Origin of the sequence: Arthrobacter sp. Soil764 (genome assembly GCF_001428075.1) — a bacterium.
GTDB lineage: Bacteria > Actinomycetota > Actinomycetes > Actinomycetales > Micrococcaceae > Arthrobacter.
This window is the reverse complement of record NZ_LMSI01000001.1, coordinates 395,265-499,375: the sequence shown is the minus strand read 5'-3', so window position 1 is coordinate 499,375 and position 104,111 is coordinate 395,265. Positions and strand designations below refer to the sequence as shown.

Genomic DNA, 104,111 nt, shown 5'->3' with positions numbered 1-104,111 from the left:
TGTATTACCCAGGGACGTTGGTGACGGTCGGCGTGGCGTGGTGACATGAAGAAAACCTCCGAGTGGAGTGGGGCTTGTCTAGAGTCCAGTTCCACAAACGGAGGTCTTCGTGTCCCACCCTAACGCTTTCCTCGCGCCCTTGGGGCGGCTTGAATTGGCGAAATGTATCGTCGATGATGGCTGGCCGTTGCGGCGCGCTGCCGAACGTTTTCAGGTTTCTGTGCCGACTGCCGCCCGCTGGGCCAAACGCTATCTTGAGCTTGGTCCCCAGGCCCGCGAGCTCGGCGCAAAGGGTATGCAGGACCGCTCCAGCCGTCCTGCATCATCCCCGCAGCGGACACCACGGCGGGTTGAGCGGCGGATCATTGCCTTACGGGTGAACCGGCGCTGGGGGCCGGCCCGCATCGCTTATCTGCTCGGGATGCACCCGTCCACGGTCCACAAGGTCCTGTCCCGTTATCATCTGGCGAGGCTGTCCTGGCTGGATCGGGCGACAGGACGAGTCATTCGCCGCTACGAACACACCAGTCCAGGAGATCTCGTTCACGTCGACGTCAAGAAGCTCGGCCGGATCCCCGATGGAGGAGGCCACCGGGCGGTGGGCCGGGCCAAGGGCTGGTCCAACCGTGGACACCGCAAAGATCGCCCTAAGCCCGGCTACGCCTACATCCACACCGCCATTGATGACTACTCACGGCTCGCGTATTCAGAGATCCTCATAGACGAGCGGCAGGAAACCGCTGCCCGGTTCTGGCAACGGGCCAGCGCCTACTTTCAGGGCTGCGGCGTCTCAATCCGCAGGGTGCTGACCGACAACGGTTCCTGCTACCGCTCACGGGTTTTCAACGAAGCTCTCGGTCCCGGCATCAAACACAAATACACCAGGCCATACCGGCCCCAAACCAACGGCAAAGTCGAGCGCTTCAACCGCACCATGACAGAAGAATGGGCCTACGCCCGCCCCTACAAAAGCGAAACCGAACGGGCACAGGCCTTCCTAGCTTGGCTCCACCACTACAATCACCATCGAGGCCACACAGCACTCAGAGGTCAGGCACCCGCCAGCCGCGTCACCAACCTCCGTGGGTAATACANCCTACGCCCGCCCCTACAAAAGCGAAACCGAACGGGCACAGGCCTTCCTAGCTTGGCTCCACCACTACAATCACCATCGAGGCCACACAGCACTCAGAGGTCAGGCACCCGCCAGCCGCGTCACCAACCTCCGTGGGTAATACACCTAGTTGGGTGGGACCGGGTGCGCCTCAGGCGAGACCCTGCAGGAAGCGCCGAACCTCGGCGTTGAACTGCTCCGGCGCTTCGGCGAACACCAGATGTCCGGCACCGGGAATCACCGTCAACGCTGCACCCGGAATCTGCCGGTGCAGTTCCTGCGCCACAGACAGCGGTGAGCGCTGGTCTTCCTCCCCATGAATCAAAAGCGTGGGAACAGCAATCGTCGACAGGACGCTGCGGTAGTCCGCGCGTCCGCTGGCGCTGAGCAGTGCCCGTAGGCTTGCCGGCCGGACATCAAGCATCACGGCGGCAATTTCGGCGACCACTGCAGGGTCGGCGTCTTTCGCGAAGAGGGTGGGCAGCCACTCGTGAACGAACTTGCCCGGCGGCTCGCCGATCTCCGCTTCCACCATGGCAATCCGGCGATCCACTTCCTCCGGCGGCAATGATCCTGCCCAGCCGGCATAGGCCGATACCAGCAGCAACGATGCTGGGACCTCCGGGTACCCCTTGTACAACTCCAGCGCCACCATGGAGCCCCAGGACATTCCCAGGACGTGCGGCTTTCCGTTCCCGCCCGCAGCTTCCGTCAGAAAGCCGACGGCGAGGAGCCCCAGGTCCCGGGCGGAGAGGTTGGGTGCAGGGTCATCGGACTGACCGCATCCGGGAGCATCCCAGGCAATCACCGTGAAGTCTTTGGACAGGTCCTCCAGCTGGTGCCGCCAGATCCTGCTGTCCTCGCCGGCACCGTGGAACAGGATCAGCGGTGGCCCGTTGCCCGCCCGCTGGTAGGCAATCCTGAGTCCGGCTACCTCGACGGCATCCATATCCGCGATTGTAGGACTGCGGAAGCCTGTTGCCTACGCCCAGACGTCAGGCCGAGAAGCCGCCGTCAGCCTTGATCAGCTGGCCGGAGACCCAACGACCCGCGGGTGAGAGCAGGAACGCCACGGTCCCGGCAACGTCGGCCGGGGTGCCCAGCCTGCCGGTGGGCTGACGCGCGCTGAGTTCCGCGCGGATCTCCGGGGTCATCCAGCCGGTATCCACCGGCCCCGGGTTGAGGACGTTGGCCGAGATCCCCTGCGGCCCCAGCTCGCGGGCGGCGGCAACCACGATCCTGTCCAAGGCCCCTTTGGAGGCGCCGTAGGGAAGGTTGAACGCTGTGTGGTCACTGGTCAGCGCAACGATCGCGCCGCCGTCGTCCGTTGCCTGCCGCGCAAAGGCGGCGATCAGCTGCCAGCTGGCGCGGGTGTTCACTGCGAAGTGCCGGTCAAAGGACTCCACGCTGGTGTCCAGCACGCCTGAATCCACCGACTCCGCGTGGCTGAGCACCAGGCCCTGCAGCGGGCCGGCAAGCTGTGCGGCCTCCGCCACGAGCCGGTCCGGGACGCCGGGGTCCTGGAGGTCAGCTGACAGGACATGGACCTTGGCACCGATCGCCTCCAGCTCGGCGGTGAGGCGGACCACGTCCTCGGGTTCGCTCCCCCACGGCATGCGGGCGTCGTACTCGGCCCAGTAGGACAACGCCAGGTCCCAGCCGTCCGCCGCGAGTTGCCGGGCAATGCCGGCACCGATGCCGGCCAGCCGCCCCACACCGGTGACCAGGGCAACGGGGCGGGCAGGGAGGGGTGTGACAGGTTCCATCGGACCAGCCTAGCGGTGGCCGGTTTCAGGCCGCTGCCGGCTCCGCTTCCCGCGAACTGCGGTTCCGGCGGATGGTGGCACTGATGACGGCGGCAATGGTGCACATGGCCGCTGCCCCGAGCCAGGCGTAGGTGTAGTGGCCGGTGGCGTCCCGCAGGGCCCCGGCGGCAATGGCAGCCGCGGCGGCACCCAGCTGGTGGGCCGCGAAAACCCAGCCGAAGACCACGCTGCCGTCGGCACCGAACGTCTCGCGGCAGATGGCGGCCGTGGGTGGGACGGTGGCCACCCAGTCCAGGCCGTAGATCACCACGAACACGATCATGCTGGGCTGCACCTCGGCGTTCAGCAGCAGTGGGAGCACCAGCAGGCCGATGCCGCGGAACTGGTAGTAGACGGCGAGCAGGACGCGGGGATTGAAGCGGTCGGTCAGCCAGCCTGAGGCGATGGTCCCGATGATGTCGAAAATCCCGACGACGGCGAGCAGGCCCGCAGCCGTGGTTTCCGGCATGCCGTGGTCATGGGCGGAGGGGATGAAGTGGGTGCCGATCAGGCCATTGGTGGTGGCGCCGCAGATGGCGAAACCGGCCACAAGAGCCCAGAACGTGCGCACCCTGCTGGCGCGTTTGAGGACCTGGAGGGCCCGGATGGCGGCGTTGCTGCGCGGGCCGTCGTCCGGAGCTTTTGCGGAGCCTGCCGGGTGTTCAACCTCTTCCGCGCCATAGGGCAGCACTCCGGCGTCGGCGGGTGAGTTCTTGAGGAACTTCAGCACCAGCGGGACCACGGCGAGCGCCCCGGCGGCGATCAGCAGGGAAGCCTGCCGCCACCCTGGATCCTGCGCGAGGAGGGCGATGAAGGGCAGGAAGACCAACTGGCCGGCGGCGCTTCCGGCGGTCAGGATGCCGATGACCAGTCCCCGGCTTTTCGCAAACCAGTTGTTGGCGATGGTGGCGGCGAAGACCAGTGCCATGGAGCCGGTGCCGAGTCCGATCAGCAATCCCCAGGTCAGCAGGATCTGCCACGACTGGTTCACCAGCACCGTCAGGGCGCTCCCGGCACCGATCAACACCAGCGCCGTTGCGGTGACTGCCCGGATGCCGAACCGTTCCATCAGGGCGGCGGCGAACGGGGCCGTGAGCCCGAAGAGCACCAGGTTGATGCTCACGGCTGCCGAGAGGACCGTGGTTGACCAGCCGAACTCCTGCTGGAGTGGAACCATGAGGACGCCCGGGGCCGCCCGGAATCCGGCAGCCCCAACCAGGGCAAGGAAGGCAACGGCGGCAACTGTCCAGGCGGGATGCAGGCGGCGCCGCGGACCCTGGGGCTGCGGAGCGGCCTGCGGTGAGATGTCGGCTGTTTCTTCCGGCAGGGTGCTCACGAGGCCGCTCCCGTCCCCGATGCAGTGGACAACCGGATGGGCTGGTCCGACCTGGACCGGCTGTGCCAGCTGGTGTTGGCCGCCGTCAGCTTTTCGCCACACCGGGTGCAGGTGTCTGCCGAGGTGGTGGGCTCCCCGCAGCCGGTATGGATCACGTACAGGTGTGCCTGGTCCGAGGGCGCGGGCAGGTGCTTTTCCGCCCAGATGGTGACCGCGTTCAGGACCGGGAGCGCGTCCTCACCCTTGGGAGTGAGCACATACTCCTGGCGTGTGCGGCCGCCGTCGTCGTATGCCTTCCTGGCCAGCAGCCCGGACTCAACCAGGCCTGCCAGGCGTTTGGTGAGCACCGAGTCGGCAACCTCCAGCCGGCTCTTCATGGCGTCGAAGCGCCCGTTCCCGAAGAAGACCTCGCGCAGCACCAGGATGGACCAGGGGTCGCCAAGGATGTCCAGGCCGCGGGCCATGCTGCAGCTGCGTTGGGACCAGTTTGAGCGGAGAGGCATAGGGGAACCCTAGCTGGCTTTCTTCAAGAAAGCCATGCCCTACGCGAGATAACACTTAACGGCAGTCCGGGCTGCGAACATTGCCGCGAAATGACATCTCGCGGGGGTGGTTTACGGGATGGCGGAGAAGGCCCGGTCCAGGTCGGCGATCAGGTCCTCCACGTCCTCGATGCCGCAGGACAGGCGGAGCAGGTTGACCGGGACGGCCAGCTCGGTGCCCTTGACCGACGCGTGGGTCATTTCGGAGGGGTAGTTCATGAGGGACTCGATGCCGCCCAGGGACTCCGCGAGGGTGAACACGGACGTGGACTCAGCCACCTTCCGCGCCGCCGCTTCACCGCCCTTGAACTGCACCGAGACCATGCCGCCGAACTTCCGCATCTGCTTTTTGGCGAGCTCGTGGCCCGGATGGGTGGGCAGGCCCGGATACAGGACGGCCTCCACCTCCGGGCGTTCCAGCAGCCACTCGGCCACGGCCTGGCCGTTCTCGCTGTGCCGGTCCATGCGGACGCCCAGGGTCTTCAGCCCGCGGGTGGTCAGGAAGGCATCCATCGGGCCGGACACGGCACCCACGGCGAACTGGACGAAGCCGATCTTGTCGGCCAGCTCCGCGTCCTTCACCACCACGGCGCCGCCCACCACGTCAGAGTGGCCGCCGATGTATTTGGTGGTGGAGTGCACCACGACGTCGGCGCCCAGGGCGAGTGGGGTCTGCAGGTAGGGGGACGCGAAGGTGTTGTCGACCACCAGGAGGGCCCCGGCGTCGTGCGCTATGTCCGCGAGCGCTGCGATGTCGGTGATCTTCATCAGCGGGTTGGAGGGCGTCTCCACCCAAAGGAAGCGGGTTTTGTTGGCGGCCACGGCGTCGCGGACCATGTCCAGGTTGGCCATGTCCACTGGGGTGTTGCCGATCCCCCAGTCGCCAAGCACCCGGCTGATCAGCCGGTACGTGCCGCCGTAGGCGTCGTTGCCCAGCACGATGTGGTCACCCGGGCGGGTGAGCGCGCGGATGAGGGCGTCCTCCGCGGCCAGGCCGGAGCTGAAGCTGTAGGCGTGGGTGCCCAGTTCCAGCGCCGCGAGCTGTACCTGCAGCGCGTCCCTGGTGGGGTTGCCGCCGCGGCCGTATTCATAGCCGCTGCGCAGGCCGCCGATCCCGTCCTGGGCGTAGGTGGAACTGAAGTGCAGCGGCGGCACCACCGCTCCGGTGCGGGGCTCGAACTCCTGGCCGGCGTGGACGGCGCGGGTGTTGAAACCTTGGTTTTCAGAGGCAGGCATGGGTGCTCCTTTACGGGTAACGCAGAATCAGTTGCTGAGGTAGGCCAGCAGGTCGTGCCGGGTGAGGATGCCAACCGGCGCACCCACGAACGTGACCATCAGGGTGTCGGTGTCGGACAGCAGTTCCCTGGCGGCGGAGATGGTTTCCAGCGATCCGATGACGGGCAGCTTGGGCCCCATGTGCTCGGAGATCTTGTCCGTCAGCTTGGCTTCGCCGCGGAACAGCTTGGCGGTCAGCGTGCGCTCGTCCACCGCACCGAGGACCTCGCCCATGACCACGGGCGGTTCCTGCGACAGCACCGGGATGTGGCTGACGCCGAACTCGTTCATGATGTTGATGACGTCCCGGACCGACTCGTTGGGATGGATGTGGACCAGGTCCGGCAGTTCGCCGTTCTTGGACTTGATGACCTCCCCCACCGAGGTTTCCTCTCCACCGGAGAGGAAACCGTAGGAGCGCATCCACTGGTCGTTGAAGATTTTGGCCAGGTAGCCGCGGCCGGAGTCGGGCAGGATGACCACGACGACGGCACTTTCCGGCAGGTCCCGCGCCGCCTGGAGTGCGGCTACTACGGCCATTCCGGAGGAACCGCCCACCAGCAGCCCCTCTTCCCGCGCAAGGCGGCGGGTCATGGCAAAGGAGTCGGCGTCGCTGACGGCGATCACTTCGTCCGGGATGGTCTTGTCGTAGTTGGCCGGCCACATGTCCTCGCCGACGCCCTCCACGAAGTAGGGCCGTCCGGTGCCGCCTGAGTAGACCGAGCCCGCGGGGTCCGCGCCGATGATCCGGACCACGCCGCCGTCGGACTCCGGCCGGTCCGCCGAGACCTCCTTAAGGTACCGGCCGGTGCCGGTGATGGTGCCGCCCGTGCCGGCGCCAATGACGCAGTGCGTGACCAAGCCGTCCGTATCCCGCCAGATCTCCGGCCCGGTGGTCTTGTAGTGGCTGCCGGGGGCTGCCGGGTTGGAGAACTGGTCCGGCTTGTAGGCGCCGGGCGTCTCCCGGGTGATCCGGTCCGAGACACCGTAGTAGCTCTGCGGGCTGTCCGGCGGGACGGACGTGGGGGTGACCACCACTTCCGCGCCATACGCCTGCAGCACGGCCCGCTTGTCCTCGCCCACCTTGTCCGGGACCACGAAGATGCACTTGTAGCCCTTCTGCTGCGCCACTAGGGCCAGGCCCACTCCGGTGTTGCCGGAGGTGGGCTCCACGATGGTGCCCCCGGGCTTCAGTTTGCCCTCGCGTTCGGCGTCCTCAATCATCTGCGCCGCGATGCGGTCCTTGATGGATCCGCCCGGGTTCAGGTACTCAAGTTTGACCAGGACAGTGGCTTTGATGCCTTCGGTCACGTGGTTGAGTTTGATGAGCGGGGTATTGCCGATGAGGTCCAGGATGGACTGGGCGTACTTCATAGGTACAAAGCTACCGCTTCCTGCGCGGCGCTCCCTGCCCGGGATGCGAGGATAGCCCGGTGAAGCAGTTCGCATGGCTGAAAGCCGCCCGGAGCTACCTGCTGCCCGGCGCCGTCCTGGCGGCAGGGACGGCCGCCCTGGCCCTGGGCGTACTCCCCCTTCCCGCCTTCGGCGAACTGGCTTCGCGGACCATTCCCATCCTTGCCTTCGTGCTGGCCATGTCCCTGGTCACCGAACTGGTGGACGAGGCCGGCCTGTTCCGGGTGGTGACGGACAGGCTGGCCGCCCTGGGCCGGGGCCGGGTTTTCCTGCTGTGGCTCCTGGTGGTGGCGGTGGCGACGGTGTCCACCGTGTTCCTGTCCCTGGACACAACCGCGGTGCTGGTGACGCCCGTGGTGGTCCTCCTGGCTGTCCATGCCCGGATCCCGCCGCTGCCGTTTGCGTTGACCAGCATCTGGCTGGCCAATACCGCGTCCCTGCTGCTTCCCGTTTCCAACCTGACCAACCTCCTGGCCCAGGACCGGCTGGGGTTAAGCCCACGGGGTTTTGCGGGGCTGGTGTGGGCCCCTGCCCTGGTTGGCCTGCTGGTCCCCCTCGCCCTGTTGTGGCTGGCGTTCCGGCGGGATCTGCGCGGAACGTATGGACCGCAGCCTGCGCATCCGGTCCGTGACCCCAAGCTGCTGAAGGTTGCTGCGCTCACGCTCCTGGTCCTGCTGCCTGCCCTGGTGTCCGGCGTTCCGGTGCAGTACCCGGCAGCGGCAGCCGCGGCCGTCCTCCTTGCGGTTTTCCTCCGCCGGCGGCCGTCCGTGCTGCGGTGGTCCATGGTTCCCTGGCGGCCGCTGATGCTGACGGTGGGCCTGTTCATGCTCATGGAGGCACTGCACGCCCATGGCCTGACGTCCCTGCTGGCGGGTGTAGCCGGTTCCGGCGAGGGCCTGCCTGCGCTCCTGCAGCTGGCCGCGCTGGGGACCGGCGCTGCCAACGCCGCCAACAACCTCCCCGCCTACCTTGCCCTGGAACCGGTGGCAGGATCGCCGGCCAGGTTTGCGGCACTGCTCATCGGGGTGAACCTTGGTCCGCTGGTGACCCCGTGGGCCTCGCTGGCCACGCTGCTGTGGCATGAGCGGCTGCGGGTACTGAACGTCCCCATCAGGTGGGGCGGGTTTGCCCTGGCGGGTTTGGTGGCCGTACTGCTGACGGTACCGCTGGCCGTCCTGGCGCTCTGGCTGGTGTCCGGGATGGCGTAGCGCCCCTGTACCACGAGTCAGGTATCCAGGCGCGATTCCCCTTCCGCCGGCAGATTCTCCCAGAGCCCCATCACGTTGCCCTCGGAATCCTTGAAATAGGCCGTAAAGCCCATGCCGGGAATCTCGTTCTTGGGCATGACCACCGACCCGCCCAGCTGCTCTACCCTCTCAAGCGTTGCGTTGATGTCCGGAACATCCACGGTGATCACCGGGTGGGTGATCTGCCCCTCCCTGGCCATCATCCCGCCGTTGATGGCGCCGGCAGCCACAGGCTGGCCGTTGTCATCCATGTCCGCGGTGATGACCATGCTGTAGTTCATCCCCGGCACCGGTTCTATCCGCCAGTCCAGCGCTTCCTGGTAAAACTTCCTGGCCCGTTCCCGGTCATCCGCCGGGATCTCGAAATGCACTACTCCGCCCATTGCTGCGCTCCTGCCATCTCCTGGTTGCGGCGCGGTCGGTTCCGCACCGCCGTGTGGATTGTAGGTTTTGCCGGGGCGGGAAATTAGGGCCGTTCTACCGTTGCTTCCGGGGTGTATTCCCGCTCAAGTCTGGCTTATCTGCCGGATGGTTGTCGCGCCGCTGTCGGTGGTCCGTGGGACGATGGAAGACATGACGATCGCAGAGGCACCACCCCGGCTGGCAGCCGCGGCGGACGTGTCTCTGCGGTGGTATCCGGAGGCCCCCTACAGCCTTTCCCGCACCCTTGGGCCGCTCCTGCGCGGCAACAGTGATCCTTCCTTCTGCGTCCAGGGCGACGTCATCTGGAATGCGTTTACGACGCCGGCCGGCCCGGCAACAATGCGGCTCGCCCCTGCAGGCGGCGCAGCAGGCGGGCCCCTGGTGGACATCCAGGCGTGGGGCCCCGGCGCCGCGGCCGCGGTGGAGGCAGCGCCCCGGCTCCTGGGGGCCGACGACGACTGGCGGGGTTTCGACGAACCGTCCTTCCATGACACGTTGCCCCGGATGGTCCGGGAGGCCCGGCGGCACAGCCTGGCGGTCCGGCTGCCTTCGAGCGGCCGCATGGTGGACCAGCTGGTCCCGATCATCCTGGAGCAGAAGGTGACGGTCATCGAGGCACGGCGTGCATACCGCTACCTGGTGCACCGCTACGGCACCCCGGCTCCCCCGGCCGGAACGTCCACCCCGGCAGGTCTGGTGGTGGCCCCAACGGCGGCCCGGTGGCTGCAGGTTCCCAGCTGGGAGTGGCACAAGGCGGGCGTGGGACCACAGCGCTCGGCCACCGTTATGCGGGCGCTGCGCTCCGCCGTCGCGCTGGAACGGCTTGCGGCGCTGCCGGCGGCGGAAGCTGCCCGGATGATGCAGGCCATTCCAGGCATCGGGGTTTGGACTGCCGCAGAGGTGGTGCAGCGAACCCACGGCTGCCCGGACTCGATTTCGGTGGGCGACTACCACCTCGCCGCCTACGTGGGGGCCGCGCTGACCGGACGCAGGACGGACGACGCCGGGATGCTCCGGTTGCTGGAACCCTGGCGGGGGCACCGGCAGCGGGTGGTCCGGATGATCCAGGCAACGGGCTTCCGGAAACCCACCTTCGGCCCGCGGATGACCATCCAGGACCACCGGGGGCACTGAACTCCCGGGATCCCCCTGCAACAAACGCATGACCCGGGTTGGCAATGGGTACGGCCCCAGTAAGCGCGTCCAGCCAGGCGGACTGCTGAACTACGACCGAAAGGATCCCCATGAGCTCCAACCCAGGCACCAGGAACCAGGCCGGCAGGGAGCCGTTGGACGTCGATCCCACCGGAGAGGACCCCAGCGCCAAGGACCCCATGGCGGATGAGAAGGTGCAGCTCCAGCTGGCCATCTTCGAGGTCACCCGGGAGGCCGAGGGCAAGAGCCTGGACGAGATCCGGGAGATGCTGCTTGCCGCCTTTTCCCGCCACGGCGTGGAGCCGCCGCCCGGCACCTGGGTGGAGTCTGTGGCTTCGTCGGCGTATTACGGCGAGCCCTACCTTGTGGATTTGTCCGCAGCGGTGGCAGCGGATGCGGTGGTGCCTGCCCCAAATGATGAAGTCCGGGAGCGGCTCGCCTCCGCGCGGGAACTCCAGCAGGAGCAGCTGCCCGCCGGAATTTTCCCCGCTCCGGACGAATGGAACATTCCCGCCGGTGAAAGTGCCGGCGGCAGCACCCGCACCGCATCGCTGACATCCCTGACCAGGTGGGAAGGTGGCGCGGTCCTGGCCCTGGCGGCGCTGGCTGTAGCCGCCGTCCTGGCCGTCGTCGCCGTCCGCACAGGAGCAGGCCGGGCAGGCACAGGCCGCCGCCGGTTGGACACCTAGAGGCCCAGCCGGGCCACTGCTTCCTCGCGCATCTGGACCTTGCGGATCTTCCCCGAGACCGTCATCGGGAAACTCTCGCGGACCTCCACGTAGCGCGGGATCTTGTAATGGGCCAGCCGCCCCCGGCAATACTCCGCGAGCGTCCCCGCATCCAGCGGCCCGGCACCCGGCTTGAGGATGATGCAGGCCATCAGTTCCTCGCCGTACCTGGCATCCGGGACCCCGATCACCTGCACGTCCTGGATATCGGGGTGCGTGTAGAGGAACTCCTCGATTTCGCGCGGGTAGATGTTCTCGCCGCCGCGGATCACCATGTCCTTGATCCGGCCCTCCACCACCACGTACCCGTCGTCGTCCATCCGGGCGAGGTCGCCGGTATGCATCCACCCGTCGGCGTCGATCGCCTCGGCCGTCTTGTCCGGCTGGTTCCAGTACCCTGCCATCACGGCATAGCCGCGGGTGCAGAGCTCGCCGATCTGCCCGCGCTGCAGTTCCTCCCCTGTGGCAGGGTCCACGATCCGGCTCTCCAGCTGTGGCATGGTCCTGCCCACGGTCTCGGTGCGCTGCTGGAGGGTGTCGCCCTTGCGGGTCATGGTGGAGACGGGCGAGGTCTCGGTCATGCCGTAGCAGATGGCCACATCCACCATGTGCATCTCCGAAATCACCCGGTTCATCACCTCGATGGGGCACAGCGAACCGGCCATCACCCCGGTGCGCAGCGTGGACAGATCATAGGAGCCAAAGTCCGGGAGCGCCAGCTCGGCAATGAACATGGTGGGAACCCCATAGAGGGAGGTCCCGGCGAAGTCCTGCACTGCCTCCAGCGCGGCCGCAGGCGCGAAGCCGCGTCCCGGAATGATGGTGGCCGCTCCGTGGCTGAGGGCATTGAGGTTGCCGATCACCATCCCGAAGCAGTGGTAGAACGGCACGGGGATGACCACCCGGTCCCGCTCGGTGTACCCCAGCAGCTCGCCGATGGCGTAGCCGTTGTTCAGGATGTTGTGGTGCGTAAGCGTGGCACCTTTGGGAAATCCCGTAGTGCCGGACGTGTACTGCAGGTTGATGGGATCATGCGGATGGAGTTCGGCCATGCGGGCCTTCAGGGCAGCATGGCCGACGTCGTCCGCGCGCCTGAGCAGTTCGGCGTACGTGAGTTCGGCGCCGCTTTGGGGGCTTCCGGCCGTCAGCCCGTCCAGCCCGTGGTCCGGGAGGAACACCAGCTCCCGCAGGTCCGGGCACGTCAGCAGGGCCTGGCGTGCCATGGCCACGTAGTCGCTGTTGGCGTCCGTCGGCGCCGTGAACAGCATGCGCATGCCGTTCTGCTTGACCACGAATTCGAGTTCGTGGCTTCGGTAGGCCGGGTTGACGTTGACCAGGATGGCGCCGGCCTTGGCGGTGGCGTACTGCAGCAGCGTCCATTCGGCGCAGTTGGGACTCCAGATGCCCACCCGCTCCCCCTTGCCGATGCCCAAGGCGAGGAGCGCACGCGCCAGCCGGTCGACGTCGTCGTTCATCTTGGTGTAGCTCCAGCGGCGGGCATCGGCGCCCGGCACCGGAGCGGCCTCAATGAGGGCGTCATGGAGGGGGAACTGCGCGGCCACGCGCTCAAAGTTCGCGCCAATGGTTTCCTCCAGGAGCGGGACGTCAGTGTCCCCGGCTGTGTAAGCACGCATGATGGCACGCTACCAACAGGATCCCGGCAGGAGAAGGAGGACAGGCGGGGGAAACGGCCGCAACACAACAGGGCGGCCCCGCAGCCCCGGTATTGTGAAATCCATGAGTGCACCGATTGATCTGATAGCAACGTTCATCCCCAACGACGGCGAGTTCTTTCGCGTCAAGCTGGCCCTGGAAATCGCGATCGATGAGGTGGTGAACGAGCAAGGCTGCATCCGTTACGAGCTGACCGAGGCCACGGAGGAAAAGCTGGTCCTGACCGAGCAGTGGGCGTCCGAGGCAGACCTGGACAAGCACTCCAAGGGCACCGCCGTGCAGGACCTGAACGAGTCGCTGAGCGCGCTGCTGGCCGAACCGGTCAAGGTGGAACGCGTCTGACGCAGCCCTGAACGCAAAGAATGCGGGACCTCCAGAGGGAGGTCCCGCATTCCTGTTTAATACCGGGTCTTAGAAATCGGGGATCTGCGTGCCGTCCTGCGGGCCGCTCTGGCCGGCAGGCTTGCCGGCCGCGGCGGCCGCTTCCTCACGCTGGCGGGCCACATGGGCGTGCACCTCTTCCATGTCCAGTGCCTTCACCGCGTCCACCACCTGTTCCAGCTGCTGGGCGTTCAGCGCGCCGGGCTGCGAGAACACCAGCACCTTTTCGCGGAACGCCATCAGGGTGGGGATGGAGGTGATGCCTGCCTCCGCCGCGAGCTGCTGCTCGGCTTCGGTGTCCACCTTGGTGAAGAGGACGTCGGGGTGCTTCTCGGAAACTGCTGAGTATGTGGGGCCGAACTGCTTGCAGGGGCCGCACCATTCTGCCCAGAAATCGACCAGGACAATATCGTTGCCTTCGATCGTGGATGCGAACTGTTCACCTGTGATGTCGAGGGTAGCCATGTGTCTACGCTACGCGCCACGGCCGCGGCTGTCGCCCGTGTTCGCTCCCCGCGTCATCGGGAATAGAGGGACGTACGACGCCGGCACGCGGGTTCAGCGGCTGGCATTCCACAGGTGCGGGGCCGGGGTGCGGCTGCCGGGGAGGGCGCTGGAGGCGCGCCATTCGTGGATCCATTCGGGGAGCACCAGGTCCGCCGGCGGGGTCCCGAACTCGGCCATGATGTCCTCCTGGCTGACCGGGCCGGCCTTGGTCACCAGGCGGGTGGCGATGTAGGCACGTGCGTAAATCTCGCCGTCGGCCACCATGCGCTGTTCAAAGAAGATCGCCTTGGTGTCCAGCCCGATGATGCGGGTCTCGATGGTGTAGTGCTGCCAGAGCTGCAGCGATTTGCGGAAGGAGATGGTTTCCGCCGACACCACCGGGGTCCAGCCGCGGCGGCGCATCCGCGTCCAGACGCCGCTGCGCACCATGAGGTCGAACCGGCCCAGGTCCATCAGGGACAGGTACATGCCGTTGTTGACGTGCATGGCAATGTCGATGTCCGTGGGCAGGACCCGCAGCGGCAGGGATGACGGGTCCCAGACGGTCAGCGGCGGACGCCGCGCGGAACGGACGAGCATGAGCAGTGTTCTCAGGAGCAGGTGCATGCCCTCATGTTACCCGCCGGTAACATTCTTCTGCATGCTGTGCTGCCGGCTATCCCCGTAGGATTTTCCGCATGACGCAGCAACGCTACCGGGCCCTGGCGGAGTGGCCCCTGATGGCGACGGCACTGGTGTTCCTCGGCGCGTATGCCTGGCAGGTCATCGGCCGGATTGAGGGCAGTGGAGCTGACTGGCTCGAGGCCATCATGTGGGTGACCTGGTGCGTGTTCGTCCTGGACTATGCGGCAAACCTGTGGCTGGCAGCAGACCGAAGGCAGTGGTTCGTCCGGAATTTGCACGAGTTGGTGATCGTGGCCCTGCCCTTCTTCCGGCCGCTGCGCCTGCTGCGCCTGGTGACGTTGTTGTCAGTGCTGCACCGGACCGTTGGCGAAACGCTGCGCGGACGGGTGGTCACGTATGTGGCGGGCTCCGCTGCGCTGCTGGTCTTCGTCGGCGCGCTGGCGGTGCTGGACGTTGAACAGTGGGCGCCGGAGGCCAAAATCACCACTTTCGGCGACGCCCTGTGGTGGGCCACCGCCACCATCACCACAGTTGGCTACGGGGACATGTATCCGGTAACGCCTATTGGCCGGCTGGTGGCGACGGCGCTGATGATGAGCGGCATCGCCGTGCTGGGCGTGGTGACGGCTTCCATTGCCTCCTGGCTGGTCCAGCGCGTTGAGGACACGGCGGAAACTGTGGCAGAGGCCGTGGAGGAGCCCCTGCGGGTTGAAGTGACCGAACTGGTGGCCGAGATTGCCGCATTGCGCCGGGAGATCGCGGAGCTACGGGAGCACCGGACGCTGTAGCAGCAAGTATTGGAGCTCCGGCGGATGAGTAGCTTCGCCGCCACAGACGGGTACCGGCCCCGGAAACTCGGGTAACTCCTACTGATGCCCCGCCCTTGGGGCGGTTCCTAGACTCGGGATTCCTAGGACCAACACGCACTGGCAGGTCCCCCGGGTGGCTTCCGGAAGTTCCTGCCTTCACGCGGAGCTCCGCATGTTCTGGGTATGCGGATGCCTCCAACCTGTGCCGCCTGCGGCTCCGGCAACTGCCGGGGCCGGCGGTGCAATGACTTCTCCATCCGTCCGGCGCACCGGCGTGCAGCAGCACAGCCTGGCTGGACCGAACCCAGATGGGCCAATTCCATGAGCCAGCCTTTCCACCCCTCCCCCGACGGCATCAGCAGGAGCTTCGCCACCGACGAACCCCGGACCGACCTCAACACCGGCCGGCCTCTTATCAGCAACAGGTTATGGGCCGGAATGGCCACGGCGGCCGTTGTGGCCGCAGTGGGCGTGGGCGCACTGGCCGCACCGGCTGCTTTCACAGGAGGCACGACGGCGGCTGCACAGGTGGCAGAAGTCGCCGCACCGGCGTCGCCAAGCGCCGCAGCCGAACCAGCAACAGACCCCGGGGCGTCCGCTGATCCAGGTGCGGTATCGGCGGTGGCAGCACAGGCTGCTGCGCAGGCCGCCGAGGCAGCGCCGGCCCCAGCTGAACCAGCACCGGCACCGGCACCGGCACCGGAACCAGCGCCCATTCCCGAACCCGGCGGTGACCCCAACCTGTACACGGTGGCCCCCGGCGACACGGTGGGGGCGATTGCGGCCAGCCGTGGCGTGGACATGAACGCCATGCTCGCCGCCAATGGGCTCAGCGCCTACAGCACCATCTACCCTGGCCAGACGCTCCTGCTGACCGGCCCGCCCGTAGCAGTGGCCGCACCTGCGCCGGCTCCGGCTCCGGCGCCTGCCCCTGACGCCGCTGCACCCGCTCCGGCTCCCGCTGCAGCACCGGCACCGGCACCGGTTTTCGTGCCCGCAGCACCTGCAGTCCGGACCATTTACGTTGCAGGCTCCGGCGGCCAGTCCATGGTTGACGCGTGCATCGGGCCCATCCACTACACGCCCAACGACGGCTACTCGCTCTTCATCACGGAGCACGATTTCTGCGGCGGGTGGGCCAGGTTCTCCGGAATCGGCGTGGGAGAGACGGTCAGCATCCCGGGCTATGGAACCTTCACGGTGACGGGGCGCGGGACGGTCCCCAATCCCGGAACCACCAACGACGTGATTTCGGTCTTCGGCGGTTTCCCCCGGGCCATCCTGCAGACCTGCATCCCCGGCACAAGCCAGATGCTCCTGATCGCACTGAACTGAACGCAGTGAGCTGATGTTTACAAAGCTTGTCCGCGGGTCCGGACCCTGAAGGGGTGGACCTGCGGACAAGGCCATGCTGCGCTGCGGGGGCTACACCCCGTGGCGCTCCGAGATGTGTTCCACCAGTTCGCCAACGCGCTGTTCGGAGTAGTTGCGTGCGATGTCGCCCTGGCTGATGATGCCAACGAGCTTGTGGTCGGAGATCACCGGGAGCCGGCGGATCTGGTGCTTTTCCATCATGTCGATGGCTGCATCCACATTGGCGTCGGCGTCGACGCAGTACGGCTTGCCGGTGGCGAGGTCGCGGGCCATCATCTGGCCCGGGTCACGGCCGGCAGCGACGCACTTGAGCACAATGTCGCGGTCGGTGATCATGCCCTTCAACTTGCCGTCATCCCCGCAGATGGGAAGGGCGCCGCAGTCGAGGTCCATCATCATCCGGGCGGCGTCCACAAGGGACTCGCTTTCACGGATACATCGCGCATCCGTGGTCATGAATTCGCGTACAGCACTCATTGAATCCTCCTTCATCGATGGAATTATCGACGCAGGGCATCGAGGCAGGTGCGCCGATTCTGCCAGACTACGCCCGCACCAACACGGTGTCGACGGCGGTTTGGCACCGTTTGCAGGCGGCCTCCGCAGCCGGCGCGGAGACAGTGGAAAGGGCACGAAAAAGCCTCCGGAACCTGGTGGTTCCGGAGGCTTTCCTTGGGTGGCAGATGAGGGATTCGAACCCCCGTAGGCGTTGCCAGCTGATTTACAGTCAGCCCCCTTTGGCCGCTCGGGTAATCTGCCGAACTTCAAAAGAAGTACCCGCCGATGCAGTGTTCGAAAGGGTCCGTTTCCGGTCCGTTCCGCTTCAGTAACCGCGGGCAAGACAACTTTACAGAACTTCCGCCGAAGAATCGAATCGGGCCCTGGGCTGCCGCAAAAGCCGTGGAACGGCACGGAAAAACGGCGGGTTTACGCCTCGCCCAGGATGCGTCCAGCGAGCTTGGCCTCGAAGCTCAGCGCCTGCTCCTCGGTGATCTGATTAAGTTGCACCGCCCGCTGCAGGTCCGCCCGCACCCCGTCCATGCGGGAGGACGCATCCGCCGCGGGGCTGAAGATGATGGAGGCGGCCACTGCTGCCGCCGCCACCGAGGTTGCCGCGGTGGCCACCGCCCCGGCTGCTGCCGTGGTGGTCCGGGTGACGTAGCGGGCGGCTTTGCGGTGCATGGTGTTCCCTTCAGGCTGCGGTACATCTACTCCAACTCTCGCCGGCGCTCCTTCATTCCGCCGATGCGTCCGCTGAGAGGGAACTGTGAATGCGCGGCCCCATCCCCCGGGGCATCCGTACTAGGCTGGATGGCAGTGATCCAGGCCCTGTCCCCGCACAGGGCTCCCATCAACAAAGGAGAGTCATGGCAGGCGAGTCAACGTTCGACGTCGTAAGCAAAGTGGACAAGCAGGAAGTGGCCAACGCCCTCAACCAGGCCCAGAAGGAACTCGCCCAGCGCTACGACTTCAAGGGCGTCGGCGCCGAGGTGGACTTCAGCGGCGAGAAGATCCTCATGAAGGCCAACTCCGAGGAGCGCGTCCTGGCGGTCCTGGACGTGCTGCAGTCCAAACTGATCCGCCGCGGAATTTCGCTGAAGTCCCTGGACGCCGGCGAGCCGTACGCTTCGGGCAAGGAGTTCCGCCTGGAGGCATCCATTAAGGAAGGCATCGCCCAGGACCTGGCAAAGAAGATCAACAAGCTCATCCGCGACGAGGGCCCCAAGTCCGTGAAGTCCCAAATCCAGGGTGATGAACTGCGGGTTTCCTCCAAGTCCCGTGATGACCTGCAGGCTGTGATGGCGCTGCTGAAGGACTTCGAGGAAGCCGATCTGCAGTTTGTGAACTTCCGCAGTTAGCCTTCCACCGCCGCCATCTTCGGCACCCAAAGTGCTTTTCGCTGCAGTTACAGGCTGGCGCGCCCCACACATGGGGTGCGCCAGCCTTTTGCGTATCGCGGCCAATCATGGACGCGCAAAGGCGGCCCTGTAACCTGCACGCAATTACCGCACGTTTAGTTTGCGTAATAGCGCGCGGCGGGTAACCTCTTCCTTAGGCCTGCCTAAGTAAGGCTTACCTGAGCGAAAGAACATCCATGACTGCCAACTTCCTCATCGGCCTGCGCGAAGGACTCGAAGCCACCCTGGTGGTAGTCCTTCTCATGGCCTACCTGGCCAAGACGGACCGCCACCACCTCCTCCCCCGGCTGTGGGCGGGCGTTGCGGCGGCAGTGGTGGTCTCCGTTGGTTTTGGTGCCCTCCTGACCTTCGGCCCCAAGGGGCTGACCTTTGAGGCGCAGGAGGCGATTGGCGGAGGCCTGTCCATCGTCGCCGTCGGCCTGGTGACCTGGATGGTCTTCTGGATGGCACGCACCGCCCGGACCCTGGGAAGCGACCTAAAATCACGCGTTGACAGGTCCGTGGGCGGAGCGGGCTGGGGCCTGGCCGTGGTGGCCGCCATTGCCGTGGGACGTGAAGGACTGGAAACAGCGCTCTTCCTCTGGGCTGCGGCCAAGGCCACCGGCGAATCCACCCAGCCGCTGGTCGGCGCCCTGCTGGGCCTGGCAGTTGCCGCCGGCCTGGGCTACCTGCTGCACCGGGGCGTCCTCAAGGTCAACCTCTCCCGCTTCTTTACCTGGACGGGCGCGGCCCTGATCGTCATCGCCGGCGGCGTCCTGTCCTACGGCATCCACGATCTCCAGGAGGCCCGTCTCCTTCCGGGGCTGCACTCCCTGGCGTTCGATATCAGCGGCGCGGTCCCGCCGTCGTCCTGGTACGGCACCCTGCTCAAGGGCACCCTGAATTTCTCCCCTGCCACCACCTGGCTGGAAGCTGCCGCGTGGCTCCTCTACGTGGCGCCCGTGCTGTTCCTCTACCTGCGCATCAACCGCAAAGCCCCAGCCGGCCCCGCCGCTTCCGGCACCAAAGCTGCCGTCAAGGCCGCAGCGGCCGTCTGACCCCCTCATCCCCGCCCCGCACTCAAAGGACTTCCCCATGCCCGGCTTTTCCCTGCCCCAAAAACCCCGCCACGCTTTCCGAAACAGGCCCGCCGGCCTCGCTGCCGCCGTCGTGGCCGTCCCGCTGCTCCTTGCCGGCTGCACGGACAACACCAAGGCGGCAGATACCTCGGGAGGAGCCATCGAGGTTGTCAGCTCCAACACTGCGTGCAAGGTGTCCACCGGCCGCGTGCCCAGCGGCAACCTCAACTTCTCGGTAAAGAATGAGGGCACGGAAGTCACGGAGTTCTACCTCCTGGCGTCGGACGGCCTGCGCATCCTGGGCGAGGTGGAGAACATCGGCCCGGGCCTGACCCGCAATTTGGTGGTCACCGCCCCGGCCGGCACCTACACCACGGCGTGCAAGCCCGGCATGGAGGGCGACGGCATCAGGGGCGCCCTGGAGGTCACCCAGTCCGGAAACCAGCCCACGGCAGACGCGGACTTCCAGCATCTCCTGGACACTGCCACCGCCCAGTACGCGTCCTATGTGAAGGACCAAAGCGAGCAGCTGCTCAGCGGCACGGAGAAGTTTGCCGCGGCTTTCGCGGCAGGCGACACCGCGCAGGCCCGTGACCTGTACGCCGCAACGCGCCAGCACTGGGAACGGATTGAGCCCGTGGCAGAGTCCTTCGGGGACCTGGACCCGCAGCTCGACGCCCGCGAGGCAGACCTTGAACCGGGCCAGAAATGGACCGGCTGGCACCGCGCCGAAAAGGACCTCTTCCCGCCGGCGGAGTACACCGCCATGACTGCGGCCGAACGGTCCGGCATCGCCGACCGCATGGTGGCCGACACCAAGGACCTGGTGGAGCGCACCAAGACCCTGGAGTTCACCGCGGACGCGCTGGGCAACGGCGCAAAGGAACTGCTGGACGAGGTGGCCACGGGAAAGGTGACCGGGGAAGAGGAAATCTGGTCCCACACCGACCTCTGGGACTTCCAGGCGAACGTGGACGGCGCCCGCATCGCCTTTGAGAACCTCAAGCCCGCCCTCCAGCAGAAGGACGCTGCCTTGGCCGCCTCCCTGGAGGAGAAGTTCGCCGCCCTGCAGGACGAGCTTGCCACCCATGCCCAGGGCTCCGGTTTCACCTCCTACGACAAGCTGGCCACCGAACAGGTCCAGCGGCTCGCGTCACTGGTGGACGCGCTCGGGGAACCGCTGTCCCGGCTGACGGCGGCCGTGGTCCTGTGACCGGGTGCCCGTTTGGTGGCCGGCCGCCCGAAGCCTCCCGGGCGGCCGGATCCGCCGTTTCCACTGACCCGCCGCTTGATGGCAGGGACAGGGAACAGCCGACGGCGGGAGCGCGCCTGAGCAGGCGCGGCCTGTTTGGCATCGCCGGATTGGGCGGCGCCGCCGCCGGCCTGGCTGCCGGCTTCCTGGGCCACGACGCCGTGGCCGCCTCCGCCGCGCCCGCGGCTGCAGACACCCTGGTGGTCCCCTTCCACGGCGACCACCAGGCAGGCATCACCACGGCTGCCCAGGACCGCCTGCACATGGCAGCGTTCGACGTCACCACCACCAAGCGGGACGAACTGATCCAGCTGCTCAAGGACTGGACCGAGGCTGCGGAAGCCCTGACGCAGGGCCGTCCGGCCGGGGCAACGGGTGCCTTGGACGGGCCGTACGGCGCGCCGCCGGAAGACACCGGGGAGGCGCTGGACCTGGATGCCGGAAAGCTGACCCTGACCTTCGGTTTCGGGGCGGCCCTCTTCGAAAAGGACGGTGCGGCCCGTTTCGGCCTGGCCGGCCGCCGGCCCGAGGCGCTGATCGACCTGCCGCATTTTCCCGGCGATGACCTGGACCCCGGGCGCAGCGGCGGTGACCTTGTGGTCCAGGCCTGCGCGGATGACCCGCAGGTGGCGGTGCACGCCATCCGGAACCTGGCCAGGATCGGGTTCGGGAAGGTGCGGGTCCGCTGGTCACAGCTGGGCTTCGGCCGGACATCATCCACCTCCCGAGCGCAGCAGACCCCGCGGAACCTGTTCGGCTTCAAGGACGGCACCAACAACCTCAAGGTCGAGGATGAGCAACTGCTGGACCAGCACGTGTGGGCCCAGGCCGCGCGGCCCCAGGACGCCTGGATGGCCGGCGGCAGCTACCTGGTGGCCCGCCGGATCCGGATGCACATCGAAATCTGGGACCGCACCTCACTGGGCGAGCAGGAGGCACTGGTGGGCCGGACCAAGGGCACGGGAGCCCCGCTGTCCGGCGGCGAGGAGTTCACAAGCCCCGACTTTAACCGGCAGGGCAGGGGCGGCAAACCCCTCATTCCGCTGGACTCGCATGTCCGGATGGCCCMCCCCAGCCACAACAACGGCGTGCAGATGCTGCGCCGGGGCTACAACTACACGGATGGTTCGGACGGCGTTGGCCATCTCGACGCCGGGCTGTTCTTCATCGCTTTCGTCACCGATCCTCGGACGCATTACGTCCCCATGCAGCTGGCCATGGCGAAAGGCGACACGCTGGCCGTCGAGTACCTGAAGCACACCGGCTCGGGTCTCTTCGCCGTCCCCGGCGGGGTGAAGCCGGGCGGCTACATCGGCGAAGGCCTCTTCACCTAGGGCGTGCGCCCTGGATTGCTACGGCTGCCGGCCGGCCAGCCGTTCCAGCCGGGCGATCCGGTCCCGCATGGGCGGGTGGGTGGCGAACAGCTTGTTCATGGCACCGCCGCGGAACGGGTTGGCGATCATTAGGTGCGAGGCGTTGACCAGCCGCTGGTCATGCGGCAGCGGCGCAATGCTGACGCCGCGCTCAATCTTGGCCAGGGCTGAGGCGAGCGCCAGCGGATCGCCGGTGAGCTGCGAACCGTCCTCGTCGGCGTCGTACTCCCTGGTGCGGGAGATGGCCATCTGGATCAGCGACGCCGCGAACGGGGCCAGCAGGGCCATGGCGATCATGGCCAGGGGGTTGGCGTTGCGCCGGTCACCGCCGCCGAAGAACAGCAGCATCTGCCCCACCGAGGTGATCACGCCGGCGACGGCGGCAGCCACGGACGAGGTGAGGATGTCCCTGTTATAGACGTGCATGAGTTCGTGCCCCAGGACGCCGCGGAGCTCGCGGGTGTCCAGGAGCTGCAGGATGCCCTCGGTGCAGCAAACGGCTGCGTTTTGCGGGTTGCGGCCGGTGGCGAACGCGTTGGGGTTCATGGTGGGCGACACATAGATGCGCGGCATGGGCTGGTTGGCGCGCATCGAAAGCTCGCGGACAATCTGGTAGAGCTGTGGCGCCTGGGCTTCGGACACCGGGAAGGCCTGCATGGACCTGATGGCAATCTTGTCGCTGTTCCAGTAGCCGTAGAAGGTGGTGCCGACGCCGATCAGGGCCATGATCCAGATGGGTGCGGAACTGCGGGTGCCCACCCCGATGAGCCCGCCGAGGCCCAGCAGCACCGCCCACAGCACCCCGAACAGTGCTGCGGTCTTCAGTCCGTTGTGGTGTTTGTGCACGTTTCCTCCTCAATAAGGGAACGGCCCGCTAAGGTACCGGGTTCCTCGCATCGTACGCCCGGAATCCCGGCTGCAGTTTCGCCGCCAGCCACGCCCCTGCGATGCACAGTACTCCACCCATCAGCAGGACCCAGCCCTCATTTAGAATCCTGGTGGCGCCGCCGGCCAGCAGGTCCCCGATCCGGGGGCCGCCGGCCACCACCACGATGAACACGCCCTGCAGCCGTCCGCGGAGGTGGTCCGGGGCTGCGGCCTGCAGGATGGTGTTGCGGAAGACGCTGCTGATGGAGTCGGCGATGCCGGCCAGGGCGCAGCAGATGGCCGCGGGCAGGAGCCACAGCGTCACCGCTCCTCCCGGCGCGGGGCCGGCCAGCAGCACCACCAGGCCGAAGGCCCCGATGGAGGCGCCCCAGCCCATCACGGAAACCACGACGGCGGTCCCTTGGCGGCGCACGCTGCCCAGCGGCCCGGAGAACAGGCCGGCCAGGAACGCGCCGACGGCGGTGCAGGCCAGCAGGATGCCCACAGTTGCCTCGCCGCCGCCGATCATGAGGGCCGCGACGGCGGGCAGCAGCGCCCGAGGCTGGGCAAGGATCATGGCCACGAGGTCGATGATGAAGGTCATGCGCAGGTTGGGGCGGGTGCCGAGGAACCGGAAACCCTCTATGACGGAGCGGATCCCCGCCTTCCTGTGGCCCCCGGTGGGAGCCATGGGCGGCAGCCGGTAGACCGCCCACAGGACGAAGGCGAAGCTTACGAAGTCGATGGTGTAGGTCCAGCCGAATCCGAGCCACGCCACCAGCAGGCCTGCCAGCAGCGGCCCTGCCGTCATGGCAAGGCCCAGGGACAGCATGCTCAGCGCGTTGGCGGCCGGCAGGAGTTCCTTGCGGATGAGCATGGGGATGATGGCGCTGCGGGCCGGCTGGTTGATGGCCTGGGCCCCGCTTTGCAGCGCCACCAGCAGGTACAGCAGCCACACGTTGCCCAGCTGCGCCCAGGCCTGCAGGGCGATCAGGCCGGTGGTCAGCCACAGCACGGTGGTGGCCAGCAGGGCAATGCGCCTGCGGTCGTGGGCGTCGGCGATGGAGCCGCCCATCAATCCCCCGATGACCAGGGGAACCAGTGCGAAGATGCCGAGCAGGCCCACATAGAAGCTGTCCTGCGTCAGCCGGTAGACCTCGAGGCTTACGGCCACCAGGGTGAGTTGGCTGCCGACGGCGGACACTGCCGATCCGAGCCACAGCCGGCGGAATGCGGGGCTTTCCCTGAGCGGTGTGACATCGGCAAGTAATTTCCCCACTCCGTAACAGTAATGGCCGACACGATGAGGTAAGCCGCGCCTTATTGTGAGTTGCTAAAAATAAGTGTTTCAATGGAGCCATGACGGAGCACTTTGACGGCCAGGAAGCGTGGGCTGCAGCCCTGCGCGCCCACGGCCGCAGGGTGACCAAGCAGCGGCTGGCTGTGCTGGCCGCCGTCGAACGCCACCCGCACTCCCCTGCCGAAAGCATCCTTGCCGCCGCCCGGGCCGAACTGCCGGAACTGACGGCCCAGTCCGTCTACGTTGTCCTCGGCGACCTGACGGACCTGCACATGCTGCGCCGCTTCGAACCGCCGCACTCCCCCGCCCTGTATGAAACGCGCGTGGGCGACAACCACCACCACGCCATCTGCATCAGCTGCGGACGCGTGGAGGACGTGGACTGCGCCGTCGGACACGCCCCCTGCCTCACGCCCCACTGGAACCCGGACGCCAAGCCCATGACCATCCAGATCGCGGATGTCATGTACCAGGGCATCTGCCAGGACTGCCAGCAGGCCCAGAAACTTCCTTCCCACAGTCCCTCGCAAGAAAAAGAGAAATAGGAGAACAATGACTGCCGTTTCCACAACCCAGTCAGGTGCGCCGGTTACATCCGACGCTCACTCGAAGTCAGTTGGTGCCGATGGTGCCATCATCCTGACCGACCACTACCTCGTTGAGAAGCTCGCCCAGTTCAACCGCGAGCGGGTTCCGGAGCGCGTAGTGCACGCCAAGGGCGGCGGTGCATTCGGCACGTTCAAGACCACCGAGGACATCTCCAAGTACACCAAGGCCGCGTTCCTGCAGCCTGGCGTCGAGACCGACATGCTGATCCGCTTCTCCTCCGTGGCCGGCGAGAACGGCTCCCCGGACACCTGGCGTGATCCCCGCGGGTTCGCCGTGAAGTTCTACACCTCCGAGGGCAACTACGACCTCGTGGGCAACAACACCCCCGTCTTCTTCATCCGCGACGGCATCAAGTTCCCGGACTTCATCCACTCCCAGAAGCGCCTGCCGGGCACGCACCTGCGCGACGCGGACATGCAGTGGGACTTCTGGACCCTGTCCCCCGAGTCCGCCCACCAGGTCACCTGGCTGATGGGTGACCGCGGCCTGCCCGCCTCCTGGCGTGAAATGCAGGGCTACGGCTCGCACACCTACCAGTGGATCAACGCCGAGGGCGAGCGCTTCTGGGTCAAGTACCACTTCAAGTCCAATCAGGGCGTGAACTCCATGAGCTCCGAACAGGCCGAACAGCTTGCCGGATCCGACGCGGACTTCTATATCCGCGACCTGTCCGAGAACATCGAAGCCGGCAACTTCCCGTCGTGGGACCTGCATGTCCAGGTCATGCCGTACGAGGACGCCAAGACCTACCGCTTCAACCCGTTCGACCTGACCAAGGTGTGGCCGCACGCGGACTACCCCCTGATCAACGTGGGCACCATGGAGCTGAACAAGAACCCGGAGAACTACTTCGCGCAGATCGAACAGGCCACGTTCGCGCCGTCGAATTTCGTGCCCGGCATCGCAGCCTCGCCGGACAAGATGCTGCAGGCCCGCATCTTCTCCTACGCGGACGCACACCGCTACCGCGTGGGGACCAACCACGCGCAGATCCCGGTGAACCAGCCCAGGAACCAGGTCAACAACTACAGCCAGGACGGCCAGGGACGCTTCCTGTTCAATGCCCCCTCCGTTCCGGTCTACGCCCCCAACACCTTCGGCGGCCCGGCCGCAGTCGAGCCGCAGAACACCGCCGGCGGCTGGGAGAACGACGGCGAGCTGACCCTTGCCGCGCACTCCCTCCACGCCGAGGACGGCGACTTCGTCCAGGCCGGCGCGCTGTACCGCGAGGTCTACAACGAGGGTGAAAAGGCCCGCTTCCTGGAGACCATCACCGGCGCCGTGGGCGGCGTGAAGCGCTCCGACATCAAGGAACGCGCCATCCAGTACTGGACCAACGTCGACGCCGAACTGGGCGCCAAGCTGCGCGCCAACCTTGGTGCGGTCGCTGCTCCGTCCGCACCGACCTCCGACGCAGAGGCCGCCAACAAGATCGGCTGACCCTGCCGCTTGAACTGAAAGACCACCCCGCCACGGTTTCCGTAGCGGGGTGGTTTTTTCGGTCCCGGCACTTTTTGCACACACTGTCTTTTTGCACATACGGCCCTGGGCCCCTGTCCCGCTCTCCGCGCCCGTCCTAGGCTCCGTTCATGGACACTTTTTCAGGCATTCCCCCGGAAGCCTTCCGGTTCTATGAGGAACTGGAGGACAACAACAACCGCGAGTGGTGGCTTGCGCACAAGGACACCTATGACAGGGCAGTCAGGGAACCCCTGGCCCTGCTCCTCGCGCAGCTTGAGCCCGAGTTTGGCCCTGCCAGGCTGTTCCGCCCCTACCGTGACGTCCGCTTCTCGCAGGACAAGTCACCCTACAAAACGGCACAGGGCGCCTTCGCCACCCGGCAGGAAGGCGTGGGCTACTACCTGCAGGTCAGTGCGGACGGGCTGCTGGTGGGAGGCGGCTACCGCTCCCATACGCCGGCGCAACTGGCCAGGTTCCGGGCTGCGGCCGATGCCTCGGGAAGCGGCGCCGCGCTGCAGGAGATTGTGGACGCCATTGCTGCGGCCGGCTTCAGTATTGACGGGGAGAAACTCAAGACCGTTCCCCGCGGCTTCGACAGGGAGCATCCACGGGCAGAACTCCTCAAGTACAAGACCCTGTACAGCGGGTCCCACCTGGGCCGGGCGGAGTGGATTTGCACGGAAGCAGCCGCGGAGGAAATCGCAGGCAGGTGGCGGCAGCTCCGTCCGCTCATTGAATGGGTGGGCCGGCATGCGGCGCCCTGAATCACCGGAACCAAGACCCGCGGGCAAAAGAGCCGCTGAAAACAGGAACCGCACGAAACACAGGTTGCGCTTAAACGCGGCTGCCCGCCCGGCAGAAGCCGGGCGGGCAGCTCAACAGCGTAGAGCGGCGGGCCGTCAGGTGCGGCTCAGCTCGTCCTCGTCGTCACGCTCGGCGGCTGCTTCGGTCCTGGCTGCAGCGGGTGCGCCGTTGACGGACACGCTGGCTTCGGCGAAGCGCTCGTTGAGCCGGGAGTGCCGCTGTCCGTAGGCGAAGTAGATCACCAGGCCGATGACCAGCCAGATGGCGAAGAAGATCCAGGTCTCCACAGCCAGGTTGGTCATGAGGTACAGGCAGAGCACTGCGGAAACGATGGGCAGCACCTTGCCGAACGGGACGCGGAAAGCGGGCTTCAGGTCCGGGCGCTTCCTGCGGAGCACCAGGATGCCCAGGCTGACCACCACGAACGCGGACAGCGTACCGATGTTGATCATTTCCTCGAGCAGGTCCACATTGGTGAGGCCTGCCACCAGGGCAACTGCGGCGCCGCAGATGATCTGGAGGCGCGCCGGCGTGGAGCGCTTGTCGCTGGTCTTGGACAGCGACCGGGGCAGCAGGCCGTCGCGGCTCATGGCCAGCACCACGCGGGACAGGCCCATGAGGAGCACCATGATGACGGTGGTCAGGCCCACCAGGGAACCGAAGGCGATGACCTTGGCGGCTGAGGTGTCACCCACGGCCTCGAAGGCAGTGGTGAGGGTGGGGCTCTTGGCTTCGGCAAGCTGGGTGTAGGACACCATGCCGGTCAGGGCCAGCGAAACCAGGATGTAGAGCAGCGTGACCAGGGCCAGGCCGCCAAAGATGCCGCGGGGCAGGGTCTTCTGCGGGTTCTTGACTTCCTCAGCGGAGGTGGCCACCACGTCGAAGCCGATGAAGGCGAAGAACACCAGTGCGGCGCCGGCGAAGATACCCATGGTGCCGTACTGGGCGGGGGCAGCACCGGTCAGGAAGCCGAAGAAGGACTGCTTCAGGACGTCCGCGGCGCCGGTCCCTGCCGTGGGTTCGGCGGCGGGAACGAACGGGCTGTAGTTCTCCACCTTCACGTAGGTGAAGCCCACCACGATCACGAACAGCACCACGCCGATCTTGATCAGGGTGAAGATGTTGCCCACACGGGCGGACAGCTTGGTGCCCAGGACCAACAGCACGGTGAAGATGGCCACGATCAGGAAGGCGCCCCAGTAGAGGTCCACGCCGCCCAGCGAGATGGCCGGCGGGACGTCCAGGCCCGTGAGGGCAAACACCTTGCTGAGGTAGATGCCCCAGTACTTGGCAATGACGGCGGCAGCGGTGAACAGCTCCAGGATCAGGTTCCAGCCGATGATCCAGGCAAGGAGTTCACCCATGGTGGCGTAGGTGAAGACATAGGCGGAGCCGGCCACGGGGATGGCAGTGGCGAACTCGGCGTAGCACATGATGGCCAGCGCGCAGGTGACGGCGGCGATGGCGAAGGAGACGGTAACGGCGGGGCCCGCGAAGTTGGCAGCGGCCTTGGCGCCCACCGAGAAGATCCCGGCGCCGACAGCAACGGCGACGCCCATGATCATGAGGTCCCAGGTGCTGAGGGAACGCTTGAGCTTGCGTCCGGGCTCATCGGCGTCGGCAATCGACTGCTCGATGGATTTTGTCCGCAGAAGATTCATAAGGGTCACAATCCTGGTTTGTGAGGGAAACAGACCTATCAACGATAGTGTCCATCCACTGGACGGCCCCAATCGTCCCGAATAGTGAGACGGTCAAAGCACCGAATATTCTTCTGCCAACGCACTCGGGGCCCTCCGATTGGAGAGCCCCGAGCGGGTTTAAGTCGAACTTGCTAGGCGGGCCAGTCCATCAGCGTGGACCGGATCAGGAAGCGTCTGCCCTCCGGCGCTTCCACAGAAAAGCCGCTCCCCCGGCCCGGTACAACATCGATAGTCAGGTGGGTGTGGCTCCAGTAATTGAACTGCTCCCGGGACATCCAGAACTCCAGCGGCAGGGGCTGCAGCCCGTCGGACAGGTCGAACAGCCCCAGCAGGACGTCCGAATCCCCGGTGATGAAGTCCCCGGCCGGGTAACACATGGGCGAGGACCCGTCGCAGCAGCCGCCGGACTGGTGGAACATGAGCGGGCCGTGCCGGTCCCAGAGCATCCGCAGCAGGTCCACGGCTGCCGGCGTGAGCGCCACCCGGGAAAAGTCTTCCCCGGGCAGCGTCACGGCGGCATCGATCCCATGGGCGGGCATCAGAACCTCAGCACCACACGGCCATCGATCTTGGCGTGCTTCATTTCATCGAAGACGGCGTTGACCTCGGAGAGCTCCCGGACGGATACGGTGGGGTGGATCTTGCCCTGCGCGTAGAAGTCCAGGGCTTCCTCCATATCCTGCCGGGTGCCCACGATGGAGCCGCGGACGGTCAGTCCCTTGAGCACAATCTCGAAGATCGGTGCCGGAAAGTCCCCCGGCGGCAGGCCGTTGAAAACGATGGTGCCGCCGCGGCGGGCCATGCCGATGGCCTGCCCGAACGCTGACGGATGCACCGCGGTAACCAGCACTCCATGGCACCCTCCCGTTTCACGCTGGATGACCTCCACCGGGTCTTCGTGCAGCGCGTTGACTGTCACTTCGGCTCCATGGGCCCTGGCCAGGGCCAACTTGTCGTCTGCGACGTCAACGGCGGCAACGCGCAGGCCCATCGCGACGGCGTACTGGACGGCGATGTGCCCCAGCCCGCCGATGCCGGAGATGGTGACCCACTGGCCCGGCCGGGTCTCGGTCATTTTCAGGCCCTTGTAGACGGTGACGCCGGCACAGAGTACCGGCGCCACCTCGACGGGGTCGGATCCCGCCGGTATGCGGGCCGCGAAGCGGGAATCCACCAGCATGTACTCCCCGAAGGAGCCGTCCACGCTGTAGCCGCCGTTCTGCTGCGCTTCGCAGAGGGTCTCCCAGCCGGTGCGGCAGTACTGGCAGTCACCACAGGCGGACCAGAGCCAGGCGTTGCCCACCAGGTCTCCAATCTCGAGGTCGGCGACGCCCTCGCCCAGTGCCACAACTTCCCCCACGCCCTCGTGGCCGGGAACGAACGGCGGGGTGGGCTTGACCGGCCAGTCCCCCTCGGCTGCGTGGAGGTCGGTGTGGCAAACGCCGGTGGTCAGCACCTTGACCAGCGCCTGTCCGGGTCCGGGTGTTGGGACGTTGAGGGTCTGGACCTGCAGGTCCTTGCCGAATTCGGTTACTACGGCTGCTTGCATTGTCGTCGTCATTGGCGATCCTTGCGTCGTTGTAGCTGGGTTGGGATAGGTTTTGCCGCGGGGCTTAGAAGAAGCCCAGCTTGTTTTCGTCGTAGCTGACCAGCAGGTTCTTGGTCTGCTGGTAGTGGTCCAGCATCATGGCGTGGTTCTCACGGCCAATGCCGGATGACTTGTAGCCGCCGAAGGCAGCTCCGGCCGGGTAGGCGTGGTAGTTGTTGACCCAGACACGGCCGGCCTGGATTTCCCTGCCGGCCCGGTAGGCCACGTTGCCGTTTCGGGACCAGACACCGGCGCCCAGGCCGTAGAGCGTGTCGTTGGCGATGCCCATGGCGTCGTTGTAGTCGCTGAACTTCGTCACCGCCACCACGGGCCCGAAGATCTCCTCCTGGAAAATCCGCATCCTGTTGTGGCCCTCGAACACGGTGGGCTGGACGTAGAAGCCGCCCGCCAAGTCGCCCGGGAGTTCTGCACGCGCACCGCCGGTGAGGACCTTGGCGCCTTCCTGCTTTCCGATGTCGATGTAGGACAGGATCTTCTCCAGCTGGTCGTTGGAGGCCTGCGCACCCACCTGGGTATCGGTGTCCAGCGGGTTGCCCTGGACCATCTTCTCCACCCGGGCCACCGCGTCCGCCATGAAGGAGTCGTAAATGTCCTCCTGGATCAGGGCACGGGACGGGCAGGTGCAGACTTCGCCCTGGTTGAAGGCGAACAGGGCGAAACCTTCCTGGGCCTTGTCGTAGAACGCGTCGTTGTCCTGGGCCACGTCGTTGAAGAAAATGTTGGGGCTCTTGCCGCCCAGTTCCAGGGTGACGGGGATGAGGTTCTGGCTGGCGTACTGGCTGATGAGCCGGCCGGTGGTGGTTTCACCGGTGAAAGCGATCTTCCGGATCCGGGAGCTGGACGCCAGCGGCTTGCCGGCCTCCACGCCGAAGCCGTTGACCACGTTCAGCACGCCGGCGGGCAGCAGATCCCCGATGAGTTCCACCAGCACCAGGATGGAGCTTGGGGTCTGCTCGGCGGGCTTGAGCACCACCGTGTTTCCGGCCGCCAGCGCGGGCGCAAGCTTCCAGACGGCCATGAGGATGGGGAAGTTCCAGGGGATGATCTGGCCCACCACGCCCAGGGGTTCGTGGAAGTGGTAGGCAGTGGTGTTCTCGTCCAGCTGGGACAGGCTGCCTTCCTGGGCGCGGACTGCCGAGGCGAAGTAGCGGAAGTGGTCCGCGGCCAGCGGCAGGTCCGCGTTGAGGGTTTCCCGGACCGGCTTGCCGTTGTCCCAGGTTTCGGCGACGGCGAGCATTTCCAGGTTCTCGTCAATGCGGTCGGCGATCTTGTTCAGGATGGCCGCGCGTTCCGTCGCGGAGGTCTTGCCCCAGGACGGCGCCGCCTTGTGCGCCGCATCCAGGGCCAATTCGATGTCCTCCGCCGTGCCGCGGGCCACCTGGCAGAACGCCTTGCCGGTCACCGGGGTGATGTTCTCGAAATACTGCCCCTTCACGGGGGCAACCCATTCGCCGCCGATCCAGTTTTCGTACCGGTCCTTGAAGGTGACCTTCGAACCGTCGGTTCCCGGCTGTGCGTAAACGGTCATGTGCTTAGCTCCTTTGCTGTGCAGGAGGCGGGCCACAGGGGCGTCCGCCGTTGAAGACAGCGTAGGAGCCGGGAGGTTGCAGCCAGGTTGCAACGTTGTGGCTCATGTCACAGGGCAACTTTTCAGGCGCGCAGTTCGGCTTCCAGTCGTTCCAGGTCGGCCACGACGGCGGCCCGCTTGGGTGAGCGCGGCGGCAGGAGGCGGAGCGCGGCGCGGCGGATTTCGACGTCGTCACTTGCCTCGGGCAGAGCGGCGTACTTGAGCAGGGACTCGGCGCTGCCGTCAGTGAGGACCGCTTCCCGCAGCAGGGACGAAACCCTGTTCCTCAAGTCCACGATGCCCGGTGCCTCGGAGCGTGGAAGCACCCCGCCGCGGTAAATCTCCAGGGCAATCCGGTGTGCACCGCGCTGCAGGCAACTGAGCACCTGGCCCGTGTCCGGCACCAGGTCGATGGGCAGCCGGTAGGGGCGCGACCCGGGAACGGCATCCTGCGAGAGCTGCTGGAGGACTTTGCGCAGGCGGACCATCTCGGCGCGCAGTGTCATGGTGGAGCCGTCCCCCGGATACAGCAGCGAGCTCAGTTCCTCCGCTGTGAGGCCGTCCGGGTGCATGCTGAGCAGGGCAAGGATTTCGCTGTGCCGGGCGGACAGGGAAACGGTCCTGCCGTCAAGGCTGAGCAGTGCCTGGTCGCGGCCCAGCAGCTGCAGGCTGTTCCGGTAGAGGCTGCCTTCCTTGGCACCCTGGCCCTGCCTTCCTGCAGCGGCCGGGGACCGTCGTCGTACCGGCTTCCTGGCCAGCTCCGCAGCATGCTGCAGGCGCTCCACCCGCAGCTGCGCCTGGGCGGCCGCCACCGTTGCCTCCACCAGGGACAGGGTGTGCGGGGCCACCGCCGTTGCCGTCCCCGTGATGTCCACGACGCCGAGCACGGCGCCTGAGTCGGGGTCATGGAAGGGGACAGCGGTGCAGCTCCAGGGATGGACGGTGCGCTGGTAGTGCTCGGCGCCGGCAATCTGGATCCCCCTGCCCAGGGCCAGGGCGGTGCCCGGGGCGCTGGTGCCAACACTGGCTTCGGACCAGTCGGCGCCGGGGACGAACATCATTCCTTCGGCCCGGCGCTGGAGCGCGGGGTCCCCGTCCACCCACAGGAGCCTGCCCACCTCATCCCCCACGGCCACCAGGAGTCCGCTGTCGTGGCTGGGCTGGACCAGGAGCTTGTTGATGACCGGCATGATGGCAGCCAGGGGGTGCTGCCGGCGGTACTCCTCCAGCTCCTCGTAGTCCAGGGCCAGCGGGGCGGCCGTGTTGTCCGGGTTTGCCTTGAAGCTGGCGGACCGCAGCCAGGATTCCCTGATGAGTTTGCGCAGGCCGGGGATTTCGGGAGTGGCGCCGCCCAGGGCGTGATCCAGGCGCTCGTGCCCGGCCAGGGCGGCACGCTGGCGCGGTTCAGGCTGGAGCAGGTTCGTCATCGAACTCCCTGGAAGTGCAGGCTTCTGGCGCCGCTAGTCTAGCCGCAGCAGTTCCTCCAGCGCATCCACCCCTGCCGCCGCTCCTCCCGCCGCAGCGTAGCCCTCCGCAACGCGCCGCGCCCCCGGTGCTTTGGTCCGGGCCTCGTGGACGGCTGCGCGGAGCCTTTCGGCGGTGAGGTGCTTCCGGCTGAGCCGCACCCCGGCGTCGGCCGCCACCACCCTCGCTGCCACCTCGTGCTGGTCCCGGCCGAACGGGACCACCACCACGGGAACCCCCTTGGACAGCGCCTTCTGGGTGGCGCCCATGCCGCCGTGGGTGACGGCGACGGCCGCGTGGTCAAGGACCTGGCCGTGTGGCACGAAGTGCTCCAGCCGGACGTTCGCCGGCACCGGTCCGAAGCCGTCGCTCCGGGGTGCACGGCCGGAGCCGGCCGATCCTGCGTCCGCTGCCGGCAAGGTGGCCACCACTGTGAAGGGTTCAGCGGCCAGCCCGGCCAGCGCCGCCCGCACAAGGGCTTCGTCGGCCTGGTATTCGGAGGATGTGGTCACCAGAACCACCGGGGTTTGGTCATCCCGCAGCCAGGCCGGAGTTTCCGTGGAGGGTTCCCAGCCGAGCGCACCGATCATCCGCACGTCCGGACCCCAGTCAGGATGGGGGTATTCGAAGGGCTCGGATGTGGCCACGAGCAGCAGCGGTGCGGTGCGGAACATTTCGTCCGCACCGCTGACGGGTGGCAGCGTGCCGGCGGACAGTTCCGAGCGCAGCGCGTTGATGCGCGGCAACATCAGCTTTTCCACGGCGCCGATCACCAGGCGGCGGGCCACCGCGTCGCGGGCCCTGCCCAGGGGCCCGGACATGGGGGCAAGCCCGGGGCCGAACGGCGGCGTTCCCCTGGATTGCAGCGGCGGGGTGTAGGGGCTGAAAGTGGCCCACGGCAACCCGGATAGTTCGGCCTGGATGCGGGCTCCCCATGAGTTGATGTCGATCAGGAGCAGTTCCGGGCCCACCTCATCGATGGCCTTCTGCAGGTCCGGGGCGTCGAACCGGGCGCGGGCGGTGAAGGTTTCCACGCTGGAAGCCAGGGCTGCCTTCGCATTCCGTGCCCGGTAGTCCGTGGCCTCGACTGCCAGGATCCGCTCGTCCACCGACCCGGCATGGAACCCTGTCCCCTTGAGCAGCGGGACCTGCCGGCGCAGCGTGCGGACGTGGACATCATGGCCGCGGTCCTTCAGTTCCTGGAGCAGCGGAACCATCGGGAAAAGATGGCCAATGGCGGGAGAAGTGTAGGCAAGGACGGTGGACATCAGGGCCTCCGGGTGAAGGGTTCCAGCATTTCGAGCAGGCAGTGGGCCACCTGGTCGCGGCTGAGCCCCGCGTCGAGGCGCAGCAGTTTCCAGGTGTAGACGTCGCAGAGGGCGACGAACTGGGCCAGGCGGCGTTTCCGCTCCGCCCTGTCCGGAAGGTAATCGTCCGCGAGGAAGGGGGCGAAGACGCGTTCGCACCACTGCCGGTGGATCCGCCGGCCGCCCTCGGTGATCTCTGCGAGGACAGGGGAAGTTTCCTCCTCGGCGAGCAGCTTCAGGGCCAGGGCGCCGGTGGTCTCGTAGTGATCCAGAAGGTTGTTGACGGCGGCAGGTACGTCGCCGGGAGGAGCGGCACCGCGCTGGGCGGCCACCTCCGTTGACGCGAATTCAGCCGTGGCGTGGATCAGCCCCATGCGGTCACCGAAGCGGCGGATAACGGTTTGGACGGTGACGCCTGCACGTTCGGCCACAGCATTCAGGGTCACGTCGGCGAGCGGCCCCTCCATGAAGAGGTCAAGAGTCGCCTGCAGGATCCGCCGCCCGGTAGCGGCGGCAGAGGCTGCGCGGTTCCGGGAATCGTAGGCCCGGGTCCCCGCCGTATTCATGTTAATCAGACTAACGCGAATACGCCTTCGCGGCTAGGGGTCAGCCGCGGGAGATGCGGACCATGTCCTCGCGGGGCACCACCTTGATCCGTTCGCGCGCCAGGTGGTCCAGCCCCTCGGGGCCGGTCCAGGCGGCGCCCAGGCCTGCCTCGTGGGCGTCGAGCCTGTTCCACCCTTCCCAGGTGGTGTATTCGATGCCGCGTTCCTCAAGCAGGTCGATAATGGCCTGCGGGTCCGGATTTTGTGCTGCGGGAAGGTTCAACCGGTCCTCCAGCAGGAAGCCGATGGTCTCCAGCGCATCGCCCTTGGTGTGGCCGATCAGCCCGACGGGGCCGCGCTTGATCCAGCCCGTGGTGTAGATGCCAGGGACGGAATTGCCCTCCGCATCCAGGACACGTCCGCCTTCGTTGGGGATGACGCCGCGCTTGGCGTCGTACTCCAGTTCATCCAGGGCGGAGCCGTGGTAGCCGATGGCCCGGTAGACCGCCTGGACGGGGTACTCGACGTACTCCCCCGTACCCTTGGCGTTGCCGGTCCCGTCCAGCTGCATGCGCTCAAACTTGATGCCGCCCACCTTGCCCGTGCCGTCGTCGAGCACCTCAACGGGGCTGTGCAGGAAGTGCAGGTGCAGCCTGCGGGAGGAGGGGTTCTCCGACTCCGCATGCTCCTCCACCAGCCAGTTGGTGAGCGTGTTCACCATGGTCTTGACCTGGTTGTTGCTGCGGATCGCCTCGTCCGACGCCTCGTCGAATTCGAAGTCCTCCGGGTACAGGACAATGTCCACATCGTTCATGTGGCTGAGCTCGCGCAGCTCCAGCGGGGTGAACTTCACCTGGGCCGGGCCGCGGCGGCCGAAGACGTGGACGTCCGTCACGGGCGAGGCCTTCAGGCCCTGGTAGACGTTGTCCGGAATCTCGGTGCTCAGCAGTTCCTCCGGGTGCTTGACCAGCATGCGCGCCACGTCCAAGGCCACGTTGCCGTTGCCGATGACGGCGATTTCCCGGGCCTCCAGCGGCCACTCACGGGGAACATCGGGATGGCCGTCGTACCAGGAGACAAAGTCGGCGCCGCCGAACGAGCCCTGCAGGTTGATGCCGGGAATCTCCAGGTCCGCGTCCTTCACGGCGCCGGTGGAGAAGATCACGGCGTCGTAGAAGGCCCGGAAATCGTGCAGCGTGAGGTCACGGCCGTAGGTCACATTGCCCAGGAACCGGATGTCGCCGCGGTCCAGGACCTTGTGGAGGGCGTTCACGATGCCCTTGATGCGGGGGTGGTCCGGGGCCACGCCGTAACGGATCAGGCCGTAGGGCGCCGGGTAGGCCTCGAAAAGGTCGATGCTGACCTGGAAGTCGCCGTCCTTCACCCCGCTGGACTTGGTGAGGATGTCCGCAGCATAGACTCCTGCCGGTCCAGCGCCGACGATGGCGACGCGGAGGGGACGGTTGGCGGCGGTTTCGCTCTGATTGGACACCGGGAGCCCTTCTGAACTGGTCCTGCTCACGTTTCATGAGACTGCGCCGCATCATGCAGCGCACAGTCCCCCATTCTAGTTGGCGGCCAGGGCCACCACCTTGCCCTCGCGGTAGAGGAGCGCCCGCAGTTCGGCCTCGGCCGAGTCCAGGCGCTTCGGGTCGATGGTTTCGCCCGCGTGGTAGTGGTCCAGGACGCGGGGGTCCACGTAGCTCTTGCGGGCGATTGAAGGTGTGTTTCCCAGCGTCTCCGCGGCATCGTACATGGCCCGGCTGATGGCGCGCTTCCGTTTGGCTGCCGTGCGCTGCGCGCCGGTGCGGGCCAGGCTTGCCGCCGCCGCCACCGTCCCGCGAAGGGTGCGGAAGTCCTTGGCCGTGAAGTCAGACCCCGTCCGTTCCTTCACGTAGGCATTGATGTCCGCGCTGGTCACCGGGCGCCAAGTCCTGCCCTCCTTGTAGGCCAGGAGCCGGGCATTGGGCCCGCGGCGCTTGAGCAGTCTCAGCAGGACGGCGAGGTCGGGGTCGCGGATTTCCGATTCCCAGTCCTTCCCGCTCTTGGCCGGGAAGCGCAGCAGGATCCGGTCCTTGCGCACCTGGACGTGGGCGCACAGCAGCGTGGCCAGTCCCCGGCTGCCGTTCTCGTTGGTGTACCGCTCAGACCCCACCCGCAGGGATCCGCTGTCCAGCATCCGGAACGCCCCCGCCAGGACCCGTTCCCTGGTGAAGCCCTCGCTGCGCAGGTCCATGGTGACCCGGCGTCGGGCCGCAGGCAGCGATTCGGCCAGCTGGAGGGACCGGTCGAACTTCAGCCGGTCCTTACGTTCCCGCCACTCGGGGTGGTAAATGTACTGGCGCCGACCCACCGCATCCACGCCCGTGGCCTGGATGTGGCCGTTTTCAAACGGGGCAATCCAGACGTCGGTCCATGCCGGCGGGATGCCGATGCTCTCCAGCCGGTCGCGGATGGGACCGGGCGGCAGGGTGGAGCCGTCCAGGTCCCGGTAACTGAAGCCTTTGCCGGCCGGCACCCTGCGGTAGCCGCGGCCCGAGGCGTTGCTGCGCCGGAGCCTCATGGGGCCGGCTGCGGGGTACGGGCGCATCTCATGAAAGCAAGCCTACTGACTATTTTCCGGATTTCCCTGCCCGCCTGGTGGAATACCTGCCGGAGGGATGCTGTTATGGACAGCGTGCCCATGCCAGACGGAACGCCCACAGCCACCTCCTCCGCCCCACACTCCAGGACTGGAACGGCGGCGCCCGCAGGCCCCAAGCCGCTGGCCAAGGACACGACGGCGGGAATGCTGTTCGGCATCGGCGCGTACGTCTTGTGGGGGCTGCTCCCCCTGTACTTCTTCATCCTGATGCCGGCCGGCGCCGTCGAGATCGTCGCCAACCGGGTGGTGTGGTCACTGCTCTTCTGTGCACTCCTGATCACGGTGACCAGGGCGTGGGGCGTGCTCGCGGCGGCATTGAGGGACCGGCGCGTCTTTGCTTCGCTGGCCCTGGCGGCGTTCCTGATCGCCATCAACTGGCTGACCTATACGTATGGTGTGACCACCGGGCAGGCCGTGGAAACCTCGCTGGGCTATTTCATCAACCCGCTCGTTTCGGTCCTGCTGGGCGTGCTCGTGCTGAAGGAAAAGTTGCGCCCGCTCCAGTGGGCCGCGGTGGGCGTCGGCTTCGTGGCGGTGGGTGTCCTGACCTATTCGTACGGGAAGCTGCCGTGGATCGCCCTGACGCTGGCCTTCAGCTTCGGCCTGTACGGCTTCGTGAAGAACCGGGTGGGATCGCGGGTGGACGCCATCACCAGCCTGAGCGTGGAGACCATGGTGCTGGCCCCGCTGGCCGCCGTGGCCATGGTGGTCCTGGCCGAGACCAACAGCGCCACGCTGACCTCGCAGGGTCCCGGGCACTTCTGGCTGCTGCTGGCGTCGGGCGTGATCACCGCCGTCCCGCTGCTCTTCTTCGGCGCCTCCGCGCGGCGGCTGCCCATGACCACCATCGGGCTGCTCCAGTACTTTGCGCCCGTGCTGCAGTTCCTGGTGGCGCTGCTGGTGTTCCGCGAAGCCATGACCGTGGAGCGCTGGATCGGATTCGGCGTGGTGTGGCTGGCGCTGCTCCTGCTGACCCTTGACATGCTCCAGACAGCCCGCAGGAACTCGGTGGCCCGCAGGGCAGCGCTGCGCGGGGCCGCCTGACGCCCTGTTCCTAGCGCAACGCCGGACGCACGCAACCCCGGGCGCACGCCGGCGCATCCGACAAAGAAGGCGGACTCCCCTTCGGGAGTCCGCCTTCTCTGCGTTGCCGGAGGGAGTCGTTCCGGTTAGGCGTTGGCCTTGATGGCGGCGGCCAGGACATCCAGGCCGTCGTTCAGCAGCTCGTCGGTGATGACCAGCGGCGGCAGCAGGCGGATGACGTTGCCGTAGGTGCCGCAGGTGAGGATGATGACGCCTTCCTTCAGGCAGGCGGCGGCAACGGCCTTGGTCAGTTCCGGGTTGGGTTCCTTGGAGCCGGCCTGGACAAGTTCGACGGCGAGCATGGCGCCGCGGCCGCGGACGTCACCGATCACGGCGGTGCCGGCAGCGGCGAGTTCGCCCTGCAGGTCGCGGAGCCGGCCCAGTGCGAGTTCCTCGATGTGGCGGGCGCGGCCGTTCAGGTTGTACTCCTCCATGGATCCGATGGAGGCGAGGGCTGCGGCGCAGGCCACCGGGTTTCCGCCGTAGGTGCCGCCCAGCCCGCCCGGGTGCACGGCGTCCAGCAGGTCTGCGCGGCCGGTGATGGCGGACAGCGGCATGCCGCCGGCAATGCCCTTGGCCATGGTCATGATGTCCGGGACAACATCCTCGTGGTTCACGGCGAACCATTCGCCGGTGCGGCAGAAGCCGGACTGGACCTCGTCCGCGATGAAGACGATGCCCTTTTCCTTGGCCCAGGCGGCCAGCGCGGGGAGGAAGCCCTCGGCCGGGACGATGAACCCGCCCTCGCCCTGGATGGGCTCGATGATGACCGCGGCCACCTGGTCGCCGCCGATCTGCTTTTCGATCATGGTGATGGCGCGCTTGGCGGCTTCGGCACCGGTGATGGCGGGGTTTTCCTCGCGGTACGGGTAGCTCATGGGCATCCGGTACACCTCGGGCGCGAACGGCCCGAAGTTGGTCTTGTACGGCATGGCCTTGGCGGTCAGCGCCATGGTCAGGTTGGTGCGGCCGTGGTAGGCGTGGTCGAAGGCGACCACGGCGTCCCGGCCGGTAGCCAGGCGGGCCACCTTGACGGCATTCTCCACTGCCTCGGCGCCGGAGTTGAAGAGGACGGTGCGCTTCTCGTGGTCACCCGGGGTGAGGCGGTTCAGCTGCTCGGCGACGGCCACGTAGCCTTCGTAGGGGGTGACCATGAAGCAGGTGTGGGTGAAGTGCTCCACGGCTTCCTTGACGGCGCCGACGACGGCGGGGTCGGATGCTCCCACGCTGGTCACGGCAATGCCGGAGCCGAGGTCGATGAAGGAGTTGCCGTCGACGTCGTGGATGATCCCGCCGTCGGCGTCTGCAACGTAGACCGGGACGCTGGAGGCGACGCCGGCAGCCACCACGGACTTGCGGCGTTCGGTCAGTGCCACGGACTTGGGGCCCGGGAAGTCGGCCTGGACGTTGCGCTTCTGCTCCAGGCGGTAGGTGATGTCTGATGCGGTGGTGGTCATGGTGTTTCTTTCTTTGCTAAAGGGGCGCCGGTGGGGAAAATCAGGCGGCTGGGTTATGCATCAAGTGCACTCATCACGTGCTTGATGCGCGTGTAGTCCTCCACGCCGTACATGGAGAGGTCCTTGCCGTAGCCGGACTGCTTGAAGCCGCCGTGCGGCATTTCGGCGGTGAGCAGGATGTGGGTGTTGATCCAGACGGCGCCGAAGTCCAGGTCGCGGCTCAGCCGCATGGCCGTGCCGTGGTTGCTGGTCCAGACGCTCGACGCCAGGGCGTAATCCACGTCGTTGGCCATGGCCACCGCTTCTTCTTCGGTGCTGAACTTCTGCACCGTGATGACCGGGCCGAAGGTCTCCTTCTGCACCACGTCGTCGGTCTGCTTGGCTCCGGTGATGATGGTGGGCTCGAAGAAGTAGCCCTTCTCCCCCGCCCGGTGGCCGCCGGTCTCGATCCGGCAGTTGGCTGGCAGGTTCTCCACCACGGAGGTGACGGCGTTGAAGTGGTTCACGTTGTTCAGCGGGCCGAAGTAGTTGTCTTCGTCGTTCTGCGAGCCGGTGTGCAGGGTCCGGGTGTGCTCCACCATGGCGGCCACAACGTCGTCGTGAACGGAGTCCTCCACCAGCACGCGGGTGATGGCGGTGCAGTCCTGGCCGGCGTTGAAGAAAGCGAACTCGGCGATGGCCGCGGCGCTCTTCTTGATGTCGGCATCCTTGAACACGATGGCCGGAGCCTTGCCGCCCAGTTCCAGGTGCGCACGCTTGAGGCTCTTGGCGGCACCGGAGGCAACAGCGATGCCGGCGCGGACCGAACCGGTAATGGACACCAGGCCGGGGACCTTGTGCTCCACCATCATGGCGCCCGTTTCGCCGGTCCCGAGCACCACGTTGAGGACGCCGGCGGGGAAGATGTCGCCGGCCAGGCGGGCCAGGACCAGGGTGGATTCGGGGGTGGTGTCGGACGGCTTGAGGACCACAGTGTTGCCGGCTGCGAGCGCGGGGCCGATCTTCCAGATGGCCATCAGGAACGGGTAGTTCCAGGGGGCCACCTGGGCCACGACGCCGATGGGTTCGCGGCGGACGTAGGAGGTGTGGCCCTCGAAGTATTCCCCCGCGGACTTGCCTTCAAGGATGCGGGCGGCGCCGGCGAAGAAGCGCAGCTGGTCGGCGCCGGCGGCAACCTCCTCGGAGGCGATCAGGGAGCGGACCTGGCCGGTGTTGCGGTGCTGGGCGTCGACGATTTCGTCACTGTTGGCCTCGATGGCGTCTGCGAGCTTGAGCAGCATCAGCTGCCGCTGGCCCGGGGTGACATGCTTCCAGGTCCTGAAGGCGTCCTTGGCAGCCGCCATGGCGGCATCGACGTCCGCCTGCATGGAGACGGGGGCCTGCGCCACCACGTCGCCGTTGGTGGGGTTGACCACGTCCAGCAGGGTGGTGCCCGCGGGGGTGACGAACTTCCCGTTGATGAAGTTCTGCAAGGTTTGGACCACGGTGTGCAACCTCTTTCGTAAGGGCCATCGGCGGCCGGGCGGAGACCAGGACGGATGGATGGAACTGCCTTGAGCCTATGCCAGCGCCCAAGTCGGGTGAATAGCCACCTGCACACCCTTGCCAAAGAGGTTTAGTGCGGTTGCCCAGCTCACGTTTATCCTTGCTTCATGGCCATTTCCCTTGCTGCCCTGGTGGGCGTGTCGTCCCTTAAGCTGTCAAAAGCGGGCGTGGCGGAGACTACGTGGAACCAGGACATCAATTGGGTGGCGGTCACGGAACTGGAGGATCCGCAGCGGTTCCTTAACGGCGGGGAGCTGGTCCTCACCACCGGCCTGCGCCTGCGCTCCGCCCCCGAGCAGCGCCGTTTTGTCCGCCAGGTGCAGCGGGCCGGCGCGGTGGGCATCGGATTCGGCGTGGGCCTCTCGCATGAAGCGGTGCCGCCGGCACTGCTAGCGGAGGCCAACCGCTGGGGCCTGCCCGTGGTGGAAGTGCCGTACGAGACCCCGTTCATCGCCATCACCAAGCTGGTGGCCGACGCGCAGTCCGCGGACCATTACGCCAAGCTGGAACGGCTGATCGCCGGCCACCAGGTCCTGGCGCGGGCACTGCTGACCGGCGGCGGGGTGGGCGAACTGTTGAAGAACCTGGGCGGCATGCTCCGCACGGACGTTGCCCTCACGCAGTTCACGGCGCAGCTGTACAACAGCAGCACCGCCAGCCCGTCGGCGGACACCTGGTCCAGCTATCCCGTCCCCACGGGACGCCGTGATGCCTGCACGCTGTGGGTGCGCCAGCCGTTCGAGGACACGGGCATCATCGGCTACGCGCAGAACCTGATCAGCGTGGAGTTGAACAACATGGTCAAGCAGCGGCAGGCCCAGCGTGCCCTCTGCGGCCAGGTGCTGGAGGACGTGATCCACGGGGCGCTGGAGACCAGCGAGGCGCAGCGCCGACTGGCCGGCGTGGGCGTGAACAGCACCCGCAAGAACGTGGTGCTGCTGGCCGTGTCGGCCGCCCACGGCAAGGCCCTGGGCAGCACCTCGGTGCCGCTGGAACTGGAGAAGGCGGTTGCCGCCGTGGTGGGCAAGGACCTGGTGCTGGTGGTCAACGACGACGGCGGGACGGCACCGGCGCTGGCACGGAAGCTCAGCGACCACCTCGCCGAAGCCGGCATCCACGCCACGATCGGCATCGGCGGGGCGTACACCAAGCCGAACGGCCTGCGCTGGAGCTACTTTGAGGCCCGGGACGCCGCGAGCCATGGCCTGCCGGTCAACGAACCCGAGCGGCTCAGCCTGACGTCGCTGCTGCTGGCCAGCGAGGATGTGCCGCTGGCGGACATGGCGCACGAGTCACTGAACCCGCTGCGGTCCTTCGATGCGGCGCACGGCTCGGAGCTGATGGCCACGCTGGAGAGCTATCTGAACAACAACGGCTCGGTGGCAGCCGTGGCGGAGGAACTCACACTGCACCGCAACACCGTTCGGTACCGGCTGGCCCAGATCACCGAACTCACGGGGTACGACCCCGCCGTCACCGCCGACCGGGTGCAGCTGTGGCTCGCCCTGGCGGTGGCGCGGTTGTCGGCGCGCCAGGGCAAGTAGCCGGGATAAGCTGCCGGTCAGATGACGCCGTGGCCCAACAGGTCGCGCGATTTCTTCCACGCTTTCCGGAAGTCGGCCTGGGCCGCCAGCATCCGTTCTTCCTGCTGGTTGAGCAGCTGCGCATAGATGCCCGCGGTGGCCGCATCCGTGCCGTCCGCGGCGATGCCGGCCAGCAGGTCGCGGGCCACGGCGGCGTCCTGGAACCGGCCAAGGATCTTTTGTTGCCTGCGGGCGGCCTTTGCCACCTTGCCCGCCCGCTTGCCGCGCACCAGCACTGCCGATTCAGCCACATGGCGCAGCCGCTTGGCGTCCTTGCGGACACGGTGGAGGGCCAGCTCCTGCTCCCTGCCGCGCCGCGCGCGCTTCACCGCCTTGCGCGAGCGCCGCAGCCGTTTGGCCGCCTTGTCCACCGCCTTCGCCGCCGCCCGCCGCCCGGGCGTCACCGCTTCGGCACGCACCGGCGGGCTGTCGCGGAAGTCCTCAAGCTTGTCCAGAAGCCGGAAGTAGCGCTCAGTTCCCAAGGCTTCCTGCAGGAGCCGGTACGCGGCGTCGTAATCGGCGCCCGTGCGCTCCTGCAGCCGGGTTGTTGCCTCCGCAATACCATCCCCGGGCGGCAGACCGGCCAGCTGTCCGCGGAGCTGTTCCCTCAGGACTTCGGCGTCACGCGGCTGCCCCAGCAGCTGGCCCAACCACTTCAGCTCGTTCCGCAGCTTGCGGACCGGCGATGCCCGGTAGAGCCTGCCGTAGGCACCCAGCACCGAACGGATCCGCCGCGCTGCCGAGCGCATTGCGTGCACTGCCTCGGGTTCCTCGCCCCGGACGGCGGCGTCGCTGGCAAGAATCTGGTCAATCTGCGCGCCCACGTAAACGGTGACGACGGCGGCTGCCGGCGCACGCTTTCCGGCCAGCAGGGCCGGGCTGCTTCCGGCCGCGGCGTCGCCGTCGGCTTCCCCACCTGCGGCTTCCCCACCTCTGGCTTCTTCACCGGCGGCGGCGGGCTCGGCGGCCGCCTTACCGGCTTTTTTGTCATCGCCCAGTGCGCGGGCCAGTTTGGAGGCGTGGCCGGCCGGGCGGGCGCCGGCAGCGGCGAGCAGTTCCTCCACGGGCCCAAAGAGGCCGGGATCCCCGTGGACCAGTTCCAGTTCCCACTCGCGCCACTGCTGCCGGGTGGCTGCCGCCTTGTCCCTGTCCTGGAGCCGTTCGGCAGTCACCTGGTCGTCGGCGAGGTCGGCGAGGTGGACGCCGTCGTCCCCGTACAGGGGATAGGTGGTGCGGCGGGTTTCCAGACGGACCACCGGCACCGGGAGGGCACCCCTGAGGTAGGCGTGCAGGTGGGTGAGCAGGGTGTCCGGGACGACGTCGGGCCGGCCCAGGGGTGCGTGCAGTTCCGTGCGGTGCTGCGGCCCGTCCCCGTCCGCGGCAGCTTGTGGCGGCAGCTTCAGGTGCCAGCCGGCGTCCTTCCCGCCGGTGCGGCGGCGCAGTGTGATGCGCCGGGCGGCGAGGGCATGCTTTGGCGTGTCGAAGTACACCGCCTCCAGGAGGTCGGTATGCGGCTTGCCTGCCCGGGCCACCCCGGCTGCCTGCTCCAGTGCGGGCACTGCGGCGCCGGCGTCGACGTCGTACTTCTTCTCAATTTCCAGTCCCCGGGAAGCCTCCACAGCCGTCCTTCCGCACCACCTGGTCCGCGCCAGGCCCTCTGACAGTCCGTTGGCAGTCTATTGCAGCGGCCGGGACCCGGGAGAGGTTGGCCACAAAAGAGCAAACATCAAACGTCTAACCTTTAGGCTGGAAGGTATGCCCGCCACTCCCCCCTCCTCCCCATCCCTGGCCGCCGAGGCACCCGCGGCTGCCCCAAGCGCTCCTGCGACCGGCACGGCCGCCGCCAAGCCGCGCTCCGCCGTCGTGTTCGGCGTGATCGGCCTGGTGCTGATCGGGCTCAATCTTCGGGCGGGCATCACCGGGGCGTCCGCCCTGCTGCACGACCTCCAGGCGGTGCTGGGTTACGGGGCACTGGTGGCGGCCATCATTCCGTCCATCCCGACGCTCTGCTTCGCGCTGGCGGGCGCCGCCACCTCATGGCTCACCGGCAGGGTGGGGGTGGAGAAGGCCATCCTGCTGTCCCTGGCCCTGCTGGCCGGCGGCCTCCTGCTGCGCGGCATCCCCGCCACCGGCATGCTCGTGGCCGGCAGCGTGGTGGGCATGTCCGGCCTGGCGATCTGCAACGTGGCCATGCCGTCCTTCATCCGCGAACACTTCGCCTCGCGCACCTCGCTGATGACCGCCGTCTACACGGTGACCATGACCACCGGCGGCACGCTGACATCCGTCGCGGTGGTGCCGCTGGCCCAGGCCCTGGGGTCTCCTTCGGCCGCCGTGGGTGCCGTGGGCATCGCCGCGGTGGCGGCCTTCCTGGGTTTCCTGCCCGTGGCATTGCACGCCCACCGCACCACGGTCCGGAGCACCGCCGGCCACGTCTCCCCCTGGCCGCTGCTGCGGACCCGCAAAGGCCAGCTCCTCACCGCGATCTTCACGCTGCAGGCCCTCCTCGCCTATGCCCTGCTGAGCTGGTTCCCGTACATGCTCACCACCATGGGCCTGAGCGCCGCCGACAGTGGGCTGATGTTCGGGCTCATGCAGCTGGTCTCCGTTCCGGCCGGCATGGTGCTGATCGCCATCGGATCCCGCCCCGGGATGCTGCGCCCGGCGTTCTACCTGGTGAGCATCACCATGGCTGTAGGCATCCTGGCGCTCCTGTTCCTGCCCGTGGGCCTGGCGGCCATCCCCGCCGTCCTGCTGGGCTTTGGTTTGGGCATCTTCCCGCTGGTGATGGTCATGATCAGCCGCAGCGGCACCAGCACGTCCGAAACCACTGCGCTGTCCACGCTGGCCCAGTCCTCGGGGTACCTGCTGGCCACGGCTGGCCCCTTCGGCATGGGACTGCTGCACAGCGCCACCGGCGGCTGGATCCTGCCGCTGGCCCTGCTGCTGGCACTGGCGCTGGTGCAGATCGTGGTATCCCACCTGATTACCGGCCGTGCGATGTCCGGCAAGACCGCAGCCACTGCCCAGGGCGCTGTTCCGGCCCGCACCGCGGATGGAAGGAAGTAGCCCCGTGTCACTGAGCCCGTCAGTCCGCCCGCCGCTCGCCGCCGAAGTCACGGCCAAACTGCGGGACATGGTCCACACCGGCGAGTGGGCCCTGAACCAGCGCATCCCTTCCGAGCCCGAACTCATGGCGCGGCTTGGTGTCTCCCGCGGAACCCTCCGGGAAGCAGTCAAGGCCCTTGCCCACGGCGGCATGCTGGAGGTCCGGCGCGGGGACGGCACCTACGTGCGCGCTACCAGCGAGATGTCCGGTGCCGCGCAGCGGATGTACCGGGACCACACCGAGCAGCACATCCTGGAGGTGCGGCTGGGCCTGGATACGCAGGCTGCCCGGCTGGCGGCACGGAATGCAACGGACCAGGACGTCACCGCCCTGCGTGCCCTCCTCACCAGCCGGGACCGGGCCTGGAACAGGGGTGACTTCGAGGGCTGGGCGGACGCCGACTGGCACTTCCACGAGGGCATCGCGAGGGCGTCCGGCAACCCGCTGCTGCACGAGCTCTACGCCAGCTTCGGAACAGTTTTCCACCAGGATCTCCTCAAGCAGCAGCGCCGGCCCGGCTTCAACGGGCTTCCGCGGGACGGCCACGAGACGCTCCTGGATGCGATCGAACGGCGGGACGAAGACGCCGCCGTGGCCACGGTGAACCGGAACCTGAACTCCTGCGCGGAGTGGCTGGCGGAGTAGCCTCCACCCGCACCCCTGGCGGTGAACTTTTTCGCGCAGGGTTTCTACCCGACCCTAACCATCAGTAGGCTTACCATCTGACGAAGGATGTTCTGGCCTGCGCTGCACCCCGCGGCGCAGGGCACCCTCCGGACGATGAGGAGTCCCCATGGCGCGATCAACACGCCTCAATGACCAGGAACTGGACAACGAGTCCCCCGGGGCTGCGCGGGCCGGCGAAGTGCAGACCAGTGGGATGCGCTCTGACGGTGCAGCCGCTGACGCCGGGCAGCCCGGCGGCGCACCCCGCCAAGGGCAGCGCCTCGGCCCGGTCAGTAAACCGCAGGGGTCCAGGACGCCGAACGCACTGTGGTCCGACGGGCTGGGCAGAGTGGGCACCCGCGCGGCACAGATCCTGCTGGTGGTGCTGGTGGTGGCCGTCTCCGTCTTCGCACTGATGCAGATCAAGCTCCTGGTGATCCCCGCCCTGATCGCCCTGATCCTGGCGGCAGCAATCGGACCGTTCGTGAACATGCTCCGCCGCCGCGGGATACCGGGCGGCCTGGCCACCGGGATGGCCTTCGTGGCGCTGCTGGTGATTCTGGCCGGCGTGTCCACTGTCATCTACTTCTCGGTGCGGAACCAGTGGAGCGAACTGGCAGCGCAGGCCTCCTCCGGCCTCGACGAGCTGGAGCGGTTCCTGCTGACGGGACCAATCCCCATCGAACAGGAGCAGCTCAACCAGGCACGGGAGGCGGTGGTGCAGTTCGCCACGAGCAGCCAGGTCCGCTCCGGCGCGGTTACCGGACTGTCCGTGGTGACCGAGTTCATTGCCGGGGCCAGCCTCATGGTGGTCATCCTGTTCTTCTTCCTCAAGGACGGCGCAAAGATCTGGGACTTCTTCCTGCGCCCCTTCTCCGGCCAGCGCGAAGCCAAGCTGCGCCGCTCGGGACGCCGCACCCTTGAGGTCCTGGGCGGCTACGTCCGGGGCACCGCCATTGTTGCCCTGGTGGATACCGTGGCCATCGGCGCGGCCCTGCTGATCATGCAGGTGCCGCTGGCCATTCCGCTGGCCATCATCGTCTTCATCACCGCCTTCATCCCGCTCGTGGGCGCAACCATCGCCGGCATCCTTGCCGCCCTGGTGGCGCTTGTTGCGAACGGACCGGTGGTGGCACTTATCGTGGTGGCCGTCGTCGTCGCGGTGAACCAGCTGGAGGGCGACCTCCTGCAGCCGGTCGTCATGGGCAAGTCGCTCCAGCTCCACGCCCTGGTGATCCTCATGGCCCTGACCGCCGGCACCATCCTGGCCGGGATCGTCGGTGCCGTCCTGTCCGTCCCGCTGGCGGCTGTAGCCTGGGCGATTATCCAGGTGTGGACGGCGGAAGACCCGAACCTGAAGGACATGAATCCGGACCTGCCGCCGCCCAATACCCAGCCGGTGTAGCAAGGACCCCAGCAGCAGACAAAGCAGCGGCCCGGCACTTATGTGCCGGGCCGCCGTCGTCCGCTCTGTACTTGCTGTGGCTGCTACTCGCCGCGCAGGCCCGCAAAGACGTTCTTAGGACGCTGCATCTCGCCGTGCTTGGCACCGAGGATGATCACCAGGGCCGCGAAGCCGGGGATGGCCCACTGCAGGAGCTTGAGCTGCTGCTGGGCCGTTTTCAGCTCGTCCGAGGCTGCGCCGTGCGGCTCCGTGGCACCTTCGGCGCCTTCACCGGCGAGCTTGTCCACCTTCTTGCCCAGGATGCCCGAGTACAGGGTCACCGCGGCGCCCACCACAGTGACGGCCGTCTTGATGACGGTGTCGCGGGCCACGCCCTCCTGCTTGGCGATGCGGCCCTTGTTCTCCCAGGCGATGGCGAGGTCGGCCACCAGGTGGGAGGCGAAGGCCGCTGTCTGGAATGGTGCCCACTTCATCCAGCCTGCGCTGGAAAGACGGGTGCGCTCGGCGGGGTCCTTGGCCTGGGCGGTTGCGCCGTTGAGCCCGATGGCGCCCATCAGGGATCCGCCGAACCATGCTGCCGCCGTCAGGTCGTGAACTGAACGGGCAATGAGATTTCCTGCCATGATGTGCATTCCTAACGTTGTGAACTGGTTCCGGTTTGCCGCTGTGCCGCGGACTTCACTTGCCTTGTCCCATCGAGGTATGGTGCGCCCATGGTAAGCACACTTACTAATATTACGAAAGCCCGCCCCCGGGCCCGGGCAACCGCGTAATATCGTCGCCATGGGAAACACAGGAACATTGTTCGGCTGGGCCTTCGGGGACCCCGCCCGTGAAAGTGATGGCGGCTACGTGGACGGCCTGCAGCGCGATGCGCTCAGGAATGCGCGGGAAACCGCGAAGGCCAAGGGCGTGGAGGCTGTAACGGGTTCCGAGGTGTTCACCGTCCTCAGCGCGGACGATTCCCTGGTTGAGCTGGACAACGCCCCCGGCCAGCTGGTGGTTCGCTGCACCGTGCACGTGGAGGGGCCGGGCGCCGAGAAGTTGCGGGCCGAAGGGCCCATGAACGGCTGAACCATGTCCGACGGCGATTCCACCCTCAGCCAGGCAGCGGACGTTGTCGAGGAGGCGTCCAACCACAAGGCCCTGGACGTCCTGGCCCGCAGCGGGTTCGCCGTCATGGCCCTGCTCCACGTGATCATCGGGGCCATCGCCATCGCTGTCGCGTTCGGCCAGCCTGGAGAAGCGGAACCTACCGGTGCGATCGAGCAGCTGGCTGCCAATGCCTGGGGGCCGGCCGTGATGTGGGCCTGCACCCTGGCCTGCTTTGGCCTGGGGCTGTGGCAAGCAAGCGAGGCAACTCTGCGCATGCGGCGCGCTCCCCGCAAGGAACGGATCTCCAAGCTGATTTCCTCGGGCTTCCTGGCCGTCGCCTACAGCAGCGTGGGCGTCAGCTTCGCCGGCTTTGCCGTGGGGCTCCGCGGGGACTCCAGTAAAAGCACCCGCGACTTCAGCGCCTCGCTGATGGCTACGCCGCCGGGGTTGTGGGCCCTGGTGGCGCTGGGCCTGATCATCGTGGGAATCGGCATTTACTTTGTGGTCAAGGGGTTGCGCCTGGGGTTCAAGGAGGAGCTTTTTCACTTCGACGGCCGGAGGCGCGGAAGGCTGATCGACGGGCTGGGCATCGCCGGCCATATCGCCAAGGGTGTGGCCCTGGTACTCACCGGCCTGCTGTTCGTCATCGCCGCCGCCAAACACAAACCGGACGAGTCCACCGGCCTGGACGGCAGCCTCAAGGCCCTGCAGGACCACCCGTTCGGGCCCGCCCTGCTGGTGGCGATCGGGGCGGGATTCATCGCCTATGGGATTTTCGCACTTGTCCGTTCGCGGTTCGGTCGCATGTAGAGCCGCCTTTCCGGGGTAGGAAGGAAGCATGACCCAGCAACTGCGCGTTGGTTCCGCCGTCACCGGGAGTGCCGGGCAGGCTTTCGCCGCCCTCTTCCGGCTCCTGAAACTGGCACGCCCGGACCGGCCCATCCATCCCCGCGGCCTGGGCCTGGCTGGAGAGCTCACCAGGACCGGCAACCCGGCCGGCCCCAGCGGGATCGACTGGCTCGATTCCCCCGGCACTGACCAGGTGGTGGCGCGGTTTTCGCGGTCCGTCGGGCTGCCGCAGGCGCTGCCGGACATCCTGGGCCTGGCCCTCCGGATGTCGCCTTCGGGCCAGGCCACCCCCGGGAGCGGCCCTGATCCGGGCCTTGGCGCCAACCCCGCCGATGTCCTGTTCGCCTCCACCGGCTGGCGACTGCCCGGCCGGTTCCTGCTGATGCCGCGGCTGGATGTCGCCGGAGCCACCCTGACCACCCTGATGCCGTACCGCGGCCGGCGGGGCCCGGTGCTGCTGGGTTTGCGGACGCGGAACCTTCCCCCGGGTTCCCTTGCGTCCGGTGAATGGGAACTGGGACTGTACTGGGCCAAACCGGGCGGGCACTGGCGGGAGTGCGGGGAACTTCGGCTGCGTGCCGGCACTGACCCAGGGGACATCCCGCTGCGTTTCGACCCCCTGGGGAACCAGCCGCCCGGGGCCCGCACCTACGGCTGGGCCCGGCGCCTCCGGAAGCCGTCCTACCGGGCCGCACGGCGGCCGGCACCTCCCGCCGTCGTACGTTCTGTTGACGCCGGACGCCCAGCAGAACCCGGCACCACACGCCAGGAAACCACCACCGGAACCGGAAGGAACTCCATGTCCACCGTCTCGCAGCTGTTCACCTCCCCCGCGGCCGACGTCTGGCGGGTCATCGCCGACGGCTGGCTCTATTCCGGCTGGGTGGTGGGCGCATCCCGGATCAGGGACGTGGACGCAGAATGGCCGCGGCAGGGGGCCCGGCTGCACCACTCCGTGGGCGCCTGGCCGCTGGTGATCGACGACAGCACACGCGTCACCGCGGTCGAGCCGGGCCGCTCGCTGGAGCTCGTGGCGCGGGGCTGGCCGATGGGTGAGGCGAAGGTGGAGATCACCGTGGAGGACCGCGGCGACCAGTGCCTGGTGACCATCGCCGAGGACGCCATCCGCGGGCCCGGCAAGCTGATGCCGAAGGTCCTGCGGGATCCGCTGATTTCGGCGCGGAACCGGGAGACCCTGCGGCGCCTGGAGCTGATGGCCGTTGGCGGCGCCGGCAAACAGAAGCCCTAGATAGCACGGCCGGGTTAAGCCACTTTAACGCAGGAACCGCGGGACCAATGGCCCCGCGGTTCCTGCGTTTGTCTAGAGGCGCCGGTTAGACCTGCGCGGCCACGCCGTCGCGGGAGATGTCCACCATGTCCTCGCGCGGCACCACCTTGACGCGTTCGCGCTTGACCTCGACGCCGTGCGAGCCGCCCGCCTCGGTGGCTGCCGCGCCGAGCGCAAGTTCGTGCGCGTCCAGGGCCAGCCAGCCTTCCCAGCTGGTGAACTTCACGCCGCGGGCATCGAGGAGCTCGACGACGGCGTCCTCCTGGGGTGCCGAAGCGACGGGAAGGTTTTCGCGGTCTTCCAAGAGGTAGGTAACGGTCTCCAGGGCGTCACCCTTGGTGTGCCCGATGAGGCCGACCGGTCCGCGCTTGATCCAGCCCGTGGCGTAGATGCCCGGCACATGCTGGCCGTCGGCATCCAGGACGCGCCCGCCGTCGTTGGTCACGACGCCCTTCTTGTGGTCGAACTCCACGTCCGGGAGGGCGGAACCAAAGTAGCCAATGGCGCGGTACACGGCCTGGACCGGGTAGTCCACGTACTCTCCGGTGCCGCGGGCGTTGCCGGTGCCATCCAGCTCAGTGCGCTCAAACCGCATGCCGGCAACCTTGCCCGGCGTCTCGGCGTCGTCATAGATCTCCACCGGGCTGTGCAGGAAGTGCAGGTGCAGGCGGCGGGAAGCCTTGAGCTCGGAGAGGTCCTCGGGCTGCTCGGCGATCCAGTTGGTAAGGGTGCCCACCATGGTCTTGGTCTGGTTGTTCGACTGGATCTGGCGGTCCGATTCCTCGTCGAACTCGAAGTCCTCCGGGTACAGGATGATGTCCACGTCCTTGGAGTGGGACAGCTCGCGCAGCTCCAGCGGGGTGAACTTCACCTGGGCGGGGCCGCGGCGGCCAAAGACGTGCACATCGGTGACGGGCGAGGCCTTCAGGCCGGCGTAGACGTTGTCCGGGATCTCGGTGGTGAGGAGGTCATCGGCGTGCTTGGACAGCACGCGGGCCACGTCCAGGGCCACGTTGCCGTTGCCGATCACGGCGATTTCCTTGGCCTCCAGCGGCCATTCGCGCGGGACGTCGGGGTGGCCGTCGTACCACGAGACGAAGTCGGCGCCGCCGAACGAGCCTTCCAGCTCGATGCCGGGGATGTTCAGGTCCGCGTCCTTGATGGCGCCGGTGGCGAAGATGACGGCGTCGTAGTGCGTGCGGAGGTCCTCGATGGTGAGGTCCGTGCCGTAGTCCACGTTGCCGAAGAATCGGATGTCGCCGCGGTCCAGCACCTTGTGCAGGGCGTTCACGATGCCCTTGATGCGGGGGTGGTCCGGGGCCACGCCGTAGCGGATCAGGCCGTAGGGTGCCGGGTAGCGGTCAAAGAGGTCGATGCTGACGGTCAGCTCGCCGCTCTTGACGGCTTCGCTCTTGGTGAGGATGTCCGCGGCGTAGACGCCGGCCGGGCCGGAGCCCACGACGGCGACGCGCAGCGGACGCGCAGCTGTTCCTACGGGAGTGCTGGATGACACGGCTGTGTTCCTTTTCTTCTGCATCGATTGCTGAGTACTTGCCGTTTTCAACGCTCATAACGGCAGTTACGGAGCAATCGATGGGTTTCAGGTGGTGAGGACGGTCTTGCGGGGGCTGTTCGGGGTGGTGGTGCTGTAGTCAGCGGTTTTGAAGTGCGACGGCGCGAACGGGCTCACGCGCACCACGTCACCGATGACAATCACGGCAGGATTTGCGACGCCGGCCGCCTGGGCCTGGTCGGCGATGGAACCGAGCGTGCCAATCGTGACGCGCTGGTCCGGCAAATAGCCGTTTTCCACGATACCAACAGGGGTGTCCCGCGGCAGGCCGGCTTCGCCCAGCGCGGACGCGGATTCGCGCAACTGGCCCACTCCCATGAGCAGGACGATCGTGTGGTCCGGGCGGGCGGGAACCTCGGAGAGTTCCTCGTGGCCGGTGACCACGCTGAAGCCTTTGGCCAGGCCGCGGTGGGTGACGGGGATTCCGGCTGCTGCGGGGACGGAGATGGCGGAGGTGACGCCGGAAACCACTTCAACCTCGACCCCGTGCTGGCGGCAGTATTCTGCTTCCTCGCCGCCGCGGCCCAGCACGTAGGGGTCGCCGCCCTTGAGCCGGACCACACGGTGGCCTTTCAGGGCTTCCTCGACGAGGATCCGGTTGATCTCCGACTGCGGGACCGGGTGGTGGCCGGGGGTCTTGCCGACTTCGATGATCCGGACGTCCGGGGCGAGTTCGTTCAGGAGTCCGCGCGGGCCGAGGCGGTCCGCCACGACGACGTCGGCCTGGCCCAGGAGCCTGCGGCCGCGGACGGTGATGAGGCCGGTGTCCCCGGGACCGCCGCCGACCAACGCGACACTCCCGGCGTGGGCGCGGCGCCGGCGCAATGGAAGGTCACCGGTTTCGAGGGCGGTGGCCACTGCGTCCCGGACGGCCATGGCGCGGCGCGGGTCTCCCCCGGCATTGATGGCGATCTTGACGTCGTCCACCTCGGCGACGGCGGGGGTCCATGCGGCAGAAGCTTCATGGTTGGAGGCGTTGACGCACCAAACGCGCTGCGCCTCGGCGTCGGCCGATACCTGGGCGTCCACGGCGGAATCGCCGGTGGCGGTCTGGACGAACCACACGCCGTCGACATCGCTGGAAACGTAGGGCCGCGCTGCCCAGGTGAGCAGGCCGGCATCGGCCATCTCCTGGAGCGCAGGCGAGGCAACCGGAGCCACGACGGTGACCACGGCACCGGCGTCGAGCAGCCCCTTGGCGCGGCGCGCGGCAACGGGGCCGCCGCCCACCACCAGCACGGGGCGACCGAGCAGCCGCAGCGCCGTGGGGTAAATATCCTGAATTGCCATGAATCAACGGTAGGGCCGCGTCACAATGGGCTACAAAGGCCGAGCAACACCAGTTCACGTAAGGTAACGCTGCGTCACAAAGGCTTCCGGACGGTCAACGCCACAGACCCTCCGTCTGCGCCTTGGCCAGCAACGCGGCCGCGGTCCACCGCATTGATTCGATGGCCTCCTCCCGGTCCAGCCCGCCCACGTCCGTGAGCCAGACCAGGGCTTCAATGCCGATGGCACTGCGGATGGCCAGCACCAGTTTGTGGATCTGCTCATCGCTCAGTTCCCCCTGCAGCGGCATCAGCGCTTCGGTCAGCCAGCCGATAGCGCGCCCCTGGCGCAGGGGCAGGCTCCGGTCCGGGCCGTCCGTGGACTCAAGCGACAAGCGCAGCATGGTCCGCTGCTGTGCCTCGGTTTCCAGGATCATGCGGGTGAACTCCACCACCACGGCATTTAGCCGTTCGGCCGCGTCAAGGGGCGGAGCGTCCGGCAGCATCGAGGCCCGCGCGGTCTCGGGGTGCGCCGCGGCGAGCAATTCCCTTTGGCCGGGGAAATAGCGGTAGGCGGTACTCCGCGCTACCCCTGCCGCCTCTGCAGCCTGGTCCACCGTAGGCGCCCTGCCGGCGGCAACAAGGGCCCTGGCCGCCGCGACGAGCGCATCCATGGTGCGGCGCTTCTGGCCGGTTCGTCCACTGTCCGCATAGGGTCTTGACACGCTCTTCATGGTACATCAGTCTTGTTATGGGACATTCGTCCCATAAAGTTTCCCAGGGCATCGAGGCGAGCAGCATGGAAACGAAAAATGTGTCAGCATCTTTGGTCCGCCAGCCCGGCGAAGGACCACGACGCTGGTTCTACGGCGGCGGCGTGCACACCTGGAAGGCCAGGCAGGAGGAGACGGCCGGCGCGTTCCTGCTCTTCGAGGACGAGATGGCCCTCAACAAGGTCACCCCGCTCCACACTCACCCGGACTCGGATGAAACCCTCTACGTTTTGGCCGGCGAGATCCTGGTGAACCTGGACGGCACCGAGCACCGGATTGCCGCCGGCGGCCTGGCCATGGCACCCCGCGGCCTTCCGCACGCCTTCAAGGTGCTGCAGGAGGGCACGCGGATCCTGTGCCTGCAGACGCCTGGCAGCGCCCAGTCCTTCTACGATGGAGCCAGCGAACCACTGTCCGGTTCTGATGCCCCGAACGGTTCAGGCCTGGTGGACTTCGGCCGGATTAGGGCATCCGGCGAGGCCCACGGCGGGATCGAGATCCTTGGGCCGCCGCCCTTCGGGTAGCCCTAGATGTTAGATGATCCGGCGATCTGCGCCGCCCGCGAGGAAACGGCCCCGGCTGGCGATGAGCCGCTCCAGGTACCGCGCCAGGAACAGCCGTTCGACGGCGCGGCCCACCAGACCCAGCGGCGCGGTGAACTCCACCCGGTCAATCATGATGCTCCCGGCGGCTGTGGGCTCGAATTCATGGACGTGCCGGAAAGCCTTGAAGGGGCCCCTGACCTGTTCGTCAGTAAAGCTGCGGGGGAAGTCCAGGCGGGTGATCCGGCTGGTCATGGTGAGCGGAATGCCGAAGTGCCGGGCCCGCCATGTCACCTCTTGGCCTTCCCCGATGAGCCCGCTTGTCACGCCTGACACCGCCCGCTCCCCCGACGTCCGCTGGGATTCCACGTGCACGTCGATGCTGCGCGCCAGGTCGAAGAGCCGCTCCGCCGGAAGCTGGGATTCGGTGCGGCACATAAAGCTGGCGGTCATGGCGCCAGTCTGCCACGGCTTGCCTCCGCAGCTGCCGCGGTCGTGGGGCACTTTGGGGCGTCCCGGCGTCGAACTGGTCGGAAACCCCGGCGTGTCCGTGTCAAAGTGCCCCGGTTCCGTCGAAGCAGGAAAGCGAAGAGCCCGACGGCGGGACTCGCCGTCGGGCTCCTAAGGTGCCTTGAGGAATGGGGTGGGTCAGCGTGTGCTGCCGGCCAGGAGGCCGCGGCGGCGCAGGAGGCGCTTCTCGATGGGGCCGAAGACCAGCAGCTCGATCAGGATGCCGACGGCGAGGATCAGCAGGATGGCAGCCATGACAATGGTCATGTCGGACAGGTCCCGGCCCTGGTCCAAGAGGGATCCCAGGCCGAAGCCGATGGTGCCGCCCACGGCGATGATTTCCGCGGCCATGAGTGAGCGCCAGGAGAAGGCCCAGCCCTGCTTGAGTCCGCCCAGGTAGCCGGGCAGCGCGGCGGGGAGGATTACCTGCAGGGCCATCTGCAGCCGGGACGCGCCCAGGACTGTGCCCACGCGCCGGTACTGCGGCGGGATCTGGTCCACGCCGGAGATGAGCCCATTGATGATGGACGGGATGGCACCCATGAACACCACAAAATACACAGTGGCATCGGTGAGGCCGAACCAGATGATCGCGGCCGGAACCCAGGCAACCGAGGGCAGGACCTGCAGGCCTGAAATCAGGGGCCCGAAGGCGCGGCGCAGCGGTGCCACCTGTGCCAGCAGCAGCCCTACCGGTGTGGCGATGGCCACCGAAATCAGGAAGCCCACCAGCCCGCGCTGCAGTGATGTCCACACCGACTCCTGGAGCTTGCCGTCACTCCACAGCACCCCCATCTGGGTCACCACGTCCAGCGGCCCGGGAACCAGGTCGCGCCGTTTGACGCCCAGGGACACATAGAACTGCCACACGAGCACCAGGACCACCAGCGCGGCCACGGGCAGCAGGATGCGGCTCCATTCGATGCGGTGTTTGCGGTCGGCGTCGGACTGCAGCGAGTCCAGGCCGGATTCAAGTTCCCGGAGGTCCTCATGACCGGTGGACGTCCGGGTCAAAGCGGCATGGACGTGCCGGGTCTCGGGCTCGGACGGTGCTTCAGCGAGAGGGGTGGGGTTACTTGGCATGGCGGCGAATCTCCTCCCGCAGCCGGGCGGTGATGACCCCGGTCAGCTGGCCGGCGAGCCCGGCATCGGTTCGGTGTTCCTCGGTGACGGCCCATTCCTGGACCACGCGGCCGGGGCGGGAGGACAGCAGCAGGACGCGCTGGCCCAGCCGGACGGCCTCGCGGACGTTGTGGGTGACGAACACGATGGTCCGCCCGGTTTCCTTCCAGATGCGCTCCAGCTCATCGTGCAGCAGGTCGCGGGTGATGGCGTCCAGCGCGGCAAACGGCTCGTCCATAAGCAGCAGCTGCCGGTCCTGGGCCAGCGACCGGGCCAGCGAGACGCGCTGCCGCATGCCGCCGGAGAGCTCGTGCGGGCGCTTGTCCCCCGCTGTGCCCAGGTGGACCAGTTCCAGGAGTTCCTGCGCCTTGGTGCGGCGTTCGGCCTTGCCCACCCCGCGCAGCTTTAGCGCAAGTTCGATGTTCTCCCGGGCAGTCAGCCACGGGAAGAGGGCGGCGTCCTGGAACATGAAGGCGGCGCCGTCGCTGGGCACTTCCAGGGCGCCCGACGTCGGCGCTTCAAGTCCCGCGATGATGTTCAGGAGGGTGGATTTGCCGCAGCCGGAGGCACCGAGGAGGGCAACGAACTCGCCCTGCCTGATGTTGGCGTTGACGTCGTCCAGTACCGGGGCGCCGTCGCCGAAGCGCTTGCCCAGGTGTTCCAGTACGACTGGCATGGTGCCGTCCTTAGGTAGTGGGGTGGGTCAGTCCTGGCCGAGGCCGGCCGCAGAAATCTTGTGGGTGCCGCCGGTGACCTGGTTGAGGGCCTGGAGGTCGAAGAGGCCGTTGATGTCGGCCTTCTTGGTGGTGCCCGCGTCGACGCCGTCCTGGAGGAGCTTGGGGTAGCTGCCGGCCAGGGGGTTGAGGGTGAACGTGATGTTCGCCAGGGACCGGGTGAGGACGTCGCCCGGCAGCTCTGCCCCGGCGGCTTCCTGCAGGGCGGAGTTGATGAGCTCCGCCTTCTGGTCTGCCGGCGCCGAATTCAGCCAGGCCACCGATTCGGCGTTGCCTTTGAGCAGGGCCCTGACGGTGTCCGGGTGGTCGGATGCGAACTTCTGGTTCACGATCAGGATGGTGGTGGGGAACTCGCCGGGCTTGCCGGTGCCGGTTCCATCCCAAAGGTCCTTTTCGTCCACCAGCACCTTGGCGCCGGCTTGGAGCACCAGGCGTGACGCCCACGGCTCAGGCAACCACGCGCCGTCGAGCTTTCCGTCCTGGAACAGCTTCAGGGTCTGCGCGTTGTCCGTGGGGTTGATGGCCACGTCCCCGCTGCCGTCCACGTTGGTCTTGTAGCCCTGTTTGGCAAGCCAGGAGCGGAGGGCCACATCCTGGGTGCCGCCAAGCTGCGGCGACGCGAGGGTCTTCCCCTTCAGGTCTGCCGCCGAGTTGATCTCCGGCTTCACCACCAGCTGCGCACCGCCGGCCGCGGCTCCGGCAATCACGCGCACGGACTGGCCTTGGCTCTTGGCGAACGAGTTGATGGCCGGGTTGGGGCCGATGTAGGCGGCGTCGATGGCGCCGGCGTTCAGGGCTTCGATGGCGGCCGGTCCGGCGTTGAAGGTTTCGGTGCTGAGCCTGGTGCTGCCCAGGGCATCGGCAAGGAACCCTTTTTTGACGCCCACAAGTGCCGGGGCGTGGGTGATGTTGCCGAAGTAGCCCAGCTTCAGTTCCGTGGCGGGGGTGGGTTCGGCCGCCTGGGCCTCGGTGTTGCGGGAAATGTTCGAGGCCACGATGGCGCCAAGGGCGATCAGCAGGACCAGCCCGATGGCCAAGGCAGCCTCGACGGCGCGCCTGCGCGTGGGGACCGCGCTTTCGCCTGCCACGATGCGGGTCATCCCGGGCTTGGAACTAGTCATTGTTTCACCATAGGGAGTGGCCCAAACCCGTTCAATGAAGCGGAAACGGGGGGTCACGCACGTTCATCCAGCGTCATATTCAGTTGCGGTACTGCGTGGTTTTCAGGAATCAGTTGCCTTTGACGTTGACCAGCTGCCGCAGCTTGTGCCGCACCGTTACCAGGTCCGCGGCGTCCTGCATGACCTGGTCGATCGGCTTGTAGGCAGCCGGGATTTCATCAATGAAGGCTTCCGAGGCGCGGAACTCGATTCCCCGCATGGCCCGTTTCAGTTCCTCCAGCGTGAACGTCTTCCGGGCAGCATTCCGGGAGTATTCACGCCCCGCGCCGTGCGGCGAGGAGTTCAGCGACGCCTGGTTGCCTCGGCCCTCCACCACGTACGACGCCGTTCCCATGGACCCCGGGATCAGTCCGGGATCGCCGGGGCCGGCCTTGATGGCCCCCTTCCGGGACACCCACACCGTTTTCCCGTAATGCGTCTCCTGCTCCGTGAAGTTGTGGTGGCAGTTGATCCGCTCGCGTTCACGCACCTGCCCTCCCACCCAGCGGCTGAACTGGGCGGCCACGCGGTCCATCATCTCCTCCCGGTTCAGCAGGGCGAAGTGCTGGGCCCAGCGCAGCTCGGCGATGTACCGCTCGAACTGCGGGGTATCCTCGTCCAGGTACGCGAGGTCCGGGTCAGGAAGGTAGACCTGGTTCTTCCGGCTGACGTGTTGGGCGACGCCGATGTGGTGCTGGGCGATCCTGTTGCCGATGCCCCGCGAGCCTGAATGCAGAAAGAGCCACACGCCGTCGTCCTCATCTGCGGAGACCTCGATGAAGTGGTTCCCCGAGCCCAGGGACCCCAGCTGCAGCTCCCACTTGGCAACGTACTGCCCCGGGTTGAAGCCGGCCTTCGCGGCCCGTTGTTTCAGCTCGGCGATCCGCGGCTCCGCGGTGGGCAGGACCTGCCGGTTATTGTGGCCTGCTGACAACGGGATGACCCGCTCGATGTCCTCGCGGAGGCGTTTCCGGTCCTTCGGCAGGTCCTTCACCGAGTACTGGGTGCGGACCGCAATCATGCCGCAGCCGATGTCCACGCCCACTGCAGCCGGAATGATGGCCCGCAGTGTGGGGATGACCGAGCCCACGGTGGCGCCCTTGCCCAGGTGTGCGTCCGGCAGCAGCGCCAGGTGCGGGTAGATGAACGGCAGGCGCGCGGTCGTTACCGCCTGCTCGCGGGTCTTGTCATCCAGGATGGACGCCCAGTTCAGGAGCTTGGGGCTGATGGTCTCCATGCTTCGCCTCCCGCTGCGTTGCCGAGGACTAACGTAGGTATCCCCGCACTCTACAGAGGAGAAGCCACCGTGGTGAACGTCCAGACCGAGGTTGTCATCAACCGGCCACGCACCCAGGTGGCGGACTACGTGGCCAACCCGGACAACGCGCCCCAGTGGTACGTCAACATCCACAAGTCGCAGCGGCTCACTGACGGTCCCCTTGGTGTGGGCTCCAAGGCAGCTTTCACTGCCAGGTTCCTGGGCCGGGAGCTGAACTACACCTACGAGTTCGTGGAGTACGTCCCGGGCAGGAAGCTGGTGATGCGCACCGCCCAGGGCCCGTTCCCCATGCAGACCACCTACACGTGGACGGACGACGACGGCGGGACCCGGATGACCCTTGGCAACAGCGGCCGCCCATCAGGTTTCTCACGGCTGGCCGGGCTGGTCATGGCACCGATGATGCGCCGCGAGAACCGGAAGGACCTGCGGAAGCTCAAGACGATCCTGGAAAGCCAGTAGCCCGGGAAGCACGAAATCGCCGGAACGGTGCGTGGTAGCCGTAGCGATACGGCGACCCTCGCACTGGTCCGGCGATTTCGGGGAAGAACTAGATGCTGTAGCGCTCGTCCTCGTGGTCGCCCGGGTGGTCCTTGACCAGGCCTGCGGCCAGCGTGTTGCCGTCCAGCGGATCGATGACCAGGAACGCGCCCGTACGGCGGTGGTGCAGGTAGTTCTCCAGCGGCAGCGGGGCGGCGAGCCGGAGCTGGGCGTGGCCGATGTCGTTCAGCTCCAGGTTTGAGGCACCCTCGAGCTTGAAGGTGGCCAGGTCCAGCTTGCCGGAGACGCTGCGGACCATGGCCTGCACCGTGCGGGTGCCGTGCTTGACCAGCACCTTCTGGCCTTCGCGCAGCGGCTTCGGGGACAGCCAGCACAGGGCGGCGTAGAGGTCGGCGGAGGCCTCGCGGACGGTGCCGGCGGCGGCGATGGTGTCACCGCGGGCGACGTCGAACTCGTCTGCCAGCCGGATGGCCACGGACTGCGGCGCGGCGGCCTCCTCCAGGGAGGCACCGGCGAAGTCGATGCCCACCACTGTGGTGGTCCGCGGCGACTGGCCCGGTGTCAGCACGGACACCTGGTCCCCCACCTTCACGGAGCCTTCGGTGATCTGGCCGGCGTACGCGCGGTAGTCGCGGTAGGCTTCCACGTCCAGGCCGGCGGCGACGGCGTCGGGAGCCAGGGCTCCCTGCGGCCGGATGACCAGCTGCACCGGGAAGCGGAAGCTTTCCAGGTGGCTTTCCAGTTCGTCAGCTGCCGGGAGGGTCTCGAGGACCTCGAGCAGCGCGGGGCCGGTGTACCAGGGCGTGCGCTCGGAGCGCTCCACCACGTTGTCGCCGTCGAGGGCGGACACCGGGATGACCAGCAGGTCGGAGATTCCGTCCGAGCCGAGGCCCAGCTCGCGGCCCACCTGCTGCACGTCGGCTTCAATGTCCCGGAACACGGACTCGCTGAAGTCCACCAGGTCGATCTTGTTCACGGCCACGATCACGTGCGCCACGCGCAGCAGCTGCAGCACGGACAGGTGCCGGCGGGTCTGCTCCAGGACACCCTTGCGGGCGTCAATGAGGACGACGACGGCATCCGCAGTGGACGCGCCGGTCACCGTGTTTTTGGTGTACTGCACGTGCCCGGGGCAGTCAGCCAGGATGAAGCTGCGCTGGTCGGTGGCGAAGTAGCGGTAGGCCACGTCGATGGTGATGCCCTGTTCGCGCTCGGCGCGGAGGCCGTCGGTCAGCAGGGCCAGGTCGATGCCGCCCTTTTCCCCGCCGAAGCCGCGGTCCGCGGAGGTGCGGGCAACGGCGTCGAGCTGGTCAGCCAGGATGGCCTTGGAATCGTGGAGGAGGCGGCCCACCAAGGTGGACTTGCCGTCGTCGACCGATCCTGCCGTGGCAAACCGGAAGAGCGTGGTGGGCAGGGCCGTTTCCAGGTCTGCCGGGAGAACTGCTTCGGTGGTCATTAGAAGTACCCGTCCTTCTTGCGGTCTTCCATGGCGGCCTCGGAGATGCGGTCATCTGCACGGGTGGCGCCACGTTCGGTCAGGGTGGACGCGGCGACTTCCACCACGACGTCGGACACGGTATATGCGTTGGACTCGACGGCGCCGGTGCAGGACATGTCCCCCACGGTCCGGTAGCGGACGGTCTTGGTGATGACCTGCTCGCCTTCGCGGGGCTGGGACACTTCGCCCACCGCGCGCCACATGCCGTCGCGGGCAAAGACCTCGCGCTCGTGGGCGTAGTACAGGCCAGGCAGCTCGATGTTCTCGCGCTCGATGTAGCGCCAGATGTCCAGCTCGGTCCAGTTGCTGATGGGGAACGCGCGGACGTGCTGGCCCACGGTGTGGCGGCCGTTGTAGAGGTTCCACAGTTCGGGGCGCTGGTTGCGCGGATCCCACTGGCCGAACTCGTCCCGCAGGCTCAGGATGCGCTCCTTGGCGCGGGCCTTGTCCTCGTCACGGCGGCCGCCGCCGAACACGGCGTCGAACTTGTTCTGCTGGATCGCGTCAAGGAGCGGAACGGTCTGCAGCGGGTTGCGGGTGCCGTCGGCACGCTCGGCGAGCTCGCCGCGGTCGATGAACTCCTGCACGGAGCCCACCACCAGCTTCAGGCCCAGTCGCTCCACGGTGCGGTCGCGGAAGTCGATGACCTCGGGGAAGTTGTGGCCGGTGTCCACGTGCAGCACGGGGAACGGCACCTTGCCCGGCCAGAAGGCCTTGGTGGCCAGGTGCAGCATCACCACGGAGTCCTTGCCGCCGGAGAACAGCAGCGCAGGCTTCTCGAACTCGGCAACAACCTCGCGGATGATGTGGATGGCCTCGGACTCCAGGGTGTCCAGGCTGGACAGGCGCGTGGATACGGCGGCGTCAGTCACCTGGGTCTCCTCGGTAAGTGAAGTGCTCATACGTGTAGCCCGCATTCTGTCTTGTCGGATCCTGCCCAGCGGCCGGCGCGGGGATCCTCGCCGGGTGCCACCTTGCGGGTGCAGGGCTGGCAGCCGATGGAGGGGTAACCCTGGGAAAGCAGCGGGTTGACCGGCAGGAGGTTGTCGTCGGAATACTGGACGAGCTGGTCGAACGTCCAGGCAGCCATCGGGTTGACCTTGATTAGGCCGTTCTTCTCGTCCCAGGTAACCAGCGGAGTGTTGGTCCGGGTGGGGGCTTCGTCGCGGCGGACGCCGGTGAACCAGAGTTCGTAGCCGGCCAGGGTGCGCTGCAGAGGGGCCACCTTGCGGAGGGCGCAGCACTGTGCGGCGTCGCGGGCAAAGAGGTCCTTGCCCAGGAGCCGGTCCTGCTGTTCCACGGTGTTCTCGGGGAGCACGTCCACCACGTTGACGCGGAGGTTCGCGGCCACCTCGTCGCGCGTGGCGTAGGTTTCCGGGAAGTGGTAGCCGGTCTCCAGGAAGAGGACATCGACGCCGGGCATCTGGTCCGCCACCAGGGCGGGCAGGACGGCGTCGGCCATGGAGCAGGCGACGGCGACGGCGGGCAGGTCGAAGTTGCGCTCCACCCAGGCGATCACGTCGCGGGCGGGGGCGTCCCAGCCGAGCTCGGCAGCTCCGGCTTCGGCCAGGGCCTTGAGCTCTTCCTTCGAACGGATGGCAGGAACAGGCGCGGCATGTTTGGCAGGCGATGCCGCCCCCGCCCCTTCGCCGCGCGGCTGATCTTCGATCAGCCCAGCGCGCGGCTCCGACAGGCCCGATGCCACTCCCTGGGCGGCATCGCCTGCCAACGGTAGTGCGTGCTTGCTCACTGGAGTGCCTCCTCGTCTGCTGCGTGGGCCCATTCGGCGAAGGTCTGGCCTTCGGCGCGGTCGGCCACGAACCGGCGGACAACCCGCTCCACGTAGTCGGGCAGGTCGTCCACGTACACCTTCAGGCCGCGGACGGTGCGTCCCAGCCCTGCTTCCTCGCGGTCGTTCGAAGCCAACCCGCCGCCCAGGTGGACCTGGAAACCCGGGGAAGGGTCGCCGTCGGGCGTTGGCAGCATCATGCCCTTCAGGCCGATGTCCGCCGTCTGGATGCGGGCGCAGGAGTTGGGGCAGCCGTTGATGTGCAGCGACAGTGCCTGCGGCAGCTGGCCGGAGCCGGCGAGGTCGGCCAGGCGGCGTTCCAGCTCGGCCACGGCGGTGGCGGCGGTGTGCTTGGTCTCCACGATGGCCAGCTTGCAGTACTCGATGCCGGTGCAGGCGATGGTGCCGCGGCGGAACACGGACGGGCGGGCGGAGAGGCCCAGGGCGTCCAGTTCGGCCACGAGCGGCTCCACCTGGTCCTTCTCGACGTCCAGGACCACGATCTTCTGGTGCGGGGTGGTGCGCAGGCGCCGGGAACCGCGGGCCTCGAGGGTGTCCGCGAGCTTGACCAGCTGGGCTCCGGACAGCCGGCCGGCCAGCGGGGTGGCGCCGATGAAGAACTTGCCGTCCTTCTGCTCGTGCACGCCGATGTGGTCGCCGGGGGCGGTGGGCTTGGGCGCGGCGGGACCGTCGGCCAGCTTGTAGCCCAGGTATTCGTCCTCCAGGATCTGGCGGAATTTCTCGGTGCCCCAGTCGGCCAGCAGGAACTTCAGGCGGGCTTTGGTGCGCATGCGGCGGTAGCCGTAGTCACGGAAGATGCTGGTGACGCCGAGCCACACGTCGGCGGCCTGGTCCGGCTGGACGAAGGCGCCCAGCCGTTTGCCGAGCATCGGGTTGGTGGACAGCGCGCCGCCCACCCACAAGTCGTAGCCGGCCCCGAGCTCGGGGTGCTCAATGCCCACGAACGCGCAGTCGTTGATCTCGTGCACCACGTCCTGGCTGGGGTGGCCGGTGATGGCGGTCTTGTACTTGCGCGGCAGGTTGGACAGCAGCGGGTTGCCGATGAACCGCTCCCCCAGCTCCTCGATGAGCGGGGTGGGGTCGATGATCTCGTCCTTGGCGATGCCGGCCACGGGCGAGCCAAGGATGACGCGGGGAACGTCGCCGCAGGCCTCGGTGGTGGACAGGCCAACGCCTTCGAGCCGGTTCCAGATCTCGGGGATGTCCTCCACGCGGATCCAGTGGAGCTGGATGTTCTGGCGGTCCGTGAGGTCAGCGGAATCCCGGGCGAAGTCCACGGAAATCTGGCCGATGACGCGCAGCTGCTCGGTGGTCAGGGCGCCGCCGTCGATCCGCACGCGGAGCATGAAGTACTTGTCCTCGAGCTCGTGCGGCTCAAGCGTTGCGGTCTTGCCGCCGTCGATCCCGGGCTTGCGCTGGGTGTACAGGCCCCACCAGCGGAACCGGCCGTGCAGGTCCTGGCCGGGAATCGCGTCGAAGCCCTCTTTCGCGTAAATGGTTTCGATACGCTCGCGCACGTTCAGGCCGTCGTCTTCCTGTTTCCAGGTTTCGTTGGCGTTCAGGGGCGTCTTGCCGTCCACTTTCCACTGCCCATGAGGCTTCGCAGCGGGTCGCGACGGGCGGGCGGGGCGCTTGGCGGCAGCGGAGTCCGCAGACGCTCCGGCTAGAGCTGTATCAGTCATGCATCGACTGTAGGTCCCGCCCGAATTGCGTCACAAAGGCCCGGAAACGCTAAGTCACCTAGGGAAATATTTCGTCACGAAACGCCGGACGGCCTTGAAGAAGCCACCCTCCTGTGCATTTGCCGGCGCTTCCGCGGGGGCCGCCGCAGCCGGTTCCCGGGGTGCTGCTGCGGGCGCTTCATTCATCTTTGCGACGGCGGCGTCGTACCTGTCCAGCGCAATCTCAGCGAGTACCGGGGACGGCAGCAGGGGTTCGGTCACGACGTCGGCCCCCGCCTTGGCCAGCTGGTCGTGGAAGAAGCCCGGTGCCAGGAGGTACGAGGCAATCACCACGCGGCCGCCGACGTCCACGGCCCCTGCGGACTCCCCCGCGCCGGCACCGCCTTCCAGTTCCTCGCGAAGCATGGCGACGGCGTCGGGCACTGACGGCTTGGCCGAGGCACCATAGGCGGCCACCATCCGGTTGGACCGCAGCTCCCGCAACTGGCCCAGCAGCTCCTCGACGCTGATGGCGGCGTTGGGGTTGGAGGAGCCGGCTGCGGCCAGGACGATCACGTCGTTGTCCGTGGTGCCGGCCTCACGCAGCCGCTGGTCCAGCAGTTCTGCCAGCCGCGGGTCGGGGCCCAGCGGCGCGGCGGCCGCACTGCCCGGGCGGCTCTTCACGGCCCGGGCGATGTCCACCTTCACGTGGTAGCCGACGCTCAGCAGCAGGGGAACAACCACGGCGGCCTCGCCCTCCGGCAGGCCCGCCACCACATCCACCAGGTCCGGCTGCTGGACGTCCACATAGGCTTCCCGGACATCAAGGCCCGGCCGCAGTTCAGCGATGGCGGCGCGCAGGGCATTAACCTCCGCGGCCCCCTGTGTGTTGGACGTCCCATGGGCACAGGCGATCATGATGGGGCTGTTCATAGGGGCTAGCGTAACGTTGGAGCCGCCCTGTCCGCCCTCTTTGAAATACCGGGGACGCCCCATGACATTCGCCTTTGACAACTCCCCGGTGTGGCTGGATCTGCTGGGCGTGTTCTTCTTTGCCGTCTCGGGATCGCTGCTGGCGGCGCGGAAGCAGATCGACATTGTGGGATCACTGTTGCTCGCCTCCCTGGTGGGGCTCGGCGGCGGCGTCATCCGCGACATCATCCTTGCCATCGTTCCGGCGGCCTTCACTAACCCGGCCTACCTGGCCCCGCCGCTGCTGGCCACGGTGCTCGTGTTCTTCCTGTTCTCCAGCGTGCAGCGGTACACCTCGCTGCTGATCCTCTTCGACGCCGCCGGCCTGGCCCTGTTCTGCATGACCGGCACGCTCAAGGCGCTGGCCACGGGTCTTAACCCGGTGGCGTCCGTGCTGCTGGGCGTGACGACGGCGGTAGGCGGCGGGCTGCTGCGGGACATCACGGCCAATGAAGTTCCCGAGCTGTTCAATCCCAAGGACATTTATGCCTTGCCTGCGTTTGTGGGTTCCGCGATGACAGCCGTGCTGTGGGTTTTTGGCGTGTTCAACGTGCTGACGGCGGCCGGCATTGCCGCAGTGGTTTTCACGTTCCGGGTCCTGGCGTGGCGGCGCTCCTGGCAGGCACCCCTGGCAGTCCGCGGGTGGCACCGGCGGGTGGGTGGCACCGGGCTGTGAGGGCCGGTCCGGGTGTCATTTTGAGGTGCTCCGCATTGGCTAGGATATGAGCATGACTGACATGTTCCTCGAGAAGTTCCGCGCGCTTGTTCCGAAGTATCTCGAGGATGAATGGCAGGAAGAGGACGGCCTGACCGCGGAGGAACTGGACAAGGCCCTCGCCGACCACCAGTTCGAGATCCCCTTGGTCCTGCGCGAGTTCTACCTGGCCCTGGGCGGCTGCGAGGACCTGATGGAGGCCTACCACTACTTCTGGGATCCCGAGGAGCTGGAGGTCGATGACGAAGGCTTCCTCATGTTCCTCGAGGATGAAGAGGAAGCGTTCACCTGGGGTTTCCGCGTTGGCGACCTCAGCGTCCCCGATCCCATCGTGTACCGCCGCAACAATGCCCGCGGCCAGTGGAAGTCCGAGGAAGGCACCTTCTCCGAGTTCGTCTTCGACATGTTCGAGTGGGCGTTCGAGGACGAAGAGGAAGAGTAGGGGCCTCCCCGCTTCTCTGGTTGCCCCTTGCGCCGTCCCGGGGCACTTTGACACGGACACGCCGTCATCTAGCCCGGCTACACCGTCATTGCGGCCCAAAGTGCCCCACGACGGCGGGACTCACCTCGCGCTGAAGGTCCCCTGCCGGCTCTGCTCCAGCACCGCCAGCACCTGGGCCACCATCTGCTCGGGATGATGGACGACGTCAACATAGCCGAACCGCAGGCAGAGACGACCGCCAACCACCGTTGCGTTGTTGCGGACCCGGTCCTTCTTGACCTGCTTTGCCTCCAGATGACTGGCCCCGTCGGTTTCCACCACCAGGCAATCCTCAATCAGGAAGTCCACCTCCCCCACGCCTTGGAGCTCTACGTGCCGACGCACATGGAGGCCAGCCCTCCGGAAGTGGTAGCTGGCCAATACCTCCAGAACCGAGTCGGCCCGGGGAATCACGTAATCCAGGATTGACCTGGCACGGGCGTTGCGGTTCCCGGGGAGTTTGCGCCGAAGGAAATCCACTGTCACGTCTCCCCGCTGCGCCGCACACTGAACCATGACCAAGGCTTCCAGCGGCGGCAGGCACCGCAACGCATGAATGAGGACGTCCGCAAGGCCTGCCACCGGCAGCCAGGGGTGAACAGAGTGAAGGATCCGGCCGTGGATCAGGGTTCCGGGCACTGCTTTCTTGTGCCCAGGGCTTAGGTGAATCAAGCCGGCTTTCTCCAATGTCCACAGCTGATAGACAGGGGCAGCGGAGAGGCAGGTAACGAGCGCATTATGCTGGAGCGCCAAAACGAGTGCGCCGCCTTCGAACGGCAGGCCGTAGACACCCCGCCGGACCCGGACTATGCGGCCTGCGGCGAGGGCCTCGTCCACACGCGTTCTCGTGAACCCGGCACGGTGGAGTGCAGCAGTTCGGGCCATGCCGCCCCGATGACGCAGAAAAACCTCAATACCCATGACTTCAAGGTCACCCGACCCGTGCCGCAAGCAACAGTTGCAGGCAGCGCCATGTGGAGAACGGGCCGTCGCGGGGCACTTCGACACGGACTCGCCGCGGGTTGAGTCCTGTCAGCAGGAAAGGGGCCTTAAAGTGCCCCGCAACGGCAGGAGAGACGGACCAGAAAAATCTTTGACACCAGCAGTAACAACAGACTTGCGCATTGTGACAAATCTGTCATAAGCTATTCACGGATCCGCTAAACGCCTCCGGCGGGTCTGATGCGAACGGAGAGATGGCCCCGGTTCACAGCAGCTTCGGTTGCTGAGGACCGGGGCCATCCCGTTAACGCCCCACCCCATCGATTGCTCCGTACTTGTCGTTATGGCGCGCCAAAACGACAAGTACGGAGCAATCGATGAAAAGAAGAAGCCCGGCACCGCCAAACAACCAGGGGAACCGGGCTCCTAACGAACGGAAATCAGCTGGCGCGGTCCACCACAGCCAGGGCGAAGTTAGACAGCGATTCCTTGACCACGCCCTCGGGCAGCGGAGCCAGGGCGGCAATGGCCTCATCAGCCCAGCGGCGTGCCACCACCCAGGACTCGGCGGTAACCGGGTGCTCGCGGAGCCCCGCAACGGCGGCGGCAAGGGCGTCGTCCGAGGACAAGTCGCCGTCAATAAGCTTCAGGAGGTCGACGGCGGACTGGTCACCATCAGCGGCAGCCTTGCGCAGGAGCAGCACGGGCAGCGTGGGAACCCCTTCGCGCAGGTCTGTACCGGGTGACTTGCCGGACTTCACCTTGACGCCGGTGACATCGATGACGTCATCAGCCAGCTGGAAGGCCACGCCAACCTTCTCGCCATACTCCACCAGGATGTCCTCGAAGGCCTCGTCAGCGCCGGAGAAGATGGCACCGAACTGGCCTGAGGCCGCCACCAGTGAACCGGTCTTGTCCGCAATGACGGACAGGTAGTGCTCCACCGGATCCTCGTCCGGGCGCGGGCCCACGGTTTCGTGCAGCTGGCCCAGGCACAGCCGCTCGAAGGTACGGGCCTGGATACCCAACGCACGCCCGCCAAGTTCGGACACCAGGATGGAGGCGCGGGCAAAAATAAGGTCGCCAGTGAGGACGGCCACGGAGTTACCCCACACCTCGTGGGCGGTGGGTGCGCCGCGGCGGAACGGGGCGGAGTCCATGACGTCGTCGTGGTACAGGGTTGCCAGGTGCGTCAGTTCAACCACGACGGCGGCCTGCACCACCGCGGGCAGCGACGCGTCACCGAGGTGCGCGCAGAGCAGCGTCAGCAGCGGCCGGATTCGCTTGCCGCCGGCTTCCACCAGGTGGCGCGACGTTGCGTCAGCCAGGGGATCCGAATTGGCGATGGCTTCGCGGAGCTTCTTCTCCACCTTGGCCAGGTTGTTGGTGATGGCAGGGCCCAGTTCAGCGTCCGCCGCGATGGCCGCAAAGCCGGCCGGCAGTTGGAGACCCGTGGCGATGGCCGTGGTGTTGAGGCTGGGTTCGGAGTCCGGCAGGCCGTGCCCGGCGTGCGTCCAGCTGTGGTCTGCGGATTTGGTCACGGGTTAACCCTAACTTTTTGTTGCGGATACCGCTGGTTCGGAGCTGACGGGGTATTGGATGTGGCCGGAACCAGCGATTCCAGGACGCGGATCACCCGGTCCTCGAAGCCCTTGGCGGAGGGGTCCGTGAGGTTGGCAAGGAGCCGGACCACGAACCGCATCAGCACCGGGATGGGCATGCCGGTCCGCAGCGCGAGTTTCATTACGGCGGGTTTCCCGATCAGCGCGGCGAAGGCCCGGCCCAGGGTGAAGTGCGAACCCCACTGGTCCCGCACATAGTCCGCGTACCGCGAAAGGTGCCCATCGGCGTCGTACGTTCCACCTGCGGCATATGTGCGCGAGGAGGCGTCGATGATGAACTCCGCGGCGAAGCGCGCCGACTCCATCGCGTAGGAGATGCCCTCGCCGTTGAACGGCGAGACCATGCCGCCGGCGTCGCCCAGGAGCAGCAGGCCGGGCGAGTAGTGGGGCGTTCGGTTGAAGCCCATGGGAAGCGCCGCCCCGCGGATCTCCCCCACCTGGTTCTCCGGGGTGAAGCCCCAGTCGGCGGGCATGCCGGCGGTCCATTCGCGCAGCACCTGCTTGTAGTCGAGCTTCCCGAATTCCTTGGAGGAGTTCAGGATGCCCAGGCCAACGTTGGACGTTCCGTCGCCCACGCCGAACACCCAGCCGTAGCCGGGCAGCAGCTTGCCGTCGCGTCCGGGGAGCTCCAGCCAGCCTTCCATCCAGTCGTCGTCGGTGCGCGGGGAGGTGAAGTAGGTGCGGACGGCGACGCCGAGCGGGCGGTCGTCGCGCTTCTGGATGCCGAGCGAGACGGCGGTGCGGGTGGAGTTTCCGTCGGCAGCAAGGACGACGTCGGCACTGAACTCCTGCGTCTGTCCCGTCTTTCGTCCGGACTCGTCAAGGAGCGCTGCGCGGACCCCCGTGACGCGGCCGTCGTCGTTCCGGATGGCCTCGGTGACGCTGTGGCGCTCGAGGACGGTGGCGCCGGCGGCCTGCGCGTGCCGGGCCAGTTCCTCGTCAAAGCCGAGCCGGGTGCGGATCAGCCCATACTGGGGGAAGTCGGACACCTCGGGCCAGGGCAGTTCGATGGTGCGGCCGCCGGCGATCAGTCGCAGGCCCTTGTTCCGGCGCCAGCCGTCGTTCTCCGGATGGGGCAGGCCCAGCTTCTGGATCTCGCGGACGGCGCGGGGGGTGAGCCCGTCGCCGCACACCTTTTCCCGTGGAAACGACGTCTTCTCGAGGACCGTGACGTCGATGCCCGCCTTGGCGAGGTAATACGCGGCCGTGGATCCTGCCGGACCCGCGCCGACAATCAGTACTTTCACAGGTCAGCGGACGATGTTGCGGCGCAGCTTGGCCACCGGGCCCTTGTGCGCGGCGATGGCGGCGGCGGCGCTGTCCGGTGACGAATCCGCGGGCTTGAAGGCACGGTGGACGGCCACAATGCCGCCGGTGAGGTTGCGGTAGGTGACGTTCTCCCAGCCCGCTTCCTGCAGCCACGCGGCCAGGTGGTCCTGGTCCGGCCAGGCGCGGATGGACTCGGCCAGGTACACGTAGGCGTCCGGGTTGGAGGCGACCTTGACGGCGATGGCCGGCAGGGCCCGCATCAGGTATTCGGTGTACATGGTGCGCCACAGCGGAACCACGGGCTGGGAGAACTCGGCGATGACCAGCCGGCCGCCGGGCTTGGTCACGCGGAGCATCTCCTGCAGCGCCTTCTTGGGCTCGTTTACATTGCGCAGGCCGAAGGAGATGGTGGTGGCGTCAAAGGTGTTGTCAGCGAACGGCAGGTTGGTGGCGTCACCGGCAATGAAGTTGATGTCCGGCCGGCGGCGCTTGCCCACCTTGAGCATGCCCAGGGAGAAGTCGCAGGCCACCACATCTATGCCGGCGTCGGCATATGGTTCGCTGGAGGTACCCGTTCCGGCCGCAAGGTCCAGGACCCGCTGGCCCTTGGAGACTTCCATCGCGTCCACCACGATCTTCCGCCAGCGGCGGGTCTGCCCCATGGAGAGGACATCGTTGACGACGTCGTATTTCGGTGCGACGTCGTCAAACATCGTGGCTACTTCGTCCGGACGCTTATCCAAGGATGCTCGGTTCACCATGACATTGTCTCAAATGTTCCCGGAGGTGCTGACCAGCCCCGATTTGCCGCATCCCGCCTGCGCAGGGCTGCGCCAAGGTGCCGGGGAGGCCAGGGTGTACGCGGGAGTAGTGTTGTCTCATCATGACGAGCACGTTCCGCACCTTGACAGTCCCCCTGGATGGCAAAGCGTTCCCCGGGGGGCTGCCTTCGTTTCTGGTCAGGGACGATGTCCTGTGCTGGACCCGCCGGGAAGCCGGCCTGGCCGGGTTCGGCGAGATCGCGCGATTCACTGCCACCGGACCGGACCGGTTCCTGGAGGCGGACATCTGGTGGCGGCACCTGGTCCTGGAGGCTGACGCCACGGACTCCGTGGAGCTGCCCGGCACCGGCCCCGTGGCCTTCGGCTCGTTCGCCTTCTCCAAGACGTCCGCCCACGAGTCCCGCCTGATTGTCCCGGAGATCGTGGTGGGCGTGCGGGACAACCAGGCATGGCTCACACAGTTGACGTTCGACGACGGCCCGCTCACCGAAGAGTCGGCACTCGCGGCACTTGACCGCTGGCTCAGCGGTGGTCCCGCCGGCGCGCACGCTGCCGGCACCCCGGACGCTGAAGGCACGACGGCGGCAGCAGACTCCGCCGGGGACGCACCCCTGGGTGCCGTGCCCGGGAAAGCCGGCGGCGCCGTCGTCCGTCCCCTCCCCCTGGCTGCCGGCGCAACCCTGCATACCGGCTCCCTGAGCGAGGAAGCGTGGATGGATGCCGTGGCAGCCGGGGTTGCCGAAATCCGCACGGGAGCGCTGGAGAAGCTGGTGCTCGCCCGGGACGTGGTGGCCACTATTCCAACCGGCGTACATGCCTCAGCGGTGCTGCGCGAACTCGCCGCGAGGTACCGCGAATGCTGGACCTATGGGGTGGACGGGCTGGTGGGGGCCACCCCGGAGATGCTGATCCAGGTGGAGGGCCGCACTGCCCAGGCCCGCGTGCTGGCCGGCACCCTGGACCGCCGCGACGCGCATGGCGAGGACGGGCCGCCCATGGATTACGCAACCCGTGTTTTGGCCGGGTCCGAGAAGCAGCGGCACGAGCACGAGATCGCCATCCAGTCCCTGACCAAGCAGCTGGCGCCGTTCTCCGAGGCCATGAATGCCCATGACGAGCCCTTCATCCTGGAGCTGCCCAACGTGTGGCACCTGGCCTCGGACGTCAAGGCGGAACTCACCGAGGTGGAGGGCCACGTACCCACCTGCCTGGCCCTGATCAACGCACTTCACCCCACGGCGGCTGTCTGCGGAACCCCGACGCTGGTGGCGGGCGAACTGATCCGGAAGCTCGAGCATCTTGACCGCGGCCCCTACGCCGGGCCGGTGGGCTGGCTGGACGCGGCCGGGAACGGCGAGTGGGGTATCGCTTTGCGCGGTGCCGTCATCGAGTCTCCTGAAACCGTGCGGCTTTATGCCGGCTGCGGCATCGTGGACGGTTCCCAGCCCAAGGCGGAGCTGGCCGAAACCTGGGCCAAGTTCCGGCCGATGCTGGAGTCGCTGGGCATCAGCAGCTGACCCCTGGATGGCAGAGAGTCTGGGATCACGGACAACGGGTGGCGTGGAAGGCTTGAATCCTGTTGTGGTTTAGTTATCCAATAATCAAAAGAAGTTTTCTGTGATGCACATCTCCTTATCGGCGCTACACTATGAACCGGTTTAGTCCCGCATACCCCTGCAACAAAAGGTAAGAAATATGCAGCTCAAGTCCCTGGCCACGGCCAAAATGTCAGCCAAGGCAGCAGCACTCCTCGCCGTCGGCGCCCTCACCCTCACGGCATGCGGCGGGGGAAGCTCCACCCCGGCAGCCTCTGAAGGCGGCGTAAAGCTGATCAACGCCGGCAAGCTCACTGTCTGCTCGGACATCCCCTACGAGCCCTTCGAATTCCAGAAGGATGGCAAGACTGTCGGTTTCGACATCGACATCGCCAACGAGGTTGCCAAGGACCTCGGCGCGGAACTCAACACGGTGGACAGCTCCTTCGAGGCCATCGAGACCGGCACCGCTCTGACCCAGTGCGATGTGTCCATCTCCTCGATCTCCATCACCGATACGCGCAAGTCGGTCATGGACTTCTCCACGCCCTACCTGGATGACGACCTGACCCTGGTGGCCAACACCGGTTCGGGAATCAAGAGCCTGGATGACGCCAAGGGCAAGAAGGTTGGCGTCCAGCAGGCCACCACCGGCGCTGAGTACGCCAAGGACAAGGGCATCGAGGCCCAGCAGTTTGAGGACACCGGCCTCCTGGTCCAGGCCCTCCAGGCAGGCACCGTCGACGCCGCCCTGGGCAACCAGTCCGTCCTGGGCTACGCCATCAAGGACGACCCCAAGTTCAAGAGCGTCGAGGACTTCGCAACGGGCGAGAAGCTCGGCATTGCCGTCAAGAAGGGCAACACCGCCATGCTGGAGAAGGTCAACGGCACGCTCAAGCGCCTGACCGACGATGGCTCGCTGGAAAAGTTCAAAACCACCTGGTTCGGCCAGACCGCCAAGTAGGCCTGCGGGCTATCGAACGCCGCTGGGGCCCCGGACAGGCTGTAGTCAGTCCGTCCGGGGCCTCAGCCACGCACAACGAAATGTGAGCTATTAATGGCAATGACCGCACGCCAACGGGCCCGGGTAAGCCTTTACGTCCAGGGCGCAATCTTCCTCGTGGCCCTGGTGGCCATCATCCTGGCCGTGGACTGGAAGACCATCGGCACCAGTGTCTTCAACTTCGGCAAGATCGGTCCGATGTTCCCGGACATCTTCCTGTCCGGCCTTAAGAACACCCTGGTTTACACCTTCCTCGGCTTTATTGTGGGGCTCTCCGGAGGCCTGCTGCTGGCCCTCATGAAGCTCTCCAGCTTCCCGCTCTACCGCTGGATCGCCACCGGCTACATCGAATTCTTCCGCGGCATTCCCGCGCTCCTGGTCTTCATCGCCTTTGGCTACGGTGTTCCGCTGGCGTTCGGCGTCCAGTGGAACGTCACCATCGTGGTCATGATCTCCCTGGGCATGGTGGCCTCGGCCTACATCGCAGAGACGCTTCGCGCCGGCCTCCAGGCTGTGCCAAAGGGCCAGCTCGAGGCAGCCCGGTCGCTGGGCATGCCGCAGTGGCGGGCCATGGTGACCATCGTGATCCCGCAGGCCTTCAAGATCGTCCTGCCGCCGCTGACCAATGAGGTCATCCTGCTGACGAAGGACTCGTCGCTGATCTACGTCCTGGGCCTGACCGCCTCGCAGTACGAACTCACCAAGTTCGGCCGTGACGGTATCTCCAGCCTGGGCGCGGGCCTGACTCCGCTCCTGGTGGCCGGCGCCTTCTACCTGGTGATTACCATCCCGCTGAGCCTCCTGGCCCGGAAGTTCGAAAGCCGCTCCGCGCGGACCAAGCGATAGGCAGGGAAGAGCATGAACGACGTCGTAAATTCCTCCGGCAGCACCAGCACTATCCACGCCGCCGGCGTAGCCATCAAGGACCTGCGGAAGTCCTACGGTTCGAATGAGGTCCTGAAGGGCATCAGCCTGAACGTTGCCCCGGGAGAAGTGGTGTGCCTGATCGGCCCTTCCGGTTCCGGCAAATCCACGCTGCTCCGTTGCGTGAACCTGCTGGAGCAGCCCAACCAAGGCAGCATCCACGTGGGAGGCTTCGAGGCCACCGATCCGGATGTGGACATCGACAAGATGCGCCGCAAAGTGGGGATGGTGTTCCAGCAGTTCAACCTGTTCCCGCACCTGGACGCCAAGCGGAACTGCACCGTTGCGCAGACCAAGGTGCTGAAGCGCTCCCAGGCCGAGGCGGACAAGGTGGCTTTGCACAACCTTGAGCGCGTAGGCCTGGGACACCTCGCCGATCGGTTCCCCGACCAGCTTTCCGGCGGCCAGCAGCAGCGTGTGGCAATCGCCCGCGCCCTCAGCATGGACCCCGAGCTGATGCTCTTTGACGAGCCCACGTCAGCGTTGGACCCGGAAACCGTGGGCGATGTCCTCTCGGTCATGCGCAACCTGGCCAAGGAAGGCATGACCATGCTGGTGGTGACCCACGAGATGGGCTTCGCCCGCGAGGTGGCCGACCGCGTGGTGTTCATGGACGGCGGCGTAGTTGTGGAGGAAGGCGTGGCCGAACAGGTCATTTCCGCCCCCACCCAGCCCCGCACCAAGGAGTTCCTGCGCCGCGTCCTGGACCCGACCCACATCGAGATCGAGGAATAGGTCTCCGCTTTTCGACCCTCAGATTCCCTGGCGCTGCCGATATCCCGGCGGCGCCAGGGAATTTTTGCGTCCGGGGTAGTTTGCGCGCCGGCCAGCCTAACCCGGGCAGGTGCCTACTGCCCCGCCAGCACACCCGCGACAGCGGCAGCAACGGCTTCCTTGATCCGGGCATGGAGCTGCCGCAGCTGCCGGCGGTCCGTCCGGACCTCCACAATGCTCCGCCCCTGCACGGGCCGGGCGAGCGCTTCGGCGAGTCCCGCCGTCGTACTTACCAGTGAATGTCCGACGCCGTACGCTGCGGCGAGTGCCGCGATGTCCACGGAGTGCGGGGTGGCGAAGAGCCGTTCGACGGCGTCTCCGTAGCGGCCGCTTTCCTCGACTCCCCCGTGCTCCAGGAGCCCGAAGATGGCGCCGCCGGAATCATTCAGGGCCACGATCCGCAGGTCCGGCTGTTCTTCCCCGGTGCCGAGGAGGAGCCCGCCGGCGTCGTGCAGGAACGTCACGTCGCCCATCAGCACGGTGGTCTCCTGCCGGCCGCCCAGCGCGATGCCCGTGGCCGTGGAAACAGTGCCGTCGATCCCGGCCAGGCCCCGGTTTGCGTACACGGTGGCGGCGGGATCAGGCGCGGGCAATCCGGCCAGGTCCACATCCCGGATGCCGTTGGAGGAGCCGAGCAGCAGCTGGCCGCGGGCGTGCTTCCAGACCAGCGCGGCGACGGACGGCCCGGTGGCAGCGGCCTCTGCGGAGATTACCTGGTCCAGGGCATGCTGCGCAGCGGAGCCGGCGAGGAGCCAGGTGTCCAGCCAGGCAGAGGCTGCCCGGCCGGCGAAATCGGCAAGGTCCGCCAGGTTTTCCAGCGGTAGCTCGGTGCGGCGGCCGGGCTCGTACCAGGCCACCGGAACCGGCTGGTACAGGGCCGATTCAATATCGGTGCGGGCCAGGAGCGCAGCCACCGGACGGGACAGGGTGGGCCGGCCGAACAGCACCACACGTTCGACCGGCTGTGCGGAACCGGGGCCGAAATGCTCCAGCAGCAGCCGGTACGGGCCTACGGCGTTGGGCCCGAAGCGGGAGTTGGAGGACGGTTCGGCCAGCAGCGGCAGGTTGTGGGCGCGGGCAAACGCCTCGGCCACCGGACCGGCGTCATGCCCTGCCAGCACCACGGTACGCCGCTCCGGCAGGCTGTCCGGTGCCGGGGGCAGGTTCATGACCAGGGGCTCGGTGCCCACCCTGTAGCGCTGCCGCTCCACCGCCGCCGGCAGCCCTTCGTCCTGCGACGGAACCAGAGGATCACGGAACGCGAGGTTCAACTGGACCGGGCCCGGCGGCAGGTCCGGAAAGGCTCCGGTTGCAGCGGATAGCCCGGTCTGGACCGCGCGCTCGGGGTTGGTCCCCGCGGGAACATCCACGGCAAAGCGCACCTGCTCACCGAAGAGGTCCGGCTGGATGGTGGTCTGGTTGGCACCGGTTCCGCGCAGCTCGTCGGGCCGGTCCGCGGAGAGGACGATCAACGGCACGGCGGCATGGTTGGCCTCCATCACCGCCGGCATCAGGTTCCCGACGGCGGTCCCGGACGTGGTGAGCACGGCCGCCGGAGACCCGGTGGACAGGGCCAGGCCCAGGGCCGTGAAGCCCGCGGAGCGCTCGTCGATCCGCACCAGCAGGTCCACCCGCCCGGCCGCAGAGGCCTCGGCCAGGGCGTACGCCATCGGTGCCGACCGGGAACCCGGCGACACCACCACGTGCCGCACGCCGCCGTCGAGCAGAGCGTCGACGGCGGTCCGCGCCGCAGCCATTGCGCTCAGCTCAGGCGCGTCCACCTCGGGGATGTTCGGTGCAGGTTCGTTCGGCAAAGTCACCCAACCAGTCTGCCACCCCGCAACCCCCGCTCAGGTATGACAGCGGATCTCCCAACCCCCGCTCACCTTCCGTCGCCCAAAACGAAACGCCCGCTCACCTTCCGGCTCCATCAGGACCGGAAGGTGAGCGGGCGTTTCCAGAAAACCGTCAAAGGTGAGCGGGCGTTTCCAGAAAACCCGTCAAAGGTGAGCGGGCGTTCCGGGAAGAGGAACTAGGCGCGGAACACCTGGACCACTGAGGGACGCGGGGCGCGCACCTGGCCGGGTGCCGGCGTCGTACCTGCCGGGACGTAGTCCGGGAAGTAGGAGTTGGGCGCCTCAAAGGTGCCGTCCTCGCCCGGGTGCTGCACAGAGACGAACACCATGCGCTCGTCGTCGTGGATGACCGGGCCGCAGGTCTCGGCGTCGCGGGGCACGGAGAGGAACTGCTCCACCTTGCCGCGCTCGGCGCCGTCCAGGGTGACTTTGAAGAGCCCGTCGTTATAGCCGATGCCGGAGGGGGCGCCGTCGGTGGAGATCCAGAGGTTGCCCACGGAGTCGAAGGCCACGTTGTCCGGGCAGGAGATGGGCGAGACCTTGTCCACCGGGTAGCCGGAGAAGTAGGTGACGTCACCCTGCGCGGGATCGCCGCAAACCATCAGGAGTGTCCAGTTGAACTTGGTGGAGGTCTGGTCGCCGGTTTCGGTGATTTCCACGATGTGCCCGTCACGGTTCTGCGTGCGCGGGTTGACTTCGGTGGCGCCTTCCTTGGTGCCGGTGCCGCGGTCCGAGTTGTTGGTGCAGACCACGTAGACCTTGCCGGTGTGCAGGCTGGGCTGGACGTCCTCGCAACGGTCCATCTTGGTGGGACCCACCTTGTCCGCGGCCAGGCGGGTGTACACCAGGACCTCCTCGACGGACATGCCGGGGACGGCCGACTTCCCGCCGACCACCAGGGGCAGCCATTCGCCGGTGCCGTCGAAGGCGCCATCGGCCGGGAGCTTGCCCGTTCCGTCGATGTCCGTGGCGGGTGAGTTCCCGGTGAACTTGGCAACGTAGAGGTCGCCCTCGGACAGCAGGTTCATGTTGTGCCGGCGGTCGCCTTCACGGTACTTCTCCGCGGAGACGAACTTGTAGAGGTAGTCGAACTTCTCGTCGTCGCCCATGTAGGCCACCACATGGCCCGATTCGGCCACAATCACGTTGGCGCCCTCGTGCTTGAAGCGGCCCATGGCGGAGCGCTTCTTGGGGGTGGAGGTGGGGTCGAACGGGTCCACTTCAACGATCCAGCCGAAGCGGTTGGTTTCGTTCTCGTAGCCGGGGTTGCGGGTGTCGAAGCGGGGATCGTCCAGTTCCCACTTGCGGGCGGTGGGCTTGGCGGAGAGGCCGTAGCGCTTGTCGCTGGCGGAGATGCCGGCGGCCACGAAGTAGCCGTTGAAGTTTTCCTCACCCGAGAGGATGGTGCCCCAGGGGGTGGTGCCGCCGGAGCAGTTGCCGAACGTGCCCTTGATGGCGCGGCCCGAGGGATCTGCGGTGGTCTTGACCAGTGCCGAGCCGGCCACGGGGCCGGTCAGTTCGTACGTGGTGTCGGAGAGGTAGCGGCGGTTCAGCGGGGCGCCCTTGACGTAGTTCCACGGCTTGGTGGTGTTCTTGCGCTCAAGTTCAACCACGGCCAGGCCGTGTGCTGCCCGGCCGATCGCCCGGGTTTCCGCGGCGTCGTACCCGGCAGGGACCATGATGCTCTCATTGGTGTATTCGTGGTTGGTGAATAGCACGGCGCGGCGGCCCTTGCTGCCCGGGATTTCCACGATGTCCGTGTAGTCGTTGTTGTAGCCGAACTGGCGGGCCTGCGCTGCCGCGGTCTGGTTGTTCAGGTCAAAATCCGGCGAGTCTGCGAACAGAGGATCACCCCAGCGGATGATCGGCTGCCAGGTGAAGCCTTCCGGCACGGTGAAAGCATCCACGGCCTTGTCCACGGGCTTGATGGCCGTGAACTGCAGCTTGGAGTTGCCGAAGCCTTCCTTTGCGGCCTTGGACAGGCCGGCAGCGGAGGCAGGCTCGGCGGAGGACACAGCTGAACCGAGGACGACGGCGAGTGCACCGGCGGCTCCCATGCCCAGGGCGGCGCGGCGGGACAGGGTGGCGGAGGCAATGTCGCGGAAGTAGCTGTTGGAACTGGTGTTGCAGACATCGCCGGCGCAGGCGTTGTCACACTTGAGCGCGCAGGTGACGGGGCTCCGCTTGCCCTTGGTGTGGCCGAGCATGGGCAGCAGGGTGAACTTGCGGGCAGTTTCAGACATGGGAACCTTCCAAGGAATCTCGCTGGGGTGCCTGATCACCCTTCCAGCCGGTTCCTACGGGAAGCCATCAATTGGATGAAGTTATGGTGAACCGCCCGTGACCTGCAGGAACATCACCAAAACCCGCATCGATTGCTGAGTAACTGCCGTTTTGGGACCTGAAAACGGCAGTTACGGAGCAATCGATGGTGGGGTGGGTGCTGAACTGAGGAGGGCGTGGACGCGGCGGAGCCGGGCCAGCCACCAGTCGCGGCGTTCGGCAGAAGCCGCAAACCGCTCAAGCAGCCCGGCGTCGGCGCTGACGTCGCGGAGGCGGATGGCGCCGTCGTTGGCCACCAAGGGGTCCAGCGTGATGTCCGATTCGAACAGGGACACGGTTCCCAGGCCGCAGGCATAAGGCAGCTGCGGCAGGGCGGCGGCGAGGGCAAGGCCAGCGCGGATGCCCACGGAGGTGTCCAGCGCGGAGCTGACGACGGCGGGAAGTCCGGCCTGTGCCACGATGTCCAGGGCGCGCCGCACTCCCCCAAGCGGGGCCACCTTGACGACGAGAAGGTCCGCGGCGCCGGCCCGGGCCACCCTGAGCGGATCGGTTTCCTTGCGGACGCTCTCGTCCGCGGCGATCAGCACCGGGGTCCCGGCTTCGCGCAACCGGGACCGGACCTCCGCCAGGCCCTCGACAGTAGGTACCGGCTGCTCGGCGTACTCAAGCCCAAACGGCGCCAGCCGGGACAGCGCTGCCACGGCGCCGGGCACGTCCCAGCCGCAGTTGGCGTCCACGCGGATGGCTGCGTCCGGCAAAGCGTTGCGGACTGCACCTACCCGGGCCTCGTCGTCGTCCAGGGACTGTCCGTGCTCGGCCACCTTGACCTTGACGGCGTCCACCCGGCCGAACCGGGCCAGAACCTCAGGAACCCGGTCAGCGGAAACGGCGGGGACGGTGGCGTTGACCGGTACGGACTGCCGCACGGGAGGCGGGAATCCCTGCCAGCCCGCTTCGATGGCCGCGGCCAGCCACCGGGAGGCTTCGGCGTCGCCGTACTCCGGGAACGGGCAGAACTCGCCCCAGCCCGCCGGCCCGCGCAGCAACAGCGTTTCACGTTCCATGATGCCGCGGAACTTCACCCGCATGGGCAGGCTGACCACCCGGGCGCCTGACAGCAACTCTTCCAGCGGGGGGATCCGGAACTCGGGGGCAGGCATGGCTTCACTGTACCGGCGGCTCCGAGGGCAGCAGCGAGGCTGTCGGGGCTATGTGCACAACTCAGATCCACTTTTTGTGCTTGAACGCCAGGTAAAGGCCCAGGCCCATCGCAGCCATCAGGCCCAGGGCGTAGGGGTAGCCGTAGGTCCAGGCGAGTTCAGGCATGCTGGCGAAATTCATGCCGTAGATAGATGCCACCAGCGTGGGAGCGAACAGGATGGCAGCCCAGGAGGAGATGCGCTTGACCTGCTCGCTCTGTTCAAAGCTGGACTCGGTCATCCGCTGCATTTCCTCGTTTTGCCGCTGGGCCACCAGGGCCGCGTTCACGGCGAGCGCGTTCTGGAGCAGGGCGCGGAAAGATGCCACTCGCTCATTGATCCGGATGACGTGGTCCAGGACGTCGCGGTAGTGGTCCCGGAGCTCGGTTGCCTGGTCGCGGTCCGGAGCCCCGGTAATCAGGGCCTGCAGTATTCCAGCCAGCGGACTGGTGGCCCGCTGGAAGATGATCACCTGGCGGGACAGTTCGTAGATGCGGCGGGAAACATCCGGATCGGCCCCGAAGAGGTCATCCTCAATCTCATCGATGTCGTTTTCGAGGCCGGCCACCACCGGCTCGTATTCGTCCACCACCTGGTCAAGGATCCCGTAGAGCACGGCATCCGGCCCCAGGGCCAGGAATTCGGGCATCGACTCCATCCGGCGCCGGACCTTGGCCAGGTCCGGAGACTCGGCGTGCCGCACCGTCACCACGTACTCATCACCGGCAAAGATGTGGATCTCGCCGAAGTCCACCTTTTCCTCGTCGTCCCGGTACCTGGCGGGCCGCAGCACCAGGAAGAGGCACTCGCCGTAGTGCTCCAGCTTGGCCCGCTGATGGCCGGCGAGCGCATCCTCGATGGCCAGGGCGTTGAGGTCGAATTCCTCGCCGACGGACTTCAACTCCTCACCGTCCGGCCGGTACAGCCCGATCCACGCCATCCCCTCGCGCTGGCGGAGCAGGAAGTAGGTCTCGTCCAGGTCCTCCGGGTCCTCGGTGCGCAGCCCGTTCACGTACACCGCGTTATCAATGATGGTCACGGCGGGCCCTCCCCGGACCGCTCCCGCTCCCAGTCATCCAACAGGGCCGGCATCCTGGAATTGAGGAACCGGTAGAAGCGGGCCATGTCCGCCACGCGGGCCCGTGCGGCCGATCCCTCCGGGAGGGTATCCGCCGTCGCATCCGTCAGCGAAGCAAGCTTCTCGTAGATGGGGCTGTTTCGCATGGACACCACGTACCACTCGTCCTCATGCAGCGCGTAGAGGTCGCGGCGGCTGCCGGGCTGGGAGACGCGGTGCACGAAGCCCACGGTCTGCAGGTACCGCACGGCCCCGGAGACCGCTGCTGCACTGGCCCCCAGCCGTTCCCCGAGCTCCGCCGCCGTGAGGCCGCCCGTCTCGGACGACACCAGGGCAAGCAACGTCCGCGCCGGCATCTTGGGGAAACCAGCCGCTGCGAAGGCAGCAGCTGTTCGTTCGGCAGCGGCGACCGTGGCACCGGCATCGGCATATTCAACAGGCCCGGAATCCGAGGCAACCCCGGCAACCCCGCCAGGCGCCGGCATCGAGCCAGGCCCCGGGATCGAGTCGCGCCCCGAAACCGGGCCGGCCCCAACATCAGGATGTGCACTCATGCCGACCCCACTTCCCGCCTCCGCATCGCGGCAACTGCCAATGCCGCCGTTACCGCGGCGACGGCCAGCATCCCCCATGCGCCGCTCCAGTCGGTGGCGTCGCCCTGCGGAACTGGTGTGTGGGTGAACGGGGACAGGTTGCGCAGGTTTTGGTCCAGGCCCAGCATGCCGCCAAAAATGCCCAGCACCACACCCAGGGCCAGCAGCGCCCAGCTGGCGGCGATGGTTGCCGTGGGCCACAGGACGAACACCAGGGCCGGAACAGCCAGGTAAATCAGCGCCGCCGGCACCTGGGCCAGCGCGGTTTCCCACAGCGCATCGGCGGGCATGGACGCATCACCGGAGCCGGCGAGCGCGGCCCACGCACCTACGCCGGCCAGCCCTATCACCAGCACTACAGCCGCCGCACCCAGCAACAGGTAGCCGGCCAGCCAGCGGACCCGCCCCACGGGAACGGCCAGCAGGAGTTCGGCGGTTCCGGCCGCTTCCTCCTGCCGCAGCCGGATGACCGCCTGCAGCGCGCAGGCAGCCGCCAGGACTCCGGCCATAGAGAAGATCACCGAGACCATGAGCTGGGTCAGCGAGATTCCCTGCGCCTGGAGCATGGCCCGCATCACCGCCGTGATACCCGTCCCGGGCGTATCGAGGGCGGCCACCGCCTTGCCCAGCGACCCCGCGAGCAGTCCCAGCGCCATTCCGCTCAGCGCCCAGCCGATGATCGATCCGCTTTGCAGCCGCAGTGCCAGGGCCACCGGACTCCGTAGCCCCGGCCGGGCGGCGGCACGCCCTGGCCTGGCACCCCACACGCTGTCCCCGGTGTCCCGGTGCCGAAGGATGAGCCAGGCGGCCGTCAGGCAGACGACGGCGAGCCCCAACGGCAGCAGCAGCGGCCAGGCGCGGTTCCCCGAGTAGGCATACGTCTGCTGGCCCCAGCCGATCGGGGAGAACCAGCTGGCAGGCCCCTCGGTCATGGTGGTTCCGTCCGCGCCGGGCGTCCCGGTGGCGTCCCCGATCCCGCGCAGGAGGTAGGCAAGGACCACCAGCGCGGCAGAGACGCCGTTTGCGCCGCGCGAGGTCCCCATGAACTGGGCCACGAGCAGCCCCACGCCCAGGAACACCAGGCCGACGGCGCCCGTTGCGGCTCCGGCGGTCAGGGAGCCTTGCGGGTCAAGGCCCTGGGCAGCAAAGCCGGCGAACACGGCGAGCGCCACGAGGATGTTCGCGGCGACTCCGTGCAGCAGGGTGGCGGCATTGGGCAGCAGGCGTCCGGCAGGTGTGGCGGCCACCAGTTCCGCCCCGCCGGTTTCCTCGTCGGCCCGGGTGTGGCGTACTGCCAGGAAAGTGCTCATCAGGCCGGCCAGGAGCGCGAGGAAGGCGTAGATCAGGAAGAATGTGAAGGCGCCCTGGTCCGCGCCGCGGGGCAGGCCGCGCAGCATCAGGATGGCGGGCGTGGCGATGGCCACCTGCAAAATCTCGGTCCGTGCCGCTGCGTTGCCGTAGGTTTGGGTAACGGCTGCCGCCGCAAACAGGGCGAACGCCCCGATGGCCACCACCCAGCTCACCAGCTGCCAGCGGTCCCGCCGCAAGCGCTGCCCCCACAGGACAAGGAGGACGCCCATGTCAGCTCCGTCCCCGGGCACTGAGCAGGTGCCGCCGGGAACCATGTCCACCGGAGGGTGCATCAGCCTCCGGCTCCGGAGCAGCCGAGGCATCCCCGTAGTGCCGCAGGAACAGCTCCTCCAGCGACGGCGGAACAATCGTCAGGCCCTGGACTCCCAGGGCGCCCAGCGCGGGAAAGACCTCGGCGATCCGGTCCGAGTCTGCGCTGAACCTGACCCGCCCGGCGTCGAGCGTGAGGTCGTGCACCGCGCCCAGGCGCGCCAGGGCCTGCGCGTCCAGGCCGTCCGCCGCGAAGGAAACTTCGGACCTGGTGAGGTGCCGCAGCGAGTCCAGGGTGCCGCCGTCCACAATCCTGCCGGCCCGGATGATGCTTACGCGGTGGCAGAGCACCTCCACCTCGGAGAGGATGTGGCTGGAGAGCAGCACGGTGGCCCCGCGGCCGACGGCGGCCAGCAGCTCGCGCCGGAAGACCTCCTCCATGAGCGGGTCAAGGCCGCTGGTGGGCTCGTCCAGCAGGTAGACCTCGGCTTCAGTGGCCAGGGCCGCGATCAGCGCCACCTTTTGCCGGTTGCCCTTGGAGTAGGCGCGCCCTTTCTTGGCCGGATCGAAGTCGAACTCCTGGCACAGGCTTTCCTTTCGGCGCCGGTACGCTGCACCGTCGGCGGTTCCGCCGCGCAGCCGGGACAGCAGGTCGATGGTCTCGCCGCCAGACAGGTTGGGCCAGAGCCTTACGTCCCCGGGCACATAGGCCAGGCGTCGGTGCAGCTCCACAGCCTGGCTCCAGGGTTCGAAGCCCAGGACAGCCGCGGAGCCGGAGGTGGGCCTCGCCAATCCCAGGAGGATGCGCAGGGTGGTGGACTTCCCGGCGCCGTTGGGGCCCAGGAAACCGTGGATCTCACCGCGCTGGACGTCCAGGTCGAGCCCGTCCAGCGCCTTGACGTGCCCGAAGTGCTTATGCAAATTCGCAGTGTGGACCACGGTGTTCATGCTTCAAGTCTTCGCAGTTTTCACAATTTTCTGAAGGTACTAAAGTCCCCACTATGAGCACCGGCGATCCCCTGACAACTAACCAACCCGCCCGCTCCTCCTCGGCGCCCCTGTACGCCGCCGGGTTCGTCACCGCGTTCGGTGCCCACAGCATCGCGGCCGGGCTGGGATCGCAGAGCCAAAACATCGGCCTGACCCTGCTGAACCTGGGCATCCTGCTGGCCCTCTACGACGTTGCCGAGGTCTTCCTGAAGCCGGTCTTCGGTGCCCTCAGCGACCGCATCGGCGCCAAACCGGTCGTCGTCGGCGGGCTCCTCGCTTTTGCCGCCCTGTCGCTGATCGGCCTGGGCGCTGCCGACCCGTTGATCCTGGCCCTGGCCCGGCTGGGACAGGGCGCGGCGGCGTCGGCCTTCTCGCCGGCGTCGTCCGCCATGGTGGCAAGGATGGCCCGGGGCGGGAAGGCGGGCACTTACTTTGGCCGGTACGGGTCCTGGAAAAGCCTGGGTTACATCATTGGCCCGCCGCTGGGTGCCGGCCTGATCCTGGCCGGCGGCTTCCCGCTGCTGTTCGGTACCCTGTCGGCGCTTGCTGCGGTTACCGCGGTGTGGGTGCTGGTGTCCGTGCCGCACCTGGCGCCGCTGCCGCGGAAGCGGTACACGGTGATGGACCTGGCGCGGCAGGTGGGCGAGCGCCGGTTCCTGGTCCCCACGCTGGTGCTGGCCGCCTCCACGGGAGCGCTGGGCGCCGCCGTCGGCTTCCTTCCCGCGCTGGCCACCCGGCACGGCCTGGACGCCCTGGCCGGCACTGCCGCGGTAAGCGTCGTGGCGCTGGGCTCGGTGCTGACCCAGCCGTGGATCGGGCGGCGGCGGGACCGGCACGCCGTCACCGACAACAAAGGCACGACGGCGGGCCTGCTGCTGGTTGCCGCGGGCGTCGGCCTGGTGGCGGCCTTCCCCGGCGTGGTCACCATTTTCGTTGCCGCGGCGTGCATCGGGGTGGGGATCGGCGCGGTGACCCCGCTCGGTTTCGCCCACCTGGCAGACACCACCCCGCCGGAGAGGATGGGCCGGACCATGGGTTCGGCGGAACTGGGGCGCGAACTCGGCGACGCCGGCGGGCCCCTGCTGGTGGGCGGCATCGCCACGCTCACTGCGCTTCCGTTCGGGCTGGGCGCCCTGGCGCTGCTGGTGGCCGCGGCAAGCATTCCCCGCCTGGACCCGGTCCAACCCACCCCCGCCCCCTAAGCGGCCTTCCAGCTTTCTGTGTCACCCTTAACCGCGATGACTTCTTCACGGCAACTACCCACCAGGACACTTGCCCGGCCTGCCCCGGGCTCGGCGTTCCTGTTCGTGCTGTCCACCCTGGCGTGCATTGCCGGGCTGTTTGCCACCTACTACTTCTTCGTCCAGACCACCACCGGACAGTTCATTGACGAGTCCGCGCTGGTCGAAGCGGTGGAAATCCACGGGCCCGCCGGGAAGGCAGCAACCCGGTTCCTGGACCTGCTGCCCACCATCTCGCTGGTGATGGCCGCTGTCGTGGTCCTGTTCGTCACCGTGATCCGGCGGCACTGGGCGGAGGCCGGGATTGCCGTGGCCGCCTGCATCGGCGCGAACGTGGCCACCCAGGTGCTGAAGGACCTGCTGCCGCCGCGCCCGGACAAAGGGGTGCTGACGCTGGAGCTGAATTCGCTGCCGTCCGGGCACACCACCCTGGCGGCGTCCGCGGCGGCCGCCGTGTTCCTGATGGCGTCCCCGCGCTGGCGGCCCATGGCCGGCTTCATCGGCGGCAGCTTCGCCATCGCATCCGGGGTGTCCACGCTGATCAACCAGTGGCACCGGCCTGCCGACGTGGTGGCAGCGTTCCTGCTGGTGGGCGCGTTCATGATTCCGGCGGGGTGGCTGATCCTGCGCCGCGGTTCCTGGAACGAGTGGGACGGGTTCGGTGAGCATGTGGGCTCGGCCCGGATCTGGCTCACGCTGCCGGTGCTGATCGGGCTGGCCTCGGCGGTGGTGGCGGTGTTTTCGCTGATCCGGATTGCGCCCAGCCCGTGGCAGGAGGCCAGCACCACCAACTACTTCTGGGCGGGCATCGCGCTGATCGTGATCGCCGGATACCTGGCCACGGTGGCCACTACGTCGCTGTTCGCGTTCGCGGCACGACGGCGGATCGCACCCAGGCGGTAAAGGGTTGCTTCGGCTGCAACCCACCCGGGTCCTGCCCACCCTCACAGCTACAGGTTCAGATTAAAGGTTGGTCCGCGCCTCCGCGTCATCCGCGTACCGCGCGCCCTGGACGGGAATCTCCGTGATCAGGCCGTTCAGCCCCGCCAGCTCCGCGTCTGTAAGGACCAGGTCCGCGGCCGCAATGTTCTCCTCCAACCGGTCCAGCCTCCGGCTTCCGGGGATGGGCACAATCCAGGGCTTCTGCACCAGCAGCCAGGCCAACGCAATCTGGCCCGTCGCCGCACCCTTGTCCCGGGCGATGCTGCGCACAGCCTCGACCAAAGCCTGGTTGTGCGCCATGGCGTCCGGGCCGAACCGGGGGATGTTGGCACGTGCGTCGTTGCCGCCGTCGAACGTGCTGGATGCGTCCAGCGTCCCGGTCAGGAATCCCCGCCCCAGCGGGCTGTAGGGGACGAATCCGATGCCCAGTTCCCCGCACGTACCCAGGACCTCTTCCTCGGGGCGGCGCCACCAGAGGGAGTATTCGCTTTGGACGGCGGTGACGGGCTGGACGGCGTGGGCGCGCCGGATTGTTCCCGCTGCGGCCTCGGACATACCGAAGTGCTTCACCTTGCCGGCCTCGATGAGTTCCTTGACGGCGCCGGCCACGTCTTCGATGGGAACATTCGGATCCACCCGGTGCTGGTAATACAGGTCGATCGCCTCCACGCGGAGCCGCTGCAGGGAGCCCTCCACGGCGGCGCGGATATGCCCGGGATCGCTGGTGACATTGCCGCGCGGCTTACGCGCCACGGGATCGATGTCGAAGCCGAACTTCGTGGCAATCACCACCTGGCCGCGGTAGGGGGCCAGGGCCTCCCCCACCAGTTCCTCGTTGGCAAAGGGCCCGTAGATTTCGGCCGTATCAAAGAAGGTGACGCCACGGTCCACTGCTGCCCGGAGCAGCGCCACCATGTCTTTCCGCTCCGGCGTGCTGCCATAGCCGCCGGTCATGCTCATGCAGCCGAGTCCGATCGCAGAGACCTCCAGGTCGCGGCCGAGTGTGCGCTTGTGCATCTGTGCTCCTGTTCGCTGTGGGAGTTCCACCATCCCTGCCGTAGCACGGTTGGGCGCCCGGCAGTGAGTTTTGAGCAAATCTTGAGGAATTGGTGCCCTCCAGCTTGAGCCTCGCCATGGATAGTTGCAGGTGCCTGGGCGGCGTCTTGAAGTGGGCGCCGCCCGGTACGTCCCCCGCTCTCCCGTTGACAGCCTTAGGCTATGGGATCGAGCCGCTTGCGCAGGAGGCAGAACTCGTTGCCTTCGGGATCCTGCAGCACGTGCCACTGCTCATCGCCGGTCTGCCCCACGTCGGCCGGCCGCGCGCCGAGGGCCAGCAGGCGTTCCAGTTCGGCGTCCTGGTCCCGGTCCACCGGGTTGACGTCGATATGCAGCGGAAGCCTTCCCGCCCGCGGATTGCTGCTGGGGCTCAGGAAGATGGTGGGCTGCAGACCGCCGAAGCCGGCGTCAGGCGGCCCGATCTCGATCGCACCGTCCTCACGGTCGATCTCCACGTACCCCAGGACATCGCTCCAGAACCGCGCGAGCAGTTCCGGGTCGGCACAGTTCAGGACCAGTTCGCTGATGCGGCATGACATGGTGCCAGTGTACGGACGGCCGTCACCAGACAGCCGGCAGACACGGGCGGGAAAGTACGACGGCGGCACGCGCCTTCTGCGAAAAAGGCCAGCCCGGCGGGAGGCGGCGCCGCTGCGTTGGGGGTATTGCAGCGGCACCTTCTTCCGCCGGGCTGGCGTCCTGTCAGGCGCAGGAGATCTTCTTGTTTCCGGTCCCGATCTCGAGGCTCACCTTGACGTACACCGTCGTCTGCGAACCGCCGGAAAAGGTAGCAACGATCTTGACTGTGGCCGGGCTGGTGTTAACTTGGGTGAAAATCGCGGAGTCTCCCCACAGCGTGACGCTCCCGGAAGTCCCGAATGGTCCGGCGGCATCTGTCGTCGTCCCGTATATTCCGTTGGTTCCGGCGGCGGAAAAGGTGAGCTTCACAGGGGCCTCGGATAAACCGGAGTACCCGAGTGATACGTACTTGTTCGCGCTGTCCACGTTGCTGCAAACAGGCGTGGGAAACACGGGACCGGGCCATGTGCCGGAGGCGGTGACGGTCATCGTGGCCGTCGCGCTTTGCTGCCAGAGGGCCGACGCCGCGGCGCCGCCTGCGCCCAACAGCACCGTGAGGACGAACGCCCCGACGGCGAGTCCCCCACCGGGAAGGTTCCGGAACCGTGCCATCTACTCCGCCTCGGCAGCCTGTTGGTCAGGCGAACGGGTTTTGCGGACCGACTTGTAGATGGTGATGGCGCCGTAGCCGATGAGGGCCACGGCCGCGATGACCGTCCACATGCCCCGGTCCGAGTTGCCCAGGAAGTTGGCCACGAAACCCACGTAGGGAACTGCGTAGAACAACTTGCCTTTGACCTGGATGGCGCGGACCGGGTTCTCATCGTTGGCGCCGTTGTTGTCGCCCCTGGTGATCAGCGTCTTTTCGCCCTGCTGGGTGGACCCGAAACCGACGATCCGGTGTGTTTCCACCTCCGGCCGGCCCGAGTAGAGCTGGAAGGCGATGACATCGCCATACTTGAGCTCGTCAAACGGCGCAGGCTTCATCACCATGAACGTGCCCGGCGGGTATTTCTGGGCCATGGAGTTGGTCAGCACCGTATAGGTCTGCGAGCCCGTGGCCACCGGCACCACGATCAGGACCATCGCGGCGAAAAGTGCCGCCAGCATGGCGGCCAAGCTCAGCAAACGTCCGACGGCGGTCCAGGCGGCATTGCGCCTGCGTCCCCGCTGCTGCGTGTCCGCCTTGGTCCCGTTCCGGCGTTCGGTGGAGCCGGCGTCGCCGCCGAGCAGGCGTTCGGTCAGGTCAGTACTCACCGGACACACCCCTCAGAGCTGCCGTGCGGTGAGCTGGATGGAGATGGTCACAGATTTTCCTTCTACTGATGGTGAGGCGTTTGCGGCGTTCGCGTTCAGGCTGATCTGGAAGCAGAAGACCGTGGAACCGCCCTTTGCAACCGTAGGCGAGACCAACCCGGCGGTACTGATCGACGCGAAGCCTGCGGTGGTGCTGCATTCGGCCGAGGAAGCGGCCGTTTTGGCGCTGACACTGATGTAGCCGGCAAGGGTTCCGCCGCCGACATTGGCGATGGCGGGCTGGCTTGCCGTCATGGCCGTGTTGAACTGGCCGCCGGCGTTGGTGCTGTTGGTGACCACCACACCGCCGTAGACCGGAGTGCCTGGCCCCAGGGTCCCTGCGGGTGACAAGGTCAGGGTGGCTGGCGTCCCGTTGGCCAGGGTCATGGTGGTTGTTTGGCCCGTGTTGACCGCCGTCAGCGCCGTATCGAACGACGCCGACGTAATGGTTCCAGGAGAGGCGGACGCCGCCGCACTCCACAACGCGTAGGTTCCCTGAACTGTCAACAGGCCCAGGACCACTGCACCGGCGACCAATACTGCCGCCTGCAGCCTGCGCTTGATGCGCATGATCTCCTCCTGGTCCTGGTTCCTGCTTCCGTAATTCAGGCGGGTGGCGTTTCAGCCACCCGCCCGGGGCTGCTAGGCGCCCGCCTGGAGCACCTGGGAAAGCGTGAACTCGACGTTGTTGAAGTTGTAGGTCTTGTTGACATCCACGCGGCCCGTTGTCCCGGATTTGAACTGGAACGTGATGGTTGCTGTGACCTTCTTAGAGGTGGTGAGCGGGTTAGCAACAACATCAGTAGCTCCCAGGGTCAGCACCGGCGCCGAGACGACAACACTGTCGCCCACGAACCCGTTGGCAGCATTTGCACCGCTGGCGGTGATGTTCGCTGCCATCTTGGCTCCCGTAAGTGTCACGTCGAGATCCTGCTTGAAGGTGAGCAGGTCGCCGGGAACCACCAGATATGTTCCGTCTTTGATCTTGGCCGTGATGTCGGTGCCGGCACGGTCAGTCCAGACTCCGGGAGCGCTGTTCAGACCAATCTTGAGATCGCCCGAAACGATGCTGCCAGGAGCAGCAGTTGCTTGGTCGTTCCATGCGGCGAGGGTTCCGCCGCCGCCCAGCAACAGTGCTGCACCGACGGCGATGGCTGCGGTTCCCTTGATCAGAGTGCTGTTCTTCATGGTGTGTCCCCTCAGACTTTTGTGGTGTGTTGGCCTAACTGGGGACAACATTGCACGGCCAATCTCAGGAAGTGAGGGGGTAAAGGGTCAACGAAAGCTCAAGTTATTTGAAAGTTCAATAAGCCTCTGACCTGCGCTTCTATCCAAATCAGACTCATTTTGGCTCGAGCATCAGCCGGCACCAGGCGTCGTCGAGCCAGGCCGCGAACTGGTCGGGACTCCACCCGCGCTGGTCCACCAACAGCACCCAGTATTCGGGCCCGTTCATGCTCCATACGGCGTCCGCGAGCTCGGCGGCCGGGCGGTCGCTGCGCAACTCTCCCGTGGCAGCAAGTTCCTCGACGAACTTCAGCATGTTCGCCGCACGCCGTTCCGAAATCTCCTTCCAGAGCGCTGCGCAGTCGGGATCGGTGCCGGCGGCATCGCGCAGCGCCACGTACACCGGAGCCAGCCGCGGCTGGATCCCCGCCAAAGCCACCGCATAAATCCGGATCTTCTCCGCTGCAGTCTTCGCTTCCCGCATCCGGATCACGTAATCGCGGCGCTCAGCGGGCACCGCCTGGCCGGTCCCCGAGATGGCTGTTTCCACCACTTCCCGCAGCAGATCCGGCTTGCGGCCGATGGTGGCGTAAATGGTGTCGACGGCGACGCCGGCCCTCCGTGCGATGCCGGCCACGGTGGTGGAACGGTAGCCCTCCCCCACGAAGAGCTCACGGGCAGCACCCAGGACGGCGTCGCGCGTGGCCGCCGCCTGTTCCTTCCGCCGCGGCGAGTGATAGCGGCGTGCCGGGGCATTGACTGCATTCATCGGCAGGCCTACCCTAATTTCATCCGAAGTGTATTCGGATGAATCCTAGCAGGAAGCCTGGACCGGCGGTGGCAATGCGCAGCATCCAAAAAGCCGGAGGTCCAGGGCGGAAGGGCAGGGCACCATGTCAGAGCACTTCGACACCGTGGTGATCGGCGGCGGCCAGGCAGGTCTGGCCATGGGCTACCACTTGTCCCGCCTGAAGCGTCCCTTCGTCATCCTGGATGGGAATGCCAGGCCCGGTGACAGCTGGCGTACCCGCTGGGATTCCCTCCGGCTGTTCACGCCGGCGCGCTATGACGCACTTCCGGGCAGCCGCTTCCCCGCACCGCCCTGGTCCTACCCCTCCCGGGAGGAGTTCGCCGACTACCTCAGCAGCTATGCGGAAACGTACGAGCTGCCGGTGAGGAACAACGTGCGGGTCACCGGCTTGAGCCACAACGGACACCGTTTCGCCATCGAAGCTGGCGGCCAGCACCTCGAAGCGGACAACGTGGTGGTGGCCGCCGGCTGGGACCGGAAGCCCAAAGTGCCGGCGTTCGCCCAGGACCTCAACCCGGCCGTCCGGCAGTTCACGGCGGCAAGCTACAAGAGCCCAAAAGAGCTCGGCGCGGGCCCTGTCCTGGTGGTCGGGGCAGGGAACTCCGGCGCGGACATCGCCCTGGAACTGGCTGCCACCCGTAAAACCTATCTCTCCGGCAGGCATCCCGGGGAGATCCCCTGGCCCATCGACGCCGTGGCCGCCAGGCCGCTCACCCTCGCCGTCTTCTTCGCCTTCTCCCATATCCTGACGCTCAACACGCCGATGGGCCGCAAGGCACGTCCCCAAATCCTCGCGCACAGCGGACCACTGGTCAGGGTGAAGAACCGCGACCTGGTGCGTGCCGGCGTCGAACGCGTTCCCAGGACGGAAGGCAGCAAAGACGGCCTGCCGCTGCTCGCGGACGGACGCACCTTGGAGGTGGCCAACGTCATCTGGTGCACCGGTTTCCACCCGGACCTCGAGTGGATCCATCTGCCGGTGTTCGGCCCGGACGGCGGCCCGGAACAGGACCGCGGCGTGGTGAGGGCCCAGGCGGGGCTCTATTTCCTGGGCGCCGTCTTCCAGCAGTCGCTGGCGTCCTCCATGGTCCACGGCGTGGGCAGGGACGCGGCCTTCATTGCACGGCACATCGCAGCAACGCAGAGCCCCATCAAAATCAGGCCGGAAGGTTCAGCTGCTCCACAATGATCCGGGCGGTGGCGGGGTCGCCGAGGATTTTGAAGTGCCCCGCCACCGGCAGCTCAATGTTGGTGGCCCCTGGCAGGACGCTGCCTTCCGGAATGTGCGGATCGAACGGTCCGTAAATGGAGGTGATGCGGCTGTTGATGGCCAGCTCGCGGGACATCTGGAGCGTCAGGGCGTTCTTTGGCGAGAAGATCCGCAGGCTGGGCAGCAGCATGTACCGGGCGTAGCGGGAGCCGGAGAAGGGTGCACACACGGCGATCATCCGGTCGATCCGGTGCTCAGGGTCCAGGGACAGCATGGCGTATTTTCCGATCAGGCCGCCCTTGCTGTGCGCCACCAGGATGGCATCGCGCAGCCCCGCCTCCTCCAGGTGCTGGGCCACCAGCTTTGCGGCGTCCGGGACCTTCATCTTGTTGCGCTGGAGCACCGTGACCACGTGGACGGGATGTCCGGCGTCGTGGACGGCGTGGATGAGCGGCATCATGAACTGCCAGTTCTCGTAGACGCCGGGGATGATCAGCACGGGCGCCCGGTTGCCGGTGCGGAAGGACTCCGGCTTGACACGCGACAGGAATCCGCGGACCTGCCAGCCCGCGGCGTAGGCATAGTCCTGGGCCCACCACACGGCTTTTTGCAGCGGACTGATGCGGGCCTGGGCGCCGGGATCACTCATGTGTCGAGAATAACGCGCCCCTGAGACACTTCCTGCAATGACGGCCCCGCGGCAAGGAGTGCGTCAGCGGACCTGGCGTCTCTTCCCGCACCTAGCGCGGGGCACAGGCGCCGTCGATGAGGCGCCGGGCCAGGTTCAGGGCACGCTTGCCATACAGGGCGCCGTCGAGGACCGCACCCGTTGCGTAGGCCCCATTGAGGACGATGAGCAGCTCCTCGGCCAGCTCGCCGGGATCCTGCGCGCCGGCGTCGGCTGCCAGGGTATGGAACCAGTCCCGCACCTGCTGCTTGTGCGCTACGGCCACCAAATGCGCCGGATGGTTGCCCTCCGGGAACTCCGTGTTCGTGTTCAGCATGGGGCACCCGCGGTAGGTGGCGCCGGCGGTGTCTTCAGCCAATACCTCGAACACGGCAATGAGCTTCTCCCGGGCCTCGGCCCGTTCCTCCGCAGCCTGCCGCATCCGCTCGAACCAGGCATCCGCGCGCCCCTGCACGTACGCCGTGGCCAGAGCGTCCTTGGTGGGGAACTGCCGGTAGATGGTGGCGTTTCCCACCCCGCATTCCTTGACCACGGTATCCATTCCCACCGCACGGATTCCCCGCTGGTAGAACAGGCGCGTGGCCACCTCAAGCACATTGCGCCGGTTCTCCTCGCCGCTCTTGCGTGCCACGGCAAACCCCACCCTTCCAAACCTCAGCTAAAGATTTCCTGCCTCCAAGTTTGACAGACGGAACCATCCGTCACAAACTGATGAGAACGATCCGTCACATTGGATCAGGCCAAGCCCAAGAACAAATAAAAGGAACCACGCATGAAGACTGCAGTCCTCGGAACCGGCATTGTCGGCCGCACCATCGCCGCCAGGCTGGCTGAGCTCGGCCACACCGTGGCTGTTGGCACCCGCAACCCGGACGCCACGCTCGCCCGCACTGAAGCCGACGCCATGGGCACCGAACCCTTCGCCACCTGGGCTGCCGCTAACCCGGGCATTACGCTGACCACCTTTGCCGGCGCCGCCGCCGGGGCGGAGCTCATCGTCAACGCCACCAACGGCAACGCATCGCTGGAGGTCCTGGCACAGGCCGGAGCGGAAAACCTTGACGGCAAGGTCATCGTGGACATCGCCAACCCGCTGGACTTCAGCCACGGCATGCCCCCAACACTGTTCGTGAAGGACACCGATTCGCTCGGCGAGCAGATCCAGCGCGCATTCCCCGCCGCCCGCGTGGTGAAGTCGCTCAACACCATGAACGCCGACCTCATGGTGCACCCGGCCGCCCTTCCCGAAGCCAGCAGCGTCTTCGTCTCCGGAAACGATGCGGATGCCAAGTACGTTGTCACGGGACTGTTGAAGGATTTCGGCCACCAGGACATCATTGACCTCGGGGACATCTCCACTGCCCGCGGCACGGAAATGCTCCTCCCTGTCTGGCTTCGTCTCTGGGTCGCTTTGGGCACTCCCGCGTTCAACTTCAAGATCGTTCGCTGACCGGCCCGCAAGGCGAAAAAGGATGGCTTCCATGCACGGAACCGTGGCGCTGGTGACCGGCGCGGGGAGCGGCCTGGGACAGGCCGTGGCCACGGGCCTTGCACGCGAAGGCGCCCTGGTTGTGGTGGTGGGGCGCTCCCCCGCGCGTGCGGAAGAGGCGGCTAATGCCATCCGCCGCCTCGTCCCGTCGGCGCTGCTGGAGCCGCTGGCCTGCGACCTTTCGGTCCAGTCCTCGATCACTGCCGCCGCGGCGGACTTCCAGTCGCGCCACAGCAAGCTCGACGTCCTGGTGAACTCCGCGGGCGTATTCCGCAAGGAGCGCCAGGTCACTCCCGACGGGCTGGAACTGACGTTCGCCACCAACGTCATGGCGTACTTCCTGCTCACCAACCTGATGCGTGACGCGCTCAGGAACGCGGCAGCAGCGGCCGGGACGGCCCGGATCGTGAACATCGCGTCCAGGTACGGCAACACCAAACTCAACTTTGACGACCTCCAGACCGCCAAGGGCCGGTACAGCTTCCTTCGCTCCACGCCACCCACCATGCTGGCCCGGGTTCTCCTCACCCAGGAGTTCGCCAAACGGCTGCGCGGTTCGGGGGTGGTGGCCAACGCCGTCCATCCGGGCCTTGTCAGGAATACGTCGCTGCTGAAGGACGTCGGCGGCCCGTTCCGCCTGCTCACCAATACTTTCGGCGCACCGGCAGAAAAAGCGGCAGACACTGCCCTTTGGCTGGCCACGTCAAAGGAGACGGCGGGCGTGTCCGGGAAGCTCTGGGCAAAGCGGAAGGAACTTGCCACTCCCGGCATGGGATCGGACCCGGAGGCGCGCAGGCGCCTGTGGGATGCCTGCACCGGCCTGGCCCACCTGCCCTGACGCCACGGGTCAGTAGTTGCGGCGGTGCTTCAGCCGGGGAATGACGACGGCGAACACGGCCGCCGCCGCAAACCCCAGCAGGCCCGTGGCTGAGATCCCCGGGCCCAGGGAGGCCAGCGCGGTCACGCCGGAGAGGAGGACGGGGCCGCCGGTGGAGCCCGCGTCCGCCATGAACCGCCAGAGTCCCAGGAACTGCCCGCGCCCGCGGTCCGGCGAGAAGTCGGCGCCCAGGGTCATCACCAGCCCGGAGCTGATGCCGTTGCCAAAGCCGATCAGCAGCACCGCCAGCAGCAGCCCCACGAAGGAACCGGTGAGCGGGATCAGGAGCAGCGCCGTTCCCATGAGCAGCGTTGACGGGACCGCCACCCACTGCCGCCCCTTACGGTCCATCAGTTTCCCGGCGGGATAAAACACCAGCATGTCGATGGCACCGGAGAGCCCGTAGATCAGGGAGGCGGAGGTGGCGTCCATGCCCAGGTGGTCCGCCCAAAGCGGGATCACCACCTGCCGCGAGGACCGCAGCGCACTGAGCAGCAGGATTCCCACGCCCAGCGAAAGGAATACGCCGGCATGCGACACCGCCACGCTCCGAAGCGTGGGCTGGGGGCCCGCGGCCCCGCCCAAGGGGAGATCCGGCGTCGCAAGGTCCGGGATGGTGAGGGACAGCAGCGCGGCGGCGGCCATGGCCACCATCCCCACCCAGTAGGCCCCCGCGATGCCAAAGAACTGCATCGCCGCGGCTCCCGCGAAGGGGCCGATGAACACGCCGATGCGGTTCACGCCGCCCAGCGTGGACAGCGCCCGGGCGCGGAACGCCACCGGGACCGCCTCCGTGAGGTACTTTTGCCGGGCCAGGCCAAACACCGCCCCGGACATCCCGACGACGGCCATGGCCACCGCGAGCAGCAACAGTCCGTTCGGGGCCACGGCGGAGGTGGCGGCGGCTGCCAGCGCCAGGCCGGCAGCGACGGCGGCGCCCACGATGGACCAGCGTTCGCCGAAGCGAAGGGTCACCAGGGACGCCGGCAGGTTGAAGAACCAGGAACCCAGCCCGATCAGGGTGACGATCAACGCTGCCACGGCCACCGAGGCGCCCAGCTCGCGGGCAGACAATGCCACCACCGGAAGAATGGCGCCGGTTCCGATCCCGTAGAGCAGCGTGGGTCCGAAAGCGGCCACGGCAATGCTGCGCAGGCTGAAGGGCGGGGAGTCATCCAGGGAAGTCATCAGATTTATCCTATGGCTGCCCCTTCACACCACAGGACCTGACTCAACCGGGAACAGCTCAGCGGGGCTTGGGCTCGAATCCGGCCAGGGCGCGGAACAGATTGACCACTTCCACCACGGCGCCGATGACCGAGCCCACGGTCCCGAGCACCAGGAGCACCCGCACCACCACCGGCCAGCCGGACCAGCCGTCGCCGAAGTCGAACGGAAAGACCTCCCACAGACGCAGCATGGCAGCTACTCCGAAGCCCATGACAACAATATTGCCCAGTGCCAGGAGGGCCCGGGCGCGGATCACCACACAGACCAGGTTCACGATGATGCCCGCGATCAGGGACGCGTTGATGAGGTCAAGGGCCCGGTCCATGTCCGCTGTCAGGAACGGCAGCACCTGCCACCCCGGCCAAATGTTGATCCCGTACAGCAGCAGGGCGTTGACGATGGCCGAGCCAAGGTTGCCGCTGGGCCGGGTGGTTGTCCTGTCCGCCATGCCAACAGGGTCCGGCACAACAGCGATGCCCAGAAGTGCCGAAGGTCCCCCGGCCTCCCTTTAACCAGGCGTCCGGGACGCTCAAACCTGAACACTGAACGGGCCGTTCGGCCCTGTCTCACGGCCCCGAGTGCCAACGACGCTGGATAGTGGAGGTGGTGGCAATGTTTACTCTTCGCACCATGGGCGGCATCGCCCTCTTAATGGCTGGAAGCAGCTGGTTGTGGATCACGCCCACGTTCGCCACCCGCGGCGTGAACACGTCCAGCATCTGGTGGAACATCACCATGGTGCTTGCGCTGCTGACGGTTCTGGGATTCCTGGTTGCCACGTGGGGGTTGTTTGCCCGGTGGAGCTGGTGGGAATACGCGGCCCTGGCTTCGGCGGCCCTTGGGCTTGTGGCCTTGGTGCCGTTCTGGTTCGCGGCCATTGGCGGGGGCGAAACAGTCGGGACCACGGCGTGGAATGTGTTCGTTCACGTCCTGATGGTGGCCGGCGTCGCGGCGCTGCTGCTGGTGCCGCCACTGGAGCGGTGGGTGGACCAGCAGGTCATGGGCTAGCGGGAATCAGTACCCTTCCAGGACTTCCCTGGCCTTGCCGTTTACCGCGGCGTCAATTAATTCTTCTGCCACGAGGTGCAGCTTGACGTTGGCGTGCTGGCTCCTGGCGGCCAGGACCTGGAACGCCGACTCGGCGTCCAGGCTGCGCAGGGCCATGACCATGCCTTTCGCCTGCTCGATGACCGCCTTGTGCCCGAAGGCGCCCTCGATGGCCTCGGACGCGGCATGCTGGGACTCGATGCGCAGGCTCTGGGTCACGTCCACCATGAAGCCGCGTGCCTGCTCCACCTGTCCGGAAGGTGCGGTGACGGCCTGGATCGCCGAAAAGACGCGCCGCTCCCTGCCCCGGACGTCGATGATCCGGTGCAGGAGTGCGCCCTGGCCGCCGCCCTCGAGGAGGTCCGCCCACAGTGCCTGCACCGGTTCCCGGTCCACCGGGTGCTTGTGGGCCATCAGCACGTCAAAGGTGGGTACCACATCGCCTGGCCGCAGCCCGTGAATGGCGAACATGCCCTCGGACCACTGCATGTTTCCGGAGGCGACGTCCAGCTCAAAGGTCCCTGAGGGACAGACCGCGGTAACGGGCAGCGGGAAGAGGTAGGCATCCAGCTTCGACCACATACATGCCTCCTAATAGTCGCCTGCCCCTGCGGGTTTCTGGCATAAGAGTAGCTGAATGCGGCGGCCGTCAGGTGCCCTGTTCGCTGGCGGCAGGACACGGATTAGGGGGTCACAAAACCGGCGTGGAGGAGTAGCGTTCGCCTTATGGGGCGCTGAAGCGCGTCCCAATCCAAGGGAAGGTCAATTCATGGGTGAGGCATGGATCCGGACGCTGGGCAACGGGCTGGTCCGGGCAGATCGGGTCACCGAGATTTCATCCACCCGCGGGTCCCTGTATGAGGACCAGGGGTATTCACTGAAGGTCATCGTGGACGGCAAGGGCCACGTGTTGATTGACGACGGCGGGCTGCAGGGGTCCATGCCGGAGCGGCTGGAATACGCCAGGCACATGGAGGACGCCCTGCTGCTGGCCATTGACGAGGCACGCGAGAGCGACGCGTCGATGGTGATCTCCTACGAGCCGGAGCGTGAGCGCTGGTCCGCAGCTCCAGTTTCAGTATTAACCGGGCGGCTTCCCGAAGTCGTCTGACATCCGCGCAGCGTGCTGCCCGGGCAACTGTGGGTGCCCGGGCAGCGGTGCTCAGCTGTGCGTTGGTTCCTCCACGAGCGCCGTGGCGATGCTGGCGGCGTCATCCAGTGCGGCCAGGAAGCGTTCGGCGTCCAGTGCTGCGGCGCAGCCGGTGCCTGCCGCGGTGATGGCCTGGCGGTAGCGGTGGTCCACAGCGTCGCCGCAGGCAAAGACGCCGGTCAGGTTGGTGCACGTGGTGGGGGCGTCCACCTTGATGTAGCCTTCCTCGTCCAGGTCCACCTGGCCTGCCACCAGCTCGGTGCGGGGCAGGTGTCCGATGGCCACGAAGATGCCGGTGGCGTCCTGGTGCCGGGTCTCGCCGGTGCGGGTGTCCGTGAGGGTGACGCCGGTGACCTTGCCGTCGCCGTGGATGGCGGTCACCGCGGAGTTCCAGGCGAAGCGGATCTTGGGGTTGTCCTTGGCGCGCTGCGCCATGATGCGGGAGGCGCGCAGTTCGCCCTTGCGGACCACCACGGTCACGGTCTTGCCGAACCGGGTCAGGAAGGTGGCTTCCTCCATGGCGGAGTCGCCGCCGCCCACCACGATGATGTCCTGGTCGCGGAAGAAGAACCCGTCGCAGGTGGCGCACCAGGAAACACCGTGGCCGCTGAACTTCTTCTCCTCCGGCAGGCCCAGTTCCTTGTACGCGGAACCGGTGGCCAGGATGACGGCCGGCGCCTCGTAGGTCTCCCCGCCGCCGGTGACCACGCGCTTGAGGGAACCCTTCAGCTCAACGGACGTGGCGTCGTCGTACTCGATGCGCGCGCCGAACCTTTCCGCCTGCTGCTGCAGCCCGTCCATCAGCTCCGGACCCTGGATGCCACCGGGGAAGCCCGGGAAATTTTCCACCTCGGTGGTGTTCATCAGCGCACCGCCGGCGGTCACGGACCCGGCCAGGACCAGGGGGTTCAGGCCGGCGCGCGCGGCATAGATGGCCGCGGTGTAGCCGGACGGGCCGGACCCGATGATGATCAACTGCTCTTTACTCATGAATTGTCCTTCGATGGCGGTACTACTGGGCGTCCGCGTGCTGCGCGGGCAGGAGCTCGGTGATCAGCTGTTCAACGCGTGCCTTGATCTCGTCACGGATGGGACGGACGGAGTCAACGCCCTTGCCGGCCGGATCCTCCAGCACCCAGTCCTCGTAACGCTTGCCCGGGAAATAGGGGCACTCGTCACCGCAGCCCATGGTGATCACCACGTCCGATTCTTTCACTGCCTCGGTGGTGAGCACCTTCGGGACCTCGGCGGACATGTCGATACCCACCTCGGCCATGGCCTCGACGGCGGCCGGGTTCACCTTGTCCGCCGGCTGGGACCCGGCGGAGCGGACCTCGATGGCACCCCTGGACAGGGAGGTGAGGAAGGCGGCAGCCATCTGCGACCGGCCGGCGTTGTGGACGCAGACAAAGAGGACAGACGGCTTTCCTGCGGGGTCGGTGCTCATGGGTACTCCTCAAACTGATGGGAAACTGCGTTCGGTGTAATAAACGTCACCCGTGTTGCGTGGATCACATTGATTGCCTAATCTAGTTGAGGCTTAAGCAAACAGGCCATGCAAGAAGCTGCAGCGTCGCAGCCAATGCCGGGGAAGGCTTTACATCTTGAACTCTAAGCTGAACATCGTGGTCCGGGTGGATCTGGACCGTAGCAAGGCCAAGGTGATTGCAACGGGGCATATCACCATTCACAGCATCAACGCCCTCTATGTCGTGGCAAAGCGTGCCAACTCCCTCAGGGGAGGCCTGGACCTGGAGCTGGACATTTCCAGCGCCTGGGTGGACCAGGAAGCGCTGGACATGCTCCGCGCCTGCTCTGAAACAAGGCACCTGCCCGCCAAAATCGATCCGGACCAGGCATCCTGCACCATCAGCGTGCTGGCCGACCGCCGACATCGGCGCCAAACGGCAGGCCGCCTGGCCGCATAAATTTCCCGGCCGCTCGCCGAGCCCAGTTTTCGGGCCAGAGCCGGTCGACCCATCGCTTCGCTTTCTCGCTCCAACGGCCCGGAGTGCAGCTGCATCTGAACAAACGGATGGCTGCACTTCGGGGCGGCGGAGCTTTTTTCAGCACTACAGCAGCTGAACACCCGTGCGCAGGACGTCCTCAAGTTCCTCAACGGTGAGGCCGGCGGCCCTGCTCAGCGCGTCGCGCCCAGCCCCAAGCTCCGCAGCACTCCGGAGTACGCTCCCGAACCGCTCCTGGGCCGCGTCAAGCTCCCACTGCAGGC

104 protein-coding genes and 1 tRNA gene (1 of these 105 only partly in view) are annotated in these 104,111 nt (G+C 67.0%); 38 read left to right on the top strand and 67 right to left on the bottom strand.

What is annotated here, in order from left to right; all coding sequences use genetic code 11:
- The first annotated feature begins 109 nt into the window (after nucleotides 1-109).
- Complete coding sequence (locus ASG86_RS02335) at nucleotides 110-1,090, top strand: IS481 family transposase (protein WP_056329605.1); 981 nt, start codon at nucleotides 110-112, stop codon at nucleotides 1,088-1,090.
- Nucleotides 1,091-1,265: 175 nt separating this feature from the next.
- On the opposite strand, the gene ASG86_RS02330 is transcribed toward ASG86_RS02335, so the two are convergent.
- The 6 genes from ASG86_RS02330 to ASG86_RS02305 form a co-directional block, all read right to left on the bottom strand.
- Nucleotides 1,266-2,063, bottom strand: coding sequence for an alpha/beta fold hydrolase (locus tag ASG86_RS02330; RefSeq protein WP_056329602.1), 798 nt, complete (start codon nucleotides 2,061-2,063; stop codon nucleotides 1,266-1,268).
- A gap of 46 nt (nucleotides 2,064-2,109) precedes the next feature.
- The gene (locus tag ASG86_RS02325) at nucleotides 2,110-2,880 is read right to left on the bottom strand and encodes an SDR family oxidoreductase (protein WP_056329599.1); all 771 of its coding nucleotides are present in this window, start codon (nucleotides 2,878-2,880) and stop codon (nucleotides 2,110-2,112) included.
- A gap of 25 nt (nucleotides 2,881-2,905) precedes the next feature.
- Nucleotides 2,906-4,255, bottom strand: a complete 1,350-nt coding sequence (locus tag ASG86_RS02320; protein WP_056329596.1) for an MFS transporter — start codon at nucleotides 4,253-4,255, stop codon at nucleotides 2,906-2,908.
- On the bottom strand, nucleotides 4,252-4,758 hold the full coding sequence (locus ASG86_RS02315) for a winged helix-turn-helix transcriptional regulator (RefSeq protein WP_056329592.1): 507 nt from the start codon (nucleotides 4,756-4,758) through the stop codon (nucleotides 4,252-4,254). Before ASG86_RS02315 ends, ASG86_RS02320 begins: the two co-directional genes overlap by 4 nt.
- A 111-nt stretch (nucleotides 4,759-4,869) precedes the next feature.
- Nucleotides 4,870-6,033: a cystathionine gamma-synthase gene (locus ASG86_RS02310; RefSeq protein ID WP_056329588.1), complete on the bottom strand. Its 1,164-nt coding sequence runs from the start codon at nucleotides 6,031-6,033 to the stop codon at nucleotides 4,870-4,872.
- A 27-nt stretch (nucleotides 6,034-6,060) separates the two neighbouring features.
- Nucleotides 6,061-7,446, bottom strand: a complete 1,386-nt coding sequence (locus ASG86_RS02305) for a cystathionine beta-synthase (protein ID WP_056329585.1) — start codon at nucleotides 7,444-7,446, stop codon at nucleotides 6,061-6,063.
- Between the two features lie 59 nt (nucleotides 7,447-7,505).
- On the opposite strand from ASG86_RS02305, the gene ASG86_RS02300 reads away from it, so the two are divergent.
- Nucleotides 7,506-8,693, top strand: coding sequence for an SLC13 family permease (locus tag ASG86_RS02300; protein WP_056329583.1), 1,188 nt, complete (start codon nucleotides 7,506-7,508; stop codon nucleotides 8,691-8,693).
- Between the two features lie 17 nt (nucleotides 8,694-8,710).
- Here the strand turns inward: ASG86_RS02300 and ASG86_RS02295 are convergent, their stop codons facing one another.
- Nucleotides 8,711-9,115 (bottom strand): VOC family protein, encoded by a 405-nt coding sequence (locus ASG86_RS02295; RefSeq protein ID WP_056329580.1) that lies wholly within the window; start codon nucleotides 9,113-9,115, stop codon nucleotides 8,711-8,713.
- A 190-nt stretch (nucleotides 9,116-9,305) separates the two neighbouring features.
- Here ASG86_RS02295 and ASG86_RS02290 point away from each other — a divergent pair, with 190 nt between their 5' ends.
- Both ASG86_RS02290 and ASG86_RS02285 read left to right on the top strand, forming a co-directional pair.
- Nucleotides 9,306-10,289 carry a DNA-3-methyladenine glycosylase family protein gene (locus ASG86_RS02290; RefSeq protein WP_056329577.1) on the top strand — a complete coding sequence of 328 codons (984 nt, stop codon included), beginning with the start codon at nucleotides 9,306-9,308 and terminating at the stop codon, nucleotides 10,287-10,289.
- 110 nt (nucleotides 10,290-10,399) lie between these two features.
- Complete coding sequence (locus ASG86_RS02285; RefSeq protein ID WP_056329575.1) at nucleotides 10,400-10,999, top strand: hypothetical protein; 600 nt, start codon at nucleotides 10,400-10,402, stop codon at nucleotides 10,997-10,999.
- Here the strand turns inward: ASG86_RS02285 and ASG86_RS02280 are convergent.
- Nucleotides 10,996-12,672 carry an AMP-binding protein gene (locus tag ASG86_RS02280; RefSeq protein ID WP_056329572.1) on the bottom strand — a complete coding sequence of 559 codons (1,677 nt, stop codon included), beginning with the start codon at nucleotides 12,670-12,672 and terminating at the stop codon, nucleotides 10,996-10,998. The genes ASG86_RS02285 and ASG86_RS02280 overlap by 4 nt on opposite strands.
- Before the next feature lie 103 nt (nucleotides 12,673-12,775).
- Here ASG86_RS02280 and ASG86_RS02275 point away from each other — a divergent pair, with 103 nt between their 5' ends.
- Nucleotides 12,776-13,054, top strand: coding sequence for a putative quinol monooxygenase (locus tag ASG86_RS02275; protein ID WP_056329568.1), 279 nt, complete (start codon nucleotides 12,776-12,778; stop codon nucleotides 13,052-13,054).
- A gap of 69 nt (nucleotides 13,055-13,123) precedes the next feature.
- Here ASG86_RS02275 and ASG86_RS02270 read toward each other — a convergent pair whose 3' ends face one another.
- On the bottom strand, nucleotides 13,124-13,558 hold the full coding sequence (locus ASG86_RS02270) for a thioredoxin family protein (RefSeq protein WP_056329565.1): 435 nt from the start codon (nucleotides 13,556-13,558) through the stop codon (nucleotides 13,124-13,126).
- A gap of 93 nt (nucleotides 13,559-13,651) precedes the next feature.
- Complete coding sequence (locus ASG86_RS02265; protein WP_056329562.1) at nucleotides 13,652-14,206, bottom strand: acyl-CoA thioesterase; 555 nt, start codon at nucleotides 14,204-14,206, stop codon at nucleotides 13,652-13,654.
- A gap of 71 nt (nucleotides 14,207-14,277) precedes the next feature.
- On the opposite strand from ASG86_RS02265, the gene ASG86_RS02260 reads away from it, so the two are divergent.
- Entirely contained in the window at nucleotides 14,278-15,012 is a 735-nt protein-coding gene (locus ASG86_RS02260; RefSeq protein WP_056329558.1) for a potassium channel family protein, read from the top strand.
- Nucleotides 15,013-15,354: 342 nt separating this feature from the next.
- Entirely contained in the window at nucleotides 15,355-16,368 is a 1,014-nt protein-coding gene (locus tag ASG86_RS02255; protein WP_056329555.1) for a LysM peptidoglycan-binding domain-containing protein, read from the top strand.
- Nucleotides 16,369-16,458: 90 nt separating this feature from the next.
- Here ASG86_RS02255 and ASG86_RS02250 read toward each other — a convergent pair whose 3' ends face one another.
- From ASG86_RS02250 to ASG86_RS02240, 3 genes are all read right to left on the bottom strand, one after another.
- Nucleotides 16,459-16,884 (bottom strand): CBS domain-containing protein, encoded by a 426-nt coding sequence (locus tag ASG86_RS02250; RefSeq protein ID WP_056329552.1) that lies wholly within the window; start codon nucleotides 16,882-16,884, stop codon nucleotides 16,459-16,461.
- Between the two features lie 200 nt (nucleotides 16,885-17,084).
- Nucleotides 17,085-17,166 (bottom strand) — tRNA-Tyr (locus ASG86_RS02245).
- Nucleotides 17,167-17,334: 168 nt separating this feature from the next.
- Nucleotides 17,335-17,589 (bottom strand): hypothetical protein, encoded by a 255-nt coding sequence (locus ASG86_RS02240; RefSeq protein ID WP_056329550.1) that lies wholly within the window; start codon nucleotides 17,587-17,589, stop codon nucleotides 17,335-17,337.
- 185 nt (nucleotides 17,590-17,774) lie between these two features.
- On the opposite strand from ASG86_RS02240, the gene ASG86_RS02235 reads away from it, so the two are divergent.
- From ASG86_RS02235 to efeB, 4 genes are all read left to right on the top strand, one after another.
- The gene (locus ASG86_RS02235) at nucleotides 17,775-18,266 is read left to right on the top strand and encodes a YajQ family cyclic di-GMP-binding protein (RefSeq protein WP_056329547.1); all 492 of its coding nucleotides are present in this window, start codon (nucleotides 17,775-17,777) and stop codon (nucleotides 18,264-18,266) included.
- Nucleotides 18,267-18,502: 236 nt separating this feature from the next.
- On the top strand, nucleotides 18,503-19,363 hold the full coding sequence (efeU, locus tag ASG86_RS02230) for an iron uptake transporter permease EfeU (RefSeq protein ID WP_056329544.1): 861 nt from the start codon (nucleotides 18,503-18,505) through the stop codon (nucleotides 19,361-19,363).
- 37 nt (nucleotides 19,364-19,400) lie between these two features.
- Nucleotides 19,401-20,597: an iron uptake system protein EfeO gene (efeO, locus tag ASG86_RS02225; protein ID WP_056329541.1), complete on the top strand. Its 1,197-nt coding sequence runs from the start codon at nucleotides 19,401-19,403 to the stop codon at nucleotides 20,595-20,597.
- A complete protein-coding gene (gene efeB / locus ASG86_RS02220) occupies nucleotides 20,594-21,970 on the top strand; it encodes an iron uptake transporter deferrochelatase/peroxidase subunit (protein ID WP_056329538.1) in 1,377 nt (458 codons plus the stop codon). Before efeO ends, efeB begins: the two co-directional genes overlap by 4 nt.
- A gap of 18 nt (nucleotides 21,971-21,988) precedes the next feature.
- Here the strand turns inward: efeB and htpX are convergent, their stop codons facing one another.
- Nucleotides 21,989-22,855, bottom strand: a complete 867-nt coding sequence (htpX, locus tag ASG86_RS02215; RefSeq protein WP_056329536.1) for a zinc metalloprotease HtpX — start codon at nucleotides 22,853-22,855, stop codon at nucleotides 21,989-21,991.
- 28 nt (nucleotides 22,856-22,883) lie between these two features.
- Nucleotides 22,884-24,155, bottom strand: a complete 1,272-nt coding sequence (locus tag ASG86_RS02210; RefSeq protein WP_056329533.1) for an MFS transporter — start codon at nucleotides 24,153-24,155, stop codon at nucleotides 22,884-22,886.
- An 80-nt stretch (nucleotides 24,156-24,235) separates the two neighbouring features.
- Here ASG86_RS02210 and ASG86_RS02205 point away from each other — a divergent pair, with 80 nt between their 5' ends.
- From ASG86_RS02205 to ASG86_RS02195, 3 genes are all read left to right on the top strand, one after another.
- A complete protein-coding gene (locus tag ASG86_RS02205) occupies nucleotides 24,236-24,721 on the top strand; it encodes a Fur family transcriptional regulator (RefSeq protein ID WP_056329532.1) in 486 nt (161 codons plus the stop codon).
- 7 nt (nucleotides 24,722-24,728) lie between these two features.
- A complete protein-coding gene (locus ASG86_RS02200) occupies nucleotides 24,729-26,225 on the top strand; it encodes a catalase (protein ID WP_056329529.1) in 1,497 nt (498 codons plus the stop codon).
- Between the two features lie 149 nt (nucleotides 26,226-26,374).
- On the top strand, nucleotides 26,375-27,010 hold the full coding sequence (locus ASG86_RS02195; protein WP_056329527.1) for a DUF2461 domain-containing protein: 636 nt from the start codon (nucleotides 26,375-26,377) through the stop codon (nucleotides 27,008-27,010).
- Nucleotides 27,011-27,145: 135 nt separating this feature from the next.
- On the opposite strand, the gene ASG86_RS02190 is transcribed toward ASG86_RS02195, so the two are convergent.
- From ASG86_RS02190 to ASG86_RS02150, 9 genes are all read right to left on the bottom strand, one after another.
- Nucleotides 27,146-28,711 carry an amino acid permease gene (locus ASG86_RS02190; protein ID WP_056329524.1) on the bottom strand — a complete coding sequence of 522 codons (1,566 nt, stop codon included), beginning with the start codon at nucleotides 28,709-28,711 and terminating at the stop codon, nucleotides 27,146-27,148.
- Nucleotides 28,712-28,884: 173 nt separating this feature from the next.
- Nucleotides 28,885-29,292: a DUF779 domain-containing protein gene (locus ASG86_RS02185; RefSeq protein WP_056329522.1), complete on the bottom strand. Its 408-nt coding sequence runs from the start codon at nucleotides 29,290-29,292 to the stop codon at nucleotides 28,885-28,887.
- Nucleotides 29,292-30,314 carry an alcohol dehydrogenase AdhP gene (adhP, locus tag ASG86_RS02180; protein ID WP_200946094.1) on the bottom strand — a complete coding sequence of 341 codons (1,023 nt, stop codon included), beginning with the start codon at nucleotides 30,312-30,314 and terminating at the stop codon, nucleotides 29,292-29,294. The genes ASG86_RS02185 and adhP overlap by 1 nt, the downstream gene beginning before the upstream one ends.
- 52 nt (nucleotides 30,315-30,366) lie before the next feature.
- Nucleotides 30,367-31,890 carry an acetaldehyde dehydrogenase ExaC gene (gene exaC / locus ASG86_RS02175; RefSeq protein ID WP_056329517.1) on the bottom strand — a complete coding sequence of 508 codons (1,524 nt, stop codon included), beginning with the start codon at nucleotides 31,888-31,890 and terminating at the stop codon, nucleotides 30,367-30,369.
- Nucleotides 31,891-32,012: 122 nt separating this feature from the next.
- Nucleotides 32,013-33,356: a helix-turn-helix domain-containing protein gene (locus ASG86_RS02170; protein WP_056329514.1), complete on the bottom strand. Its 1,344-nt coding sequence runs from the start codon at nucleotides 33,354-33,356 to the stop codon at nucleotides 32,013-32,015.
- 33 nt (nucleotides 33,357-33,389) lie between these two features.
- The gene (locus ASG86_RS02165; protein ID WP_056329511.1) at nucleotides 33,390-34,661 is read right to left on the bottom strand and encodes a glycosyltransferase; all 1,272 of its coding nucleotides are present in this window, start codon (nucleotides 34,659-34,661) and stop codon (nucleotides 33,390-33,392) included.
- Entirely contained in the window at nucleotides 34,661-35,266 is a 606-nt protein-coding gene (locus tag ASG86_RS02160) for a TetR/AcrR family transcriptional regulator (RefSeq protein ID WP_056329507.1), read from the bottom strand. The genes ASG86_RS02165 and ASG86_RS02160 overlap by 1 nt, the downstream gene beginning before the upstream one ends.
- A 40-nt stretch (nucleotides 35,267-35,306) precedes the next feature.
- Nucleotides 35,307-36,737 carry an FAD-dependent oxidoreductase gene (locus tag ASG86_RS02155; RefSeq protein WP_056329505.1) on the bottom strand — a complete coding sequence of 477 codons (1,431 nt, stop codon included), beginning with the start codon at nucleotides 36,735-36,737 and terminating at the stop codon, nucleotides 35,307-35,309.
- A gap of 75 nt (nucleotides 36,738-36,812) precedes the next feature.
- The gene (locus tag ASG86_RS02150; protein WP_056329729.1) at nucleotides 36,813-37,808 is read right to left on the bottom strand and encodes a DNA topoisomerase IB; all 996 of its coding nucleotides are present in this window, start codon (nucleotides 37,806-37,808) and stop codon (nucleotides 36,813-36,815) included.
- Between the two features lie 105 nt (nucleotides 37,809-37,913).
- Here ASG86_RS02150 and rarD point away from each other — a divergent pair, with 105 nt between their 5' ends.
- Nucleotides 37,914-38,933: an EamA family transporter RarD gene (gene rarD, locus ASG86_RS02145; protein ID WP_056329501.1), complete on the top strand. Its 1,020-nt coding sequence runs from the start codon at nucleotides 37,914-37,916 to the stop codon at nucleotides 38,931-38,933.
- Nucleotides 38,934-39,058: 125 nt separating this feature from the next.
- On the opposite strand, the gene gabT is transcribed toward rarD, so the two are convergent.
- Both gabT and ASG86_RS02135 read right to left on the bottom strand, forming a co-directional pair.
- Entirely contained in the window at nucleotides 39,059-40,429 is a 1,371-nt protein-coding gene (gene gabT, locus ASG86_RS02140; protein WP_056329499.1) for a 4-aminobutyrate--2-oxoglutarate transaminase, read from the bottom strand.
- A 53-nt stretch (nucleotides 40,430-40,482) separates the two neighbouring features.
- A complete protein-coding gene (locus tag ASG86_RS02135) occupies nucleotides 40,483-41,913 on the bottom strand; it encodes an aminobutyraldehyde dehydrogenase (RefSeq protein WP_056329496.1) in 1,431 nt (476 codons plus the stop codon).
- Between the two features lie 168 nt (nucleotides 41,914-42,081).
- On the opposite strand from ASG86_RS02135, the gene ASG86_RS02130 reads away from it, so the two are divergent.
- Nucleotides 42,082-43,518: a PucR family transcriptional regulator gene (locus tag ASG86_RS02130; RefSeq protein WP_056329494.1), complete on the top strand. Its 1,437-nt coding sequence runs from the start codon at nucleotides 42,082-42,084 to the stop codon at nucleotides 43,516-43,518.
- A 17-nt stretch (nucleotides 43,519-43,535) separates the two neighbouring features.
- Here ASG86_RS02130 and ASG86_RS02125 read toward each other — a convergent pair whose 3' ends face one another.
- Entirely contained in the window at nucleotides 43,536-45,176 is a 1,641-nt protein-coding gene (locus ASG86_RS02125; protein WP_056329491.1) for a CYTH and CHAD domain-containing protein, read from the bottom strand.
- Between the two features lie 136 nt (nucleotides 45,177-45,312).
- Here ASG86_RS02125 and ASG86_RS02120 point away from each other — a divergent pair, with 136 nt between their 5' ends.
- The 3 genes from ASG86_RS02120 (at nucleotide 45,313) to ASG86_RS02110 (ending at nucleotide 48,737) form a co-directional block, all read left to right on the top strand.
- The gene (locus ASG86_RS02120; protein ID WP_056329488.1) at nucleotides 45,313-46,626 is read left to right on the top strand and encodes an MFS transporter; all 1,314 of its coding nucleotides are present in this window, start codon (nucleotides 45,313-45,315) and stop codon (nucleotides 46,624-46,626) included.
- A gap of 4 nt (nucleotides 46,627-46,630) precedes the next feature.
- On the top strand, nucleotides 46,631-47,311 hold the full coding sequence (locus ASG86_RS02115; RefSeq protein WP_056329485.1) for a FadR/GntR family transcriptional regulator: 681 nt from the start codon (nucleotides 46,631-46,633) through the stop codon (nucleotides 47,309-47,311).
- 148 nt (nucleotides 47,312-47,459) lie between these two features.
- Entirely contained in the window at nucleotides 47,460-48,737 is a 1,278-nt protein-coding gene (locus ASG86_RS02110; RefSeq protein WP_056329483.1) for an AI-2E family transporter, read from the top strand.
- An 83-nt stretch (nucleotides 48,738-48,820) separates the two neighbouring features.
- Here the strand turns inward: ASG86_RS02110 and ASG86_RS02105 are convergent, their stop codons facing one another.
- Nucleotides 48,821-49,360, bottom strand: a complete 540-nt coding sequence (locus ASG86_RS02105) for a hypothetical protein (protein ID WP_056329726.1) — start codon at nucleotides 49,358-49,360, stop codon at nucleotides 48,821-48,823.
- 160 nt (nucleotides 49,361-49,520) lie between these two features.
- Between ASG86_RS02105 and ASG86_RS02100 the strand changes: the two genes are divergently transcribed.
- From ASG86_RS02100 to ASG86_RS20880, 3 genes are read left to right on the top strand one after another with little or no spacing between them, the layout of a single operon-like run.
- Nucleotides 49,521-49,811, top strand: a complete 291-nt coding sequence (locus tag ASG86_RS02100; protein ID WP_056329480.1) for a hypothetical protein — start codon at nucleotides 49,521-49,523, stop codon at nucleotides 49,809-49,811.
- A 3-nt stretch (nucleotides 49,812-49,814) separates the two neighbouring features.
- Nucleotides 49,815-50,642 (top strand): DUF1206 domain-containing protein, encoded by an 828-nt coding sequence (locus ASG86_RS02095; RefSeq protein WP_056329478.1) that lies wholly within the window; start codon nucleotides 49,815-49,817, stop codon nucleotides 50,640-50,642.
- A 28-nt stretch (nucleotides 50,643-50,670) separates the two neighbouring features.
- A complete protein-coding gene (locus ASG86_RS20880; protein ID WP_235565062.1) occupies nucleotides 50,671-51,930 on the top strand; it encodes an SRPBCC family protein in 1,260 nt (419 codons plus the stop codon).
- An 85-nt stretch (nucleotides 51,931-52,015) separates the two neighbouring features.
- Here ASG86_RS20880 and ASG86_RS02085 read toward each other — a convergent pair whose 3' ends face one another.
- The 3 genes from ASG86_RS02085 to ASG86_RS02075 all read right to left on the bottom strand — a co-directional run bounded on the left by ASG86_RS02085 (nucleotide 52,016) and on the right by ASG86_RS02075 (nucleotide 55,544).
- A complete protein-coding gene (locus ASG86_RS02085; RefSeq protein ID WP_056329475.1) occupies nucleotides 52,016-53,482 on the bottom strand; it encodes an FAD-dependent oxidoreductase in 1,467 nt (488 codons plus the stop codon).
- An 87-nt stretch (nucleotides 53,483-53,569) separates the two neighbouring features.
- Nucleotides 53,570-54,832 (bottom strand): uroporphyrinogen-III C-methyltransferase, encoded by a 1,263-nt coding sequence (gene cobA / locus ASG86_RS02080; protein WP_056329473.1) that lies wholly within the window; start codon nucleotides 54,830-54,832, stop codon nucleotides 53,570-53,572.
- A gap of 94 nt (nucleotides 54,833-54,926) precedes the next feature.
- Complete coding sequence (locus tag ASG86_RS02075) at nucleotides 54,927-55,544, bottom strand: TetR/AcrR family transcriptional regulator (RefSeq protein WP_056329471.1); 618 nt, start codon at nucleotides 55,542-55,544, stop codon at nucleotides 54,927-54,929.
- Between the two features lie 80 nt (nucleotides 55,545-55,624).
- Between ASG86_RS02075 and ASG86_RS02070 the strand changes: the two genes are divergently transcribed.
- Complete coding sequence (locus tag ASG86_RS02070; protein ID WP_235565061.1) at nucleotides 55,625-56,107, top strand: cupin domain-containing protein; 483 nt, start codon at nucleotides 55,625-55,627, stop codon at nucleotides 56,105-56,107.
- A gap of 9 nt (nucleotides 56,108-56,116) precedes the next feature.
- Here ASG86_RS02070 and ASG86_RS02065 read toward each other — a convergent pair whose 3' ends face one another.
- The 5 genes from ASG86_RS02065 to ASG86_RS02045 form a co-directional block, all read right to left on the bottom strand.
- Nucleotides 56,117-56,578 carry an SRPBCC family protein gene (locus ASG86_RS02065; RefSeq protein ID WP_056329466.1) on the bottom strand — a complete coding sequence of 154 codons (462 nt, stop codon included), beginning with the start codon at nucleotides 56,576-56,578 and terminating at the stop codon, nucleotides 56,117-56,119.
- 195 nt (nucleotides 56,579-56,773) lie between these two features.
- A complete protein-coding gene (locus tag ASG86_RS02060; protein ID WP_056329463.1) occupies nucleotides 56,774-57,718 on the bottom strand; it encodes an ABC transporter permease in 945 nt (314 codons plus the stop codon).
- Nucleotides 57,708-58,433 carry an ABC transporter ATP-binding protein gene (locus ASG86_RS02055; protein ID WP_056329460.1) on the bottom strand — a complete coding sequence of 242 codons (726 nt, stop codon included), beginning with the start codon at nucleotides 58,431-58,433 and terminating at the stop codon, nucleotides 57,708-57,710. The genes ASG86_RS02060 and ASG86_RS02055 overlap by 11 nt, the downstream gene beginning before the upstream one ends.
- 27 nt (nucleotides 58,434-58,460) lie before the next feature.
- Nucleotides 58,461-59,591, bottom strand: a complete 1,131-nt coding sequence (locus tag ASG86_RS02050) for an ABC transporter substrate-binding protein (RefSeq protein ID WP_056329457.1) — start codon at nucleotides 59,589-59,591, stop codon at nucleotides 58,461-58,463.
- 130 nt (nucleotides 59,592-59,721) lie between these two features.
- Nucleotides 59,722-60,888, bottom strand: coding sequence for an RtcB family protein (locus tag ASG86_RS02045; protein WP_056329455.1), 1,167 nt, complete (start codon nucleotides 60,886-60,888; stop codon nucleotides 59,722-59,724).
- A 69-nt stretch (nucleotides 60,889-60,957) separates the two neighbouring features.
- On the opposite strand from ASG86_RS02045, the gene ASG86_RS02040 reads away from it, so the two are divergent.
- Complete coding sequence (locus tag ASG86_RS02040; protein WP_056329452.1) at nucleotides 60,958-61,392, top strand: SRPBCC family protein; 435 nt, start codon at nucleotides 60,958-60,960, stop codon at nucleotides 61,390-61,392.
- 88 nt (nucleotides 61,393-61,480) lie between these two features.
- Here ASG86_RS02040 and ASG86_RS02035 read toward each other — a convergent pair whose 3' ends face one another.
- Genes ASG86_RS02035 through ASG86_RS02015 form a run of 5 tightly spaced genes read right to left on the bottom strand, consistent with a single transcriptional unit; the run spans nucleotide 61,481 to nucleotide 67,333 of the window.
- Entirely contained in the window at nucleotides 61,481-62,887 is a 1,407-nt protein-coding gene (locus ASG86_RS02035) for a sulfate adenylyltransferase subunit 1 (RefSeq protein ID WP_056329449.1), read from the bottom strand.
- A complete protein-coding gene (gene cysD / locus ASG86_RS02030) occupies nucleotides 62,887-63,831 on the bottom strand; it encodes a sulfate adenylyltransferase subunit CysD (RefSeq protein WP_056329446.1) in 945 nt (314 codons plus the stop codon). Before cysD ends, ASG86_RS02035 begins: the two co-directional genes overlap by 1 nt.
- The gene (locus ASG86_RS02025) at nucleotides 63,828-64,679 is read right to left on the bottom strand and encodes a phosphoadenylyl-sulfate reductase (protein WP_442854282.1); all 852 of its coding nucleotides are present in this window, start codon (nucleotides 64,677-64,679) and stop codon (nucleotides 63,828-63,830) included. Before ASG86_RS02025 ends, cysD begins: the two co-directional genes overlap by 4 nt.
- Nucleotides 64,676-66,421 (bottom strand): nitrite/sulfite reductase, encoded by a 1,746-nt coding sequence (locus tag ASG86_RS02020; protein WP_056329443.1) that lies wholly within the window; start codon nucleotides 66,419-66,421, stop codon nucleotides 64,676-64,678. The genes ASG86_RS02025 and ASG86_RS02020 overlap by 4 nt, the downstream gene beginning before the upstream one ends.
- A gap of 54 nt (nucleotides 66,422-66,475) precedes the next feature.
- Nucleotides 66,476-67,333, bottom strand: a complete 858-nt coding sequence (locus tag ASG86_RS02015) for a sirohydrochlorin chelatase (protein WP_056329441.1) — start codon at nucleotides 67,331-67,333, stop codon at nucleotides 66,476-66,478.
- A 61-nt stretch (nucleotides 67,334-67,394) separates the two neighbouring features.
- Here ASG86_RS02015 and ASG86_RS02010 point away from each other — a divergent pair, with 61 nt between their 5' ends.
- Both ASG86_RS02010 and ASG86_RS02005 read left to right on the top strand, forming a co-directional pair.
- Entirely contained in the window at nucleotides 67,395-68,048 is a 654-nt protein-coding gene (locus ASG86_RS02010; protein ID WP_056329438.1) for a trimeric intracellular cation channel family protein, read from the top strand.
- Between the two features lie 52 nt (nucleotides 68,049-68,100).
- A complete protein-coding gene (locus tag ASG86_RS02005; RefSeq protein WP_056329436.1) occupies nucleotides 68,101-68,529 on the top strand; it encodes a hypothetical protein in 429 nt (142 codons plus the stop codon).
- 120 nt (nucleotides 68,530-68,649) lie between these two features.
- Here the strand turns inward: ASG86_RS02005 and ASG86_RS02000 are convergent, their stop codons facing one another.
- The 4 genes from ASG86_RS02000 to ASG86_RS01985 form a co-directional block, all read right to left on the bottom strand.
- Nucleotides 68,650-69,489, bottom strand: coding sequence for a type IV toxin-antitoxin system AbiEi family antitoxin domain-containing protein (locus ASG86_RS02000; protein ID WP_056329433.1), 840 nt, complete (start codon nucleotides 69,487-69,489; stop codon nucleotides 68,650-68,652).
- 461 nt (nucleotides 69,490-69,950) lie between these two features.
- On the bottom strand, nucleotides 69,951-71,051 hold the full coding sequence (locus ASG86_RS01995) for a polyprenyl synthetase family protein (RefSeq protein ID WP_056329429.1): 1,101 nt from the start codon (nucleotides 71,049-71,051) through the stop codon (nucleotides 69,951-69,953).
- Entirely contained in the window at nucleotides 71,048-72,379 is a 1,332-nt protein-coding gene (locus ASG86_RS01990) for a geranylgeranyl reductase family protein (RefSeq protein ID WP_056329427.1), read from the bottom strand. The genes ASG86_RS01995 and ASG86_RS01990 overlap by 4 nt, the downstream gene beginning before the upstream one ends.
- 3 nt (nucleotides 72,380-72,382) lie before the next feature.
- Entirely contained in the window at nucleotides 72,383-73,159 is a 777-nt protein-coding gene (locus ASG86_RS01985) for a demethylmenaquinone methyltransferase (protein WP_235565060.1), read from the bottom strand.
- A 125-nt stretch (nucleotides 73,160-73,284) separates the two neighbouring features.
- On the opposite strand from ASG86_RS01985, the gene ASG86_RS01980 reads away from it, so the two are divergent.
- From ASG86_RS01980 to ASG86_RS01965, 4 genes are all read left to right on the top strand, one after another.
- A complete protein-coding gene (locus ASG86_RS01980; protein WP_056329422.1) occupies nucleotides 73,285-74,700 on the top strand; it encodes an isochorismate synthase in 1,416 nt (471 codons plus the stop codon).
- A gap of 178 nt (nucleotides 74,701-74,878) precedes the next feature.
- Entirely contained in the window at nucleotides 74,879-75,682 is an 804-nt protein-coding gene (locus tag ASG86_RS01975; protein WP_056329420.1) for an ABC transporter substrate-binding protein, read from the top strand.
- Between the two features lie 93 nt (nucleotides 75,683-75,775).
- Complete coding sequence (locus ASG86_RS01970; RefSeq protein ID WP_056329418.1) at nucleotides 75,776-76,567, top strand: amino acid ABC transporter permease; 792 nt, start codon at nucleotides 75,776-75,778, stop codon at nucleotides 76,565-76,567.
- 12 nt (nucleotides 76,568-76,579) lie between these two features.
- A complete protein-coding gene (locus tag ASG86_RS01965) occupies nucleotides 76,580-77,380 on the top strand; it encodes an amino acid ABC transporter ATP-binding protein (protein WP_056329415.1) in 801 nt (266 codons plus the stop codon).
- A 113-nt stretch (nucleotides 77,381-77,493) separates the two neighbouring features.
- On the opposite strand, the gene menD is transcribed toward ASG86_RS01965, so the two are convergent.
- From menD to ASG86_RS01930, 7 genes are all read right to left on the bottom strand, one after another.
- Nucleotides 77,494-79,176, bottom strand: coding sequence for a 2-succinyl-5-enolpyruvyl-6-hydroxy-3-cyclohexene-1-carboxylic-acid synthase (gene menD, locus ASG86_RS01960; RefSeq protein ID WP_056329413.1), 1,683 nt, complete (start codon nucleotides 79,174-79,176; stop codon nucleotides 77,494-77,496).
- Between the two features lie 275 nt (nucleotides 79,177-79,451).
- Nucleotides 79,452-81,518, bottom strand: a complete 2,067-nt coding sequence (locus ASG86_RS01955; RefSeq protein WP_056329410.1) for a PhoX family protein — start codon at nucleotides 81,516-81,518, stop codon at nucleotides 79,452-79,454.
- A gap of 171 nt (nucleotides 81,519-81,689) precedes the next feature.
- Nucleotides 81,690-82,718: an o-succinylbenzoate synthase gene (locus tag ASG86_RS01950; RefSeq protein WP_056329408.1), complete on the bottom strand. Its 1,029-nt coding sequence runs from the start codon at nucleotides 82,716-82,718 to the stop codon at nucleotides 81,690-81,692.
- Nucleotides 82,719-82,779: 61 nt separating this feature from the next.
- A complete protein-coding gene (gene corA, locus ASG86_RS01945) occupies nucleotides 82,780-83,796 on the bottom strand; it encodes a magnesium/cobalt transporter CorA (RefSeq protein WP_056329405.1) in 1,017 nt (338 codons plus the stop codon).
- A complete protein-coding gene (locus tag ASG86_RS01940; RefSeq protein WP_235565059.1) occupies nucleotides 83,793-84,389 on the bottom strand; it encodes a GbsR/MarR family transcriptional regulator in 597 nt (198 codons plus the stop codon). The genes corA and ASG86_RS01940 overlap by 4 nt, the downstream gene beginning before the upstream one ends.
- Nucleotides 84,386-86,008 carry an ABC transporter permease gene (locus ASG86_RS01935; protein ID WP_235565058.1) on the bottom strand — a complete coding sequence of 541 codons (1,623 nt, stop codon included), beginning with the start codon at nucleotides 86,006-86,008 and terminating at the stop codon, nucleotides 84,386-84,388. Before ASG86_RS01935 ends, ASG86_RS01940 begins: the two co-directional genes overlap by 4 nt.
- A gap of 1 nt (nucleotide 86,009) precedes the next feature.
- Entirely contained in the window at nucleotides 86,010-86,996 is a 987-nt protein-coding gene (locus tag ASG86_RS01930) for an ABC transporter ATP-binding protein (RefSeq protein WP_056329397.1), read from the bottom strand.
- A 53-nt stretch (nucleotides 86,997-87,049) separates the two neighbouring features.
- On the opposite strand from ASG86_RS01930, the gene ASG86_RS01925 reads away from it, so the two are divergent.
- On the top strand, nucleotides 87,050-88,240 hold the full coding sequence (locus ASG86_RS01925) for an MFS transporter (RefSeq protein WP_056329395.1): 1,191 nt from the start codon (nucleotides 87,050-87,052) through the stop codon (nucleotides 88,238-88,240).
- A gap of 36 nt (nucleotides 88,241-88,276) precedes the next feature.
- A complete protein-coding gene (locus ASG86_RS01920) occupies nucleotides 88,277-89,182 on the top strand; it encodes a phosphatase PAP2 family protein (protein ID WP_056329391.1) in 906 nt (301 codons plus the stop codon).
- Nucleotides 89,183-89,242: 60 nt separating this feature from the next.
- On the opposite strand, the gene ASG86_RS01915 is transcribed toward ASG86_RS01920, so the two are convergent.
- The 7 genes from ASG86_RS01915 to ASG86_RS01885 form a co-directional block, all read right to left on the bottom strand.
- A complete protein-coding gene (locus tag ASG86_RS01915) occupies nucleotides 89,243-90,238 on the bottom strand; it encodes an aldo/keto reductase (RefSeq protein ID WP_056329390.1) in 996 nt (331 codons plus the stop codon).
- Between the two features lie 194 nt (nucleotides 90,239-90,432).
- Nucleotides 90,433-90,816: a VOC family protein gene (locus ASG86_RS01910; RefSeq protein WP_056329387.1), complete on the bottom strand. Its 384-nt coding sequence runs from the start codon at nucleotides 90,814-90,816 to the stop codon at nucleotides 90,433-90,435.
- A 163-nt stretch (nucleotides 90,817-90,979) separates the two neighbouring features.
- Nucleotides 90,980-91,468, bottom strand: a complete 489-nt coding sequence (locus ASG86_RS01905; protein WP_056329386.1) for a hypothetical protein — start codon at nucleotides 91,466-91,468, stop codon at nucleotides 90,980-90,982.
- Nucleotides 91,469-92,113, bottom strand: coding sequence for a signal peptidase I (locus ASG86_RS01900; RefSeq protein ID WP_056329383.1), 645 nt, complete (start codon nucleotides 92,111-92,113; stop codon nucleotides 91,469-91,471).
- A gap of 12 nt (nucleotides 92,114-92,125) precedes the next feature.
- Nucleotides 92,126-92,722 carry a hypothetical protein gene (locus ASG86_RS01895; protein ID WP_056329380.1) on the bottom strand — a complete coding sequence of 199 codons (597 nt, stop codon included), beginning with the start codon at nucleotides 92,720-92,722 and terminating at the stop codon, nucleotides 92,126-92,128.
- 72 nt (nucleotides 92,723-92,794) lie between these two features.
- Complete coding sequence (locus tag ASG86_RS01890; protein ID WP_056329377.1) at nucleotides 92,795-93,340, bottom strand: alternate-type signal peptide domain-containing protein; 546 nt, start codon at nucleotides 93,338-93,340, stop codon at nucleotides 92,795-92,797.
- 154 nt (nucleotides 93,341-93,494) lie between these two features.
- Nucleotides 93,495-94,148, bottom strand: coding sequence for a TetR/AcrR family transcriptional regulator (locus ASG86_RS01885; protein ID WP_056329373.1), 654 nt, complete (start codon nucleotides 94,146-94,148; stop codon nucleotides 93,495-93,497).
- Between the two features lie 124 nt (nucleotides 94,149-94,272).
- Here ASG86_RS01885 and ASG86_RS01880 point away from each other — a divergent pair, with 124 nt between their 5' ends.
- Nucleotides 94,273-95,379: a flavin-containing monooxygenase gene (locus tag ASG86_RS01880; RefSeq protein WP_056329370.1), complete on the top strand. Its 1,107-nt coding sequence runs from the start codon at nucleotides 94,273-94,275 to the stop codon at nucleotides 95,377-95,379.
- Here the strand turns inward: ASG86_RS01880 and ASG86_RS01875 are convergent.
- Together ASG86_RS01875 and ASG86_RS01870 are read right to left on the bottom strand one after the other, a co-directional pair.
- A complete protein-coding gene (locus tag ASG86_RS01875) occupies nucleotides 95,348-96,049 on the bottom strand; it encodes an esterase/lipase family protein (RefSeq protein WP_056329368.1) in 702 nt (233 codons plus the stop codon). The genes ASG86_RS01880 and ASG86_RS01875 overlap by 32 nt on opposite strands.
- 91 nt (nucleotides 96,050-96,140) lie before the next feature.
- Nucleotides 96,141-96,719, bottom strand: coding sequence for a TetR/AcrR family transcriptional regulator (locus ASG86_RS01870; protein WP_235565057.1), 579 nt, complete (start codon nucleotides 96,717-96,719; stop codon nucleotides 96,141-96,143).
- A 141-nt stretch (nucleotides 96,720-96,860) separates the two neighbouring features.
- On the opposite strand from ASG86_RS01870, the gene ASG86_RS01865 reads away from it, so the two are divergent.
- Nucleotides 96,861-97,538: an NADPH-dependent F420 reductase gene (locus ASG86_RS01865; protein WP_056329365.1), complete on the top strand. Its 678-nt coding sequence runs from the start codon at nucleotides 96,861-96,863 to the stop codon at nucleotides 97,536-97,538.
- 22 nt (nucleotides 97,539-97,560) lie between these two features.
- Complete coding sequence (locus tag ASG86_RS01860; RefSeq protein WP_235565056.1) at nucleotides 97,561-98,415, top strand: SDR family NAD(P)-dependent oxidoreductase; 855 nt, start codon at nucleotides 97,561-97,563, stop codon at nucleotides 98,413-98,415.
- 9 nt (nucleotides 98,416-98,424) lie between these two features.
- On the opposite strand, the gene ASG86_RS01855 is transcribed toward ASG86_RS01860, so the two are convergent.
- Nucleotides 98,425-99,642 carry an MFS transporter gene (locus ASG86_RS01855; protein WP_056329360.1) on the bottom strand — a complete coding sequence of 406 codons (1,218 nt, stop codon included), beginning with the start codon at nucleotides 99,640-99,642 and terminating at the stop codon, nucleotides 98,425-98,427.
- 58 nt (nucleotides 99,643-99,700) lie between these two features.
- Nucleotides 99,701-100,132, bottom strand: coding sequence for a hypothetical protein (locus ASG86_RS01850; protein WP_056329357.1), 432 nt, complete (start codon nucleotides 100,130-100,132; stop codon nucleotides 99,701-99,703).
- Between the two features lie 164 nt (nucleotides 100,133-100,296).
- Here ASG86_RS01850 and ASG86_RS01845 point away from each other — a divergent pair, with 164 nt between their 5' ends.
- A complete protein-coding gene (locus ASG86_RS01845) occupies nucleotides 100,297-100,692 on the top strand; it encodes a hypothetical protein (protein WP_156386094.1) in 396 nt (131 codons plus the stop codon).
- Between the two features lie 6 nt (nucleotides 100,693-100,698).
- Here the strand turns inward: ASG86_RS01845 and ASG86_RS01840 are convergent, their stop codons facing one another.
- Complete coding sequence (locus ASG86_RS01840) at nucleotides 100,699-101,313, bottom strand: PAS and ANTAR domain-containing protein (RefSeq protein WP_056329350.1); 615 nt, start codon at nucleotides 101,311-101,313, stop codon at nucleotides 100,699-100,701.
- A 187-nt stretch (nucleotides 101,314-101,500) separates the two neighbouring features.
- Between ASG86_RS01840 and ASG86_RS01835 the strand changes: the two genes are divergently transcribed.
- Nucleotides 101,501-101,842, top strand: a complete 342-nt coding sequence (locus ASG86_RS01835) for a hypothetical protein (RefSeq protein WP_056329347.1) — start codon at nucleotides 101,501-101,503, stop codon at nucleotides 101,840-101,842.
- Between the two features lie 51 nt (nucleotides 101,843-101,893).
- Here ASG86_RS01835 and trxB read toward each other — a convergent pair whose 3' ends face one another.
- On the bottom strand, nucleotides 101,894-102,871 hold the full coding sequence (trxB, locus tag ASG86_RS01830; protein ID WP_056329345.1) for a thioredoxin-disulfide reductase: 978 nt from the start codon (nucleotides 102,869-102,871) through the stop codon (nucleotides 101,894-101,896).
- Between the two features lie 22 nt (nucleotides 102,872-102,893).
- Nucleotides 102,894-103,328 (bottom strand): arsenate reductase ArsC, encoded by a 435-nt coding sequence (locus ASG86_RS01825; protein ID WP_056329342.1) that lies wholly within the window; start codon nucleotides 103,326-103,328, stop codon nucleotides 102,894-102,896.
- A 157-nt stretch (nucleotides 103,329-103,485) separates the two neighbouring features.
- On the opposite strand from ASG86_RS01825, the gene ASG86_RS01820 reads away from it, so the two are divergent.
- Nucleotides 103,486-103,809, top strand: coding sequence for a hypothetical protein (locus ASG86_RS01820; RefSeq protein WP_056329339.1), 324 nt, complete (start codon nucleotides 103,486-103,488; stop codon nucleotides 103,807-103,809).
- A gap of 144 nt (nucleotides 103,810-103,953) precedes the next feature.
- Here the strand turns inward: ASG86_RS01820 and ASG86_RS20870 are convergent, their stop codons facing one another.
- Nucleotides 103,954-104,111, bottom strand: partial view of a hypothetical protein gene (locus tag ASG86_RS20870; protein WP_235565055.1) — the end only. Its footprint extends 286 nt past the window's final position; 158 of the gene's 444 nt are visible here — the last part of the coding sequence; its start codon lies beyond the right edge, outside the window; its stop codon occupies nucleotides 103,954-103,956.

Excerpts from the sequence above, each read along its gene's own strand:
- ASG86_RS02190 (WP_056329524.1), bottom strand. The coding sequence starts at position 28,711 with ATGAATCTTCTGCGGACAAAATCCATCGAGCAGTCGATTGCCGACGCC.
- ASG86_RS01825 (WP_056329342.1), bottom strand. The coding sequence starts at position 103,328 with ATGAGCACCGACCCCGCAGGAAAGCCGTCTGTCCTCTTTGTCTGCGTC.
- ASG86_RS01920 (WP_056329391.1), top strand. The coding sequence starts at position 88,277 with ATGACTTCTTCACGGCAACTACCCACCAGGACACTTGCCCGGCCTGCC.
- ASG86_RS02290 (WP_056329577.1), top strand. The coding sequence starts at position 9,306 with ATGACGATCGCAGAGGCACCACCCCGGCTGGCAGCCGCGGCGGACGTG.
- ASG86_RS01955 (WP_056329410.1), bottom strand. The coding sequence starts at position 81,518 with ATGTCTGAAACTGCCCGCAAGTTCACCCTGCTGCCCATGCTCGGCCAC.
- ASG86_RS02050 (WP_056329457.1), bottom strand. The coding sequence starts at position 59,591 with ATGACCCGCATCGTGGCAGGCGAAAGCGCGGTCCCCACGCGCAGGCGC.
- ASG86_RS01905 (WP_056329386.1), bottom strand. The coding sequence starts at position 91,468 with ATGGCACGGTTCCGGAACCTTCCCGGTGGGGGACTCGCCGTCGGGGCG.
- ASG86_RS02310 (WP_056329588.1), bottom strand. The coding sequence starts at position 6,033 with ATGCCTGCCTCTGAAAACCAAGGTTTCAACACCCGCGCCGTCCACGCC.
- ASG86_RS01845 (WP_156386094.1), top strand. The coding sequence starts at position 100,297 with ATGTTTACTCTTCGCACCATGGGCGGCATCGCCCTCTTAATGGCTGGA.
- ASG86_RS02205 (WP_056329532.1), top strand. The coding sequence starts at position 24,236 with ATGACGGAGCACTTTGACGGCCAGGAAGCGTGGGCTGCAGCCCTGCGC.
- ASG86_RS02315 (WP_056329592.1), bottom strand. The coding sequence starts at position 4,758 with ATGCCTCTCCGCTCAAACTGGTCCCAACGCAGCTGCAGCATGGCCCGC.
- ASG86_RS01915 (WP_056329390.1), bottom strand. The coding sequence starts at position 90,238 with ATGCACAAGCGCACACTCGGCCGCGACCTGGAGGTCTCTGCGATCGGA.
- adhP (WP_200946094.1), bottom strand. The coding sequence starts at position 30,314 with ATGACGACGACAATGCAAGCAGCCGTAGTAACCGAATTCGGCAAGGAC.
- ASG86_RS01935 (WP_235565058.1), bottom strand. The coding sequence starts at position 86,008 with ATGGGCGTCCTCCTTGTCCTGTGGGGGCAGCGCTTGCGGCGGGACCGC.
- ASG86_RS02035 (WP_056329449.1), bottom strand. The coding sequence starts at position 62,887 with ATGACCACCGAAGCAGTTCTCCCGGCAGACCTGGAAACGGCCCTGCCC.
- ASG86_RS01930 (WP_056329397.1), bottom strand. The coding sequence starts at position 86,996 with ATGAACACCGTGGTCCACACTGCGAATTTGCATAAGCACTTCGGGCAC.
- ASG86_RS01850 (WP_056329357.1), bottom strand. The coding sequence starts at position 100,132 with ATGGCGGACAGGACAACCACCCGGCCCAGCGGCAACCTTGGCTCGGCC.
- ASG86_RS01880 (WP_056329370.1), top strand. The coding sequence starts at position 94,273 with ATGTCAGAGCACTTCGACACCGTGGTGATCGGCGGCGGCCAGGCAGGT.
- ASG86_RS02010 (WP_056329438.1), top strand. The coding sequence starts at position 67,395 with ATGACATTCGCCTTTGACAACTCCCCGGTGTGGCTGGATCTGCTGGGC.
- ASG86_RS02095 (WP_056329478.1), top strand. The coding sequence starts at position 49,815 with ATGTCCGACGGCGATTCCACCCTCAGCCAGGCAGCGGACGTTGTCGAG.
- menD (WP_056329413.1), bottom strand. The coding sequence starts at position 79,176 with ATGGCTGCGGCGCGGACCGCCGTCGACGCTCTGCTCGACGGCGGCGTG.
- ASG86_RS02275 (WP_056329568.1), top strand. The coding sequence starts at position 12,776 with ATGAGTGCACCGATTGATCTGATAGCAACGTTCATCCCCAACGACGGC.
- efeO (WP_056329541.1), top strand. The coding sequence starts at position 19,401 with ATGCCCGGCTTTTCCCTGCCCCAAAAACCCCGCCACGCTTTCCGAAAC.
- ASG86_RS02065 (WP_056329466.1), bottom strand. The coding sequence starts at position 56,578 with ATGACCGCCAGCTTTATGTGCCGCACCGAATCCCAGCTTCCGGCGGAG.
- ASG86_RS01865 (WP_056329365.1), top strand. The coding sequence starts at position 96,861 with ATGAAGACTGCAGTCCTCGGAACCGGCATTGTCGGCCGCACCATCGCC.
- ASG86_RS02250 (WP_056329552.1), bottom strand. The coding sequence starts at position 16,884 with ATGAGTGCTGTACGCGAATTCATGACCACGGATGCGCGATGTATCCGT.
- ASG86_RS01860 (WP_235565056.1), top strand. The coding sequence starts at position 97,561 with ATGGCTTCCATGCACGGAACCGTGGCGCTGGTGACCGGCGCGGGGAGC.
- ASG86_RS01980 (WP_056329422.1), top strand. The coding sequence starts at position 73,285 with ATGACGAGCACGTTCCGCACCTTGACAGTCCCCCTGGATGGCAAAGCG.
- ASG86_RS02170 (WP_056329514.1), bottom strand. The coding sequence starts at position 33,356 with ATGACGAACCTGCTCCAGCCTGAACCGCGCCAGCGTGCCGCCCTGGCC.
- ASG86_RS01885 (WP_056329373.1), bottom strand. The coding sequence starts at position 94,148 with ATGAATGCAGTCAATGCCCCGGCACGCCGCTATCACTCGCCGCGGCGG.
- ASG86_RS01855 (WP_056329360.1), bottom strand. The coding sequence starts at position 99,642 with ATGACTTCCCTGGATGACTCCCCGCCCTTCAGCCTGCGCAGCATTGCC.
- cobA (WP_056329473.1), bottom strand. The coding sequence starts at position 54,832 with ATGGCAATTCAGGATATTTACCCCACGGCGCTGCGGCTGCTCGGTCGC.
- ASG86_RS01835 (WP_056329347.1), top strand. The coding sequence starts at position 101,501 with ATGGGTGAGGCATGGATCCGGACGCTGGGCAACGGGCTGGTCCGGGCA.
- ASG86_RS02015 (WP_056329441.1), bottom strand. The coding sequence starts at position 67,333 with ATGAACAGCCCCATCATGATCGCCTGTGCCCATGGGACGTCCAACACA.
- ASG86_RS02330 (WP_056329602.1), bottom strand. The coding sequence starts at position 2,063 with ATGGATGCCGTCGAGGTAGCCGGACTCAGGATTGCCTACCAGCGGGCG.
- ASG86_RS01950 (WP_056329408.1), bottom strand. The coding sequence starts at position 82,718 with ATGCCTGCCCCCGAGTTCCGGATCCCCCCGCTGGAAGAGTTGCTGTCA.
- ASG86_RS02195 (WP_056329527.1), top strand. The coding sequence starts at position 26,375 with ATGGACACTTTTTCAGGCATTCCCCCGGAAGCCTTCCGGTTCTATGAG.
- ASG86_RS02255 (WP_056329555.1), top strand. The coding sequence starts at position 15,355 with ATGAGCCAGCCTTTCCACCCCTCCCCCGACGGCATCAGCAGGAGCTTC.
- ASG86_RS02325 (WP_056329599.1), bottom strand. The coding sequence starts at position 2,880 with ATGGAACCTGTCACACCCCTCCCTGCCCGCCCCGTTGCCCTGGTCACC.
- rarD (WP_056329501.1), top strand. The coding sequence starts at position 37,914 with ATGGACAGCGTGCCCATGCCAGACGGAACGCCCACAGCCACCTCCTCC.
- ASG86_RS02060 (WP_056329463.1), bottom strand. The coding sequence starts at position 57,718 with ATGCCAAGTAACCCCACCCCTCTCGCTGAAGCACCGTCCGAGCCCGAG.
- ASG86_RS02260 (WP_056329558.1), top strand. The coding sequence starts at position 14,278 with ATGACGCAGCAACGCTACCGGGCCCTGGCGGAGTGGCCCCTGATGGCG.
- exaC (WP_056329517.1), bottom strand. The coding sequence starts at position 31,890 with ATGACCGTTTACGCACAGCCGGGAACCGACGGTTCGAAGGTCACCTTC.
- ASG86_RS02105 (WP_056329726.1), bottom strand. The coding sequence starts at position 49,360 with ATGGCAGGAAATCTCATTGCCCGTTCAGTTCACGACCTGACGGCGGCA.
- ASG86_RS02110 (WP_056329483.1), top strand. The coding sequence starts at position 47,460 with ATGGCGCGATCAACACGCCTCAATGACCAGGAACTGGACAACGAGTCC.
- ASG86_RS20880 (WP_235565062.1), top strand. The coding sequence starts at position 50,671 with ATGACCCAGCAACTGCGCGTTGGTTCCGCCGTCACCGGGAGTGCCGGG.
- ASG86_RS02235 (WP_056329547.1), top strand. The coding sequence starts at position 17,775 with ATGGCAGGCGAGTCAACGTTCGACGTCGTAAGCAAAGTGGACAAGCAG.
- ASG86_RS01890 (WP_056329377.1), bottom strand. The coding sequence starts at position 93,340 with ATGAAGAACAGCACTCTGATCAAGGGAACCGCAGCCATCGCCGTCGGT.
- ASG86_RS02165 (WP_056329511.1), bottom strand. The coding sequence starts at position 34,661 with ATGTCCACCGTCCTTGCCTACACTTCTCCCGCCATTGGCCATCTTTTC.
- ASG86_RS02130 (WP_056329494.1), top strand. The coding sequence starts at position 42,082 with ATGGCCATTTCCCTTGCTGCCCTGGTGGGCGTGTCGTCCCTTAAGCTG.
- ASG86_RS02100 (WP_056329480.1), top strand. The coding sequence starts at position 49,521 with ATGGGAAACACAGGAACATTGTTCGGCTGGGCCTTCGGGGACCCCGCC.
- ASG86_RS01895 (WP_056329380.1), bottom strand. The coding sequence starts at position 92,722 with ATGCGCATCAAGCGCAGGCTGCAGGCGGCAGTATTGGTCGCCGGTGCA.
- ASG86_RS02045 (WP_056329455.1), bottom strand. The coding sequence starts at position 60,888 with ATGGAGACCATCAGCCCCAAGCTCCTGAACTGGGCGTCCATCCTGGAT.
- trxB (WP_056329345.1), bottom strand. The coding sequence starts at position 102,871 with ATGAGTAAAGAGCAGTTGATCATCATCGGGTCCGGCCCGTCCGGCTAC.
- ASG86_RS01970 (WP_056329418.1), top strand. The coding sequence starts at position 75,776 with ATGGCAATGACCGCACGCCAACGGGCCCGGGTAAGCCTTTACGTCCAG.
- ASG86_RS02120 (WP_056329488.1), top strand. The coding sequence starts at position 45,313 with ATGCCCGCCACTCCCCCCTCCTCCCCATCCCTGGCCGCCGAGGCACCC.
- ASG86_RS01965 (WP_056329415.1), top strand. The coding sequence starts at position 76,580 with ATGAACGACGTCGTAAATTCCTCCGGCAGCACCAGCACTATCCACGCC.
- ASG86_RS02305 (WP_056329585.1), bottom strand. The coding sequence starts at position 7,446 with ATGAAGTACGCCCAGTCCATCCTGGACCTCATCGGCAATACCCCGCTC.
- ASG86_RS02200 (WP_056329529.1), top strand. The coding sequence starts at position 24,729 with ATGACTGCCGTTTCCACAACCCAGTCAGGTGCGCCGGTTACATCCGAC.
- ASG86_RS02285 (WP_056329575.1), top strand. The coding sequence starts at position 10,400 with ATGAGCTCCAACCCAGGCACCAGGAACCAGGCCGGCAGGGAGCCGTTG.
- ASG86_RS02270 (WP_056329565.1), bottom strand. The coding sequence starts at position 13,558 with ATGGCTACCCTCGACATCACAGGTGAACAGTTCGCATCCACGATCGAA.
- ASG86_RS02265 (WP_056329562.1), bottom strand. The coding sequence starts at position 14,206 with ATGCACCTGCTCCTGAGAACACTGCTCATGCTCGTCCGTTCCGCGCGG.
- gabT (WP_056329499.1), bottom strand. The coding sequence starts at position 40,429 with ATGACCACCACCGCATCAGACATCACCTACCGCCTGGAGCAGAAGCGC.
- ASG86_RS02295 (WP_056329580.1), bottom strand. The coding sequence starts at position 9,115 with ATGGGCGGAGTAGTGCATTTCGAGATCCCGGCGGATGACCGGGAACGG.
- ASG86_RS01875 (WP_056329368.1), bottom strand. The coding sequence starts at position 96,049 with ATGAGTGATCCCGGCGCCCAGGCCCGCATCAGTCCGCTGCAAAAAGCC.
- ASG86_RS02240 (WP_056329550.1), bottom strand. The coding sequence starts at position 17,589 with ATGCACCGCAAAGCCGCCCGCTACGTCACCCGGACCACCACGGCAGCA.
- ASG86_RS02160 (WP_056329507.1), bottom strand. The coding sequence starts at position 35,266 with ATGAATACGGCGGGGACCCGGGCCTACGATTCCCGGAACCGCGCAGCC.
- ASG86_RS02055 (WP_056329460.1), bottom strand. The coding sequence starts at position 58,433 with ATGCCAGTCGTACTGGAACACCTGGGCAAGCGCTTCGGCGACGGCGCC.
- ASG86_RS02280 (WP_056329572.1), bottom strand. The coding sequence starts at position 12,672 with ATGCGTGCTTACACAGCCGGGGACACTGACGTCCCGCTCCTGGAGGAA.
- ASG86_RS01925 (WP_056329395.1), top strand. The coding sequence starts at position 87,050 with ATGAGCACCGGCGATCCCCTGACAACTAACCAACCCGCCCGCTCCTCC.
- ASG86_RS02150 (WP_056329729.1), bottom strand. The coding sequence starts at position 37,808 with ATGAGGCTCCGGCGCAGCAACGCCTCGGGCCGCGGCTACCGCAGGGTG.
- ASG86_RS01940 (WP_235565059.1), bottom strand. The coding sequence starts at position 84,389 with ATGAGTGCACATCCTGATGTTGGGGCCGGCCCGGTTTCGGGGCGCGAC.
- ASG86_RS01975 (WP_056329420.1), top strand. The coding sequence starts at position 74,879 with ATGCAGCTCAAGTCCCTGGCCACGGCCAAAATGTCAGCCAAGGCAGCA.
- ASG86_RS01840 (WP_056329350.1), bottom strand. The coding sequence starts at position 101,313 with ATGTGGTCGAAGCTGGATGCCTACCTCTTCCCGCTGCCCGTTACCGCG.
- ASG86_RS02185 (WP_056329522.1), bottom strand. The coding sequence starts at position 29,292 with ATGCCCGCCCATGGGATCGATGCCGCCGTGACGCTGCCCGGGGAAGAC.
- ASG86_RS02000 (WP_056329433.1), bottom strand. The coding sequence starts at position 69,489 with ATGGGTATTGAGGTTTTTCTGCGTCATCGGGGCGGCATGGCCCGAACT.
- ASG86_RS02020 (WP_056329443.1), bottom strand. The coding sequence starts at position 66,421 with ATGACTGATACAGCTCTAGCCGGAGCGTCTGCGGACTCCGCTGCCGCC.
- ASG86_RS02075 (WP_056329471.1), bottom strand. The coding sequence starts at position 55,544 with ATGAAGAGCGTGTCAAGACCCTATGCGGACAGTGGACGAACCGGCCAG.
- ASG86_RS02005 (WP_056329436.1), top strand. The coding sequence starts at position 68,101 with ATGACTGACATGTTCCTCGAGAAGTTCCGCGCGCTTGTTCCGAAGTAT.
- cysD (WP_056329446.1), bottom strand. The coding sequence starts at position 63,831 with ATGAGCACTTCACTTACCGAGGAGACCCAGGTGACTGACGCCGCCGTA.
- efeU (WP_056329544.1), top strand. The coding sequence starts at position 18,503 with ATGACTGCCAACTTCCTCATCGGCCTGCGCGAAGGACTCGAAGCCACC.
- ASG86_RS01910 (WP_056329387.1), bottom strand. The coding sequence starts at position 90,816 with ATGTCATGCCGCATCAGCGAACTGGTCCTGAACTGTGCCGACCCGGAA.